This window comes from Cryobacterium sp. PH29-G1, from assembly GCF_030063365.1.
Lineage (GTDB): Bacteria > Actinomycetota > Actinomycetes > Actinomycetales > Microbacteriaceae > Cryobacterium.
The window spans coordinates 1-115,343 of sequence record NZ_JASISY010000010.1 but is presented as its reverse complement, the minus strand read 5'-3'; the positions used below and the strand labels follow the sequence as shown (position 1 = coordinate 115,343).

Sequence of the window (115,343 nt, the reverse complement as noted above, 5' to 3'; positions counted from 1 at the left end):
AACGCGGTTGGCGCTACCTGCGGCGACGCGGGGCTCGCTGTCTTAGCAGTTCCACTCGACAGCCCGGCAGGCGCGCAAACCCTGGAAGTATCCATCCCAAACGCCAGTCAATACTGGCTCTCGGCGTACTATGCACAGAAATAGGTGAGCAAAACGTCAAAGACTACGACCCTTACCAAGTCCCGAGCGCGATCTATCGGATAGATTCGGCCCATGACGAAACCACAAAACGTCGGACCGTACGAGAAAGTTACGCAGCGGGCCTGGTCGGAGTGGGTTGCCTTGATCGACGAGATGGGCGGCAGGGAGCTAGCTCATCCCGACATCGTGCCGCTGGTGCAGGATGTCATCGCGCAGCTGGAACTGAAGAGCCACGGCTGGTGGGCGCAGGGCATCACGATCGCATACGAGCAGCACATCGGCCGCCGCATCCCCGGACAACAAGGGGACGGGACTTTTGCCGCCAGTGCCAGTAAAACAATCCCGGGCTCGATGGATGCGGCAATCGCTTCCTGGATGGCCTTGGTTGACGGCCGCACCTCGTTCAACGGGTTCGAGATGACTGACGACCCCACGACGTCAGCGACCGCGAAGTGGCGCTATTGGCGCTGTGGATTGGAGGACGGCTCTCGTGTCAACGTCACCGTCAACGAGGCGACTCCAGGCAAGTGTCGAGTGGCGGTGCAACACAGCCAGCTGGTCTCGCCCGAGGCTGCGGCAGACAGCAAGGCATATTGGAAGGCACAACTTCTCGGGTTGTGATGGAGAACGCACCGCCAGCGGTGATGCAGACGGCCGGCCGGGCCTTTAGGCCGGCGAATCCAGGGTCGGTGATAGCGATGTCAGCGCACGAACGCCGGCGAGCACGTCAGATGGAGAGCCGTCGGTTGACGATCGCCTCGGCAGTGTCCCGGAGCCGTGAACTGTTCTTCCTGGCATGGCTGCGAAGAAGCGCGAATGCCGCGTCGACGGAGATGCCGTGGCGTTGGGCCAGCGCTCCTTTTGCCTGCTCGATTAGCACTCGACTGTCGAGGGCCCGCTGCAGCTGGTCGTTCACGGTCGCCTGATGGTGGATTGTCTGTTGCTGAACCAGACTGATGGTGGCGACCTGTGTCAGAGCGGCGGCGAGGGCTAGATCTCGATCACCGAGCGGGCCGGGTTGTTCGTTGAAGAGGTTCATCGCACCGAACACCTGATCTCTCAGGCGCAGCGGTGATGCGTGCGCAGCTTGGAATCCGCGCGCTTCCGCAAGGCGCACGAACTGCGGCCACCGCGTGGCCTCGGTCGCCAGGTCGGGGACCTCGACCGGCAGACCAGTTGTGAAGCATTCCAGGCAGGGACCTTGGCCGTAGCCCAACTGGGCCTCTTCAACCTCACTGGTGCGCTCGTTCGACGAGGCCACGACATGCAGCACGCCCGCGGGATCAGCCAGAAGGATGCCCGCATCGGTTGCCGACGTGAACCGAGTGCTGGCCTGCACCAAAATATCCATCGTGTCCACAACGTCGTGCGTGGCGCGCAATGAATCGGCGAGAAGCACGAAAACGTCAGCAAGCTCGATGTCGCGTTCAGAAGAAATCATGGGGCAACACTAGAACCATTCGCTCGGAGAATACGTTTCGTTCACAGGATCGCGCCATCGGCGCCCGCTCAGTCGTCAGCCCTGTCCCACCCTCACCCGGTGCGCAGAGCGTAGGAGAGCAGTACATTGCCCGCGCTCGTCGTGATCGAATTCTGCAGTGTCAGTCGGGTCACGGGGTCGCTCGGTTCGAAGAGGTGACGGCCCGCACCCGCGACGACGGGGTGCATCATGACGGTGAGCGAGTCGAGCAGACCGGCAAAGAGCAGTTGTCGCACCAGGGAAATTCCGCCGACCAGTGAAATCTCCCCGCCTTCCGTGTTCTTCAGATCGGACACGAACTCTTCCAAGTCACCCTCGATCAAGGCAGCATTCTGCCAGTCCAACGGGCCGGTGAGCGTTCGCGATGCGACGAACTTCTGTATCGGATTAATGAAAGTGCCGAAGTCGTCGGTGCTGTCGGCGTTCGGCCAGTAGCCAGCCCATTCCTCGTAGCCAACCCGACCGAGCAGTACCGTGTCGACCCGGTCAATCATCGCGGTCAGTTCGGCGCCCAGCTCCTCGTCAAAGCTGTCGAATTGCCAAAGGTTCGGTGATTCCACCACGCCATCAAGAGACATGAACAGGCCGGCGGTCAGTTTTCGCATCAGAGTTTCTCCTAAAGCTCGGTATGACCGGGAATGCTAGTACCGATTTGCTCACAAGGGTTCCCCTGCCGGTACAGTTGAGATCGTATATGGTTTCAGGTTTTTCGCTGATGTCGCATCCGGCCTCTCGAAGGACCCATCCAACCAGGCCACAGTGACGTGAACCGGTGCCTTCCTCGTGAGCGGGCGACCAGATGAAAGAGGAACACAATATGAACGTTGCACACTTGCTCGCGGAGGCACTCCCCGGCCGGGTGGTTACCGACACGGAGGAACTTGCACGGTACCGCACGGATCGCTCGGGCCACATGGCCGCAGGGACACCACTCGCCGCCGTGCATGCGCGCAGCATCGACGATGTCCAGGTGGTCTGCCGGATAGCCTACGAAACGGGTACGCCCGTCGTTACCCGCGGCGCCGGGACCGGGCTGGCCGGCGGTGGCATCGCCGATAGTGGCGAAATCGTGCTCTGTATGGGTGCCATGCAGGAGATCCTGGAAATCTCGACCGCCAACAGGCTCGCGGTTGTGCAACCGGGTATCTTGAACGGCGCTCTCAATGAGGAACTGGCCGGGTATGGGTTGTGGTGGCCGCCAGACCCGGCAAGCAAGGATGTTTCCACCGTGGGTGGCAACATCGCCATGAACGCCGGCGGGTTGCTCTGTGCAAAATACGGCGTGACTCGGGAAGCGGTGCTTGCCCTCAAGGTAGTCCTGGCCGACGGGCGCTTGATCTCGGTGGGACACCGCACGGTGAAAGGTGTCACCGGATACGACGTCTGCGCGCTGATGATCGGTTCGGAGGGTACCCTCGGCATCATCGTCGAGTGCACTCTCAAACTCCAGCCGGCCGTGGCCGGAACCCGATCGACGATCGGCGCGTTCTTCCCAGCGCTCGAACAGGCCATCGACGCTGTGTCGAGGATCACCGAGGCGGGGCTCGTGCCGGCCATTATGGAACTGCTGGACCGCCGAACACTGGAATGCGTTGGCACGTATACCGCCCAAAACCTACTGGCACAGGGCAGTTCGTATCTCCTCGTTCAGTGTGACGGGCCGGCTGCTCTCCCGGACGCGGAGGCCGTCGCCGGCTTCATCGAGGCGGCCGGCGGAACGGCGTTCACCACTATGGATCCGGACGAGTCCGCCCGCCTGGTGAATATTCGACGCCAGGCGTTTCCCGCCTTGGAATCTATGGGAACGATGCTGGTCGAAGACGTGGCGGTCCCACGCGACCGTGTTGCCGATATGTTCCGCAAGGTGGTGGAGCTGGAAGACCGGTACGACATCATGATCCCCACCGCGTGCCATGCCGGCGACGGTAACCTCCACCCGTCATTCGTCTATCAGGGAGCCACCGTTCCGGACGAGATCTGGAGCGCGGCGGGCGAACTATTTGCGTACGCCCTCGAACTTGGCGGAACGCTGTCGGGGGAACACGGGATCGGCCTACTGAAGCGCCGCTGGCTCGGCGCTGAACTCGGCGACGACCTGCTCGACATCCAACGCCAGATAAAGACCCTCTTCGATCCCCGGGACATCCTCAACCCCGGAAAAGTATTCCCTGCTTCGTTGTGACAGGACACCGTGAACACCGCACCGAATAATGGCACAGTTTCTGACATCATCGCCGATGTCATTGCCGAACACAGCGAGGTCGTCTTCGGGCTCATGGGCAACGGCAACGCTTTTCTGATCAGCAGCCTGACGGCGAGAGGCCACCGTTTCATCAGCGCGCGGCACGAACAGGGAACCGTTGCCATGGCGGATGCCTACCATCGGGCATCGGGAAAAATCGCGACCGCTACGGCCACCTACGGCGCCGGATTCACCAACACCCTCACGTCTCTGGCCGAGGCGCGGCTAGCACGCATACCCCTCGTTCTGGTCGTTGGTGAGTCGCCGACAACGGGGATGCGGCCCTGGGACGTCGACCAGACCGCAATCGCCGGAGGACTCGGCGTGCTGACCCTCACCGTGCAGGCCCACACCGCAGCCGCCCTCGCTCGGCGGGCGTTCGAACACGCGGCCCGCGAACGGGTCCCCGTCGTCGTCGCCATTCCCTACGACCTTGCCGCGCTGCCCGCGCCTGCCCAGAAGAACGTGGAAAGCCTTCCAGCATCGCCTGCGACCCAGACTGACCCCGACGACGTCGCGAAAGCAGCGTCGATCCTGGCGCAATCCAGCCGGCCGCTGATTATTGCCGGTCGAGGGGCGGTGGTCAGCGAGGCCGGCCCGACACTGCGCGAGGCCGGCGATCGCCTCGGTGCGCTCTTCGCCACGTCGGTTATGGCTCGGAATATTTTTGGCTCGGACTGGGACCTCGGGATCGCCGGCGGCTTCGGCAGGATGGCCGCGGTGGAGATCATGAGGCAGGCCGATGTTGTGCTCGTCGTCGGAGCCGGCCTGAACATGTTCCAAATGCGCTACGGAACGTTGATCTCGCCCGACGCGACGGTGATTCAAGTGGATACGCTGCCCGCTGCGACCCACGACCGGGTCGACCTGTTCATCCGCTCTGACAGCAAGGTCTTCGGCGAACTGCTGCTTGACGAACTGGAGATGCGCACGACTGGATGGCGCAGCAGGGTGCCGGAAGTGGCGGATGGACGTCTAGCCGAGGAACCCCCGTCGGAGGAACTCGCACCCGACGGACGGCTGAATCCGAAGGCATTCGCCCAGGCGCTCGAAACAATCCTGCCGGTGGAACGCACCATTGTGCAGGACGGCGGGCATTTCTCCGGATGGATTCCCATGTACTGCTCGGCTCCCGATCCGCAGGCACTGATGCTGGTCGGGACGGCCTTTCAGACCATCGGGTTGGGACTCCCTGCAGCCGTCGGCGCCGCGCAAGCCGGCAACGGGCGCACAACCGTGCTTGTTACCGGTGACGGCGGGGCGCTCATGGCCCTGGCCGAGTTGGAAACGATGATTCGTGCCGTGAACAGTGGCATTATTGTCGTCTTTAACGATGCGGCCTACGGCGCGGAACTGCACCAGTATGCTGCCCGGGGACTGCACAGCCAGGCCATGCTCATCGACGAGGTGGACTTTGCCGCCGTCGGGCGGGCCTTCGGCGCCGAGGCGCTTAAAGCCCGGAGCCTGTCGGACCTCGATCAGCTGAAGGACTGGGTTGCCCGGGGTTGTCCGGGGGTGTTCGTTCTGGATCTGCCGGTATCGCAGACCGTGATAGCCGAATACATGTCGGAAAGCATGCAGGGAATTTTGGCCCCGGTTGCACCCCCCACCATCTGAATGCCGGTGCCGCTGGGGCCCGCAACGTCATTCACGCCGTGCCACCCTGAAACCCGCGTCGGGAGCGTCGCACGCGGTGTGCACGGCCGCAAAGGCGAGAACGTCTGCGGAGAATTCGCGCACCCGGTCGAGGGGTTTAGAGCCGTGGCCGGCGGCGGATTCACTGCGCAACCAGGATTGGCCGCCGTGGGCGCCGAGCGCCTCCACGAAAGCGAGCGCATGAACGGGAGGTATCCGGTCATCCGCTTCAAAAACGGCGCAGAGCACCGCCGGCAGCGGGGTGTTCACCGGCAGAGCCGCGAGCAGGTGCAACGGGGATATTTCGAGCAGCCTGGCTCGGTCAGTGCGGTCGTCCGGGTCGCCAAACTCGTCGATCCAGCGGGCGCCGAGCCCGTGGCGGTGATAGTCCACGAGGTTCAACAGGGGTGCCGTGCAGACGACGGCTGCGCACAGGTCAGGGCGCTGCAGCGCGGCGGCGGTTACGATCAACCCGCCGTGCGATGCGCCCATTAGGCACAACGACGCTCTGGTGCACCAACCACCGCGTACGAGGCTGTCTGCGCACCCGATGAGATCGCGCACGGACCTGCTTTTGTGTGGACCGCTGCCCGCGCGGTGCCACGCCGCCCCCCGTTCTCCGCCGCCGCGCACCTGGGCCGTAACGAAGATGCCACCGCTGCACAGCCACGCCGACAGGCTCGGCTCGTAGCGGGGGCCACTCGAGACGCCGAATCCGCCGTAAGCGGTCAGGATCACCGGCCGGGGTGCCCGGGGCAGTCCCTCGGCGTCAAGGTCATCCCGCCGGGCGCTCACGAGTAGGTCCACCTCGACGCCGTCGTCCATGGTGGCGACCAACCGCTGGTGCACGAAGGAATCGGCGGGTCGGCTCGCGCTGTCCTCGTTGGCCCGGTGGCCTGTGGCCGGGACGTCTGTGGGCAGTTGCCGCCGATAGAGGCGCGGTGGTGTGCTCAGATTCGACGCCACGAGCCACGCCTCGGAGTCAGTCTCCTGCGTGTGCACCGCGATCTCCTCCACGTGAACGAGCGCGCCGAGACCCAGGTCCAGGACGGTGCCGGGCACACCGCTCCGATGCACGCTGAGCACACTCGCGGATCGGTGCGTCCACAGGGCCAGGGTGTTCCCTGCTCCGGCCTCGGCGACGCCGCGCAGGTGAGCGCCGGGATACCCCGACGGTGGCTCCAGCGCGGCGGCGGGCGGCGAATTGACGCCGCGCGGCGCATCCGATTCAGGCTCCGAACCGACGGTGAGGTGCGGTTCCAGCGTGCAGACGATGGTGCGCGGTGCTGTGGCGACGGCCCAGGCCGGACAGCGAAAGCCCGTTCCGTCCGGCCGCCAGTCCACGCGCGGGTAACGCACCGCGGCATTCGGAATGACCCGTCGTACCAGGGTGGCGCAGTCCACCACATGGAGGGTGCCGACCTCGCTGCCGGCAACGGACAATTGCACGACCACGTACCCACCGGTCGGACTGACTGAGAAGGTGCTCACTACGGTAGCCCCGGTGGGATCAAGCAGCTGCGGGTCGAGGAGCGTGCGTGTCGCCTCGAAGCGAAAGGTCTCCCGGTTTAGAGTCGCGGACCGAAGGACGTGGTGGGTGTCTCCGGCCAGGCGACTCAGCGAAAAAGCGACCTGACCGTGCAGTACCGGCAGCCCGGGGACGTCATAGTTTTCTGCAGCGGCCAGTGCGCGCACGAGACCGGCCCGCGGCACCCAGCGGTCCCTGGCTTGTTCAAACCGCGTGGTCTCGGTGATCGGCTCGGTGTTCGCCCCGATATTTGCCTCGGTCATCTAGCGACCCACCGTGTCGCGACCACCCACGAATCCGCGCTGCACCCAGGCCAGATGGCCGCCCTCGCGGAGGGCTGTCGGCAGCCGCACGGTGCGCGCCGGTGCGGCGGGAGCGGAGGCATCGAGCAGGTGTAACTCGCCGTGTCCGCCCCGGGTCACAGCGTAGGCCTCGCTGTGCGGAGCGGCGGCAATCGCCCGCCGGTCGGTACCATCCCATGGTTCCCGGCCGGGCACCGGGGCATCCGTCATGGCCGGCAACGGCGACCGGCCCACCTCGGTGAGCGGTTCGGCCGGGTGTCGGCGCACGCTAACCGTTTCGTCACCGTGCGGGTGCACCCGGGCCACTACCGCGTGGCTGTGGGTGAGTGCGAGGCGAAAGACCAGTCCGGTTCCCAGCGCCAGCACGCTGATTTCATTCGTATCCACGCTGTACCGCCAGAGCGAGTTGGTCCACCGATGCCAGCTTTGCGGATTCGGGTCGCCACCGCGCACGACGGCGAACAGGGTGCGGTCGCGCGGGCAGAAGCGCAGAAAATAGGCACGGCCGGGTACCGTCCAGGGCAGGATATCGGTCAGTACCGCACCGCCGTCACGCAGGGTGTGCCGGTAGACCCCGGCGCTCGTGGCCGTGAAAATCGTGCCGGTGAGCGGGTCGTAGGCGTCGCCGTGCCCGTCGTCGGGCAGAGACGCAGACTTGCCGCGCATCACCGGACAGTGGGCTGGCGCCGTGCGAACGTCGTCCACGGCGAAAGACTCGAGTGCACCCGGTTCGCGGTGTCTGAGCACCAGAACGGGTCGTGCGCTCGGGTCGGTCCGATCGTGTCCGATCACCACACCGGGTTCCCCCGTGCGGCAGCGGATGCGCCGGCCGGCCGGCCGCTCGCCGGTCAGATCAACGACCGTCACCAGATCGCTCCAGGGATTCTCCGCGACGCCGAGTCCGGTCGTGATCGCGACGAAGCGGCCGTCGGGGCTGGCCGCAATATGCTCAGCGGGTATCGCCACCGATACCGATGCCGCGCGCCAGTGTGCCGCAAAGACGTCCAGCACCACGAGTTCCCCTGCCGCGTCGTCAACGTAGGCGAGGCGATCCCGGGGGAGTGGGAGGAACCCGGCGTGTTCGGCCAGAACGGTATGCGTGTGCTGCTGCACGAGTTGCGCTGTGGGTGGGTGGACCGCGTAGAGCGCACCGGCTTTCTGGTCGGCGACGATGAGCAGCTCAGCGTGGGGGGACGGTTCGGTCATGGCTGCTCCTGACGGGAGGCCGCAACATCGGCATTATTGATATTGATTATCATTTAAGGTTAGAGTCTAGCTGGCCGCCCCAAACGGGGCGAACCGCTACCGCACCAGAGAAAGGATTTCCCCATGGAAACCGAGAACCCCGTCGCCACGACCACGATCATCACCGACATCGTCGGAACCGAGACCCTGGCCCACCTGTCGGCAACGCACAGCAACGCGCTGGTCGAGAACCCCTTCGACTAGGCGACACCCTTCGACTGAGGTCTGACCCGTCCCATGGGCCTCGGCGCGCTCCGCAACTGGCCAAATCTGCGGAGCGCGCCACCGGTCCACCCGCAGCGGTCCACCCGCACCGCTCCACACCAACCTGTCCAAACCACCCAGCGAATCGAGAGCTGTGACCCGCGATACCCCCGTGACCTTCCTGATCGCCAGTCCCGATGTTCAGGTCGTCGCCCGCTTCGACGTCTTCGACTCGCCCCGCGGTCGTACCGTGCGCACGAGTGGCGGCACGTTTTTGCGTGTGAGCGGATGTCCGCTCCCGCTCGCCATGCTGCAAAGCCTCGCCGCCGGTGCCGACGACGCGGCTCTGACCCCGGCCGAACGGGCCGCGTGGACCACGCTGAACGTCGAGCTGGCCGCCCGGCACCGCAGCGACACTGCGCCCGCCTGGCCCGCGAACCGCCGCCGCATCCTTGTGCTGTGCACGGAGCCCGGCCTGGACCACGTCGCCGCCGACCTCGTCGAGCTCGGTGCCGACGTGCACACCCTCGAAACCTCCCTCGAGCCGTCGGCTGTCAACCGGGACACCCTCCTGGATGCCATCCACGCCCTCGCTCCCGCCCTCGTCATCTTCCTCGCCGGCGACCGGGCACCCGAGCACCTCTGGAGCGGCCTCGATACCCTACCGTCCCGGCACATCGCCTGGTTGCGGATGCACCGCGAGGGTACCCGCGTCTGGATCGACCCGATCGCCGTTGACACCACTGATCCGCACAGCTCCCACGTGCAGCACCGTCGTCTCGCGGCATCCCCGACCGCGGTCGAATTGCAGGCCTGGCTCACCGCCCCCGCCGCCACACCGCTACCGCCCCTCGGTGCTCTCGCCGGTCGCACGGTCGGCCTGCAACTGATCGCTATCGCACGGTCCTGGGCCTTCGAGACCACCGACCTTGAGCAACACCGCGGCACCGCCTGGCAGTACAACGAGCGCACCTTCGCAGCGTCCCGGCATCCGGTGCTCTCCTACCCGCAGCCGGCGCCGCTCCTGTGACCGCGCTCGCCACAACACCCTTCAACGTGCGCACCGCCGATGGCACGACGCTCGCCGGGTTTGCGGCCTGGCATCCGGAGCCGCGTGGCACCGTGATCATTCGTACCCCCTACGACTGCGCTGCGCATGTGCCCCAGGCCCGCTCGTGGCAGGCGCGCGGCTACAGCGCCGTCGTCGCCGATGTGCGCGGTCGCTACCGCTCGAACGGCCAGTGGCATCCGTATGCGTCCGAAGGAGAAGACGGATGCGACACCGTGCGCGCCGTGCTCGACTCCGGTCGTCATGCCGGTCGCCTGGTCCTCTCCGGTGCCTCCTATGATGCACACTGCGCCCTCGAAACAGCCCGCAGGCTTCCCCCGGATCTCGGCAGCTCGCTCACCGGAGTCGTGGCTGCGGTCCCGGCGCTGGGCCGCTACGAAACAGCGCGCAATCCCGGTGGAACTCCGCGGCTGCGGGACCGCCTCGGGTGGTGGTACCAGCACGGATTTGCGCGAACCAGCGGGCCGCCGCTGCCGGCGGACCGTCTTGTCGATCTCGTTACGGTGGCCGCCTCCGAGGGGCCGACGGCGGCTCATCCGCTCACCGCACCCACCAGGTGGCAGCGGCAACTCTGGGCCGAACTCTGGGCGGCCCGGCCACTTCCCCTCGCCGCGCGCTATGCCCAGGTGTCAGCGCCGCTGCTGGTGATCACCGGCAGTCGCGACTTCTTCGTGCGGGAGGCACTTCACCTGCATCGCGCCTGGTCTGGCCCCGCCGCCCTCATCAGCGGCCCGTGGGGACACGGTCTGCTCGCCGACCTCGATCCCACGGTGCGGCGTTCCCGCACCAGTCTCGGCGACGATATCGTCGCCTGGCTCGACGCCCCAGACCATTTTCCGAGTTCTCCACCGCCCGCCGCACTGATCGAGGTTTCATGACTGCCAGCACCGCCCGCCCGCTGCTTGGGCCGGAGTCCCTCGTCGACGCTGAAACCGGAATCATTCGTTCGGTACGGTCGGTGCTGCGGCCCGACGGCGCCCCATCCGCCTACACCTCGGTGACTGCCGAGGTCGCCGATGCCCGCCGCCTCGGTGATTGGCCGGCCGACCGGGTTTCCCTGGGCACCACATTCGGTGACACCGAGCAGGCCTGGATCGCCGCCGTTGCAGAGGGAATGGAACGTTACTGCGGAAACTTTCTGCCGGAGCACCTCGATCCGGCCGAGCAACGGGTGGGTTCGGCGGCCGAGCTGCGCGGGCAGGGGCTGCGCGTTATCGATCTGGCGGCGCTGCCCCAGTTTGCGCCCTGGCAGCTCGCCGCTGCCGATTTTCCGTACCAGGCTCTGACAGATACCGTGACAACCCTGTGGACGCGGTGCCACGAGCTGCTGCCGGGCCGGGATCGGGAAACACCCGCCGGCGATCAGACCGCCGCGACGTGGCTGCCCGCCTCGCTCGTCTACCTGAATTGGCGCCAGCGACGCTGCCGTTACCTTCCGCGCGTGCACCACCTGAACTATGCGGGCATCGCAACGGGACAAGGGAATGCCGACGCGCAGGACCGGGCCGTGCTCGAGTGTGTCGAACGCGACGCCCTCGAACTGTGGTGGCACCTTGACGGGCCCACCCGCGGCATCGACCCGGCCAGTGTGCCCCAGTTGACCGAGGCCATGTCCGGCTGCGATTTGCACTACTGGCTCGTCGAACTGCCCAGCGAATTCGCTCCGGTCCTGGCCGCCCTCGTGTATGACCCGCACACAGGCCTGTACGCGGCCGGCTTCTCTTGCAAGCTCGATCCGGCCGAGGCCGCTCGCAAGGCCGTACTCGAGGCCGTGCACACCTGGATCTACACCGCCGGACTGCAGGATGCTGATGGTTGGGTCTTCCAGGCCGTTGCGGCCCGGCTGATGGCGCCCGGCCTCTATTTGGAGCACCGCGCCGACCGGCGATACCTCGATGCGGTGGGGGAGAACTTCGCCCGGGTGCGCGACCTCGGTGCGCACGTCCAGGTGTGGCTCGATCCGCGGGTGCATCCGCTCGCCGAGCGCTTCACCCAGCCGAGCCTCGGCACCGTCTCGATTACGCAAATCCCGTCGGTGAGTCAGGGGTGGGTCTACGAACGGCTGGCTGCGGGAGGGCACCGGGTCTTTACCCGCGACCTCACCACGTCGGACGTAGCACGAACCTCGTTGCGGGTGGCTCGGGTGGTCGTGACGGGGCTGGTTCCCAATGCCCCGGCCGCCTTCGCCTACCTCGGCTCCGAGCGGTTCCGCACCGCGGCCCGCGAACGCGGTTGGCGCAGCACCGACCCGGTCGACCCCGACGATTTCACCCTCACCCCACCGCCCCATATGTGAAATGGATGACCATGAAGCTGCACACCGCCCCGCCGGCCTGGTCACGCACCCCGCCGGGCCTCGCCGTGCACCCGGGACCCCCGGTCAACGCCTGGTCGGCCGCGCCGGAAACATCCGGTAATTCGCTGGTCAACCCACACTCGGTCAACCCACACCCGATTGCCGCGCACTCGGTCACCCCGCACTCGATTGCCGCGCTGCTCGCGGAGGCTTGGTGGAGCGAAGGATTCCATGGGACAGGCACCGTTCGGGCGCGCCCCATCCCCTCAGCTGGCGGTTGCTATCCCGTGCAGACCCACGTGCTCACCGCTGCCGATGGTGCCTCGGGTCGATTCGTCTATGACCACCAGGCCAACCAGCTGATCCGGGTGGGCGACACCAACCTCGCCGCGGGCACTCTCCTCGTGCTGACCGTGCTGCCGCAACGCACGGCCGGCAAATACCACCACCGGGCCTGGACCGCGTGGATCGCCGATTCCGCTTACGCTCTCACGGCTCTCGCTGCCGTTGCGGCCCGGTCAGGGCTGCACACCACGCGGCTTCGTGGCACTCCCGCCGCGCTCGCCGCGATGGCCGGGTTGCCCACCGTCGCCGACTGGCCGCAGCGCTGGCCGGGCAGCGCGCCCGAGCTGGCCGTCACCGCCCTCTACCTCGGGGAAACGGATGCCACGGTGCCGGCCACGACGATGACGGCCACAATCAGGTCGAGCGTGCGCGCCCCCCAGGCGATTGCCGCCGGTCCGCCCCCGACGGTCCCGGCGCTTTCGGCGGTCGTCCGAGCGTTCACCGAATGCGCCCGGGTCGAATGCGTTCGCGACGCAACCGTCGTGCCGGTGCTCGCGCCCGCGATCTCGCGGGACGCCCTCCGGCGGCGGCGCAGCATGCCCTTCGCCGCCATGACCGCGCCGCGCACTACCGTGCCGTTCTCCTGGTCGCGTGAGCTCCGGCACCTCATCACCGCCGAAACCCTGGCCAACCGACCCCCCGGTTGTCGGGTTCAGCTGCTCATTCCGGCGGATCCGGCCGACGCCGACGCCCTCACCGAGGCCGTCGATCGGTCCAGCGCACAGACCTGGCTGCGCCACTGCGACCTGCTCGTGCTCTTCACCGCACCCCGATCGCCCGATTCGCCGCCCGCGTCGCTCGTGCACCAGCTGTGGTGGGCGTCCCTCGCCTCGGCGGGACTGCTCTACCGAGCGATCGACGCCCCCCTGCGAACCAGAAGCCGCCCCGTAGCCGGGTGGACCGATGCCCGCGGCGATGCCCGCGGAGATGCCGGCTCGAGGCTGCTCGACGACCGGATTCTGCACGGGCTCGCGCTCTGGCGGCCGGCAGCGCAGCATCCGCTCCCAGCGCCACCGACCGATACGAAAACCCGCCGATGATGATGCTCGACCGCACCCTGTGGCAACTCACCCGCGCCGAGCCCGCCCGATTGGCCGGCTCCACCGTGCTGCTGGTGAGCGCCACCGCCAGCTACACCGTGCAGGCCTGGTTCACCGCGCAGGCTCTGGCCGCCCTCGTTGATGGGCGCGCGGCCGACACCGTCGGATTCCTGGCCGGCATCGTCGCGACCGCTCTGGTGCGTCTGGTCCTCGGTCAGGGGCATGCCCGCAGCGCGAGCGCCCTCGGCATGGCCGTTCGCCGTCGGCTTCGGGCCGAGCTGGTCGGGGCCGCAATCAACCGACGCGGCCTGCACGACACCGCCGACCGCACCGGGATCGCTAGGCTCACGCTCACCGACGGCGTTGACGGGGTCGAGGTGTACGTCAGCAAATACGTGGGCCACCTGCTCCAGGTGCTCATTCTCTGTCCGGTGCTCCTCGTGGCGGTGGCCAGCCTGAACGCCCCGCTGGCCGCAGTCCTCGCCGGTTGCCTCTCCTTCGCCGTGCTGGCTCCGCGGCTATGGGACCGACTGCTGAAACGTCGTGGTGTCGCCCGTTGGAACGGGTACGAGCACCTCGCCGCCGATTTTCTGGAGTCGCTGCAGGGCATGAAGACGCTGCGGTTGCTCGGTGCGGTTGATCGCACCCGCACCCGGCTGAACGGCCGATCCGACGAACTGCATCGCGCCACGGTCGCCACCATGCGTGCCTCCCTCGTCGACACGGCCCTCGTTGATCTCGCCATCCAGACCGGACTGGTCTGCGCGGCCGCCGCCGCCGTTCTGGCCGCCACCGGCGTTATCCCCGCGCCCAGCGCTGAGGTGTATTTGCTGCTCCTGCTGTCCTCCGAGGTGTTCCGGCCGCTTCGGGAGCTGTCCCGGCAGTGGCACGCGGGTTATCTCGGCCTGTCCGCTGTCGCCGGTATCAACGCGCTGCGGGCCGGTGCCGAACCCGCCCCGCGCCCCGCTGCCAGCACCGGCCAGCCGGTAAATTCCGTTCGGTTCGAGTCGGTCTGGTTTGGCTACCTGCCTTCGGCCCCCGTGCTGCGCGCTGTGAGCTTCGTGTTGAGCCCGGGCCAAATCACGGCTCTCACCGGGGCATCCGGTGCTGGCAAGAGCACGGTGTTGGATCTGATCCTCGGTTTTCTCACCGCCGATTCCGGCTCAGTTTCGGTCGGTGGCTACACACCGGGCACCGGACTGGTGAGCGTGGTCTCCCAGCAGAGCTACCTGTTCTCGGGAACCGTTCGTGACAACATCCTGTCTGGAAACCCCGGGGCAACGGATGCCGCGGTGCAGGCCGCCGCCCGCGCCGCCGGTATTCACACGGAGATCCTCGCACTGGCCGACGGGTATGACACCCTTCTCGCCGAGGCGGGCCAGTCGCTCTCCGGCGGCCAACGCCAGCGTGTGTCCGTGGCGCGAGCACTGCTCGCTGACCGTCCGGTGCTGCTGCTCGACGAACCCACCAGTGCTCTCAACGATTCCCTCGCCCATGATCTCATGCACACCCTGCGTGCGGTGGCCCAAACGAAGGTCGTGCTCATGATCGCTCACCGCACCGAAACACTCGCCTTCGCGGACCGGATCTTGCATTTGCAGCACGGGAGCCTCACCGAGCAGAGCGTCGCAGCTCGGGCAGTAGCGGGCGCATGAGCACGCGCAGGAACACCGGTGACCGCCCGGTCCTCGGTCTGTTCCCCGCGCTGCGCGGGGAAATCGGAGGTCTGGCGTGGACATTCACGGTGTGCGTTGTGAGCGGCCTCACCCTCGCGGGACTGGTCGTGGGCACGGCGGCGATCGTCGGCACGGCCGTCGTGGAGCATCGTTCCCCCGCCGCGTGGATCTGGCCTGTACTCGGCGGTGCCGTACTGCTTCGCGCCGTACTCACCTGGCACGAGATGGACGTGTCGCACAGCCTCGCCTACCGCGTTCTGGCGGCCCTGCGAATGAGCCTCTTTGCCGGCTACTCCCGAAGCACACCCTCCCGCCGCGGCGGCGACGGCAGCGGAGACCGGGCCGCCACGGCGATGGGCGATATCGAAAAGCTCGAATTCTTCTACGCACACACGCTCGCCCAACTCGCCGCCACCGGTGTCGTGGTGCTCGCCGGCCTCACGATACTCACGGTGGTGAGCCCCAGGATGGCTCTCGTGGTGCTGGTCGCTGCCGCACTGTTGCTGGCATCCACGGGCATTCTGGCCGGCCGCAGTCGTACCCTGGGTGAGCAGATCCAACGCACGAACTCCGCGGTGAGCGCCCGGGTCGTGGAGAGCCTCACCGGACGACGCGAGATTCTCGGCTTCGGGCTCGAGGGCCGCGTCCTGGCCGACCTCGACAAACTCACCCTGGCCTCCGCGCGCGATCAGGCACGACTGGCCCAGGTAGCGGTTCTCGCCAAGGGCGTGCGCGACGTGATCGGCGTGGCCGGAGCCGTCGGCCTGTTCCTCGTGGCGATGGATTCTCCCGGGATGAGCTTCGCCCTCGTTCCACCGCTCGTGGCCGGAGCTTTTGCCGTGCTCGGACCCGTTGCCGACGCTGCCTCGACGCTGAGCCAGTTGCACGCTCATCGGGCCAGCGCACGACGGGTGCTCGCCGGCATCGCCGGCAGCGCCGAGATAGCGGATGCGCCCGTGCCGCAGCCCCTCCCGGTCGGCGCGCTCGGCATCGAGGTGGCGGGGGTATCCTTCGCGTACGACTGGCGGGTGCCGGTACTGACCGACCTCAGCCTCGTGATCGCCCCCGGCGAACGCGTGGCTATCCGTGGGGTGTCGGGTGCCGGAAAAACAACCCTGGCCCATCTGCTCTCCCGGCTGTGGGCTCCTGATCGGGGGAGCATCACCCTCGTCGGCGTCGACGCGCATCGAACGGATTTGAGCGAGATCAGCGACGCCGACTTCCGCACTGTAGTGAGTGTCGTCGACCAGGACGCGTTGCTCTTTCACGGCACGATATTCGATAATCTGCGCATCGGTGCACCCGATGCCACCGACGCCGACCTGCGCCGGGCGCTGGCGCAGGTCGGCGCTGCCGATTTCGTTGCGGCGTGGCCCGACGGTGCAAACACGATTATTGGGGAACGCGGCACAGCGCTGTCCGGCGGCCAACGGTCTCGGCTGTGCCTGGCCAGGGCCCTCGCCGCCCAGCCTCGGATCCTGATCCTTGACGAAACCACGGCCAACCTTGACCCGGCCGCGGAGCGGGCGGTCACGAGCGTCGTGCAGGGCCTGCCCCAGGACGTGACCGTGATCACCATCGCGCACCGGGCGTCAACCCTGGCTGCCTCCGGACGCATCATCGACATCCGTCGGCCGGCCTAGGAGTACCCGGCCATCAGCCGGGTGACGCGGGCTGGTGCGGTGCAGCCGGCTAGAAAGCCGAGGGATAGAGCTCTGCGGCGACCTGCTGCACGACGCGGATATTGCCCAGAGTGCCGGGGAAGACATCGGAGGCGCTCACGGCAATGAGGCGGTCCTCAACTACGGCGGTCATTGCCGGGAAGGTGGCACGCAGGTAGTCCCGGGTGTTTTCGGCTTCGTCGTCGGTGCGCACGGCGAACACAACCGCATCCGGGTTCTCCTTGGCGAGGGACTCCGGGGTAATGCTCGCGGCGAAGAAATCTTTGAAGGCGGGGTCCTCGGAGGAGTACACGTTGTCGCCGCCCGCGAGCCGAATCATGTCCGCCTCGACGCCGGCTCCGATTGCGGACAGGCTGTTGCCGTCGACGAAAAGCTGGGCCACCCGCAGCCGGTCCTGGCCGCTGAGCGCGTTCTCGACGGCGCCCAAATCAGTTCGGCCCTGCGCCGCGAGGGCGGCGGCCTCCTCCGGCACGTCGAAGATGATGCCCAGGTTCGTGATGTCGGTGAAAATATCGGAAACGGTTCCCGAATTGCGCCGATCGAAGCATCCGCCGGTCGCCGTATAGGCGGCGACGTCGGCCCGTTCCAGCTGTTCAATGCTGGCGAAGCCCTGTTCCGCAGTGAATTCGTAGCCGGTGGGCGAGTAGACAAAGTCCGGGCCGGATGTGAGCAGCACTTCCCGGGTGGGCGGTGCATCGTCGCTGAGCACCGGGATCGCAGCGGCCTGGTCGAGCAGGTCTGCCGGCAGCGTGGCAGTGCCGACCTGGGCTTGTCCGACGAGGCGATCGACGAGGCCGAGGCGCAGCAGGAGCTCGGTCTGGGACGGGCTGAGCCCCACAACGGCACTGGGCGTTGCCGAAAAATTGATGGTCCGGCCGCAGTTGGTGACGCTCACGGCATGGGCGTCACTGTCGGCGGTGCCCGGGGCGGCCCCGACGCTGGTACCGCAGGCGCTGAGCAGCATGACCGCGCCGAGGCCGGCAGTGGCCTGACCGAGGCGGCGGGGGGAGAGGGGACGATGCATCATAGGATGGCTGCTTTCTGTAGTGGTGTGGGTGATTGGATGGGGCTGTAGGCGATCAGGAGGTGGCCGGTTTCCGGGTGTCGCAGACGGTGTGCGCGCACACCGAACACGTCACCGATAAGTTCAGGGGTGAGCACATCGTCTGGTCGTCCGAACGCGGCGATGGTTCCCCGGTGCAACACCGCGACCTCGTCGCAGTGCGCGATCGCGAGGTTGAGGTCGTGCAGGGCCGCGATCACCGTGAGGCCCAACGTCGACACGATGTGCATGAGTTCGAGCTGGAAGGCCAGGTCGAGGTGATTGGTCGGCTCATCCAAAATCAGCACCTGGCTCTCCTGCACGAGTGCCCGCGCCAGCAGTACTCGCTGCTTTTCACCGCCGGACAGGCCGGAGAATGCCCGATCGGCCTGCTCGAGCGAGCCCACTCGCGCGAGGGCATCGGTGGCCAGGCGCAGGTCGCGCGTCGTATCCGCACCAAAGCCCGCACGGTGCGGCACCCGACCGAGCAACACGACGTCGAGCACATCGAGGTCGAATTCCGATTCTGATTCCTGCGCCATCACCGCCACATGACGGGCCAGCGTGCGTGGGGGCAGCGTCCAGGCATCATCGCCGTCCAGGCGAACCACACCACTCTGCGGTCGAATGACGCGATAGAGGCTGCGCAACAGGGTTGATTTGCCGCTGCCATTGGCTCCGAGCACGCCGACGGTATGACCGGACTCGATCTCGAGGCTGGCGTTGTGAATAACCGGAACTCCGCCCAGGGCCACGTTCACCCGCTCGAACGACACCCTCATCGGTTCAGCCCCGCCCGGCCGGCACGTTTGCGCCGCATCAGCCAGAGGAAGAACGGTGCGCCGACCATGGCGGTGAGGATACCCAGTGGAATTTCGGTGGGGGCGGCAACGGTGCGAGCAAGCAGATCGGCCAGGGCGAGAAACACGCCACCCGCCAAAACGGCGGCGGGGATCATTCGACGATGGTCGCTTCCGACCACAATGCGGCACACGTGGGGGATAACGAGGCCGACGAAACCGATCCCGCCCGCCACGGCAACGATTGTGCCCGTGAGCAGGGCGGTGGCCAGAAGCAGCCCGCCTCGCAGGCGTTGCACATCGACTCCGAGGGAGGTCGCCGCCTCATCGCCCATGAGTAGTGCGTTGAGTGACCGGCCCTGGGTGAGCGCGATCACGAGTACGGTGACCAGCACGATCGCGGGGGCCGCCAGCTGGCCCATGGTGACGGCGGATACGCTCCCGAGCAGAAAAAAGAGCACGCTGAAAACGTTCTGGGCATCCGTTGTAATGGTGAGGTAGCTGGTGATCGCGCTGAACAATGCCCCGAGGGCGACGCCGGCCAGAATTAATCGGGTGGGTGAAATGACCCCGCGCTGGCGCGCAAACAGGTAGACGGCGGAGGTGGCGACGAGGGCACCGACGAACGCCGCGGCCTGCACGGTGAGGCCGCCGATTGCGGCCGTGCCGAGCGCGATGACGAGTACTGCACCGACGCCGGCGCCGGCCGAGACTCCCAGGATGTAGGGCTCGGCGAGGGGATTGCGCACAACGGCCTGCATGAGGGTTCCGGCCAGCGCGAGTCCACCGCCGGCGAGCACAGCCATGAGCGTGCGTGGCAAGCGAAACTGCCAGACCGCCTGGTCTTGCAGCGTGCTCAGCGAGCCGTCGACCATCCACGGCATGTTGGGCAGCAGATGTCCCACGATAATGCGAAGCGATTCCCAGGGCGAGACATCGACCGGGCCCACACTCGTTGACACGAGCACGGTGAGAACGACGCCCGCCGCCAGCGCACAGCGCAGGGCGCGAGACCAGGCCGTTCCGCGGCGCCGAAGCGGCACCGCGGGGTTACTAGCGGGTGCCGGTGTCGTTGTCCCGGCCGCGGGACGCGCTGTCGTCGAGGCGGCGGTGACGGTCATTGGGGATCATCCGATAGGCGCAACATGCCTTAATCATAATGATTCTCAATAGGCGATGCGAACGGAGCTCCATCGACCGTGACCGCGACCGATCAGCGCAAGCGGTCGAGGTAGCGCAGAATAACGCCCTCACGGAGCGCCCAGGGGGACACCTCGAGCTCGGCGGCCCCAAACGCAGCCATGGCCGCGCCGAGTACGATGCCGCCGGCCACAATCTGAAACGTGCGGTCGGCTGTGATTCCGGGCAAAGCCGGTCGGGCTTCGGCCGGGATGCGGGCGAGGCGCGGTACCCAGTCGTCGAGCTCGCTGCGGCCGAGGCGCAACCGGTCGGCGGCACCCACGCCATCCGAGGTCGAGCCGGCCAGTCGGGCGAGTGATCGGATCGCTTTCGAGGACCCGACAATGTGGTGTGGGGCCGGCAGGTGCGCGAAGGCGCCGATCGCATCGCGCAAAACGGATGCCGCGTGCTTGCGCAGCGCGGACACCTCCTCGGGCAGCGGTGGATCGTGGTGCAGAAAACCGATCGTGCTGCGCCCGGCGCCGAGTGGGAGCGAGAGGGCCACCTCGGGAAACTCGCTGCCGCCGGCGGCGATCTCCAACGATCCGCCACCAATGTCGAACAGGAGGATATTGCCGGCAGACCAGCCATACCAGCGCCGCACCGCAAGAAAAGTGAGACGGGCCTCGTCTTCACCCGACAGGACCTGCAGGGCAACACCGGTTTCGCGTTCGACGCGGTCGAGCAACTCCGGTCCGTTGGTGGCCTCGCGCAGGGCCGAGGTGGCAAACGGGAGCAGCTCATCGATATTGTGCTGCTCCGCCACATCCGCTGCGTGTTGAACCGACGTTAGAACAGCGGCAACGCCCTCATCACTGATCGCGCCCTCGGGCGTGATGTAGCGCATGAGACGTAACACGGTCTTGTCGGCGGCCATCGGCACCGGCGGGGCGCCTTCGTGCGCGTCGACAACTAATAGGTGGACGGTATTCGAACCGACGTCGAGAACTCCTAGGCGCACGTCTAAAAGATACAGCCTGCAGCGTCTTAGCGTTGCGTCGGCGCCACAAATCTCTGCCACGCCCAGGCGCTGGCGCACAGTGCGGCAAAGGTTGCGGCGGTGATCCACAGCGCCGGAGCGGTGCCGTCGCGCTGCAATTGGGTGATCATCGGGGCCAGCGCTGCGAACAGAATTCCATAGGCGACGATGGTCAACCCCGTCCAGATGAGGGGCGACCAGGCCAGAACGCGCTGCCCGCTGGTGTGGCCGAGGGGTACGAGAATCAGCACCGCCGAGCCGATCGCGGCGAGCACGATGGTGTTGACCGTCTCCGCGGCGAGCGAGGTGAGGAAGTCGCTGGCACCGGGCAGAAGCGACCCAAGCGACCAGGCGAGAATAGCGACGGCCGCGAGAGCGCCGACGCGCACCGCAGCGAGCTCGCCACGCTGCGCCGGTGTGGCGTGCGGGGCCGAGACCCGCGCATCAGCCAGGCCGTCGGCATCCGTGTGGGCAGACAGGGTGACGCTGCCGAGCAGCCCGAAGAGCAGCGCCGGATGAATGTCAAACAATCGGGATGCAATGGCGGCAGCCGCGATGAGCAGCAGATAACGCGGAAGAATGGTGACCGATCCGCGCAGCCGCAACACGCGTGAACTCCACCACAGCGGAACCAGAATAGCCACGGCGTTGACCACTATCAACCCGATGATCACGGCGATCAGCAGGCGCAGGTACGCCGGCTGATCCTCGACCGGACCGGAGAGCATGACAAAGGTTGCCGCCGCCAGGAGAGCTGCTCCGCCGCGCAACCACGGATTGACGTGCAGGGAGGGTGCGACCTCGAATTCTTCGCGTACCCGGTTGCGGCCCACCAGAGAAGGCATTCGCCAGGGCGACCGGCCACTGCGCGTTCGGGAAATTGTGCCCGCGAGCATCCGCAGCGGCACCACGATCAACAGCAGGGCGCCCACGGCCAGAAGCGCGGCCTGGAGCAGGGGAAAGGGGGTGTCGGCATCGCTCGAGCCGAGCGCTGAGGCAAATCCGGTGGGGGTGTTCCACTCGCCGGCAACGGCGGGTGCCACGGTCGACTCCGGTTTCGTGGTGTTCGGGGCCTGGGTTGTGGCGCCGGGAGTCGGTGATGGCTGCGACGGCCCTCCGGGTACGGCCGCCGAGCCCTCGGGCGTCGACGAGGCCGATTCGGTTGGCGACGCCGTGACCGTGGGCGTGCCCGAGGGGGGCGCAGCCGGCGTCGGTGTTGCGGTGGCGGCAGCGATGTAGCGCACCGATATGGGAGAGCTGCCCGGGCTGACGTTGCCGGCGGTGTCTTTCTGCACGGCGACGACCGAGTACGACCCGGCAGCTACCCCACCGGCCGAGCAACTCCAGGTTCCGCCGGTCACCGAGGTGGAACAGACCGAGAAGGCGCCGGCGAACACCGTCACCGTGGCGCCGGTTTCTCCGGTGCCGGAGTAGTCCGTGCCGGCGACGGGAACCTGCGCACCAGGGCTCGGAGTCGTGACGACCGGGGCATTCGGCAACGTGACGTCGAACAGGATAGTGACGGGCCCGCTCGCATTCGACGACGACGGGCTGCTGAACCCCGATATCTGGCTTGCCGTCACGTCGTGGCTGCCGCCGGAGATGCCCGTGAACAGGCACGCCCATGCGCCTGAGTCGTCGGCTGTGCCGGAACAGGTTTCACCTGTTGGCATCGACGCCGTGACGGTCGCCTGGGGGTGCCCGGTTCCTCGCACCCAGCCGTTGGAATCGGTGCCGGTGAGACCGCCGAGCACCGTCGGTGCGCCCAGTACGGCGACCGCAATCTCGTCGTTCAGGCTCGCATCACCGGTGACGACGACGCGGAGCTTGATCGTCGGACCGTTCTGCAGATAGACGTTGGTGCAGCTCCACACCGTCGACGAACCAGCGACGATGCACAGCGGGTCTCCGCCGCGCGGCGACAACAGCTGAATCTCCGTGTCGGCAGCCTTGGTCCCCGACACGGTTGTGCGATTATTGCTGATGAATTGCCCAGCGCTGGGGCTCTCGATCTTCGGACTCGTCACGTTCGGCTTCACGGTTGGTGGTGCCGGCGGTGCGGGCGTCGTTTCCTGGGCTGTCGACGGTGCTGAACTGGGCGAAGCTTCTTCGGCCTGGGCTGTGGACAGTGCGGGGGCCGAGAGTGCGATAGCGCAACCCAAAAGCACGGCCAGCCCTGCTGACACTGCCGCCGATACCCTTGACGACACTCCGGCCGTTACTCCGGCCGTTACTCCGGCCGTCGCCCCGGCCGTCGTTCCCGCCGCCGCACGTAAACGCTGTGGGCGGGGTACCAAACGCGACCATTTGCCTAAGCCTGCGACACGATCCATTTCCGTCACAACTCACCCCCTGCCCCAATTTGAGGGTCTGTAGGCGGTAAAGTCAACCTCCCACGCGCCGTAAAAGTAACAAACCGCAGGAATGCTTGGCGGACCACTCTGGGCTTTCATTCACCGGCGAGAAACGTGACAACCTGACTACGAAGCGGATGCCCCGCGTCGCCCGCCGAAAAGAGCCTCAGCCCCATGAATCCCACGCCTCGCTCCACTACTCCCGCTTCGACCGGCTTCGCCTCGGGCCGGCGCGCGGTCGCCGCCCGCGACTGGGAACACCGCGCCGGCGAGCTCGGCGATCGCCTGCCGACGGGGTTCGAAGTAGCCGTGGCCACCTCGGCATTTCAGATCGAGGGTGCCGCTCGCGACGGTGGCCGTGGTGACAGCGTCTGGGATACCTTCAGCCAGGTCTCGGGGCGTATCCGCGATGGTTCGAACGCATCGGTGTCGGCCGACCACGTGAAGAACTACGCCGCGGATACCGCTCTGCTGCGTGACCTCGGTGTTGATTCCTACCGGTTCTCGCTCGGCTGGACCAGACTGCAACCGGAGGGGCGCGGTGCACTCAATCGCAACGGTGTTGCGTTCTACGATCGCCTGCTCGACGCCTTGCTGGCCCACGGCATCCGCTCGACCGCCACACTGTCCCACTGGGATACCCCGGCGGCCCTGCGGGGTGGCTGGCTCAACCGGGATACGGCCGGCCGCTTCGCCGACTACGCCCACGCTGTGGGAGAAGCGTTCGGTGACCGCGTCGATGCCTGGGTCACCCTCACCGACCCGGCCACGGTCACCACCCGGGGCTACGCCCTCGGCACCCACGCGCCCGGACGCACCCTGCTGTTCGACGCATTGCCGACAGCACACCATCAGCTGCTCGCGCATGGGCTGGCCGTGCAGGCGCTCCGCGCCGCCGACGTGCGTGGTCGGATCGGCATCGTCAATTCCCACACCCCCGTGCAGTCCGTGACCGACCGCGACCAGGATCGCTCCTATGCGGCCCTGTACGACCTGCTGCAGAACCGACTGTTCGCCGACCCGGTGCTGCTCGGGCAGTACCCTGACCCGCTCGAGCCATTTGCGCTTGAGCTGCGTACCCTGCTCGAAGCCGATCCCGCCGACCTCCGCACGATCCACCAGCCGCTCGATTTCTACGGTGTGAGCTACACCGAGCCCGCCCGGATCGCCGCCGGAGCAACCACCCGCACCACACCCGATGGGCAGCCGATTCCGGTCACGTCGTGGCCGTTCCACCTCGAGCCGTTCCGGGAGCACCCCACCACGTCGGCGGGCGTGGTCAACGCCCCCGAGTATCTGGCCGTGGCGCTTGGTGAATTGGCCGACCGGTACCCCGCACTCCCACCGGTCTACCTGTCACTGGCCGGCGGCGCCTTCGCCGACCAAGCGGATGCCCGCCACGAGGTGCACGATCCCGCTCGTATTGACTACCTCGCCGAGCACCTCGTCACTGCCCTGGACGCGACCGCCACGGGGGCCCCGGCCGCGGCGGCCGACCTGCGCGGCGTCGCGTTCTGGTCACTGCTGGATGGTTTTGAGTGGGATGCCGGCTACACCCAGCCCACCGGCCTCGTACACGTCGACTTCAGCAATGACCGTCGAACCCGCACGCCCAAGTCCAGCTTCCGCTGGCTGCAACACGCCCTGGCCAACCGGTAGCGGCGAACCGCGCTGATTGGCGTACGTGGTGCTCTCGCTACGTCGTGCCCTGGAGCGTGACCGCGGTGCCGCAATGACGCCGATCCGGCCGTCGGATGGGCCGTGGCACGCCCGCAAATACGAAGCGCCCACACAGGCACTTGCAGTATTTTCTCTGCATGACTGAGCAACAGCCCTACCGCGTTGTACACGCCTATGACGATTTTGAACTGCGCCGGTACCCCGCGCATCTGCTCGCCCAGGTCACGACCGACGGCCCCTTCGAGGACGCCGGCAACCGGGCATTCCGCTACCTGTTCGCCTATATCAGCGGGGCGAACCAGTCCCGGCAGAAAGTTGCTATGACCGCACCCGTGGTGCAAACGGATGCCGGAGAGAAGATCGCGATGACCGCGCCGGTGGTGCAGCAGCAGCTGGAGGATCCTTCCGGCCAGGCCGGGGCTGCTGGCGCCGGGGCTGTCGGCAATGTCGGGAATGAACAATTTCGGGTTGCCTTTGTGCTGCCGGAGAATTTGACGGCCGAGACCGCGCCGCAACCCACTGACCCGAATGTGCAGCTGCAAGCGGTGCCCGAAAGCCTGACTGGTGCCATCCGGTTTAGCGGACGCTGGAGTCAAGCTCGCTTCGACGAGCATCTCGTGCAGTTGCGCCAAGCCCTCGCTGCCGCCGGACTCACGGTCGTGGGAGCGCCGAAATTTGCCCGATTCGATCCGCCATTCAAACCGTGGTTCCTACGCCGCAACGAGGTTCTGCTCGATGTCGCCCCGGCAACCAACGGCGCCTGACAAACCGCTCCGGCGCCTAGAGGTTGCTTGGAGTGTCATGGGAAGCGGGTGGGAGCCTCCGGGGCCGCCTTAGACTGGGCAGGTACGCACGGGGGGTCGTTTTGGCCAGTACATGTCTCCGTGTCAATGTACATATCGTGTCAATGTACACATCGTGCCAATTTGCAAGGAGACGCTGCCATGGAATGGCTCATCCCGGTTTTGATCGTTGTCGCCCTCGTCGCCATCGTGGGTATCTACTTGTGGTCGACCTACAACTCCCTCGTGACGCTCAACGTGCGCGTCGACGAAGCGTGGAGCGACATTACGGTGATGCTCAAGCGTCGTGCCGACCTGCTGCCCAACCTGATCGAAACGGTCAAGGGCTACGCAGCACACGAGAAGAGTGTGTTTGAGAACGTGACCCGTGCGCGAGCCGAGACGCTCTCCGCTCAGGGCCCGGCCGATGCGTCCGCTGCGGAAAACCACATGCAGACCGCGCTGAAGAGTATCTTCGCCGTCGCTGAGGCCTACCCGCAGCTGCAGGCCAGCCAGAACTACCTGCAGTTACAAGCCGAACTCGTGGACACCGAAGACAAAATTCAGGCTGCGCGTCGCTTCTACAACGGTGGCGTACGCGAAATGAACACCAAGATCAAGGTGTTCCCGAACCACATGTTTGCCAAGAACCTCGGCTTCACCGAACGCGACTTCTTTGAGGTCGCCGACTCCGCAGCGATTGCGGAGCCGCCTCGCGTTCAGTTCTAACGGAGCACCTCGATGTACAGCGCGATAGCGAAGAACAAACGCAATACCGTCTTCATCATGATTCTCTTCTTCGTGATCATCGCGGGGCTGGGCTGGTTGGCGAACGCCGTTTACGGTGCGCCGAACAGCTACGGCATCTTCATCGCGGTGGTCGTCATCACCGGCCTGTACGTGGTTATTCAGTACTACGCTGCGGGCCGTCAGGCCATCACGATGAGCGGTGGAATCCGCGTCAACAGCAAGGCCGACCACCCGCGTCTGTGGCGCATCGTGGAGAACCTGTCGATCACGACGGGCACACCGATGCCCGAGGTATATATCATCAATGATCCGGCGCCGAACGCATTCGCCACCGGCCGGGATCCCAAACACGCCATCGTCGCCGCGACCACCGGTCTGCTCGACATCATGGACGACTCCGAGCTCGAGGGCGTCATGGCCCACGAAATCGGTCACGTGCGCAACTACGACATTCGCGTCTCGATGGTCGTATTCGGTCTGGTCGTGGCGATCGGGTTCATCTCCGACATGTTTCTGCGCATGGCGTTCTTCGGCCGCAACAACAACAGCAACGGCAACCCCGTCGTCATGGTGTTCGGCCTCGTGGCCATGATCGTCGCCCCGCTCATCGCCACGGTCGTGCAGCTCGCCATCTCCCGACAGCGTGAGTACCTCGCGGATGCCACGAGTGCGCTCACGACGCGCCACCCCGATGCGCTCGCCTCGGCACTGGCCAAACTCGGTGAATACGGCCGCCCCATGCAGAAGCAGAACAGCTCGATGGCCCACCTGTGGATCTCGGACCCGCTCAAAAAGGGTGCCATGAGCAAGCTGTTCGCGACACACCCGCCGATCGCCGACCGCATCGAACGCCTCACGGCGATGGGCCGCAAGTTCTAATCACGGCGTAACGTCCCGTGGAACGCGCGGCGCGGGAGCTGCGCCAGTGCGCGCCAGTTACAACTCGGGCGCACCGGCGCAGCTCCCGCGCAGCCTGAAAAAGGCGCGGTGGGCCGTGGCCGGTTACTTCAGCTCGGCGGCCAGCCCGGCCGCCAGATTGCCTCTCGGCATGACCTCGATCTCGTCGAGCCCCTGCCATCGGGCGGCGTCGCGCAGCAGCGTGGCGAGCCGGCCCGCAGCATCCGTTGGCGCGGTCGGCTCGGCCCAGGCCGACTGCACCCGGAGTACCCCGTTCTGCCGGTCGTTCTTGAGGTCGACCCGACCGACGATCGTGTCGCCGAGCAGAATGGGCAGCGAATAATACCCGAACACTCGCTTCGGCTCCGGCGTGTAGATCTCGATGCGATAGTGAAAGTCGAACAGGCGCAGGGCGCGGGCGCGTTCCCACACCACCGGATCAAACGGAGACAGAATCGCCTGCGCGGATATGGCGCGGGGCAGCCGGGCGTCCCGGTGCAGCCAGGCTGCGCCCGCAGCGCCGCGGGGGCCCCAACCGGGCACCTCAACCGCAAGGAGCTCCCCGGCCTCGGCGAGCTCTCGCACAGCCACCGCGGTCGGCGCTGATTTCAGGCGAAAGTAGTCGGCGAAATCCTTCACCGTGCCGATGCCGTGGGCGCGTGCGGATCGGCTGACCAGCTCGCGGTGCGCATCCGCTGACGAAACGGTGCGATCGAGCACAGCGGTGGCGAAGACCTGGTCCGGCAGGGCGTAGACCCGTTCAAAGCGGATGCGTCCAGCGCTGACCACGTCACCCCAGCGAAAGAGCACTTCGAGCCCGGTTTTCACCTCGGACCAACCCCACCAGGGGCCGCTGCGCTTGTTGGCGTCGTGTTCAATCGCGCTCGCGCGCATCGGCCCGTTGGCGGCGAGTTCGGCCAGAAGCCAGTTCAGCATCGGGCGGTTGGCGTGCGACCAGTCATCCGGTGTGCGCGCCGAACGGTCACGAAAATGCTGCATGCGCCAGCGAAACAGCGGCCAGGTGTCGACGGGCAGGAAGGAAGCCTCGTGCGCCCAATACTCGGTGAATCGAGCTTCACGTCCGGTGGTGAGGCGGTCGAGTTGGGTCTTGTCGTAGGGTCCGAGCCGACTGAAAGCGGGCATGTAGTGGCTGCGCTCGAAGACGTTGACCGAGTCGATCTGCAGCAATTCGAGTCGGTTCACCAAATTGCTCAGCTGGCGGATACCGACCGTCGATGTGGGCGCGGGTCGGGCGCCGAAGCCCTGAGCGGCCAGGGCGATTCGCCGCGCCAGCTGCGGAGAGACAGGGGATACGGGGGTGGCCATTCGTCTCACTTTAGTTGCGCGAACGTTCACCTGTCGTTAACCGCAGTTCCGTTTGGTGGCCATGCTACCTTCATACCTTAGAGCGACCGGCGCTTGCCCCTATCCTGTTCATACGACACGTTTGCCACAGTCTTCAAACGTTTCACCACCGGTCACGATGGAGGAAAATTGTCTATTAAAAAATCTCTGACGGTATCGTTGGCCGTCGCGGCCGCTCTCGCGCTGACGCTCAGCGGATGCTCCACCGCAGCCGAAACGCCGGACTCCGGCATCGACGCGGCAACCGCCACGAGCCTGGACGCCTTCGGCGATCTGGCGGGGCTTGAAGCGGCAGCGAAGGCGGAAGGATCCCTCAACGTCATCGCATTGCCGCGGGACTGGGCCAACTACGGGGCCGTTCTCGATCTGTTCGCCCAGAAATACCCGGAAATTACGATCAACGAGGCATCGCCCGATGGGTCGAGCGCTGAAGAGATTCAGGCTGCGGACAACCTCAAGGGACAGGACACGGCTCCGGACGTGTTCGACCTGGGGCTCGCCGTCGCCCTGTCCAGCACCGACCGTTTCGCGCCGTACCAAGTTGCGACCTGGGCGGACATCCCGGACGCGCTGAAGGAAGCCTCTGGACTCTACGTCGGCGACTACGGCGGATACCTCTCCGTGGGTTACGACCCCGACGCCGTGCCGGCCCCCAAGGAACTCACGGATCTGCTCGGCGCCGACTATAAGGGCAAGGTCGCCATCAACGGTGACCCGACCCAGGCCGGTGCGGCCTTTGCCGCCGTTGGCCTGGCCACCGTGCAGAGCGGTGGAACGGTTGATGATTTCCAGCCCGGCATCGACTTCTTCTCCGAGCTGAACGCGGCCGGCAACTTTCTGAAGGTCAACCCCACCACAGCAACCGTCGCTTCCGGCGAGACCCCGGTGGTCTTCGACTGGGACTACCTCAACGTGGGGTACGGCACTCAGCTTGAGGGCCAGCGCAACTGGAAGGTTGTCGTCTTCCCCGGAGTCGGCTACGCGGGCTATTACAACCAGGCCATTAACAAGGATGCGCCGCACCCGGCGGCAGCGCGGCTGTGGCAGGAATTCCTGTACGGCGATGAAGCGCAGAACTTGTGGCTCGCCGGGGGAGCCCGCCCCGCGCGGGCCGAGGCCATGGCGGCTGCCGGCACCATCGACGCCAAGCTCTTCGACGCGCTGCCCACGGTACCCAGCGAAACCGTCGTACCGACCGAAGCGCAGAGCACGGCGGCAGCGACCCTCCTCGGCGAAAAGTGGGCTGCGGCTGTCCAGTAACGTCCGTGGTCGGGCAGCAGCCTTCGGGCTGCTGCCCTTCGCGGTTTATGTGCTGTTGTTTCTGGCTGTGCCGACCCTGATCGCCATCGGCACGGGCTTTTTCGACAAGTCGGGGGCCCCGACCCTGGCCACCGTTGCAGCACTCGGCGACCCCGTCGTGCTCACCACTTTTTTCAACTCCTTCTGGCTGTCGGCACTGACCGCCGTGGTCGGAGCTGTCGTGGGCGCTATCGTCTGCTACGCCCTGCTCGGAACCCGCCCGGATGGGCCGCTGCGCACCACGATAGATTCCCTCAGCGGCGTGCTGGCCCAGTTCGGCGGGGTCATGCTCGCTTTCGCCTTCGTGGCGACCATTGGCATTCAGGGCATGGTGACCCTCTACCTGCGCGACACGTTCGGCATCAACATATTCGAGAACGGCGTCTGGCTGTACTCAACGCCGGGGCTCATCCTGCCCTACATCTACTTTCAGGTACCCCTCATGATCATCACCTTCATGCCGGCGCTGCAAGCCCTCAAACCGCAATGGGCCGAAGCGAACGCCACCCTGGGCGGCAGCACCGCGAGCTACTGGCTGCGCATCGCCTTTCCGGTGCTCGCTCCCTCCTTCATCGGCAGCCTGCTGCTGCTGTTCGCCAACGCCTTCTCCTCCTATGCCACCGCAGCCGCGCTGGTCAGCCAGGGATCGCAGATCGTACCTTTGCAGATTCGCGCGGCCTTGACGAGCGAGACGTTGCTCGGTCGGGAAAACCTCGCCGGTGCCCTCGCCCTCGGCATGATCTTGGTGATGGCCGTGGTCATGGTGGCTTACTCGGCGCTTCAATCCCGGGCTGCGCGGTGGCAGCGATGAGCGGCGGGTTTACGACCGGTGGCGTCGCCCACGCGCCCTCGCGCACGGTTCGCACCGTCATCCTCGGCCTGGTCGGGCTGATCTTCGCCGTACCGATCGTGGCCATGATCGAATTCACGCTGCGCGCCGGGCTGGTCGGCGGGTACAACGTCGACCGTTGGGTCGCGTTGTTTCAAAGCGGCTTTACCGGGGTCTACCGACCGGTGCTGATCGCATTGGGCAACTCGGTGGCTCTGGCCATCGGCACCGTCGTTATTGTGCTGTTGCTGCTCGTACCCACGATGCTGCTCGTGCACATCCGCTTTCCGCGGCTGCGTCGCACCCTGGAATTCATCTGTATCCTCCCCATCACCATCCCGGCCATCGTGCTCGTGGTGGGGCTCGCACCGGTCTACGCCATTGTCGCTCGGTTGCTCGGCAGCGGTGTCTGGACCCTCGCCTTTGCCTACGGCATCACGGTGCTGCCGTTCGCCTACCGGGCGATTCAGTCCAACCTCGACGGTGTTGATGTGAAAACCCTCACCGAGGCGGCACGGACTCTGGGGGCCGGCTGGGGGAGTGTGCTGCTGCGCATTTTGGTGCCCAACCTGCGCCGCGGCATCCTCGCCGGCGCTTTCATCGCCGTGGCCGTTGTACTGGGCGAATTCACGATCGCGTCCCTGCTCAACCGGGTCAACCTGCAGACTGCGCTTGTCGTGGTCAGCAAGGTCGATCCGTACACGGCCGTTATTCTGTCGCTGTTGGCCCTCGCCTTCGCCTTTGTGCTGCTTCTGGTCATCGGACGACTCGGTGCCCCGCGCACCCGCCTATCCCGCACCCGCCCGTCACTCACCGGCTCGTCGCGCACCCGCACCAACGTGAAAGGCCCCGCATGATCTCGCAGCAGCCCACCCAGACCCGACCGGGTACGGTCGTCGAATTCACCGGCGTGGTAAAGGAATTCGCCGGAATGCGCGCCCTGAACGGTTTCGACCTCACCCTGCGCGCCGGCGAGTTCGTAGCTCTACTCGGGCCGAGCGGCAGCGGAAAGACCACGGCGTTGCGCGTCCTGGCCGGCCTCGAATCAACGGATGCCGGAACCATCACCATCGACGGTGTCGACGTGTCCGACCTGTCGACGAGTAAACGCGACATGGGCATGGTGTTTCAGTCGTACTCGCTCTTTCCTCATCTCAGCGCGGGCGAAAACGTTGAATTCGGACTGCGGATGCGCAAGATCAAACCGGCCGAGCGGCGTCGCCGGGCTGCCGCAGCTCTGGCCATGGTTGGCCTCGAGGACCATTTCGATCGCTTCGCACACCAGTTGTCTGGCGGTCAGCAACAGCGCGTGGCGCTGGCTCGGGCACTCGTGACCGAGCCGCGGGTACTCCTGCTCGATGAACCACTCTCCGCGCTCGACGCCAAGGTGCGCGTGCAACTGCGGGATGAGATTCGACGCATTCAAACCGAACTGGGCATCACCACACTGTTCGTCACCCACGACCAGGATGAAGCTCTCGCCGTTGCCGACCGCGTGGCGGTTATGCGCGCGGGCAATATCGAACAGGTCGGCACACCGGAAGAACTGTATTCCCGGCCGGCTACCCCGTTTATCGCCGACTTCGTGGGGCTCAGCAACCGCATCAGCGGAATCGTTCGCAACGCTCAGGTTGACGTGTACGGAACGCTTCTGCCCGTGATCGATCCGGCAACGCCAGACGGACCGGCGCACGTCTCGATCCGACCGGAAGACATTGAATTCGCCGAGGCGGGCCTGGCGGCGACCGTGATTGCGTCCAGCTTTCTCGGCTCGCTTCGCCGCACAACGGTGCGTCTGGCCGACGGCAGCACGGTATTTCTGCAACACGGCGTGCGTGTGCATCCGGTGACGGGCGAAAGCGTGTTTCTCAAGTTTTCCGGAGCCCCGGTATCCACCGAGCCGGTGAGCAGCACCAGTGGGGTACTGAAACCGGCATGATGGCAGTCCTAGACTGAGCGGGTGAGTGAATCTACGGGCAATCCGGGCGAGCGTGCCCTGCTACGTCTGCGCCGCCGACGAAATGATGAGCAGGAGCGTGAAGCCGCAGAGCGGTCGCGGTCCGAACTGCTGGTCACCCCGGTCGAGGTGCTCGAGCCCGCACCGAACGGCGTTGACGAAAACCTGCCGGCCGGCATCCGCTTAGCCGCAGCGTGGTCGTGGCGACTGATCGTCATCGCTGCGGGTATCGCAGTGCTGATCTTTCTGATTATCCAATTGCGGCTCATCATCATTCCGCTGCTCGTGGCGGTACTGGTCTCCGCTTTGCTGAATCCCCTCGTGGGTTTTCTCGTCAAGCATCGGTGGCCGAAGGGACTCGCCGTGGCCACGGCGATGGTGGGCACTCTGGTGCTCGTTGCCGGGTTGGTCACACTCGCCTCCACACAGATTGCCGAGGGCACCGTCGGGCTGAGCGCTCGACTGACGGCGAGCTTCGACAGCCTCAAGACGGTGCTCGCGGCGTCGCCGCTACAACTATCAGATACCGAGATCACGAACTATCTGCAGCAGGGCTGGACGGCGATCCAAAACGATAGCGCCGTCTTCATCAGCGGCGCGCTGTCGGTCGGTACGACCGTGGGGCATCTGCTGACCGGGCTCCTGCTCGCCCTGTTCAGCCTGCTCTTCATCCTGATTGACGGAAAGTCGATCTGGGCCTGGATCGTGCGTTTCTTCCCCAAGCGGGCGCGTGCGGCCGTGGATGGTGCCGGGATTGCTGGCTGGACGACCCTGGGTAATTTCGTCAAGGTGCAAATTCTGGTGGCCTCGATCGATGCCGTCGGCATCGGGGTGGGAGCGGCCCTGCTCGGGGTGCCGATGGCCATTCCGATTGGCATCCTGGTCTTTCTCGGCTCGTTCATTCCCATCGTCGGTGCCGTCGCCACCGGATCGGTCGCGATCGTGATCGCACTGATCTTCAACAACTGGGCCATCGCCCTGGCCATGCTGGGGGTTGTCCTGCTCGTGCAGCAGGTTGAAGGGCACGTTCTGCAACCGCTGATCATGGGAACGGCCGTTAAAGTGCATCCGCTCGCCGTTGTGCTCGTCGTGGCGGCCGGAGCGCTGCTCGCGGGAATTCCGGGGGCGCTGTTCGCCGTTCCGGTGGCTGCAGTCGTGAACGCCATGACCAGCTATATTTCGGGCGGCTCGTGGCGGGGCGACGCGATGAAGCCGGGTCCGGAGACCGGGTCGGTGTTGTGGCAGACCGTGCCGCAGAGTCGTCCGGGGTACCGGCCGGCCGGTGCGCCGGAACGTACCGCTCGAGTGCGGCTGCGAACGGGTGTCACGGCGCGGAACCGATTCGCGCGCGGCACAGCAGCCGGTGCCAGACCCGCAGATTCCGCACCGACCAGCACCACGCCGGCCGCCACCGCGCCACCAACAGATTCGAGCGCACCTCGCGCCCAGCACGACAGTACGGAGAACTAAGACATGCCAGAGACCACCCTCGTCGCACCGACCCTCGCTGAGTTCGAGGCCGCGCGTCCGGTTGTCGCCCAGGTCGCTGATGTGACCCCGATGGAAAGCTCGCGCTACCTCGCCGAAGTTTTGGGGGCACCGGTCTACCTCAAGTGTGAAAATCTGCAGCGCACCGGTTCCTACAAGATTCGGGGTGCCTACAACCGGCTCTCCAAGCTCACCGACGAGGAGAAAGCTCACGGTGTCGTCGCAGCCTCGGCCGGCAATCACGCTCAGGGTGTAGCGTTCGCCGCGCGCGAGCTGGGCATCAAAGCCACCATCTTCATGCCGGTCGGGGTAGCGCTGCCCAAGCTGTCCGCGACGCGCGACTACGGCGCCGAGGTTATTCTGCGTGGTACCAGCGTGACCGAGCCCCTGCTGGCCGCAGCCGAGTACGCCCGCGAGACCGGTGCGATCCTCATCCCGCCGTTTGACCACGTCGATGTTGTGACCGGGCAGGGAACGCTGGGCCTGGAAATTCTCGACCAGGTTCCTGATCTCGAAACCGTCATCGTGCCGATCGGTGGCGGCGGATTGATCTCCGGCGTGGCCAGTGCACTCAAACAACGTGCCGCTCGGGACGGCCGTCACATCAGGGTCATCGGGGTGCAGGCGGAGAACGCGGCTGCCTACCCGCCCTCCCTGGCGGCCGGTGAGGCCGTAACGATCAGCATCCTGCCCACCATCGCCGATGGCATCGCCGTCGCCAAGCCGGGACTGCTCAACTTTGCGATCGTGCGTGACGCCGTCGACGAAATCGTCACGGTCAGTGAAGACGACACCGCCCGCGCTCTGCTGGTCTTGCTCGAACGTGCCAAGCTCGTGGTGGAACCAGCCGGCGCTGTGGCCGTTGCTGCCATTCTGGCCGGCAAGGTCACCCCGACCGGGCCGACCGTGGCCATCTTGTCGGGGGGCAATATCGACCCCCTGCTCATGCAGCGCGTGATCAGCCACGGCCTGGCCGCGTCGGGCCGTTACCTCACACTGCGCATCATGTTGCCCGACCGTCCCGGTCAATTGGCCCGCATCTCCGAACTGCTCGCCGAGGCGACAGCGAACGTCATTGAGGTGCTGCACACCCGACACGGAGTCGGCCTGCAGCTCAGCGAGGTCGAACTCGACGTCAGCGTCGAAACGCGGGGACCGGAGCACCGTCAGCACGTCGTCGAGACCCTGCGCGCCGCCGGCTACGACCCGCAGATCGACTAAGCGGCTCGTACCCGCCCAAGCAGTGCGCGCGACGATACGCCGCCCTACACTACAGTGCGGCTCACCCGAGAGTGCGGCTAGTACGACAAATTCGTACTAGCCGCCGGCCGGGAGGCACTCCGTAAAGGTCAAGCTCCAGTGAAAGTCTCCACGTTGGAGATCTGCACGGTGATTTCCTTGCCGTTCGGTGTGGTGTAGCTGGTCTTCGCGCCCACCTTGAGACCGATGATCGCCGCACCGAGCGGGCTCTGCTCGCTGAACACGTCCAGGTCACTGTTGGCGCCGATCTCGCGGCTGCCGATGAGAAAACGGCTCTCGTCGCCGGCGATCGTGGCGGTGATGACGGTGCCGGGAACGACGACGCCGTTGCTCTCGGGGGCGTGACCGACCTCAGCGGTGCGCAGCAGGGCGGTGAGGGTGCGAATGCGCGCCTCCATCTTGCCCTGCTCCTCTTTCGCCGCGTGGTAGCCGGCGTTCTCTTTGAGGTCGCCTTCTTCCCGGGCCGATTCGATCTTCTTCGCGATGTCGCCGCGGCCGAAGTTGCTCAGTGTTGCCAGTTCCTCGGCGAGGCGGTCATGGGCCTCCTGAGTTAGCCAGGTGACCGTTGTTTCGGTTGCCACGAGTCATCTCCTTTATTACGCTCAGGCGCAGAAAGGCCGGTTGAGGCCGCGCGGATATAGTCGACGCCCCGACGAATGTCGAGGCGAATACGTCAGTTTAGGTCAGCCAGCACTGGTAAATCAAACCCGTGTTGCTCAAGTCTGTGGTGCGTAAAAGCTCGGTAAATGACCGGGTGTAGAGCGTTGACGGCGGCAGATCGATGATCTTCCAACCGACCACAGAATAGCTCTCGTTGAGGGCCTGCACCGCGCAACTCGCCGGGCGATTGGGCGGAAGCGACACCTCGAACGTGACGCTCACACTGTGCGCATCGATGATGGTGTGCCCAATGTCGCGCGCCTCGATTTGCGTGGACGCCCCGTCCAGCCCGGTCCACAGCACCCAGGCACCCATCACCAACACAAAAATACCGCCGAGACCCCACAGAATTCGACGGTCCCGGCGCTTATGGTCGAGGGTGCGCCCATAGCGTGAGGCAATCACGGGGCTCTCGATCGGCGCCGGCGCTTTTGTCGACGAAGATTCATCGAGGCGAAACGGTTCTACGCTGCGCGGAACTCCGCTGGGAGTGCTATTTACGGGCACAGGTGATTTCACACTTTCCATGGAGCGATTAGGCTGGTCTCTAGGTTATCTGGCCTAAGGTTATCCGGCATTCCTGAGGAGTATGGTGACGCTGCGACTGTTGGCTGTGCATGCACACCCTGACGACGAATCGAGCAAGGGCGCGGCGACGTACGCGTACTACCGCAGCCTCGGCGCTGAGGTGCTCGTTGTGAGCTGCACCGGCGGTGAGCGGGGCAGCATTCTGAACCCGGCCCTCACGGGTAATGCCATGGCCGAACGCGACATCGCCGGCCTGCGCCGCCTGGAGATGCGGGGTGCTCAGCAGGCCCTCGGAGTGCAGCACCGCTGGCTCGGTTTTGAGGATTCCGGCATGAACGAAGACAAGTCGGTGCCGGCAAACTCATTCGCTGACATTCCGGTGGAGTATTCAACCGAACCGCTCGTCACGATCGTGCGGGAGTTTCGGCCCCAGGTCATGATCACCTACGACGAAAATGGCGGCTACCCGCACCCCGACCACATTCGCTGCCACGAGGTCTCCCTCGAAGCGTTTCGCGCGGCCGCAGACCCGGATCGCTACCCCAATTCGGGTGCTCCCTGGCAGATCGACAAGCTGTATTACGACCGCATCTTCAACCTGGAGCGCATCGACGCGATGTATCTGGCGCTCAGCGTGAAGGAGCCGGACTCGCCGTTGCTGGAACCGCTCGGTGAAGCGCGCGAATGGATGAAGAACTACCCGGCTCTGGCCACCACCCACGTGCCCGCAGGCGAGTTTCTGGAGGCGCGTGATGCCGCCCTCCGCGCGCACGCCAGCCAGGTGTCACCCGAGAGCAGCTTCTTCTTCTGGCCCAATGACCTCGTTCGCGAGGCCTGGCCCTACGAAGACTTTCAACTCGTCGAATCGAAAGTAGAGTCCGCAATGCCCGAATCCGATCTCTTCGCCGGAATCCAGGACGACGAATGATCCCGCTGATCACCGTTGTGCTCGCCGCCACGCCCGAGCCCGAGTTCGACCCGAATACCGTCTCGCCGGGAGTCGTCGGATTCATCGCCATCTTCCTGGTAGGAGCGGCGACCCTGCTGCTGGGCATCGACCTGGTGCGTCGCATCCGCCGCACCACCTATCGCGCGGAGATCACCGCCCGGCTGGCCGCCGAAATGGCCGAGCGCGACGCGGCGACGGATGCTGCTGATCCCACAAGCACGCACCCGGACCAGCCGACCGAGCGGTCCGCCAAGCCCGAATAGTTGCGGTTCGCCCGCTACGGGTAGAGCGGATGCGTGGCGATCAGCAAGATCGCGACGAAATGACACAGGAATGCCACGACCGTGAGGGTGTGGAAGATCTCGTGAAAGCCGAACACACCCGGAATCGGGTTGGGCTTCTTCAGGCCGTAAATTACTGCACCGACCGTGTAGCAGAGACCGCCGACCAGAATGAGGGTCATCATCGTGGCGTTGGCGTGAAAGAAATCCACGATGAACAGCAACGCACCGTAGCCGAGCAGTAAATAGAGCGGCACATACAACCAGCGCGGGGCGTGGATCCAGAACACCCGAAAGAGGATGCCGAGTCCGGCTCCGCCCCAAACCAGCCAGAGCAGCAGCGTCGCTTTTTCCGGCGGCAACGCGAGCACGGTGATCGGTGTGTACGATCCGGCGATCAGCAGAAAAATATTGGCGTGGTCGATGCGTTTGAGCATGATTCGAGTGCGCGGCTGCCAATTGAAGCGGTGATAGAGCGCGGAATTACCGAAGAGCAGCATCGAACTGAGCACGAAAACGGCCGAGCTGATCTTTGCTGCCGGCCCCTCAGCCAGTACCAGCAGTACGATACCGGCCACGATGGTCACCGGAAAAGTTCCGGCGTGAATCCAACCGCGCCACGTCGGTTTTATATCCTCCGGATGGGCGTCAGCGGCCTCGATCAATGGCAAATTAGGGATATCGTGCTCGGTGGCCATGGTGCAAGGATACGACAGCGAACGGCCAGCTTGCCCCGAACGCTCGTCGGAGTGGACTAGCGTAACTGTGTGCAGAAACCCCAAGTCCCCTCAGCGCAAGGCCTCCTCTACAGGCTGTACCAGCGCCGACTGCGGCGCGGGCTCACGCCGGAACACCTTCCCCGACACGTCGCCATGATCATCGACGGCAACCGGCGCTGGGCCCGGCAGCTCGGCTTTCAGAACGCCGCACACGGGCACCGGGCCGGCGCTGCCAAGATGCGCGAATTCCTGGAGTGGTGTGACGACCTCGGAATCTCGGTCGTGACCCTGTATCTGCTCTCCGCAGACAACCTCACGCAACGCCCGAGTGAAGAACTCGCCGATCTGATCGAAATCATCGCCGATCTCGCCGAGGAGCTCTCTCACTATCGCGATTGGCGGGTGCAGCAGGTGGGGTCGAAGGCCGGGCTGCCCCTTCCTCTCGTGGCAGCCCTCGACGCAGCGGATGCCCGCACGAGCGACCGTACGGGACTGCACGTGAACCTCGCGGTCGGCTACGGCGGACGCACCGAGATCACCGATGCGATGCGCAGCATCGTGGCCTCCCACCACGCTCACGGCGGCAGCCTGGAGGACCTCGCGGAGACGCTCACGCCCGAACTGATCGGACAACACCTGTATACCGGCGGTCAGCCCGACCCCGACCTGGTCATTCGTACCTCGGGCGAGCAGCGGCTGAGCGATTTCATGTTGTGGCAGAGCGCGCACAGCGAGTTCTACTTTGTGGAGGCCCTCGGGCCTGACCTGCGGCAGATCGATTTTCTGCGGGCTCTGCGTGATTTTTCCCGTCGCCAGCGGCGTTTCGGCGGCTGACCGGTACGTGGAAGCGCCCGGACGGGCCGAGAACGGGTGGGATGCGACCAACTGGGGCAGTATGTGATTGACAATCGATTGGACCGCGCATGAATTCGCTCCAGAGCTTCACCGACGGCTTTCGGGACGAACCCGGATACCTCGATTTCGGTCGGGTCGGCCCACTCTCCGAGGTCGTCGTGGCGGAGACTCTTGGCCAGACCGAGGTGCTCTCCCGAGCCCGGTACGGCAGCCTGGACCACCTCGTCGAACAAGACCTGCGAGCTCGAACCGCAGTGTCCGAGCTCACCGGTTTCCTGCCCGATCAGATCGTGCTGCAGCCCAATACCAGTTCCGGTCTGATGCAGGCCATGTTCGGCCTGACCGGCACCGTGCTGCTGTCGGCCGGGGAATTTCCGAGCATTCCGTTTGCCGTGGTGCGTGCTGCCGAGGCCCTGCACGTGGTCACCCCGCTCTGGTTGGAGACCGATCACGGCCGCGTCACCCCCGGCCAGATCCGTGATCAGATCACCCCGGCCGTCGCGGCCGTTGCGGTCAGCCTGGTCGATTCCCGCACGGGGTATCGCACCGATCTTGACGGCATCCGTCAAGTGATCGGCGATCGACTGCTCATCGTCGACGCGATCCAGGGCTTCGGCGTGGTCGACGCCGCGTACGAGGCCGCGGATGTCGTGGCCTCGGGCGGCCAGAAATGGACCAGAGCCGGCTGGGGCACCGGTTTTGTCGCCCTGAGTGAGCGGGCGCTGGAACGCCTCGTGCCGGTGTATTCCGGCCACGTCGGCACCGACACCGACGACCCGTGGGATGAGGTCACCGCGCCGAGCCACGGTGCCCGGGCCTTTCGCATGACCAACGGCGACAGCATCGCCCAGGCTCGGTTCGCTGCAGCTCTGGAGCAGACCGCCGATGTCGGCGTTGACGTCATCCAGGCCGCCATGAACGACAACGTTTCGCGCATCCTTGAACTCGTCGATGAATTCGTCATTGACGTTGTCTCGCCGCGAGATGCCGGCGAGCGGGCAGGCATCGTGGTGCTCGAGCCGCCAGCGGAGCTGCTGACCACTCTCGTGGCGAGTCTGCACAACCACGGCATCACCGCGACCACCCGCGGCACCACCGTGCGTCTGTGCGTGCACGCGGCCCTCGATCCCGACACGGTGACCATGCTGAGAGGCGCTCTGACCGCCTACACGCTCGCCGCGACGTACTAGGCACTACCAGCCACGACTTGTGCCAGGACAGGTACGAGACGAAGGCCTCAGCACCGGTGACGGTGAACTCGACGTCTGCCCCAACGCCAGATGAACGTCAGAATTCCGTGGGCGTGTCGGGTTCCTTTTTGCGCCCGTACGTCGTAGCGTCACTTGCATCAGGTACGGCACCTGATCGAGACGGCCATATAAGTACGGCTCGAGAATGCTTGATGGCCAGCTCGCCAACGTGATCCGCGTCTCACGACGCAGGGTGGGAGTGGTTGTGAACGCTAATCGAACCGACGCCAACGCGACTGATCGGGTGGAGACATCCGCTTCGCAAACCGAGCGCACCTTTGTGTTGGACACCTCGGTACTTTTGTCAGATCCGAAAGCGATTTTCAGCTTTGCCGAGCACGCCGTTGTGTTGCCCGTGGTGGTGATCAGCGAGCTCGAGTCCAAGCGCAACGACCCGGAGATCGGTTATTTCGCCCGACAGGCGCTGCGCAACCTCGACGAACTGAGGCTCAAGCATGAGCGCCTCGACTTTCCGATTCCGGTCGGCGAGGGCGGCAGCTTGCGGGTGGAACTCAACCACTCCAACATGTCGGTGTTGCCGTCCGGGCTTCAGCTGGGCGACAACGACTCGCGCATTCTCGCCGTGGCCCTCAACCTGGCCAACGACGGAATGACCGTGACGGTCGTCTCCAAAGACCTGCCCCTGCGGGTGAAGGCCGCGTCCCTCGGCCTGGCTGCCGATGAATACCGGCACGAACTCGCCGTCGATTCGGGTTGGACCGGAATGGACGAGATCACCCTCAGCGCCGAGCAGATGAGCGTGCTCTACGACAAAGAGACGCTCGATTCCCGCACGGTGCAGGACATGCCCATCAACACGGGCCTGGTCATTCACTCCGACCGCGGATCAGCACTCGGCCGGGTAACCAGCCGAGGCACCCTCAAGCTCGTGCGCGGCGATCGTGACGTCTTCGGACTCCACGGCCGGTCAGCCGAGCAGAGGCTGGCGATCGACCTGCTGCTTGATCCGGAGATCGGCATCCTGTCACTCGGCGGACGGGCCGGAACCGGCAAGTCGGCGCTGGCCCTCTGTGCGGGCCTGGAGGCGGTGCTGGAACGCCAGCAGTACCGCAAGATCATGGTCTTTCGCCCGCTGTACGCGGTCGGCGGCCAGGACCTCGGCTTTCTGCCCGGTGACCAGGGCGAGAAGATGGGGCCGTGGGCGCAGGCGGTCTTCGACACCCTCGGTGCGATCGTGTCGGAAAACGTGGTCGAGGAGGTGATGGAGCGCGGCATCCTCGAGGTGCTGCCGCTCACCCATATTCGCGGTCGGTCCCTGCACGATGCCTTCGTGATCGTCGACGAGGCGCAGTCGCTCGAACGCAACGTGCTGCTGACGGTGCTCAGCCGCATCGGTCAGAACTCGCGGGTGGTGCTCACCCACGATGTCGCCCAACGCGACAACCTGCGCGTCGGCCGCTTCGACGGTGTGGCCAGCGTCATTGAAACGCTGAAGGGGCATCCGTTGTTCGCACACATGACCCTGACCCGGTCGGAGCGCAGCGCGATCGCGGCGCTGGTGACGGAGATGTTGGAAGGGAACGAGGTGATGTAGGGGCATCGGGGAGCGGATGGCTGTGATCGCGTCGTCGATCGGGTCGTCGGTCGGGATCGGGTCGTCGCAGTCGGCGACCCCCGAACGGCAGCGCATTCGTTCCTCAGCTCGGGTCATGTGCACCGGCAGTTTCTGATCTCGTCCTGCCCCCGTTGGTCGAGCCCAACATTATCGACCGGGTGCCTTTGTGGGTGCATGTTGCCCTGCATCCCCCACCTTCACGAGGCGCGGGATCTGCGCCAGTGCGCGGGAGGCGCACCTCGCGCGCAGGGGCGCAAATCCGGCGCGGCGCGTGACGCTGGACTTCTGGCCAGACCGTACCACCTGCGCACTGGCGCAAGTCCCGCGCGGCGAGTTTCGACCCTGCCCACCGCAGTGCGCGCACGGGCGCAGGTCCCGCGTCGAGGACAGATGACGTGACGCTCTGGACTCTGCGTAACCTGGGCTCACGTGCCAGCGTGCGCCCGAATGCTTGGGCGGTACTGCCGGGACGTCAACACATTAAGGACGTCGAGTGTTGGCGTTGGCCTCAAGGGGCGCAACGACAACACTCGACAGTTGTGCGGCGCGGGTTACTTCTTTTGCGGCGGGCGGGTCATGCTCAGCACGTCGAGCGCGGTGTCGAGCTCGGCGAGCGTGAGGTCGCCGCGCTCGACGTGGCCGAGTGCAATGACGGCCTCACGCACGGTGAGTCCCTCAGCGACGGCCTTCTTGGCCACCTTGGCGGCCGCTTCGTAGCCGATGACGCGGTTGAGCGGGGTGACGATGGAAGGCGACTTCTCCGCCAGGGCACGAGCGTGCTCGAGGTTGGCAACGAGGCCGTCAACGGTCTTGTCGGCGAGTACGCGGGTCGCGTTGGTCAGCAGACGGATCGACTCGAGCAGGGCGGTTCCCATGACCGGGATGCCGACGTTGAGCTCGAACGAGCCCGAAGCGCCGGACCACGCGATCGTGGCATCGTTGCCGATGACACGTGAGCAGACCATGAGCACGGCCTCCGGAATAACCGGGTTGACCTTGCCGGGCATAATCGAGGAACCGGGCTGCAGGTCGGGAATGTTAATTTCGCCGAAGCCGGTGTTGGGGCCGGAACCCATCCAGCGCAGGTCGTTGCTGATCTTGGTCAGCGAAACGGCGATGGTTCGCAGGGCGCCTGAGGCGTCGACGAGGCCGTCGCGGTTGGCCTGGGCTTCGAAGTGGTCGCGTGCTTCGGTGATCGGCAGTTCGGTTTCGGCCACAAGAAGTTCAATGACGAGTTGCGGAAAACCATACGGGGTGTTGATGCCGGTGCCGACCGCGGTGCCGCCGAGCGGAACCTCGGCGATGCGGGGGAGTGCCGTGCGGATGCGCTCGATACCGAGGCGCATCTGGCGGGCATAGCCACCGAACTCCTGGCCCAGGGTCACCGGGGTGGCATCCATCAGGTGGGTGCGACCGGCCTTGACGGCCTCTTTCCACAGTTCGGCCTTGGCCTCCAACGACACGGCGAGGTGGTCGAGCGAGGGGATCAGCTCGTCGATCAGGGCGCTCGTGACGGCGATGTGAACGGAGGTGGGGAACACGTCGTTGGAGGACTGGCTCGCGTTGACGTGGTCGTTCGGGTGCACCGCACGGCCGAGGGAACGGGTCGCGAGGGTCGCGATGACTTCGTTCATGTTCATATTCGAGGAGGTTCCGCTGCCCGTCTGGTAGACGTCAATCGGAAATTCGGTGTCGTACTGGCCGGTGATGACCTCGTCGGCGGCCGCGGCGATCGCGTCAGCGATGTCAGCATCGAGCACGCCGAGCTGGGCGTTGGCGAGTGCTGCCGACTTCTTGATGCGGGCCAGCGCCGCGATCTGCGCGGATTCGAGGGTGGAGCCCGAGATCGGGAAGTTCTCCACTGCTCGCTGCGTCTGGGCACCGTAGAGTGCGTCCGTTGGAACACGGACCTCACCCATCGTGTCGTGTTCGATCCGGTAGCCGGCGTTTGCGGAGGTGTCCACCACTATGTGCATTCCCTTTCGGTGCTGTATGAGAGTCGTACTGTGCGCAACGGGTGCGCGGAAGGCCTAAAGAATGCCCACCTGGATGTGAGGATCGGCGTGTCCTTCGCGCAGAACGTAGTTCGCACCGACGATAGCCAATGTACCTTCTGCGACGGCGGCGGTGATCACCTCGGACTGCTCGAGCAGCTCTGTGATCGTGTGTTTGAGGTGTTCACGCCCGACCAGACCGGCATCGACCTGCGTCGAGTCCACGAAAGTGGATGCTTCCACCCCGCTGACCAGACGCACCGCCGGCACGATCTTCTCGATAACGTGCGCGATGTGCGCTGGCAGGGCCGGGGCATCCACTGTTTGAGAATCGATGGCAGCACGCACCGCGCCGCACTCGTCATGGCCGAGGACGAGAATCAGCGGCACGTGCAATACGGCGACCGCGTATTCGAGCGAGCCGAGCACGGACTCCGAAATGATCTGGCCGGCGTTGCGCACGACGAACAGATCGCCAAGGCCCTGATCGAAAATGATCTCGGCCGCGAGCCGGGAGTCGCTGCAGCCGAACAGTGCGGCGTGCGGAGTCTGTTGGCCGACGAGTTCGGCCCGCCGGTCGACGTCCTGCCGGTGCCGGGGGGTGCCGGCGACGAAGCGCACATTTCCCTCGCGCATTTCGTTCCAAGCCTCGGCTGGAGTTGGATTAGGCGTTGTTGTCCGGTTCATTCTGCTGCATTCTCCGCTACGTTGGCGGTCAGGGCGATGGCGAGAGTTTCGAAGTCTCCGGTCGGTGCCGTGCCGATGAGCACATACGTACTGGCACCGGCGGTTGTGACGAGGGCGTAGTCAAAATTGCCCCGGTCGGCGGGCTGCGCGCTGTTACGGTACACGTCCCAGATCACGCCATCAATGGTCACGGTGTCGACCACGGGCGAGTCGGGTAGTTTCTGCGCGAGCCAGGTGGGATTGGCATCGAAGGCCTGGCTGAAGCCGATGTACTGGTTCTCGGGCGTGATCAGCCCGATGTACCACGACGGGACCTGGCCGTTGGTGCCGGCCCGCCACTCAGCGTCGTTGGCGCTCCAACCATCGGGCAATTCGGGACTGGCGAGGGCATGCTTGACGACCGGCTGCAGCTGGGACGCAATGGTGGCGTAATCGACGTCGCGATTGATCGGGTTGTCGTTGCGCGGCACCAGAAGCACGAGCACGAGCACGGCGGCAACGGTGACCAGAAGCGAGAGCACGAGGTTGTTGACGGTCTTGCGCGACCGATACTTGCGCGAGTTCTCGGCCAGACGATCGGCGGTCTCCTGCGCGGTCTCCGGCCGGCCGAGCTCGGCGACGACGCGCGGCGGCTTGACGGCGCGGCTCATCTGCTGGGCATACCGTCGGCAGGGTCGCCGCCGGTGTCGGCCGCAGCGGGCGCAGTCGCGGCCAGGCGTGCGGCATCGAGTCGGGCCTTGGCACCGATCAGCCATTCTTCGCACCGTCGAGCGAGCGCTTCGCCGCGTTCCCAGAGCGCGAGGGACTGCTCCAGGGTGCTCGAACCCTGCTCGAGCTCGTTCACGACTCGAATGAGTTCATCGCGAGCCTGTTCGTAGCTGAGTTCACTGATAGCGGGGGCAGGCGAGGTCATGGCTTCCATTCTAATTATTTCGACACGGTGGCGGGCACGGCAACGTTTGCGGTGACGGGCACCGTTCCGCCGGCCAGGGTGAGCAGCAGTGCGGTTCCGTCCGGGGCATCGTCGGCGCTGCGCAGCACCTGGCCATCGGGCAGTTGGGCGATGGCATAGCCACGGTCGAGGGTGCCCTGCGGTGACAGGGCGCGCAGCTGGGAGCGCAGCTCCACCACATTGGCACCGGTCCGCTCGAGAATGCGCCCGGTGAGTTCAACGCCGCGGGCGACGTAGCGGGTGAGGTCTTCGCTGCGGGAATCGATGATCCAGCGCGGGTCGACGAGCACCGGACGGCTGCGCAGCTGCGAGATTCGATCGATTTCCGACGAGAGGATGCCGGTGAGCCGGCTGCTCAGGCGGGCCCGGGCCTGCTGCACCCGGTTCAGTTCGTCGCTGACGTCGGGAACGACGCGCTTGGCGGCATCGGTCGGGGTAGACGCCCGGAGATCGGCCACATCGTCGAGCAGCGGACGGTCAGCCTCATGCCCGATCGCACTGACCAGCGGGGTGACGCAGGCGGCCGCGGCGCGCACCAGGCGCTCGTCGCTGAACGTGAGCAGGTTCTGAAAGTCGCCACCGCCACGAGCCACGATGATCACATCGACCTCTGGGTCGGCATCGAGCCGTTGGATGGCGCTTGTCACCTCAGCGACGGCACGATCACCCTGCACGGCGGCGTGGGCGACGCGAAAGTTGACGGCCGGCCAGCGCAGCTGGGCATTGCGGAGGACATCCTTTTCGGCGTCGGAATCTTTTCCGGTGACGAGGCCGATGCAGTGCGGCAGAAACGGCAGGCGCTTCTTGCGGGAGGCATCGAACAGACCCTCGCTTGCCAGCTGTTTACGCAGCCGTTCCAACCGTTCGAGCAGATCGCCGAGACCGACGTGGCGCATTTCGAACGCCTGCATGGTGAGGGTGCCGCCCTTGACCCAGAAATTGGGCTTGACCAGAACGACGACGCGGTCTCCCGCCTTGAAATCAGCGGTGAGCTTGGCGCGCACCGACGACCAAATCGTGAAACTCACGGTGGCGTCTTCGGAGAGGTCCTTGAGCTTGCCGTAGACGTTGCCGCCGCTCGCGCCCCATTGGGTGATCTCACCCTCAACCCAAACCATGCCGAGGCGTTCGATATACCCGCGAATCTTGTTGGAGAGTAAGGCGACTGGCCACGGTGTTTCGACGGTGGCCGGGGCGTCCGTCATGCCGTTCTCCTCGGCGATGCGCTGGCTTGGGGCACAGGCTGGTCCTCCCAGAGTTCTTCGGTCGTGCGTGCGTAGACTGAGGCGGTGAACACCAGCATGCAAACGAACACCGCGCACACTCAGGGCGCGAAGCCCGTTATCGGCTTGGGCATGCCGCGCATTCCCAGCGCCCGCAACAGGCTTAAGGATACCCCGGTGGTCGGACCTAAGCGGGTGCTGCTCGCCGCCCCGCGTGGGTACTGCGCCGGGGTCGACCGCGCGGTTATTGCTGTCGAGAAGGCGCTGGAGCACTACGGCGCCCCGGTTTACGTGCGCAAGCAGATCGTGCACAACATCCACGTGGTATCCGAGCTGGAGAATTTGGGTGCCATCTTTGTTGATGAGGTCGATGAGGTTCCGCACGGCGCGCACATCGTGTTCAGCGCCCACGGTGTCTCGCCGGCCGTCGTCAACGCCGCCGCAGAGCGCGGCCTGCAGGCCATCGACGCCACCTGCCCGCTCGTCACCAAGGTGCACCGTGAGGCCGTGCGCTTCGCGCGCGACGATTTTCAGATTCTGCTGATCGGTCACGAAGGCCACGAAGAGGTCGAGGGCACCGCCGGTGAGGCTCCCGAACACACCACCCTCGTCGGCAGCCCCGAGGAAGCCGACACCGTTGTGGTGCCCGACCCCGACCGGGTGGTCTGGCTGTCGCAGACCACGCTCAGCGTTGACGAAACCATGGAGACCGTTCGCCGGCTGCGGGCTCGCTTTCCCAACCTGCAGGATCCGCCGAGCGATGACATTTGTTACGCCACCCAGAATCGCCAGGTCGCCATCAAAAAGGTGGCTCGTGAGTCTGATCTGGTGATCGTGGTCGGTTCCGCCAACTCGTCCAACTCGGTGCGTCTGGTCGAGGTCGCTCTGGAATACGGCGCGAAAGCGGCGTATCGCGTCGACTTCGCGAGCGAGGTCAAACAGGAGTGGCTCGACAACGCGGCGACCGTCGGGGTGACCAGCGGAGCATCCGTTCCCGAAGAACTCGTCGACGAACTCCTCGAGGCCCTCTCCGACGCCGGGTATACCGACGTGCAGCAGATCAAGACCGCTGAAGAAGACCTGATTTTCTCGCTGCCCAAGGAACTGCGCAAAGACCTCTCGGGCGAAACGGATGCCCGTGCCTTCGGTGGACGTGCCGCCGCAGCCGAGTAGACGGGGCTACTGACGGCTGAGGAACTCGATTAGGGTCGGGTCGTTGAGCATCGCGGCGAGCATGAAAGCGAACATCGTTACCGTTGACACCGCACCACCGATCAGCGATACGTAGAACGCCCGGCGGCGCCGCAGCAGCAGACGCACCGACACGGCGGCGGCGACCAGCCAGATGAACACCACGGCGATAGCGCCGACCGACGTCAGTAAACCGATGCCGGCTGCGGGGGTGTAGGTGCCGAGGTCCTGCTGGGTGTACAAGACCTGCATTGCGTCGGGTAGGGCGCCGAGCGAAAACGCTCCATACAGGGTGGCGATGAGTCCGAACGTGAGTAGTCCGATGGTCAGCGGCCGGTCCCAACCGGGCACGGGGCGTCGACCAGACGGCAGCGGCGGTTCCGCAACGGGATGGTTGCCGGCGTGCGGTGGCGCACCAGCTCCCGCCCCTACGGCGGGGGCGGGAGCGGGGTCAACCCGGTCGTCTTCCCGCGGAGGTTGCCACGTCCAGCCCTCAGGGGCGAGTTCGCCGTACTGCGGGCGGGGACGTGGGTCTTTTGCGGGGGAAGGAACGGAGTCCGGGTTCTCTGACATTGCTCTAACTGTTTGAGTGCCCGGCGGAGCCGAGCTGACGGGTGGAATCAACGACGCGGGCGGCCATGGCTGACTCGGCCACCTTGCCCCACGCGCGCGGGTCGTAAATCTTCTTGTTGCCGACTTCGCCGTCGACCTTGATCACGCTGTCGTAGTTCTTCAACATGTAGTCGGCGATGGAGCGGGTGAAGGCGTACTGGGTGTCGGTGTCGATGTTCATCTTGACGACGCCGTTGGCGACGGCCTCGGCGATTTCGGCATCGGTTGAGCCGGAACCGCCGTGAAAGACGAGGTCGAGAGGGAGGGCGGCGAGCCCGAACTTGGCGGAGAGGCCGGTCTGGATCTCCTTGAGGAGTTCCGGGCGCAGCTTCACGTTGCCGGGCTTGTACACGCCGTGCACGTTGCCAAAGGTCAGAGCGGCCATATAGCGGCCCTGCTCGCCGAGGCCGAGAGCTTCGACCATTTTGATCGCGTCGTCGAGGGTCGTGTACAGGTTCTCGTTCACATCGGCCTGAACGCCGTCTTCTTCGCCGCCGACGGCGCCGATCTCAACTTCGAGAATGGCGTTGATCGCGCGGGTGCGCTTGAGGATGTCAGTGGCGATTTGCAGGTTCTTGTCGAGCGCGATGGCCGAACCGTCCCACATGTGCGACTGGAAAATGGGGTTCCCACCATCGGCAACCGCCGACTCCGAGGCTTCGATGAGCGGAATGACGAAGTCGCCGAGGGCGCCTTCGGGGCAGTGGTCGGTGTGCAGCGCCACGGTGATCGGGTAGTTGTCGGCGACCGAGTGGGCGAAGCGGGCGAAGGCGAGCGCGCCGGAGGCACGGTTCTTCACGGTGTGGCCGGCGAAGTAGTCGGCGCCTCCGGTGGTGACCTGAATGATGCCGTCGGATCCGGCCTCGGTGAGGCCCTGGAGAACGGCGTTGATGCTCTGCGATGACGACACGTTGAACGCCGGGTAGGCGAACCCGCTGGTCTTGGCTTTATCGAGCATGGCGGCGTACTGGTCGGGGGTTGCGATAGGCATTGCTTCTCCTCGAAAGTGTGCGGGGGTTTGACATGAGTCTAGCCACGCCCGCCTCGGTGTGGTCTGTCGCGATAAGGTGACTCGGGCGGACAATCCGCGCGATCCGCCGCGCATCCGTCGTTATCGAAGTCGAACTAACGTCCGGGAGGACCTTTCGTGAACAGCACAGAGACCGCCACCCTCTTTCAACACCCCGACCGCAACCTCGCCATGGAACTCGTGCGTGCCACCGAGGCCGCCGCTATCCGCGCCGTGCCCTTCATCGGCCGCGGCGACAAGAACGCCGCTGACAAGGCCGCCGTCGACGCGATGCGCGCCTTCCTCGGCACCGTCAACTTCGATGGCCTCATCGTCATCGGTGAGGGCGAAAAAGACGAAGCCCCGATGCTCTTCAACGGCGAGCATGTCGGCAACGGCCGCGGCCCCGCCTGCGACATCGCCGTTGACCCCATTGACGGCACGAGCCTCACGGCCGCCGGCCGCCAGAACGCCGTCTCCGTGATCGCGGTTTCGGACCGCGGCACCATGCTCGACGCTTCGTCGATTTTCTACATGGACAAGATCGTCACCGGCGCAGCCGGGCGCGGCGTCGTCAGCCTCGACCAGTCGATTGCCGACAACATTCGTGATCTGGCCCAGGCCATGAAGAAGCCGATCGGTGAAATGACCATCGCCGTACTCGACCGCCCCCGCCATGCCGGCCTGATCGATGCGATTCGCAGTGCCGGTGCCGGAACCCGACTCATGCTCGATGGCGACGTTGCCGGCGGCATCAACGCGGCGCGCTACGAGACTCGTATTGACATGTGCGTCGGTATCGGCGGAAGCCCGGAAGGTATCACCACGGCCTGCGCCCTTAAGGCGCTCGGCGGCTACATGCAGGGTCGTCTCGCCCCGAAGGACGACGCCGAACGCGCCCGGGGCGTCGCGGCCGGGCTCGACATTGACAAGCTGCTCGAGATTGACGACATGGTCAGCGGCGACAACACGTTCTTCGTGGCCACCGGTGTCACCGATGGCGGGCTCGTCGACGGCGTGCGTCGTAAGGGCCCGATGATTCGCACCGAGAGCATCGTGTTGCGTTCACGTTCGGGCACGGCTCGTCGTGTCATTGCGGAGCACCTCGCCGAGAAGTGGCTGTAACCGGTCCAATCGGTTGCTAGTTGCTAGTTGCTAGTTGCTAGTTGCTAGCTGCTGGTTGCTCAGGCAAACTGCACGCCCCGAGTCTGATTGACCAGACTCGGGGCGTGCAGTTTTTTGTTCGACGTGCAGGGTGCTGGTCACACCCGCACGTCGGCGGCGGTTTCTTCAAGGTCGGTCAGCTCCCGATCGACGGCATCCAGCTCAGCGGCTTCGAGGTCTGAAGCGCCGGGCGTTTCCGGATTCGGCGATTCTGGATCAGGAGCGGCTGCCCGAGCTTCGAACTCGGGCGCGGTCAGTTTGCGTGGTGAATCGTGGATGATGGCCGGTTCGGTCAGCAGTCCGATCTTGGTCTGGTCGATCCCCGGAAACTGCCGAGCGGTCACAAGCACTCGAGACTCGAGTGAATTGGCGAACTTGTTGTAGCTGTCCACGGTTCGTTCCAGCGCTTTGCGCAGCGACTCGGCGTGGCCGGACAACGCACCGAGCCTTTGGTACAGAGCGTTGCCGAGATCGAAAAGCTTTTGCGCTTCATCGGTCACCGCCTGCTGCTGCCAGGTGAAGGCGACCGTCTTGAGCACCGCCCAGAGGTTCACCGGCGACGCCAGAGCCACCCGCTTGCTGAACGAGTAGTCCAGAATCGACGGATCAGCTTCGAGCGCTGCCGACAGCAGGGACTCGCTCGGTATGAAGGCGATCACGAACTCCGGGCTGGCATCGAAGCCTTCCCAGTAGGTCTTTTTGGCGAGGGCATCGATGTGGGCGCGTACCGCCTTCACGTGCTTGTCGATGAGCGTTTTGCGACGTGCGCCCTCCTCGCCGGTGGCCGTGTAGGGAATCGTGCTGGCCTCGATGTAGTGCTCAAGCGGAACCTTCGCGTCGATCGCGATCGATTTGTTGCCGGGCAGGCGCACCACCATGTCCGGCCGGCCGAGCCCGGCATCCGTCGTGATATTGGTTTGGGTGTTGAAGTCCACGTATTGGGCCAGGCCGGCCGCTTCGACCACGCGCCGCAGCTGGGTTTCACCCCACACCCCGCGCGTGCTGTTGGAACGCAGCGCGCTGGCGAGTGATTCGGTGGTCACCCGCAGCTGCTGGTCGGAGATCTGGGCCTGCTTGAGCTGCTCAGCGAGAGAACCGTACTGTTCGCTGCGCTGGGACTCTAGTTCGGTGACCTTCTCCTGCATGGTGCGCAGGGTCTCCCGCACCGGGCTGAGGGCCTCCAACACGAGGTGCTCCCGCTTCTCCCGTTCGGACTGTAGCTGCTGGTCGGAACGCTGCCGATCAACGACTTCACGTGCCGTGGCCCGGTCATGATCGATTTGCGCGTTGAGTCCATCGACGGTGGCGAGTGCGGCGGACAGCTCACTCTGCAAGGCTGCCCGCACTGTCGCCTCACTCGCCCGTGCCTCGGCGAGGGCCATCTGGTGTCGGGCCTCGAGCACGACGGAATTATCACCCGGGTTGCTGGCGCCTTCCGCGCGACGGCGTTGCAGCAGCACAGTGGCCAGCAGCGCCCCCAGTGCGGCACCGATGACGAGACCGACAATCAAACTCAGCAGTGGATCCATGCCTTAAGTCTGTCAGCGCCCACCGACATCGTCGGAATGACACTCGGATCAGGCGAATTGCTGGCGTAGATTCGCTTTGCGGAAGAGTGCTCTGGTGTGAATCTGCCTAATTGAGCGCCATCGGACCGTGCGTTGAGGCATGTTCTTTGGTGGCGACCGGCCCGATCACTCCGACCTTGACCCGCGTCACGTGAGCCAGCCGCTCGAGTGTGTCGACCTCGTGGCGCTTGGCCGCATGAATCATGATGGCCGCGCACGCCTCGGCGTCGGCCAGGGCATTGTGGTGCGAGAAGTCCTCGAAGCCCGCCGCCATGGCCGCGATCGGCAACCGATACGACTCGAGATGATAGGTTCGGCGAGCCACCTGCAGGCTGCAGACGTAATGAAAATCGGGCACCGGCTGATCGGTCACGAGCGACGCCGTTTTAATCACACCGAGGTCGAAGCCGGCATTGTGCGCCACGAGATGGTCACCGTCGGCGAAGGCGACCAACCGCGGAAGCTGCTCGGACCAGCTGGCGGCACCCACGACATCCGCTGCGGTAATGCCGTGAATACGGGTGTTCCACTCGGAAAACGTGTCGTGACCAGGCGGGGGCGCAATGAGCCAATAGGCCGTGTCGACGACCACGCCGTCACGCACTTTCACCATGCCGACGGAGCACGCCGAAGCGCCCGAGGAGTTGGCGGTTTCGAAATCGATCGCGGTGAAATTCAGCACGCTTTATGCTCTCATGGGCCACCGACAGAGCCGACGGCGACGCGGCCGGTAGAATAATCTCTCGTGGCTCTTACAATTGCAATCGTCGGACTCCCCAACGTGGGAAAGTCCACCCTCTTCAACGCCCTGACCAAGAACAACGTGCTCGCAGCGAACTACCCGTTCGCAACGATCGAGCCCAACGTTGGAATCGTGAACCTTCCCGATTCGCGCCTGGCCGACCTCGCCACCATTTATGGCAGCAAGGCGCTACTGCCGGCACCGGTGTCGTTCGTCGACATCGCCGGCATCGTGCGCGGCGCCAGTGAGGGGGAGGGGCTGGGCAACAAGTTCCTGGCCAATATTCGAGAAGCGGATGCCATCGCTCAGGTCATTCGGGGATTCGCCGACCCTGACGTCGTGCACGTCGACGGCAAGGTCAACCCGGCCGGCGACATGGAAACAATCAACACCGAGCTGATTCTCGCCGACCTGCAGACCCTCGAGAAGGCCGTGCTGCGCTTCGAGAAAGAGGTCAAGGGCCGCAAGATGGCGCCGCTCGTTCTTGAGACCGCGCTCAAGGCGCAGGCCATTCTGGATGCCGGCCAGCCGCTGTCGTCGTCGACGCTCGACATTGATCCGATCAGCGAACTCGGTCTGCTGACCGCCAAGCCGTTCATCTACGTCTTTAATGTTGACGAGGAGGTGCTGCAGGACCAGGCCAAGCTCGACACCCTCGCCGCGCTCGTCGCCCCGGCGAACGCCGTGTTCCTCGACGCCAAACTCGAGAGCGAACTGAGCGAACTCGATGCCGAAGACGCCGCCGAGATGCTGGCCTCAACCGGCCAGTCCGAGAGTGGCCTCGACCAGCTCGCCCGGATCGGCTTCGACACCCTCGGCCTGCAGACCTACCTCACGGCCGGTCCGAAAGAGTGCCGCGCCTGGACCATCCACAAGGGTTGGACCGCGCCGCAGGCCGCCGGTGTCATTCACACCGACTTTCAGAAGGGCTTTATCAAGGCCGAAATTTTCTCCTTCGAGGACCTCATGGCCGCCGGATCGATCGCCGAGGCTCGGTCCAAGGGGAAAGCCCGCATCGAGGGCAAGGAATACGTCATGCAAGACGGCGACGTGGTGGAGTTCAGGTTTAACGTCTAGCGTTATTGACGTTGACCGTTATATATTGGTCACGTGATCAGGTCGTTCGGCAGCAAGGACACTGAAAAGATCTGGCACGAGCAGCACGTCAAGGGTGTCGACCGGACCGTACAGCGAGCCCACGCTGCGGAAACTGGAACTGGTCAACGCGGCCAAGGATGTCGAGGATCTTCGGATACCGCCGGGGAATCGTTTGGAGCGGCTGGTCGGTGACCGTCGAGGTCAGTACAGCATTCGGGTGAACGCCCAGTGGCGCATCTGCTTCGTCTGGAGAGAAGGAGGAGCGGACAATGTCGAACTCGTCGACTACCACTGAGAATGACATGATCGAGCCGATCCATCCGGGAGAGATCCTGATGGAAGACTTCATCGATGGATTCGGGATCACGCAGAACAAGCTCGCGGTCAGCATTGGGGTGCCGCCGCGCCGGATCAATGAGATCGTGCACGGCAAGCGGGGCATCACGGCTGACACAGCCATACGCCTGGCGCGGTACTTCGGAACATCGGAAGAGTTCTGGATGAACCTGCAGTCACACTATGAGCTGCGTCGCGAGCGCCGGGCGCTGCGGGACAAGGTTGCATTGATCACACCGCTGAAGGTCGCGTGACTACCTGACAGTTTGTCGACCGGGACTGCCTCATCATCGTGTACCTCGAGTGGCGGATTGAGGCCAGGAGGCGGGCGGTCTTCAGTCTCCGGAGCTCACGGGCAGGAGGTCCGACTCTCTCCTGATCATCACTGTGTCCAGCCGCGGGTCATTGATAAGCGCACGGTAGATCGGCTCTGTGCTCGCGATGATGAGCGAGTCGGGGTAGAGGTTGGTGCCCCAGGCGAAGTTCCCCAGGTCGTCATGGGCGAATTCCGGAATTCGGTCGGATGTCGCCTTCCGCATCAATTGTCGAATCGTGAGGTCGCTGCTGACAAAGTCATGGCCGAATTGATGAACAATCGGGCCGCCTGAATCAGTGGAAACGGAGCCATATCCTTCCCAGTACAAACAGTGCAGCACTGTATCGGGGGATGCCTGCAGCATGAGTGTGTCGGTGAACGCGCGTGCGGTCAGCGGGTCAAGACGGCCGCGCGCGGGTATCGGGGCTGGCTCGACTGACCTTTCGGATTCCGCATGTCGATCCCAGAGTTCGAACCAATCCGTTGAGTCGGCCAGCTCCATCCCGTCGGCCAGATAGGAGGACCACCGTCGTGCCCCTGGTGTGTCGGCGTGGCTGAATGAACGAACCGGTGCTGGTGAAGTGTGCCCGAAGCTCGAGGCGTGCCAGCGGGCCGCCGGGGCACTGGGGAATGCCATGCCCGGCCCATACCCCTTTTGACCCGTAGCTATTGGAGTGCGGCGCGAACGTGCGTGCGCAGCTCCGGGAGAACGTCGGCGACGAACCACGGGTTCTTTGCCAGCCAGCGGAAGTTCAGCGGCGACGGGTGCGCGAGCGGAAACCGCTCGGGAATGAATCGTCGATAGTCGCGCACGATGTCTGTCAGCGTCTTCTGTCGGGCCAACGGCAAATACTGAATCTGCGCATAGCGGCCGATCAGCAGGACCAACCGTATGTCGGGCATCAGCGCGAACAACGGCGGATGCCACCGTTCAGCGAACCCTCTTCGAGGCCGCAGATCGCCGCTGCGGGCGGCACCAGGATAGTAGAAATCCATCGGCAGCAGCGCGAACAATCCAGGATTCCGAAACTGCTCCTCTGTGACGCCCAGCCAGTCGATCAACCTCTTCCCGCTGGCGTCGTCCCACGGCACACCGCTCGCCTGCGCCTTGCGTCCGGGCGCCTGCCCAATCACCGCGATCTTGGCCCGCGCGGACGCCGCATACACAGGCTGCCATCCGTTCTGTTGCATGACCGCATTGCCCTCGTCGTCGACAATGGACTGTCTGATCGCGTCGAACGGGTCCATCAGGGACAGTGGACGACGTCGATACGGGCCGTAGACATGTCGACGCGGCCATCACGGAACGGAACGCCTTCCACTTCGAAAAGCGCGCGCGCTGCTCCTGCATGGCACGTGGCCGACGTGCCATCGGCGTAAACGACCCGCCACCAGGGTACGTCGTCGGCCAGTGACGCGACGGCCCGACCCGCCTGCCGAGGCCCTATTCCCAGTGCCCGTCCGATGTCGCCGTATGCTGCGACGCGTCCGGTCGGGATCGCCAAGACCACTGCGCGGACTTCCGCGACCGCGTTCATGCTCAACTTCTTCCAGCTTCGGGATAGGTGATCGTTCCGTCCTGCACCAGCGCGGATGCGTCCATTAGAGCCCGCCGGGTCGACGAGACTGACATGATGTCGAAGACCTCCACCCCGGCGACAATGAGCGCGTCCGTGATCAATCGCCGGTGACACCGCCACGGCACTGCCTCGCTGCACATGATCGCCGGTGTCGACTCGTCCGCGATCCGTCGCAGCTCAGCGAGGCCTGAGTGGAACGCCTCGGTCGCCATGTAGTCAGCGTAGTCACGGAATGACTTGACCCTCCACGCACCGTTTGGGCTCGGCACGCCGGTCGGCGTGTGTCTGCGGCCACCGAGGTCCCGGATCCACCGGTACCCGATGTCCGAGGGCAATGCCTCCTCGATCGCGACCTGGTTCCATTGCGGATACTTCCTCGACGAGGGGAACGCGCGCACGTCCACCAGATCGGTCACCCCGTTCGCACGCAGCATCGCCAGTACCTCATCAAGTTCACGAGTGGAGTGACCGATCGTGAACACCTGCGGCACTGCACGCCCGATTGACCGCTCCCTCGTCATGGACACCGGATCACTGAGTTCCAACGCGCGTGATCGCCGCCCGGCAACCCCGACACGGGTGCTCCTGTCAGCACGGTCATTGTGGCTGGTTCGCGCGCAATGCCGTAGTGACCGTTGCGGTGAGCTCGGCCCAGGAAGCGGCGAACTTCTCGATGCCCTCTCTCTCTAGGGTGGCGGTCACCTCGTCGTAGGAGATCCCGAGCGCGCTCAGGTTCTCGAGCAACTGCCGTGCCGGCCCGTAGCCGCCGGTGATGGTATCCCCACGAACCTGACCGTGGTCGGAGAAAGCCTCCAGGGTCTTCTCCGGCATTGTGTTCACCACGCCGGACACGACAAGCTCCTCCACATAGAGGGTGTCCCGCAGCGCAGGGTTCTTCACGCCCGTGGAGGCCCACAGCGGACGCTGCCGGTGGGCACCGAGGTCAAGCAGACGGGTGGCTCGAACGGTCGAGAACTCTCGGACGAACAGCTCGTGGGCCAGACGCGCGTTGGCGATACCGGCCAGACCCCGCAGTCCCAGGGCCGACGGTGTCCCGATCTGCTCCAGCTGCCGGTCCACCTCCGTGTCGACCCGGGAGACGAAGAACGACGCCACGGAACGGATGCCGGCCAAATCGAGCCCGGCCGCGTAGGCGCGCGCGAGACCGTCGAGGTAGGCGTCGATGACACCGCGGTAGCGGTCAAGACTGAAGATCAGGGTCACGTTCACGCTGATCCCGCGCGCGGTGGCCTCGGCGATCGCCTCCAGCCCCTCTTCGGTCGCGGGGATCTTGATATAGGCGTTCGGGCGCGCGACTGCGGCGTGCAGACGCTCGACCTCCTCAAGGGTGGCCGCCGCGTCATGGGCGACCGCCGGACTGACCTCGATCGACACCCGCCCATCGAGCCCGTCCGTGGCCTCGTACACAGGCAGGAAGACATCGCAGGCAGCGGCGACATCCGCGGTTGTGAGTGCGAACACCGTCTCGGTCACCGATGCGCCTGCGGCCGCCAACACGGCGAGCTGCTCGATGTAGGCATTCCCGCCTGCCAGTGCTGCCGCGAAGATCGTCGGGTTGGTGGTGATGCCCACCACGTTTCGCTCGGCGATGAGAGTTCTGAGGCCGCCCGATGAGATGCGCGCCCGGGACAGGTCGTCGAGCCAGATGCTCACCCCGGCGGAAGAGAGGGCCGCCGTATTCGAACCCGAGTGCTCGCCCATGCCCAACTCCTCACTTCGCTTTCGACGCTATGCGCAGTCATGATTTCTGTCAAGATTGATCGTTTTAGAAGTATGCGTCTGTCACTGTGTGTCCGTTGACGTCTGTTCGAGTTGTCGCTCACGGCTTGAGCGGCTGAGGGACGACCGAGCCGGCCAGTACAGCATCAGGATCAATGACCAGTGGCGGATCTGTTAATTGTGGACCGACGGTGGCCCAGAGGAGGTAGAGATCAATGACTATCACTGACAAGAGCGACAAGCTCGCGCCGATTCACCCGGGCGAAGTCCTTATGTTGGACTTCATTGAGGAGCTCGGCATCACCCAGAACAAGCTGTCCGTATCGATCCGCGTTCCGCCGCGACGGATCAACGAGATCGTCCATGGAAAGCACGGTATCTCGGCCGATACCGCCCTACGCTTGGCCGAATACTTTGGAACATCAGCGCAGTTCTGGCTCAACCTGCAGTCCCAGTTCGACCTCGATGTCGCTGAGGATTGTGTGGCAGGCGAAATTAACGCCATCGCCCCCTTCGGGGCGCGTGAACCTCCTTCCGCATTCCCCCCGCCAATGCGGGTCCTCCCGATCTGTGCGTCTGCATATGGGCGGTGTTGACTCAGTGGTGCCGGACGCGCTGTGTTTGCTGCACACGGTGGCCCAGACGGTTCGGGGTGAGCAGCCCGCGGGGCGCCCCTAGTGTCCGCGCGCGATCCAGTCGGCCAGATCCGGGGCCTCGGCCCCGATACTGGTCGACTCGCCGTGGCCGGTGTTCACGACGGTGTCGGCGGGCAGGGTGAGCAGCCTCGTGCTGATTGATTCGATGATCGTGGGGAAGTCACTGTACGAGCGGCCGGTCGCACCCGGTCCGCCGTGAAACAGTGTGTCCCCGCTGAACAGGGTGCCCAACGCCGGAGCGTACAAGCAGACCGAACCCGGCGAGTGCCCGGGGGTGTGGATGACCTGCAGCTCGACGCCGGCCACGCTGATGCGCGCTCCGTCGGCAAAGTCGCGAACCGGCGCATCCTGCGGGTAGATGACGTCCCACAGCATCCGGTCATCGGGGTGCAAATAGATTGGAGCATCCGCTGCTTCGGCGACCGCTCCCGCGGCTCCGATGTGGTCGTTGTGCCCGTGCGTGCTGAGAATGCCGAGCAGTCGGCGATTGCCGACGGCCGCGAGGATGGCATCCGCATCATGGGCGGCGTCGATGACGACACACTCGGTGTCGTCGCCGATGATCCAGACGTTGTTCTCCAATGCCCACGTTCCGCCGTCGAGGCTGAACGTGCCCGCGGTCACCAGATGGTCGATGCGGGCGGTCATTACAGCACCACCACGGAACGCAGCACGTCGCCGGAGGCCATCTTGGCGAAGGCCGCCTCGATGTCTTCGATTCCGATACGTTCGCTCACAAAATCGGCCAGCGGCAGCTTGCCCTGCAGGTAAAGCTCCGTGAGCATCGGGAAGTCGCGTTCCGGCAGGCAATCGCCGTACCAGGAGGACTTGAGCGAGCCGCCGCGGCCGAACACGTCAAGCAGAGGGATCTCGAGCATCATGTCGGGCGTCGGCACACCAACGAGAACGACGGTGCCGGCCAGGTCGCGGGCGTAGAACGCCTGCCGCCAGGTTTCGGGGCGGCCGACCGCGTCGATGACGACGTCGGCGCCGAAGCCGCCGGTGAGCGCCTGAACGGCCGCAACCACGCCGGCCTCGTCGAGCCCTGAGGAGTCGATAATGTGCGTGGCGCCGAACTCGGTGGCCTTATTGAGCTTCTTGGCGTCGCGGTCGATCGCGATGATGGTGGATGCCCCGGCGAGAGCGGCACCGACCACGGCTGCGTCGCCGACGCCGCCACAGCCGATCACGGCCACCGAGTTGCCGGGGGAGACATGACCGGTGTTCATGGCTGCGCCGATGCCGGCCATAATGCCGCAGCCGAGGAGACCGACCGCGGCGGGGTCCGCGTTGGGGTTCACCTTGGTGCACTGGCGTTCGTGCACGAGGGTCTTCTCGGCGAATGCGCCGATACCCAGCGCCGGACTGAGCTCGGTGCCGTCGGTGAGGGTCATCTTTTGCGCGGCATTAAAGGTGTTGAAGCAATACCAGGGCTCGGCCCGCTTGCAGGCGCGGCAGTCGCCGCAGACGGCCCGCCAGTTAAGCACGACGAAATCGCCGACAGAAACGTGCGTGACGCCCGCACCGATGATGCTTACCCGGCCGGCGGCTTCGTGGCCGAGCAGAAACGGGAAGTCGTCATTGATCCCGCCCTCCTTGTAATGGAAGTCGGTGTGGCAGACGCCGCAGGTGTCGATGTCGACGACGACCTCGCCCGGTCCGGGATCGGGAATGACGATGTCGGTGAGCTCGACGGGAGCACCCTTGGAACGGGCGATCGCGCCTTGGACGGTGATGGGCATGGAGCTCCTCGTGAAATGCGGGGCAATCGAAACGGTTGAAGACCAACCTAGCGAATCATCCTGATCGGGTGTTGGCCAGAATTGCGCCACCGGAGCGGTGTGGTTGTGTCAATCTAGGAGAGACTCCCGGAGGTAACGCGTGACGCTCAATCGCATCTTCAGTCGATCGGCACGCTCCCGCGCGCATAGAATCGCGGCCGTCACACTCTGTCTGACGGCAACGATCGCACTCGTCGCCTGCTCGCCTCAGGGCAACGCCGCGAACAAGTGGATGCTCGAACACCCCATCGTGCAGTCCTCCTCGATGCGCCTGGCCGGTTGCGAGGCGATGTGCGATCCCACCGTGACAGCAGAGATCAAGGACTCCGCCACCGACGACCAGGCTCGCCGGCTCGCCCGGGACTCTGCGGAATACCTCGTCGACAAAAACGACCTGAGCATCTCGCTGCAGTATCACGACGTATCGGTAATAGTTGATCACAACGCGACCACAACCTCGAGCCTGGCCGACAGCTGGCTGGTCATGGCGAACGATCCCACGGTCACCTCGGGGTATGTCTCGTCTTCTGGTCGGGGCCTGTACACGGCCAAGGACCAAATTCTCTCCGCTTATGCCGGGTACAGCGCCGCCAACGAGCTGCCGGTCGACGTCTCCAGCACGGGCGACACAGCGGGTTTCTCGGTGTCGAACGATGCGCGCACGCGCTCAGCGGATGCTGCGGATGCTACGTCGGCGACGTGCGCCACCAATGATGCACTCGTGGCCGTGGCCGGAGATCTACTCGCCGATACCACGGTCACGTCCATGGACGTCTCGATGTGCGGGGACGCCACGGTCGAGCTCGTGGATGCCGCAGCTCTGAAGCGCGTAGCTGCCACACTGCAAGCCCTCGTCGCTGAACCCACGCTCGCAGCGAGCACCTTCACAGTGTCAGTCGGGGGCGACACGTATTCGTCGTCCACCCGCGTGGTCAGCGTGGCGACGGCCGCTTACGGCCCGTTCCTGGATTTCCTTGATGCTCTGCCCGGCGTCACGCAAGACCGAACGGAGGAGGGAACGATCAGCGTCACCGTGGATGACGTCGATCGCTACGCGGCGGTCGTTACGGCTATCAACGCCGAGCCCCGGCCCGCCGGTCTGGGCATGGTCACGGTCAACACCGAGCAACGCTCGCTGTACGTGAACGGTGACGGCACCGTACCGGAACAGCTTGCCCTGCTCGATAGCGTCGCGAAACTCGGTACCGGCGCCGTTGCCATGTATATTTCTCCCACCGCGGTGAAGTTTCTCCCACCCGAGTACACCGCCGCGAAAGGGCATCAGATCGTCGACGTCGTTCTGGCCAGCGAGCTGTGGAAAACCCGACCGGTCACGATCGACGTCTTCGACCGCCCCATCATCTTCGCGGTCACCTGGAATGCGGGCGGCGACGATTTCACGGCGACCCGCTCCGATGGTACCGACGCCACCCAGAAGCTCATCTCCGATATCGCCGAGTATTGGACAGCCCAGCGCGCCACAGCGTAACGAGTGCACCGCAACACGTGCGCGTTCCTCTGTCGCGCTCTGGCACGGTTATATAGGTAGCGCACGCGATGCCAGCCGGGCAGTGGCACAATGGGCGCATGACGACACTGCACCTCACCAATGATGCCGCCGCAGACACCCTGCTCAGCGAGAACCCATTTGCTCTGCTCGTTGGCATGCTCCTCGACCAGCAGATCGCCATGGAGACCGCTTTCGTCGGCCCGGCCAAGATCCAGGCTCGCATCGGAGCGCTCGACCCGGCGACGATCGCCGGCTACGACGCGGATGCCTTTGTCGAGGTATTTCGGCAGTCTCCGGCCGTGCACCGTTTTCCGGGGTCGATGGCCAAACGCGTGCAAGAGGTTTCCGAAGTCATCGTGAACACCTGGAACGGCGACACGACCGCAATCTGGACCGCCGGTTCCCCCTCGGGACCCGAGATTCTGCGTCGGCTCAAAGCACTGCCCGGGTTCGGCGAGCAGAAAGCGAAAATCTTTCTTGCGCTGCTCGGCAAGCGACTCGGGGTCGATGCGGCTGGCTGGCGCGAAGCATCCGCTCCCTATGGGGAGGACGGAGCCTTTCGATCGGTGGCCGACATCGTCGACCCCGAATCACTCACCCGCGTGCGGGAGACCAAGCGTGCCGCGAAGGCGGCCGCAAAGGCGTAGTCTCGCGTGGTGAAGCCCCATTTCAGCGCGCAGACATTCGACTTTCTCGACGAACTCGAACACCGCAACGAACGTGAATGGTTCGAAGCGCACAAACCGACCTACGAGGTCGAGCTGAAACAATGCATGCTCACGGTGATCGACGCTCTCAACGATGCGATGGGAGACTTTGCCGGCGACCACGTTCGCCCGTCGAAGAAGGCCATGCTGCGCATCTATCGCGACGTCCGCTTCTCGAAAGACAAGACTCCCTACAAGACCCATCTCGCTGCATCCTGGCCGCGGCACGGGCTGGAAAAGACCGGGGGAGCCGGGTATTTTCTGCAGGTGGGGGTGCACGGCGTCATGGTGGCCGGCGGTGCGTATGCACCCCAGGCGCCGCAACTGCGTGCCATCCGCGACTATATCCTCGACCATCACGTTGAGTTGCGCGCGCTGCTGGCGGCGCCAGCGCTTCGCACGCTGGCGGAACCGCTGGAGGGCAACAAACTCAGCCGCCCACCGCGCGGGTTTCCGATCGACCACCCGGCAGCCGATCTGCTGCTCAATCGCAGCTGGGCGCTGTTGGCGATGCTGCCGGGCGACGTGGCCTTGGAGGAGAACTTCATCGACCTTGTTGTGGAGAGATTTCGAGCGTTGCAGCCCCTCATCGACTTTCTGAATATTCCCTTGGCTACGGCCACCCCGCTCGAGCAAGAAGCTGCCACGGGGCGGCGGCGTTCCGCCTAGTCCAGCGCCGAGATGCGGGAGAGGACTTGCTCCGGAACGGCCGCGAGCGGCACTTCACCCACGAGAAAATCGCCGTCCGGCAGCGCTGCCGTGTCGGTCGACCAGAAATCCGCTCCGATCACGGCGCCGCGAAGCTCACTGCCGTGCAGCTCGACCCGGTCATCGTGGCGCTGGGCGAGTGCCCACCGGTAATGATCGGTGACATTCGCGATTGGCGAATACGTCGACAGGGGCACCGGTGCCGTTCCGACCGTGGGCCCGCGATCGTCGAGCATGACCGCCATCAGTGGCAGTGCGGCGAATCCGCGTAGCCAGTCGGCGACGTACATGGAGGCGTTTTCGGCGTTGTCGGCATCGAGCCCCGACACGTCGGTCGCTCCCGAAAACGGATGCGTGCGCGCCAACCATTGCATGGGCGACGGAATTTGCAGCACGACCGGCACCCGCTGGGTCTGACTGAAGACCGTGGCGAGTTCGATGACGAACGCGGTCGTGTCGGCATCGTTGAGCAGGGTGCGGAGTGCATAGCCGGTACGGGACTTGGCACCCATTGATGCTTGTAGTTTCGGGTCGGCCGCTACACGCTCGGCGTAAAATCGATCGAGGCTCAGCAATGCAAGGTCAGACTTCAGAACGCCCTGAACCTGGCCGAAAAAATTCGCGTACGCCATCGGTTCCTGCCACGGCACGGGCTTGCCCTGCAAGAACACGGATTGCGCATAATCGTGGCTGTCCAGCACCACGGCCCGACGGCGGCCCGACGTTGGCACGGCCAGGAGCTCATTTAGCGAAATCGTCACGGTTTCTCCCATCAATCAAACAAACAAACAAAACGTTCGACCCGCGGCTGCGGGGCCGTAAGGAGACGGCCCCGCAGCCGCGGGTCAGCTAGTGAATATTAGGACTTGTGCGCGACGACTTCGCCGTACTTCTTTTCGAGTTCCCGCACGCGGGCCTCGAGCTTGGTGATCTTGAGTACCCGACGGTCCGGAACCATGATCAGCGGGAGCTCGGCGAGCTTGCCCTTGACCCGTTCCGGTTCTGCTCCACCCCAGTGGGTGGCGATCAGGTTTTCGTCGTCGTCCTGGCCCCAGGAACCGAAGTAGTGCAGCTCGGCCGGCGGCTCTTCCTGCACGAACTTCTGCACGAACTCCTTGTAGGGAGTGCCGCGCGAAATGCGATCGCGCCGCATCTGCGCCCGCAACTGGGCGGTCTGCTCCTCGTGCACGACGTAGGTGCCGGGCTCCCAGACCACGCCGTACATGGTCGACGCCGTGTGGGCGCTAATGCGGTCGAGTTCCAGGTCGGTCACCACGAGCTCCGGGTCGCGCTCCAGCACATCGCCGTAGCCGCCGCCCGCTCCCTGGGCGATCATGTAGAGCTCGCCCTCCTTCGCCACGTCGAACTGCAACCCCATGTGCGAGGACTGGTAGTCGCCGCCCTCAAACGGCTGCTCGTTCATCACTCGTTCCATCGAGAGGTTGAACTGCGTCGGATCCTTTTTGATGATGTCGTAGATGTTGACATTTTTCACCATCGCGAGGGGGTACACGGGGCAACCGTAGCCACCGAACATGCCGGGCACGGAGGAGAACTTCGATCCGCTCGTGACGGTCATGAAGCCCCAGCTGGGTGTGCCGCGCGAGGCGACCATCATTTCGTAGCCCATGCCTCCGCGAAACTTGCCGAAGCCCTGATTGTCACGAACGAGACGCTTACTGACGAGTTGCAGGAAGGGCACCTCCTCTTCCATGACTTCCTGCTCGCCGATGTCGGCCATCGCGCAGAACAGCGGAGCAACGGCGTCCTCACCATCACGGAAAGCCTTCGCTCCGCCGCCCATGCCGTTCAGGTCGGCGCACAGGTTACCGACCTGTTCGCCGTTTTGGGTGGTGCCGCCCCAGAGAAAGTCGTTGATCTGGTTGAACCAGGGCGCGACGACGTTGGAGTATTTCTGCGGTGCCGAGAACTGCATCTTGGCGAACGCGCTCTGCAAGGCGGAGAAACCGCGGAAGGAGGCCTGCAGTGATTGGCCGACGGGGGCGTCGTACCCGGCATCCGCCCAGCTGTGCTCTTCGGTGATGACCTCAATCGGGCTCATCGCTCCGGTGGAGCGTGGCAGGTCGGGCCACCAGTACGACAGAATCGCCTGCACCATGAACGCCTTGGTCGAGGCGAGCGGGGAGTTGATGGCGCGGTTGAGAATTTCGGGGCCGGTACCGGTGAGGTCCACGATCATACGCTCGCCCTTGATGGTGATCTTGCAGGCGAACTTGATCAGGATGTTTTCTTTCAGCGTCGAGTCGACGAACTGGTTGAACGTAACCGTGCCGTCGGGCAGTTCGCCGATGCGGCGGCGCACCTCGGTCTCAACGTCTTCCACGGTGACGCGCAGGGAGGCAACGAATGTCTCCTGCCCGACCTCGTCGATGAGACGGTCGACGGTGTCCATGATGCGGCGCACGGCGCCCATTTTCACCTTGATGTCGGCGAGCATGAGTTTCGGGTCGCGGGTGGAGTGCTGCAGAAAGGTCAGCAGGTCGCGCCGCAGGTGGCCCTTTTCCACGATCTTGATCGGCGAGGCCCGCAAGCCGTCATCGAAAGGTGTTTCGGAGCCGCTGGGCATACCGCCCGGCTCGCAGGCGCCGTTTTCACCCTCGTGAATGGTCGCGCCAACCCAGGCGATGATGACTCCGCCACGAATGACCGGCACCAGCATCGACTGGTCGGTGTTGTGCACCATACCGAAGCGGGAGTCGTTGTGGAAGAAACCGTCACCCTCGTTGATACCGACGGTGGGCTCATCCTTCCAGTTCTTCATGATGTAGCGGATGGGGTGGTGCAGCACCGAGGAGAACGCGATGACGCCACGATTGGAGAGATAGGTGACGTCACCCTCGGCGGTATAGACCGCGCAGGACAGGTCCGCCCATTTGGCGCCGGGAGCGGCGCCCATGCTCTCGCACATCTCGAACGCTTCGTCGAGGGCGCCGGCCAGGCGCTTGCGGATCCGGTCGATCTCCAGCGGGTCGATGCCCTCGGAGATGCACTTCTCCTCGTAGGCGGTGCGCGGCATGATTTCGTGGTGGCGCATAATGGCCGGGTCAGGTCCGAGGAAGAGAGTGGTCTCGTCCATGAACTTGTCGACCCACTGCTGCTCCTGCTCGGTCAGCAGCTGGGCTGCGCCGTCGTCGTTTCCACTGCTTGGTACGAATTCGTCAGTTGTCAGTGTCATGGTGCTCAAGCTCCTTTGCTTATGCGAAGTGTGACGGGGATGGTGGGAACGCTTAGTCGCTGAGCAGCCATACCGCTCCCTGCACGGTCGGCTCCAGGCGCCAGCCCGGTTCCACCAGATAGGTCGTGTTCTCGGTCGTGACAATCGCCGGACCGTGAATCACGTATTCGTGGTGGAGCGCCTCGGCATCGTAAACGGGGGTGTCGACCGGGCCGGCAATGCTGGTGAAGTGCACCGTACGGTGTGAGACCGGGGCTGGTTTGCTCTTTTCGCCGCCGATCTCGATCGACTCGAACTTAATGACTTCGCCCTCGATGAACGACGCCACTCGAATCGTCTGCACCCGGATGCCGGCCTCAGGTGCCTGCGTGCCCTCGCCGTAGCGCTCGCCGAATATTTCGGAGAACGTTTTGATCAGGTGCAGCACATCGGCGACCCCATTGACCCGGTTGATGTCGAACGCGACGGCCGTGGTGACGAGCTGGTTGCCGTAGCGCATGTCCATTTCGAGGCGGTAGCGCACATCGGCGCGGTCGTAGCCCTGACGCACCAGGTCTTCGGCACCCTTGGCTTCGAGTTCTTCGATGTACCCGTTCAGTGCCGCGTACTCGCTGTACAGGCTGCGCTTGATCGCCTCGTAGAGCACGACGTAGGCGCTGCGTTCGTGGATGTGCAGTGGACGCATGTTGCCGGCACCGAGCGCCGAGAATACGGAGGCGAACGGGGGAAACAGAATGCGGCTAATGCCGGCGCTGGTCGCGATGCCGCAGGCGTGCAACGGGCCGTTGCCGCCGTAGGCGAGCATGGTGTAATCCTCGATCAGGCCGCCACGCGAACGCAGCTCCTTCTCGATGCCGATCGCCATCTGCTCGTCAACGGTTTTCTTGATCACCTTGGCAACTTCGACCGCGTCCAGGTCGAGCTCGTCGCTGAGCGTCTCGTCAATCACGTAGATCGAGCGCTTCTTGTTGAGCTTGATGTGACCGTTGGCGTAGTTGTCCGGGTCGAGATAGCCGAGCACAAGGTCGGCATCGGTCACGGTGGGGCGCAATCCGCCGCGGTCGTAGCAGGCCGGGCCCGGGTCACTACCGGCCGACTCCGGTCCGATCTGAATCGCGTGGTGAATGCGGTTGTAAGCGGCGATGGAGCCGCCGCCGGCGCCGAGGGTGTTGAGGTGGATCATCGGTGCCGAGACCATCCAACGCCCGATGGTGGGTTGGAAGTCGTAGTGCCGCACCCCTCCCTCGGGTACCAGCCCGATGTCGAACGAGGTACCGCCCATGTCCATCGACACGACGTCGCCGAGCCCGGTCGATTCCGACAGGTGCTGGGCTGCGCCGACGCCGGCGATCGGTCCGGAGTGAATTGTTTGCAGGGCATCCGTTGAATTGGGCTGCGCCATGCCGCCCGAGTTGTGGATGACAAGCATGGGCTTTTCATAGCCGGAATCGCGCAGGTTGTTCGAGAGCTGGTTGAGAGCGAAAAACATCGTCTGGTGCAGAAAAGCGTCGACGATGGTGGCCATCGCCCGCACATATTCGCCCTTGCGGCCCGAGACCTGGCTGCTGAGCAGTACCGGAATCGACCCGAGCTCGTGCGAGGGGTACTCGTCGAGAATGATCTCGAGAATGCGGTCCTCGTGCACCGAGTTCTCGGTGGCGTTGGTCAAGGCAATGACGATGGCCTCTGCACCGTTGTCAACGAGTTCGCGCACCTGGGTGCGCACATCGTCGTACATCAACGGCACGAGCACCTCGCCGACCGAGTCGATGCGTTCCTTGACCGAACGGATGAGCCGGCGCGGCACGAGCGGTTCGGGACGCTGGGCATCGGGCATATCGCCCTGCTTGACGCCGTCGAGTCCTTCGCCGTAGCCGCGGCCGCGGGAGAGCGGGATGGTGTCTTCGAAGCCGTGGGTAACAATAGCGGCGACCCGCGGTCCCTTGCCCTCGATCAGGGCGTTGGTGCCGAGGGTGGTCGCGTAGCGCACGGAGTCGACTTCTTTGAGCGCGGTTTCCCGTGTGATGCCGGCCCGCTCACAGGCCCGGTCGAGGGCTTCGTTGAAGCCGAGGGCGAGGTTGTGATGGGTGGTGAGTGCCTTCGACTCGATGTACACGTCGTCCCAGACGAAGAAGCAGTCGCTGAATGTGCCGCCGATGTCTACGGAAATTCGTTTCACGGTCAGTGCCCTTCGGTGCGGTGTGCGTGGGAATGTGCGGACGAGGTATCAAACTGGGCGCTGAGGTCGGTCTCGGCGTTCTCGCCCGGACCGTAATTGATGACCTCTTCGGGGTTGCCACCGTGGATTTCCCACTTTTCGCGCAGCGAGTCGATGTCCCAGAGCATGTCAACGGTCGGGGGGTGCCCCGGCGGCAGGTACTCGGCCTCGATCTGGGTGCCGCAGGTGGGGCAGTAGAACTCCAGGATGCGGCAGAAGGTCGGGTCGGGAGAGAAGGTGAACTCGTACTTTTCCGGGTCAATCACCGGGGGGTGAATCTCCGTGGGGTCCCGGTCGTAGACCAGGGTGCCTTCCTTGTAGTTGCCGCGGGCGTCACCAAAGTCGTGAGCGCAGATGCGGCAGATCCACCGTTCGGTGTCGAGGTCGATGAGCAGGTATTCGGTCATGGGAACGCGCATTTTGTTTGTACCTTCCTTGGGAAACAAATTAGAACGTGTCGGTGAGCTGCAGGTCGCCGGCAGCGGAGACCGTGAGGGTCCAGCCAAGCGGCACACGTGCAGTGAAGAAGGGGCCCTCGACGATGGCCGGCCCGGCCGCCGTGGCACCGGGCTTCTGGTCGTCGAGCAGGTAGACCGGGGTGCTGTCGATCTGGGTGGCCGTGGAGCGCACCTGTCGGGTGTCGGAGGCCACGGCGGCGCTCGCCGCTGCGGCTGCACCACTGTCGATGGTCGGGTGCGGCAACTGGAAGGTGGCCTTGAGGGAGAGGATCTCTTCGCCGTCTTCGACGATGGTCGTCCAATCCAGCTCGCATTCGCTGAGGTCATGGCCTTCCTGGAACATGTCCTTGCCGGCATCCGCTTCCATCGCGATGCGCACCGCGCTCAGTTCGGCATCCGAGAACCCGGTCACGTGGGTTTCGTACGACTGGGCGATGTCGGAGAAGCTGATGCCGTAGGCCGAGAACACCGCGGCGAGCCGCGGTACCAGCACGGTGCGTACGCCGGCAATGCGCGCGGCACTGCAGGCGCTCATCGGCCCGCCGCCACCGAAAGCGGCGAGCGTTGTGTCGCCGGTGGGGCTCACGAGGTCGGCGAAGGACTGTGCCAGGTGGCTGGAGTAGCTGGCCTCCATGCGGATCAGCGCCTCCTCGAGGCTGATTCCCAGCGGGTCGGCGACGGTCTTCATGATGACCACGCGCGACCGCTCGGCGTCGAGGGCCATTTCACCGTTCAGGTAAGTGGCGGGGTCGAGTACTCCGAGAAGCAGGTTGACGTCGGTGATCGTGGCCGAGGTGCCACCGAAACCGAAGCAGGCCGGTCCGGGCGCGGCTCCGACACTTTCCGGTCCGACCGTGATCTCGCCGTCGTGCACGGCAATGATTGAGCTGCCGCCGACTCCGGTCGAACGTACGTCGCTCATCTCATACGAGATGTCGACACCTTGGATCGATCCGCGTCGGTCGACGGCGATCTCCCGGTTGGAGACGGTGCCGACATCCGTTGTTGTGCCGCCGACATCGATCATGAGCACGTTGTCGAGCCCATAGGCCTCGGCGAGGGCACGCGTGCCCTCAAGCCCACCGCGCGGTCCCGAAGAGTAGGTTTTCAGCGCCACGGACTTGGCAACACGAGAGGATGCGCCGTCGTTGCGGTAGATCAGAAGAGGGTTTTTTACCTTGTAGGCACGCAGCCGGTGTTCGGCGCTGTACAGAAAACGCTCCACCGTCGGGTGCAGAAAAGAATTGAGAATGCCCGACCAGACCTGACGGTGTCGCGACGTGTCCGAGGCGAATTCGCGGGAGAACAGAATCGGCACCGAGCCGAGAAGGTGTCGGGGAAAATTCTTGAGCATGGTGCGCTTGAACAGGTGCTCGCGCTCTGAGCTACCTGCGGCGACAACGAGACGCTCCGCGCCGGCCGTGGTCAGTCGGTTGATCTCGGCGACGAGCTGCTGGGCGAGTTCCTCCGGGGCGCCGTCGGCCGAGACAAGGCCGACTCGGTTACCGATCAGATCGGTGAACAGCGCGGCCGTCTCCTCCGACTTTCCCAGCAACTCGGGCAGCGCGGGATCGTCGGTGATGAGCCCGATCAGCGGGCCCTTGCGTTGCACGAGTGCGTTGGTGCCCTGCGTTGACGAATAGCGGATGTGCTGGGTCGAGTGCAGTAGGTCGGGCAGGTTCGCCTCGCCGTAGATCTGAACCGATGCCTTGGTCATGGCGTCGAAGAGACACTGGGACAAATCGACCGGGGTCGTGAGTGTCTTGGTGAACGTGAAATCCGTTCCGCTGGCGACGACAATGTCGGTGAGGGTGCCACCGTTGTCGATGTTGATCAATCGTTCCATGAGCGCTCCTTTGCGGTTTGTGGTGAGTGATCGATGCTCCCTGGGGAGCTTCGATATCAACAGTGCCTCCGCCGTGGCAACGTGCCGTGTCCCAGATTGGGACACATCGCCGCTGGCGCTCGCGGCAGGTAGGGCGCATGCTTGAAGTGTCCACAAGGGAGTCGATATGCACAGAATCGCCGAACGGCGAATCAAGATTGCTGCTGCGCGCGCCGATTTTCTGCGCTTCGGTCGCGCCGAAACCCAATCGGTTCCCGGTCTGGTGGCGGCCTCCTGGCACCGATCCGTCTCGGCTGGAGTCGATGCCGCATCATCTCAGGCGGTGTTTCACGGCGATTTGGATCTCACCGGCCGGCTTATGCGCTGCTCGGAACCGGTCATCGCCCGGCTGAGCGACGAGATGGCCGAGATGCCGCTGTCGATCGTGCTCACCGACTACAAGGCGAGAATCCTCAGTCGCTCCGAAACCGACAGGACGATCGGCACCCTGCTCGACGACGTGTCGCTGGCTCCGGGTTTCAACTATGCCGAGGCCAACGTGGGAACCAACGGGATCGGCACGGTGCTGGAGTCGGGCCAGCCGCTGTATATTGTGGGTCCCGAGCATTACCTGGAGCATTTGCAGCCGTTCGCCTGCGCGGGGAGTCCGATTCGTGACCCGCTGACCGGTCGGGTCGAGGGGGTGCTCGACATCAGCTGCCTGAGCGAACATTCCAGCCCGCTGATGCAATCCCTGGTGCGTTCGGCCGCCCACGAGATCGAGCGCAACCTGCTCGTCGATCGTAGTCAGCGGCAGCAGGCCCTGTTCGAGGCGTACGTGCGGGTGGATGCCCACACCCGCGGTGCCGTCATGGCGATCGGCGGAACTGTCGTCATGGGCAACGCGGTGGCGCAGAGCCTGTTCGCCCCCGATGAACAGTGGACCATCCACGAGCACGCCCGCTACCTGATGATCGCGCCGGGGCAGCCGATCGATGAGATTGAACTCCCTTCCGGCAAAGTCGTGCACATCCGCGGCAAGCGCGTCGTGGTCGGTCCCGACGTCGCCGGTATTGTCGTGGTCGTTGACATCGTGTCCGAGCCGGCGGCGGCAATCGGCGTCGGGCCTGTGGCCGTGGCTGCTGCTGCGGCCGGGTTCGGTCTGAGCCTGCTGCCTCCTGCGAGGCGCGAGCCGCGACCCAGCGCGCGGCTCAGCGAACACTCACGGGCGCCGTCAGCTGAGCGCGAGAGCGAATCGCACGATGTCGCGGCCATTCTTAGCGACATGTCATCGTTGCTCGGTAAGCGGGCATCGGCCAGTGTGGTGTCGGCGCTGACTGCAGGCTCGGCTTTGCTCGTTCTGGGCGAGGAGGGCGGCGGCAAGGTATCGCTCGTTGCGGAGCTGTTTGGTCATGTCGTGCCCACCGGTCGCAGCGCTGTCTACGGCGCCGATGAACTGAACGACCACGGCCTGCAACATTTTCTCGACCGTGACTCCTCGCGTGCGGCCGGCCAGTGCACGCTTCACATATTTCGCAATATTGATCGGCTCAACCCACCAGCCATCGCCCAACTCGACGCCTTTCTCAGCGCACGCGCCACGACCGCCAAAGAGTTGAACGGCGTCGCCGATGGCGTCGCCGTCACGGTGTCGCAACCCGATCTTCAGGCCGATCTGGTCGCTGCGCGCCCGTACACAGCCCTGCTGCACCATTTCGAAACCTCCGTCACGGTGGCGCCCTTGCGGCATCGCATCAACGATTTGTCCGACATCGTCACCCGGGTTCTCGCGCGGCGGGCAGGGTTGCGGCCCGCCACCGTGAGTGCCGGAGCGATGCGGGTCATCTCCCGCTATCCTTGGCCGGGCAATATCAGACAGCTCGAAGAGGCGCTCGACACGGCCCTGCTCGCGCGACCCGTCGGAGCGATCCAAGCCGAAGATCTGCCGGCCTATTGCCACGGTGGTGCGCCCCGTGTGTTGTCGGCGCTCGAAGCGGGCGAGCGCGACCTCATCGTCGGTGCCCTGCACAAGGCTGAAGGCAACCGGATGCGCGCGGCCGAGTCGCTGGGAATCGCGAGGTCATCGCTTTACCGTAAGCTGAAAAGCTTCGGTATCACCGTCACGGAGTCGTAGTCGCTGCAGGCGATCCGTTCGGATCGCGACCGGGACACCGAAAGTCGGGGCCTCCAGGGAGGCCCCGACTGCGATGACGAGCTTGCGCGTTACTGCGTTACTGCGTTACTGCGTTACTGCGTTACTGCGTGACCGGGTCGCCGGCCTGCTGGGCAGCAACGCTCGCGTGTACAGCGTCCATGTCGAGGCCTTGCACCCCGACGATGAGCTCATCGAGGCTTGCGGCGTTGAGCGCTCCGGGCTGGGAGAAGACGAGTACCTTGTCGCGGAAGGCCATAAGCGTCGGAATGGAACGAATACCGGCGGCCGAGGCCAGAGCCTGCTCCGCCTCGGTGTCCACCTTCGCGAAGGTGATCTCGGGGTATTTCTCCGATGCCGCGGTGAAGGTCGGGGCGAATGCGCGGCACGGTGCGCACCAGCCTGCCCAAAAGTCGACGAGCACGATGGCGTTGTCGGTGATGGTCGCGTCGAATGTTTTCTCGGTGATGTCGATGGTTGCCATGGTCCGAGTTTATACCCTACGGGGTATATGTGCAATGAGTGGTTAGGCGTGAGTTGCGCGCAGGCGCACTGCCGACCAGACAACGACGACGACGACGAGGGCCATAGCGCAAATGCCCAGTGTCGAATATCCGGCCAGCGCCAGAATCGGTCCGGCGAGCGCACCGCCGAGCGCGCCGGCTGCGTTCATGGAGAGGTCGGAGAATCCTTGCAGCGAGGAACGATCCTCAATCTCGACGGCTTCAGACACGAGGGCCGAGCCGGCCACAACGGATGCCGACCAGCCCAGTCCCAGAAAGATCAGGCCCAGGGTCATTGTGCCCTGGGTGCCGTCGCTGAGCCACGCCACGGTGAGCGCGACCAGCAGCATGGCCTGCCCGCCGAAAATAACCGGAATTCGCCCGACGCGGTCGGAGAGTGCGCCGAAAACGGGGGAGAGGGCGTACATTCCGGCGACGTGCAGGCTGATCGTCAGCCCCACGATGGTCAGCGTTGCCCCGTGGTCGCGCAGATGCACGGGGGCCATGGACATGAGCGCGACCATGGTGGCATGGCTGAGGGCGATGACGACCACGGCATAGCGGGCCGCCGCATTGCCACGCAGAATGGCCAGACCGCCGCTGGCGCGACGGATTCCCGCGCTTTTCGTTCGTGCGGCCAGAGCGGTCAGCAGCGGGTCTGGTCGCAGTCCGAGCGAATAGACCAGCGCTGCAGCGACCGTGGCGGCAAGCGAAAAGGCAAATGCGCCGGTCATCGCGGGAAGCCCGAGGGCGGCGCCGAGCGCTTCGCCCGGACCGAACAGGTTGGGGCCGAGCACGGCGCCAATGGTCGTCGACCAGACCACGATCGAGAGATCGCGGGCTCGAAAACGTGGGCTGGCGAGGTCGGTGGCCGCAAATCGGGCCTGAAGGTTTGTGGCCGATCCGGCACCGAGCAGCATGAGTGCGAGTAAGAGCAGGGGGAAGACATCCACGGCAACCGCGGTGATGGCGAGTATGGCGCCCACGCCCGCGGTGATCGAACCGGTCGCAAGGGACACGCGACGCCCGTGCGCCTGCGCCAGGCGGGCCAGCGGCACGGCCACGATCGCGGCGCCGAGGGTGCTCATGGTTGCTGCCATGCCCGACCAGGCACTCGATCCGGAGAGCTCGGCGGCCAACAATGCACCCAATGACAAGGTTGCGCCCATGCCGATTCCACCGAGAATCTGCCCGGCGATCAGCACCCGCACGACGCGTTTCTGCAATGCGGTGTGCATCGGAACGGTCTGCGGCTCAGCGCCTGACCCGCCCTGCTGCCCGTCCTGCTGCCCGGCCGGCGACGAGGTGGGTGGTACAGCCAGGGGCTGGGCCGGTGTTCTGTCGATATTCACGGTCTGATCCTCTTGGTCGCGGCCCGGACGGGCGTGCGACTCGATCTCGGGAGCCGCCTCAACTTCACTCTAGCGAGCAGTTCACCCGGACCACGACCGGGCGAAAACATAAATTTGCCTTTTGACGATATACCCCCTAGGGTATGTAATCATCGGGCACCGGCCCGGCCGCATCACCCCCATCGAAAGCAGCCCATGAAGAAAACCTTCGCCGTACTGGCTCTCGCTGTAACCGTCGTGCTCGGTCTGGCAGCCTGCTCTACTGCAGTCGAGCCGGTCGAGCTGGCCGCGGGCACCGTCATCGTTGACGTGCGCACGCCGAGCGAATTCGCCGCCGGACACCTGGACGGTGCCATCAACATCGACGTGCAGTCGACCACCTTCGACACCGATATTTCCTCGCTCCCGAAGGACGGCGACTACGTCGTCTATTGCGCTTCCGGAAACCGGTCGGCTGCGGCCACCACCCGCATGACGGACCTCGGCTTCACCGGCCTGACCGACGCACACGGAATGTCGGACGCCTCCGCGTCGACTGGTCTGTCGATCGTCACCACCCCGTAACCCGCGTTCAACCCGCCAATCACCAATCACCAATCACCAATCACTGAGGAGACACCATGTGCAGTCCTATTCGTTGCGAAAAATGTTCAAAAATCGGCTGGGTCGGCTGCGGCCAGCACGTCGATGAGGTCATGGCCGACATTCCGACCAGCCAGCAGTGCACCTGCCGGTAGAGCGAGCTTTGCGCCGACCGGCAATACCGGGCATCGTAGAGCCATGACAACTTCAGACGGTCACACGCACCGGCATGACGGAGAGCCGCAAGCGGACGCCGCAACCTTCTGGGAGGGCCGGTATCGCGAGAGTGACCGTGCCTGGAGCGGACGTGCGAACGCCGCGCTGGAGCGCGAGGCTGCCGACCTCGTTCCGGGCACCGCGCTCGACCTCGGCAGCGGCGAGGGCGGCGATGCGCTCTGGTTGGCGCAGAACGGATGGTCCGTCACGGCCGTCGATATCGCCCCCACCGCCCTCGCCCGCGGTGAGGCCACGGCGGTTGCGGCGGGCCTGGGCGACCGCATCCGCTGGGTCGCCGCCGATCTGGCGACCTGGCAGCCCACGGGCCCATTCGACCTCGTCACGGCACACTTTCTGCAGTCACCGGTCGAGCTGCCCCGCGAGATCATTTTGCGCCGCGCCGCTGCCACGGTCGCGCCGGGCGGGGTGCTCCTGGTGGTTGGCCATGCCCAGTTTCCGCCGTGGTCCAAGCACACTCCCGACGGCGTTGCCCTGCCGACCGCAGACGAGGTGCTCGCCTCGCTCGAGCTGCCCGCCGAGCACTGGACGATTCTCACCAAGGCCGCCATCAGCCGCACAGCCACCGGCCCGGACGGCCAGGTCGTTGACCTCGTCGACAGTGTTCTGACGCTCCGGCGCACCACTGCGGTCTAACCCGGTCGCTCGGGCTCCCCGGGCAATGAGAATATGGAGTAATGACCGGAACACTCGTGGCCAAGGGGCTGGCCGGCGGCTACGCGCACCGCACCCTGTTTGAATCGCTCGACCTCACGGTCGCCCCCGGTGACGTGATCGGTGTGGTCGGTGCCAACGGCGCGGGTAAATCCACGCTGTTGAACCTGTTGGCCGGATCGGGTGAGCCGCAGGCCGGCACGATCACGCTCAGTCCGGCGGATGCCTTCGTCGGCGCTCTGCCGCAGGAGCACGAACGTGTTCCCGGAGAGACCATCGCCGGCTACATCGCCCGGCGTACCGGCTGCGCCGAGGCGACCCGCGAGATGGATGCCGCGGCATCCGCTCTCGGAGACACCGCGCCGCCCGCCGGCGGAATCGACCCGGCCGACACCTATTCGACCGCGCTGGAGCGCTGGCTGGCCAGCGGCGCCGCCGACCTCGACGAACGGTTGCCGCTCGTTCTCGCCGATCTGGGTCTTGACCTGGGTGCCGCGCTCACCGCCGACACCCCGATGACCGCGCTCTCGGGCGGCCAGGCCGCGCGCGTGGGACTGGCCGCGTTGTTGCTCTCCCGATTCGATATCGTGTTGCTCGACGAGCCCACCAACGACCTCGACCTCGACGGACTCGAGCGACTCGAAGCCTTCGTCCGGGGCCTGCGCGGCGGTGTGGTGCTGGTCAGCCACGACCGCGAATTTCTGGCCCGTTGCGTTACCCGAGTGCTCGAACTCGACCTTGCTCAGGGGGCGAATCGGGTGTTCGGCGGCGGCTATGACTCCTATTTGGAGGAACGCGAAACGGCTCGGCGCCACAACCGCGAGAACTACGACGAGTTCGCAGCCAAAAAGGCCGACCTCGTTGGCCGGGCCAGAACGCAGCGGGAATGGTCAAGTCAGGGCGTGCGCAACGCCATGAAGAAGGCGCCAGACAACGACAAGATCCGGCGCAAGGCCTCCGTCGAGTCGAGCGAAAAGCAGGCTCAGAAGGTGCGGCAGATGGAAAGCCGCATCGCGCGCCTCGATGAGGTGGAGGAGCCTCGCAAGGAGTGGCAGCTCGAGTTCACCATCGGCTCGGCCACGCGTTCCAGCGCCGTTGTGGCGACGCTGAGCAACGCCGAGTTTCGGCAGGGTACGTTCACCCTCGGACCCCTGTCGCTGCAGGTCAATGGCGGCGAACGCATCGGCATCACCGGTCCTAACGGCGCCGGCAAGTCCACCCTGCTGCGGGCGCTGCTCGGTCGTCAGAAGCCGGATGCCGGCGGGGCCCACCTCGGCAGCAGCGTGGCAATCGGCGAAATCGACCAGGCACGGGCGCTTCTGGCCGGTACCCGACCCCTCGCCGTGAGCTTCGAGGTGCTCGTTCCCGAGCTGTCGCCGGCCGCGGTACGCACCCTGCTGGCGAAGTTCGGGCTCAAGGCCGACCATGTGAATCGTCCGGTTGATGAGCTGTCGCCGGGGGAGCGCACCCGGGCCGGCCTGGCCCTGCTGCAAGCCCGCGGCGTCAACCTACTCGTGCTCGACGAACCCACCAACCACCTCGACCTCGCCGCCATCGAACAGCTCGAACAGGCGCTCGACGCCTATGAGGGCACGCTGCTGCTGGTCACCCACGACCGGCGCATGCTCGAGCACGTGCACACCGACCGACACTGGAACGTCAATGCGGGGCAGGTCACCGAACTCTGATGGTTCCGGTCGATTCCCGTCGCTCGGGGCCGGCGGGCTGCCGGTCGCAGCGCGGGAGTTGCGCCAGTGCGCGGGAGTTCGGCCTCCCGCGTACCGGCGCAAGTCCCGCGCGTCCCGAGAAGCGCCGCGTCTGACGATCCGAGCGAGGCCAGCGAGCGGCCCGGGGCCTGCGTGGCTGCGCCGTCGCGCCTCGCTGCTTCGCGGCTAGCGCGACTGGCGCCTCTTGCCCAACTTTGGCTGACCCTTGACGGCCGGAGCCCGACCCTTGCCCTTGTGGGCTTTTGCCTTGCCGCCACCGGAACCGCCATTCTTGCCAGGCCGGGCACCCTGGCCCGCTGACTGGGCGAGCTCCAGTCGTGCATCGACCAGAAATACCGAGCCGATCTCGGTGAGCGTCGTGCGCTCGGCAGAACGATCGAACAGGGCATAGCCGAGCTCTGCCTCGATTTGCTTCACCGACGCGCTCAGGGTGTCGCGCGAAATTCCGAGCGCCTGCGCGGCGCGGGCAAAATCAGGTGCCTCAGCGGCGGCCACGAAGTGGCCCAGCAGGGTGATGTCCACGAACAGCCTCTCGTTGGGTTGCGCGGATTAAGCGCCAGAACATCAAGGCTACGCGTCGAAAATGCCACCGCCTACCGGCATCCGATGCTCGGGGTAGGCGTAACAGCGCTGACGTGGTTCGCTGGATGCATGAATACCCTGCCGATGTTTCCCCTGGGATCCGTGCTCTTTCCCTACATGCCCCTGCAACTGCGGGTCTTTGAGCAGCGGTATCTCGTGATGCTCGCCCGCGTGCTGGATTCCCCTCCGGCCGAATTCGGCATTGTTCTGATCGAACGGGGACAGGAGGTCGGCGGCGGCGAGCGTCGATTCAGCGTCGGCACGGTCGCCCGGGTCACCCAGCTGGAAGCACCAGAGGGCTACCTCGGTCTTGTCGTGCAGGGTGAGCGCAGAATCGAGGTGACCGAGTGGATGCCGGAGGACCCGTATCCGCTCGCCGCCGTGCGCGAACTGCCCGATCTGGACTGGGACGATTCGCTGCTGCCGCGCCGCGAAGAAGCCGAACAGCTGGTGCGGCGCACCCTGTCGCTCGCGAGTGAGTTCGCCGACCAGGAATGGTCGCCCGACGTGGCACTTTCCCACGATCCGACCGCAGCGGCCTGGCAGCTCGCCGCGATCGCCCCGGTCGGGCCGCTCGACCAGATCGTGCTGCTGCGCTCTGAGAACATGGCGGCCCTGCTCGACAACACCATTGAACTCACCCAGGCTGCCGCGGACGCGTGTGCGTGGTGACGGCCTAGACCCCGATATCCCGCTGACGCAGCGCCAGGGCTGCGGCTGCAGCGAGCACAAGCGAGAGCGCGTAGAACGCCGCGATCGTTGCCGGGTCAGCGCCTGAACTCAACGGGTTGCTGCCGAAGGCCCAGTAGTACGGGCTCAGGTTGTGCAGCCACTCCAGGCCCGCGCTCTGATTGCCGAGCGCGTTGAAGATATACCCGACGACGGCCACTCCCGATCCGGCAGCGATACCGCCGATGCGCCGCCCGCTGAGTGCTCCGCCGAGCAGCGCCACGGATGCCGTCAGCAGTGACACCCCGCCAAACATAAGACTCGTACCGAGCAGGTTTCCCAGATCAATCTGAAGCTGGGCGGGATCATTCAGCGCCAGCACGAACAGGAATGTCAGAGCGGACAGGACGAGGATCTTGACCGCGATGGCACAGAACCGTGCCGCGGCCACCTGCACTCGAGTCACCCCGTGGGCCAGGGTGAGCTCGAGTCTTCCCGACTCCTCGTCGCCGCCCAGCGCACTGGCACCCCAGCTGGTCGCCGCGATAGTCATCAGCACAAACCCGATCAGTCCGAACACGGTGGCCTGCGCGTAACCGGCACCGGTACCGATCTGGTCGTAATTGAGGGTTTTGATCAGCTCCGGCGGCAGGTTCTTGATGATGTCCTGCATTGCAGAGCCCCCGCTGATGCTCGGGTAGAGCGGGAGGTAGAGAAAAGCGGCTGCGGCAAGCCCGAGTGCCCAGCCCACCAACCCGCGCCAGGAATCGGTGAAGACCTTGCCGAAGATTGGCAATGGCGCCCGGCGCACGGTAGGCGCGCTGTCCTGCACGACGGTCATGTGGTCACGTCCCTCGGTGGGCTCGAAGGGGGGCTCGAGGGGGAACTCGTGTGGGCGGGGGCGGAATACAGTTTCAACACGGACTCCTCCAGATCTGGCTCCTCCAGCATGAGGTCCTTCAGCTGCAGGGTCGAGATCGCCTGCACGAACGGCGCGATCTCGCCGCTCAGGGTGGCGACGGCCTCGGCATCACCGGCCGGCGTCAGCGTGCACTCGAGGGTCGTCACACCCTCGAGTGCACCCAGCACGGCGGCGAGATCGGTGGGGCGAATACCGCTCGCCACCAGGCGCAGGTGACGGATGGCAGTGCTGCGTAGTTCGTCCACCGTGTTGATGGTGACGATTCGACCGTCGCGCAGAATAGCGACCTCATCCGCCGCCTGCTGAATCTCGCTGATCACGTGAGACGAAAGAAAAACGGTCTGACCGCGGCTCTGGGCCTCGCGCACCATCGTCAGAAATTCCTGCTGCATAAGCGGGTCGAGGCCGCTCGTGGGTTCATCGAGCACGAGCAATTCGGGCTGGTGCATGAAGGCCTGCACAATGCCGAGCTTTTGCTTATTGCCCTTGGACAGCTTGCGCACCTGCCGATCCAGATCGAGCCCCAGCCGCTCGGCCAACTCGTGCACGTGGCCGGCCTGGACCGGGCCCGAGATATCGGCGTAGTGCGCCAGCAGGCGTCGTCCGCTCGTGCGCCCTTCGAGGATCAGCTCGCCTGGCAGATATCCGATTCGTCGCCGCAAGTCTGGTCCCGCGTTCCGCGACGGGGTACCGAGCACGGTGGCCTGTCCAGAGGTCGGTCGAATAATGTCGAGAAGGGCACGCATAATCGTGGTCTTACCGGCGCCATTGGGACCGATCACTCCGAACACCGAGCCGCGCGGTACCTGAAAAGTCACACCGTTCAGCGCCCGATTGTGGCCGAACTGCTTGACGAGGTCGATCACGTCGATCGCCACGTCCGACCGGGTGCCGTCGGCGCGAACGCCTGTGGACGGGTCGAGTGCAACGTGGCTCATGAAGTCTCCCTCGCTCTGGTTGCAAATTTTAGTCCCCTCTGACATGTCGCCGAGAAGTGCGCCACGTCGCCGAAAAGTGATCGTCGACGTTGGAAACGCCGAAATCGATCTCATCCTCGCATCTCGGCTGCCGCCGGGTGTGCCCGCTGGTGTCTAATGGGATAGATGACAGAGATCTCAGCCGTATCCGGCACCGTTGTCGGCCCCGACGGCCTCGGGCGCCCCTTCTGGGCCTCGGTCGACCCGATGTTGCGAAATTATTACGACACCGAGTGGGGCATTCCGGTGCGTACCGAACACGCCCTGTTCGAGCGCATCAGTCTCGAGGCGTTTCAATCCGGGCTGTCCTGGGCCATCATTTTGCGCAAGCGTGCCGGGTTTCGCACCGCTTTCGCCGACTTTGATCCCGACGTGGTCGCTGCTTTCACCGATGATGACGTGGCGCGGCTACTTCAGGACGAGGCGATCGTGCGCAACCGCCTGAAGATTCGCGCCACCATCACCAACGCGCGGGCAACTCTCGCGCTGCGCGAGCATGGTGGGCTGGTCGACTTCGTCTGGGGGTTTCAACCCGAAGAAACGCCACGGCCACGCACACAGGCCGACGTGCCGACGAGCTCCGCGGAATCCGTCGCCCTCGCCAAAGCGCTGAAGAAAATCGGGTTCGCCTTCGTCGGTCCGACGACGATGTTCGCTCTGATGGAGGCGATCGGCATGATCGATACCCATCTGCAGGGCAGTCATCGCCGCGGCAGCAGTGGGGTGTGGAGCTAGCGGCGTGTGGGGCTAGGCTGGGCAGCAGTAGCGATCACGATGACGTATCGGCTGCACCACGCTAACTAAATATCGGGCCATATGGACGATGCGGGAGAGTTCGGCGCTGCGGCGTGCGAACACCGAAGGAGCAATCCTCCCCGACAATCTCTCAGGTACTCGTACCGCATCGAACTGGCCACTCTGAAAAGTAGACCGGGCGCTTAACGGTCTCGCCCACGGTGAAAATCAGCGCTCAGGTGCTGGTGAAGCTCTCAGGCACGAGCGACAGAGGGGGAGTTCCCGCGACGCTCAACCGAGCGTCGTACCAGCCGCGGCCGCACCTGTTCGGCCCTGTCACCCGGAGAACTCATGACATCGGCCGATTCTCGCACCTCCGCACCCTCGTCCTCCGAAGACGCACCGTCTTTGGTAGGCACTGAGCGTTTTTCGCCGCTGCACCAAACGCACGTCGACAACGGTGCGAGCTTCACCGACTTCGCCGGGTGGCAAATGCCGGTGCGTTACTCGAGCGACCTCGCTGAGCACCACGCGGTGCGCCACGAGGCCGGCCTGTTCGATCTGTCGCACATGGCCGAGATCCTGGTCGAGGGCCCGGACGCCGCCGCCTACCTTGACTTCGCCCTGGCCGGCAAGCTCTCGGTCATCGAACTCGGCCAGGCCAAGTACAGCCTGCTGCTCGCCGAGAACGGCGGCATCATCGACGATCTCGTCGTCTACCGCCTCGACGACGACAGGTTCCTCATCGTGGCCAACGCCGGCAACCGGTTCGCCGCCTTCGACGCACTCCTGGCGCGTGCCGCCGACTTCACCGTGAGCGTGCTCGACCAGAGCGACGACTACGCCCTCATCGCCGTGCAGGGTCCGAACGCCCGCGCCATTCTTGATGCCACCGAGGGCGTGACCGTGGGCACCGACCTGCGTTTCATGAAGTATTACCGCATATCGGATGCCACCTTCCGCGGCCAGCCGCTGCTGGTCGCCCGCACCGGGTACACCGGCGAAGACGGCTTCGAGCTGTATCTCGCGCCCGCCCAAGCCCGTGAACTGTGGGATGCGCTCGTAGTTGCGGGTGCGGACAAGGGTCTGGTTCCGGCCGGTCTCGCTAGTCGCGACACACTGCGGCTGGAAGCCGGCATGCCGCTCTACGGCCATGAACTGAACCTCACCACCTTCCCGGCGCAGGCCGGCCTTGGCCGCGTGGTCAATCTGAATAAGGAGAACGACTTCGTCGGCCGCAGCGCGAGCGAGGTCGGCCCACCGGTCGGGGCATCCGTTCTGGTGGGCCTGATGTCGGCCGGCAAGCGTGCTGGCCGCGCAGACTACGAGATCTTCCGCAGCCTCGATGCCGAGGCGAGCGACGGAGTGATCACGAGCGGTGCCCTGTCGCCGACCCTCGGCTACCCGATCGCCATGGCATACGTCACCGCCGACCTCGCCCGCCTCGGCACCGAGGTGTACGTCGACGTTCGCGGCACGCGCATTCCCGCCACCGTCACATCTCTTCCCTTCTATAAGCGCGTCAAGTAGACCGATTTCTTTTCTGAATCCGTGAAACCTGTGAAAGGCACACCATGACAGACACATCGAAACTGCAGTACACCGCCGAGCACGAGTGGGTTCTGGTCGACGGCAGCGTCGCGACCGTGGGCATCACCGCCTACGCCGCTGAGAAGCTCGGGGACGTCGTCTTCGTCGAACTGCCCGAGGTCGGCAGCACCGTTGCCGGCGGCACCGTGGTGGGCGAGATCGAATCGACCAAGTCGGTCGGCGAACTGTTCGCCCCGGTGGACGGCACCGTCACTGCCACCAACGCCAAGGTGATCGACACCCCCGAGCTTGTCAACAGCGACCCCTTCGGTGAGGGATGGCTGATCAAGGTCGAATTCGAGACCCTCCCCACGCTGCTCAGCTTTGCCGAGTATTCCGCCCTGGTCGGGGAGTAAACCTCCCAATGACCCAGGCCTTCACGCAGCGTCACATCGGAACCGATGCCGACGCCCAGTCCCACATGCTCGCCACGCTCGGCTACGACTCGGTGGAAGACCTCGTTTCCGCTGCCATGCCCGCCTCGATCCACGCCGACCTGTTTCGGCAGGACGGGGACAGCGCGCTGCCCCCCGCCGCGAGCGAGAACGAGGCCGTGGCCGAACTTCGAGCCCTGGCCGGCCGCAATACGGTGAAACGTTCAATGATCGGCCTCGGCTACTACGACACGTTCACGCCGGCCGTGATCAAGCGCAACGTATTTGAGAACCCCAGCTGGTACACCGCCTATACGCCGTACCAGCCGGAGATCTCGCAGGGCCGCCTCGAAGCCCTCCTGAACTTTCAGACCATGATCGCCGACCTCACCGGGCTGGCCGTGGCCAACGCGTCGATGCTCGACGAGTCCACGGCTGTGGTGGAAGGCATGCTGCTGGCCCGGCGCGCCTCCAAATCCGGTTCCCGCCGCTTCATCGTTGACACAGATGCCTTCCCGCAGACCCACGCGCTGCTCGCCAATCGCGCCGCCGCTCTCGGTATTGAGCTCGCCCCCGTGGCACTGAACGAGCAGACCACGGCCGATGATCTCGGCGACTATTTCGGTGTCTTCGTGCAGTATCCGGCAGCATCCGGTCGCATCTGGAACCCGCAGTCCGTGATTGACCTCGCACACGAAAACAGGGCGCTCGCCGTCGTGGCCGCCGACCTGCTCGCCCTCACCCTGTTGAAGTCGCCCGGCGACCTCGGCGCCGATGTTGCCGTCGGAACCAGCCAGCGCTTCGGGGTGCCGATGGGGTTCGGCGGACCGCACGCCGGCTATATGGCCGTTCGGAAGGGGCTGGAACGTCAGCTCCCCGGCCGACTCGTCGGCGTGAGCGTTGACTCGGTCGGGCACCCGGCCTACCGCCTCGCCCTGCAGGTACGCGAACAGCACATTCGCCGCGACAAAGCCACCTCGAACATCTGTACCGCCCAGGTGCTGCTCGCCGTCATGGCGGGCATGTACGCGGTCTACCACGGTCCGCAGGGCCTGAAGGCGATTGCCGAACGGGTGCACGCGCGGGCCGGAGCGCTCGTCGTGGCCTTGCGGGCGATCGACGTCGACGTGCTCAGTGACGCGTTCTTCGACACATTCCAGATCAACGTGCCGGCGGGTGCCGCCGAGGTCGTGATGAAGGCAGCGGCCAGCGGCTACAACCTGCGTCTGGTCGACCCGAACACCATCAGCGTGTCGGTCGATGAGACCACCACGCTCGCCGACCTGTCCTACGTCGTGGGAGCCTTCGGGGGTCGCGACGCGTTCGGGCACGTCGACTTCGACAGCGTGCAGCACGGGCTGCCGGTCGAGCTTGAGCGGGTGAGCGAGTACCTGACCCATCCGGTGTTCAACACTCACCGATCCGAGACCAGCATGATGCGCTACCTCAAGCGGCTCGCCGACTACGACTATGCGCTGGACCGCGGCATGATCCCGCTGGGCTCCTGCACCATGAAGCTCAACGCGGCGAGCGAAATGGAGGCCGTCAGCTGGCCCGAATTCGCCGGAATCCACCCCTTCGCACCCGCAGCGGATGTTGAGGGCTACCTGCACCTCGTGCGCCAGCTCGAAACCTGGCTGAGCGATGTCACCGGCTACGATTCCGTGTCGCTGCAGCCGAACGCCGGCAGCCAGGGCGAACTGGCCGGGCTCCTCGCTATTTCAGGGTTTCATCGGTCCAACGGTGAGACGGGTCGCACAGTCTGCCTGATCCCATCGAGCGCGCACGGCACCAACGCGGCATCCGCTGCCCTGGCCGGCATGCGTGTCGTCGTTGTGGCCTGTGACGAGCTGGGCAACGTTGATTTGGCCGATCTGCACGCCAAGATTGCCGAACACGCCGAAAACCTCGCCGCCCTCATGATCACCTACCCGTCCACCCACGGCGTTTACGAGCATGAGGTAGCGACCATCTGTGCGGCCGTGCACGCGGCCGGCGGTCAGGTCTACGTCGACGGTGCCAACCTCAACGCCCTGCTCGGCTTCGCCCGCTACGGCGATTTCGGCGGCGACGTCTCGCACCTGAACCTGCACAAGACCTTCTGTATCCCGCACGGCGGCGGCGGCCCGGGTGTCGGCCCGGTTGCGGCCAAGGCGCACCTCGCACCATTTTTGCCCGGGCACCCGCTCGCGCAGAGCGACGAGCACTACCTGCTCGGCAATGCCGGATCCACCGCAACCGTCGTGCACGCCGGCGGGCCGGTCTCGGCCGCCCCCTACGGCAGCCCGAGCATCCTGCCCATCTCCTGGGCGTACGTGCGCATGATGGGCATCGACGGACTCAAACTGGCCACCGGTGCCGCCGTGCTCGCCGCCAACTACGTTGCCAAACGTCTGGAGAACAGCTACCCGCTGCTCTACTCGGGCGAAAACGGCCTGGTCGCGCACGAGTGCATTCTCGACCTGCGCCCGCTCACCGCGGCCACGGGGATCACCGTTGACGACGTGGCAAAACGCCTCGTCGACTATGGCTTCCACTCGCCGACGATGAGCTTTCCGGTGGCCGGTACCCTCATGGTCGAACCCACCGAGAGCGAAGATCTCGGCGAAATCGACCGCTTCGTTGACGCCATGATCGCCATCAAAGCCGAAGCGGATGCCGTCGCCGCCGGCCGCTGGAGCGCCGACGACAACCCGCTGCACAACGCGCCGCATACCGCGCAGTGCGTGATCGAGGGGGAGTGGGAGCATCCGTACGACCGGGCTACCGCGGTCTACCCGCTCGCGTCGCTGGTGCGCAACAAGTATTGGCCACCGGTGCGGCGCATCGACAACGCCTTCGGGGACCGCAACCTGGTCTGCGCCTGTCCGCCGCCGGAGGCGTTCGAGTAGGGGCTTCGCCCGCCACAGCGCGCGAATGGGTGGCCGCTCCGGTTACGGGCGTAGCGGCCACCCGTATCGGGCAAGCGGGCTCAACTCGGTCAAGCCCAGCCTCAGCTGGTGGGGGCGAGTAGCCCCGGCCACCAGGCCAGCGCGAGCGGGTAGCCGACGAACGAGAGTATGTCGAGCAGCCAGTGCGTCACCACCAGCGGCATGGTGCGCCCCCACCGGGTGTAGCACCAGCCGAACACCACGCCCATGGCCACGTTGCCGAAAAAGGGGCCAACGCCCTGATACAGGTGGTAGCTGCCGCGCAGCACGGCCGAGCTCAGGATGATGGTCCAGGTCGACCAGCCGAGTTCGCGCAGCCGGGTGAACAGGTAGCCGACCACGATGATCTCCTCGACCAGCGCAGCCTTGAGGGCGGCGAAGACGAGAATCGGTATGGTCCACCAAAAGCTATCGAGCGGTGCGGGTACCACGGCCACGGTGAAGCCGAAGGCGCGTCCGGCCAGATACAGCGCCAGGCCCGGAATGCCGATGACGAGCAGCAGCCCGAACCCGCCGAGCAGATCTTTGCCGGGCCGGGTGAGGTCGAAGCCGAGCCGGGTATACGGATTGTGTCCGGGCCGCCACAAGAGAAACAGCACCAGCGCCACCGCGGCGAGCCCGAAGGCGATGCCCAGAAACTGGTAGGTGAAGTCGAGCCACTCCCGCGGCGACTGCGAGCCGTTGATCGTGGCCGACTGATCGGCGAGTGGTGTCGTATCGGTCAGCCGGGCCACGATCGACACGATCGAATAGACAGCGGATGCCCCGAGGGAGAGGGCCAGCACGATGCCGACTTCCCAGATCAGTCGCGTTCGCAGTGTCCGGTCAAGCGGAGTCGGACGTGGGGAGGATGCGGTCGGCATGGCTCTATCCTGCCAGCGCGAGCTGTCGCTACCGTGCGTCCATTCACGGCTGAGCGCCCCGAACCACCCGAACGGTGCAGGCGTGCACCAGTGCCGACTGTGCAACATAAGTGCAGGCTCTGTGACAGTGTGCTCAATAGTTGGCCGAAACATTGCGTGCATGTAACGGTTCGCCCGTCAGTACCCATAATGGGCGCGTTGCGAACTAGGGTCTTAACAACCCCCCGACCGGGGTGGTAAAGAACGTTGCCGGGTTGACTCTATTGGCGCGTGACAAGGTCAAGAGCTGTGTCGGGCGTCATTTGTGCATTGGAGCAGAAATTGAAAATCAGGAGAATGGGCATGTTAGCCCTCGCTCTCGCGTCCACGGGAGCCCTCGCGCTCTCCGGCTGTGCCAGCGGCGGAGCGACATCGGGTGATGGAAGCGCAATCATCACCACAAATGGCTCCGAGCCGCAGATGTCTCTGATCCCGACCAACACCACGGAGGTCGGCGGCGGAAAGATCATCACGTCAATCTTCGCCGGACTGGTCTCCTACTCGGCGAGCGGAGAAATTCAGGACGAGGTCGCCCAGTCGATCGAATCCGATGACGCCACCAACTGGACCGTCACACTGAATGACGGCTGGACCTTTACCAACGACGAGCCCGTAACGGCCTCGTCGTTCGTTGACGCCTGGAATTACGGCGCGCTCGTCACAAACGCGCAGGGATCGTCCGGCTTCTTCGACAACATCGTTGGCTACACCGACGTCGCCAACACCAAGGACGACCCAACCGGAGCCACGGACGACTCCGGTGCGGTGCTCCAGATTCCCGACCCGCTCGCCCAGACCATGTCGGGCCTGACCGTTGTTGACGACACGACATTCACCGTGGAGCTCGCCGGCTCCGAGGCCGACTGGCCGCTCCGCCTGGGCTACGCGGCCTACTCGCCCTTGCCCGCCGTCGCCTTCGAGGATATGGATGCCTTCGGCCAGAACCCGATCGGCAATGGTCCGTACGAACTCGCTGGCGCTGATGCCTGGCAGCACGACGTGCAGATCGACCTCGTTACCAACCCGGACTATGCGGGGGTACGCACCCCCGCCAACGACGGGTTGACCATCATCTTCTTCGCTTCCTTTGAGGCTGCCTATGCGGCTCTCCAGGGCGGCGACCTCGATGTGCTCGACGCGATCCCCGAATCCGCCCTCGCGAACTACGAGTCGGACTTTCCGGACACCTTCGTGAACGAGCCCGCCGCGGTATTCCAGGCCTTCAACATGCCGTACTACCTCGAGCACTGGAGTGGTGAGGAAGGCAAACTGCGTCGCGCGGCCATCTCCATGGCGATTGACCGTGCGGAGATCACCGACGTTGTCTTCCAGGGCACCCGTACCCCGGCCACCGACTTCGCCTCCCCGGTCATCGACGGCTACTCGGATTCCCTCAAGGGCTCCGAAGTTCTCGAATTCAACCCCGAAGAGGCCCAGGCCAAGTGGGCTGAAGCCGACGCAATTTCGCCGTACACCGGCACTTTCGACATCGCGTACAACGCGGATGGGCCCCACCAAGTCTGGGTCGACGCCGTTGTGAACAGCGTCAAAAACACGCTCGGGATAGCTGCGGTCGGCAAGCCGTATCCGACCTTCGCCGCCTCACTCGATGACCGCAAGGCGTCGACACTGACCGGTGCAACCCGCGCCGGTTGGCAGGCCGACTACCCGTCGTTGTATAACTTCCTCGCCCCGCTGTACCAGACCGGTGCCGGCTCGAACTACGAGGGCTACAGCAGCGCTGAGTTCGACACGCTCCTCAAGGAGGGCGCTGCGGCTTCGAGCGTTGAAGACGCCACCGCCAAGTACGTCGAGGCTCAGGAAGTGCTGCTTCAGGACCTCCCGACCATCCCGCTCTGGTACCAGAACACATCGGGTGTCTGGTCTGAGACCGTGAGCAACGTCGAGTTCGGGTGGGATTCCGTGCCGCTCTACTTCGAGATCACCAGGAACTAACAGTTCGCTTCTAGTACGACATCACGAGAGGCCCGGGCTCAGACCCCGGGCCTCTTGAGTGACCTTTTGACGATTGCGATATTTCATGACCCCGACGTTCGTAATGCTGCGTAGAGCTGTTTGGCGACCTGTACCGCCCAGCCTCGTGGCGACTTCCCCGATGGAGAGCTGATGCTCTGGTATACCGGCAAACGTTTGCTCCAGATGATCCCCGTGTTCTTCGGCGCGACTTTTCTCATCTACTTCATGGTCTTTTCACTGCCCGGTGACCCGATTTCGGCGCTCTACGGCGAGCGTCCGCCATCGCCAGCGGTTATCGCGCAGATTCGCGCCGAGTACAACCTCGATAAACCGTTTGTGGTGCAGTACCTGCTCTACATCGGTAATTTCTTTCAGGGAAACCTCGGCACGACCTATTCCGGCCGGTCAGTTTCGGAGGTCATGGCTTCGGCCTTTCCCATCACGGCGCGCCTGGCAATGCTGGCGCTCGCCTTCGAAGCGGGCTTCGGTATTCTCGTGGGTCTCATCGCCGGCCTGCGCAAGGGCAAGCTGTTTGATGCGAGTGCGCTCGTCGTGAGCCTGCTCCTGATCAGCGTGCCAACCTTTGTCGTTGGCTTTGTGCTGCAATTCGTGTTTGGCGTGCAGCTCGGCTGGGCGCGCACCACGGTGAGTGGAGCAGCCCCGTGGGACCAACTGATTCTGCCGGCGCTGGTACTGGCATCCGTTTCGTTTGCCTACATCGTGCGGCTTACGCGCGCGAGCGTTTCTGACAACCTCAACGCCGACTTCGTGCGAACGGCTACGGCCAAGGGGATCTCGCGACCGCGCGTCGTGACCGTGCACGTGTTGCGTAACTCGCTCGTGCCCGTGATCACCTTTCTCGGTGTCGACATTGGTTCCCTCATGGTCGGGGCTATCGTCACCGAGGGAATCTTCAACATCAACGGAGTCGGTGGAACCGTGTTCAAGGCTATTCGGCTCGGAGAAGGGCCAACCGTGGTCTCCTTCATCGCCGTCATGGTCGTGATCTTCGTACTCGCCAATCTGCTCGTCGACCTGCTGTACGCGGCGCTGGACCCAAGGATTCGTTATGCCAAGTAAGAACCATGGCGCGCAGCCGCACTTCGTTGCAGCGTTTGAAGACACCCCCCTCGTTGCCATCGACAGACTCGACGAGACCGAGAAAGCACGCAGCACCTGGGCGGATGCCTGGGACGCGATGCGTCGCCGACCAACGTTCTGGATCTCCTCCGGACTCATCGTGCTGATTCTTGCGGTTGCACTCTTCCCCGCCTTGTTCTCCTCGGTTTCCCCAACGCAATGTCAGCTGTCGAACAGCAATGGATTACCGCAATCCGGGCATCCCCTCGGATTCACATTTCAGGGCTGTGACGTCTATTCCAGAATCATCTTCGGCACCGGCGCCTCGGTCACTGTCGGGCTTCTGGCAGCGGTCATCGTGACCCTGTTCGGCCTCATCGTCGGTGCCCTTGCCGGCTACTACGGAAAGTGGCTCGACGCCGTGGTCTCGCGCGTCGGCGATATCTTCTTTGCCGTTCCGACAGTGCTTGGCGCCATCGTGCTGCTGTCGGTGCTGCCGGACCGTACCCCGGTTGTCATCGCTCTGGTGATTTCGATGTTTGCCTGGCCACAGGTAGCCCGCATTATGCGTGGTGCCGTGCTGACCGCCCGCAATTCGGACTACGTTGTGGCTTCCGTCGCGCTCGGTGTATCGAAGTTCAAAATTCTGCTCCGGCATGTGGTTCCCAATGCCATCGCACCCGTGATTGTCATCGCGACAGTCTCGCTAGGAACGTTCATTGTTGCGGAGGCCACACTCTCCTTCCTGGGCATCGGCCTCGGCCCGGGCACGATGTCGTGGGGGCGCGATATCGGCGAAGCCCAGACATCCATCCGCACGAGTCCGCAGGTTCTCCTCTACCCGTCGATCGCGCTGTCCTTGACCGTGCTGGCATTCCTCATGCTCGGTGACGTTTTGCGTGATGCGCTCGACCCCCAAGCGAGGGCACGCCGATGACCCAGTTAGTGAACGAAACCGTGAACCAGTCCCCGTCGACCGACTCCGCGCCGCTCCTGGAAATCCGAGACCTTGAGGTGGGGTTCCGTACCCAGCGGGGAATCGTTCCCGCGGTGCGTGGCGTGAGCCTCACGCTCTATCCGGGCCAGACACTCGCCATCGTGGGGGAGTCCGGATCCGGAAAGACCACCACGGCGCAGGCAATCATTAACCTGCTTGCCGGCACCGGAACGGTGACCGGCGGGCAAATCCTCTTCCAGGGCCGTGATCTGACCCGGCTCACGCCCAAAGAGATGCAGGCCGTGCGTGGCAGTCAGATCGGCTACGTGCCGCAAGACCCGATGAGCAACTTGAACCCCGTGTGGAATATCGGCTTTCAGGTCGCGGAAGCGATTCGGTCGAACAGTGACGTCCGTGGCAAAGTCCTCAAGCAGCGCACCATCGAGGTTTTGCAAGAGGCGGGGCTGGCTGATGCCGCCGACCGACTCAAGCAATATCCGCACCAGTTCTCGGGCGGAATGCGTCAGCGTGTGCTCATCGGCATCGGGCTATCGGCTCGTCCCAAGCTGCTCATCGCCGATGAACCGACGAGCGCCCTCGACGTCACCGTGCAGCGTCAGATTCTCGATCACCTCGCGACTCTGACCCGGGACTATGGCACGAGCGTGCTGTTCATCACGCACGACCTCGGCCTCGCCGCCGAACGTGCCGAACAGCTCGTTGTGATGTACAAGGGAAAGGTGGTCGAATCGGGCCCATCGCAAGAGATCCTTGCCAACCCCCAGCATCCGTACACCCAGCGCCTCGTGGCAGCGGCACCAAGCCTCGCGTCACGGCGCATCCAGGCGAAAAAGAATCAGGATGCTCCGACCACCGAAATCTTTTCGGCTGGCGGCACCGATACGGCCTTGATTCGTCGGGCTACCGACCGCGAGCTGGCAGCCTCGGGCAAGGCCCTGATCTCCGTGGAGGGCATTACCAAGAAGTACCGCATCCGCAAGTCGGGTCTGCGTTACGACGAACTCCTCGCCGTGAACGACGTATCGTTCGGGGTCGAGAAAGGTACCACCACTGCGATCGTGGGGGAGTCCGGTTCGGGTAAGTCCACGGTGGCCAAGCTCATTCTGCAGTTGGAGAGCACAACGAGCGGGCGCATTGAATTCGACGGGCGTGATGTCGCCGGATTGACCGGGCGCGAGTTGTTGAACTTTCGCCGCCGCGTGCAGCCGGTGTTCCAAGACCCGTATGGGTCGCTCGACCCGCAGTACAACGTGGGAAACACCATCGCGGAACCTCTGCTGGCACACAAAGTGGGATCCAGAAAAGAACGTCAGAAGCGTGTACTCGAGTTGCTCGACCAGGTGTCGCTTCCAGCCACGACACAGTTCCGTTACCCGAGCGAGCTCTCCGGCGGTCAGCGCCAGCGAATCGCCATTGCGCGCGCTCTGGCCCTCAAACCCGATGTTCTCGTTCTGGATGAGGCCGTGTCTGCCCTGGATGTGCTCGTGCAAGGGCAGATTCTGAATCTCCTTACCGAGTTGCAGTCGGAGCTCGGGTTGACCTACCTGTTCATCACGCACGACTTGGCGGTGGTACGCCTCGTCGCCGATAACGTCTGTGTCATGCAGAAGGGGCGAATCGTCGAAGCGGCGCCCACCGACGAGGTCTTCGAGAAACCGCGTGAGCTCTACACCCAAGAGTTGCTGGGGGCGATCCCCGGAGCTAACTTCGAGTTCGGACGGTAGTCCGCACCAACATTACGATCAGGCCCGACTGGGGAACGATCCCGGTCGGGCCTGTGGTCTGTCACTCGTTGGTGTGGGGTGTGTCACCGTAGGTCTCGACGTCGAGTCACGGGCCGGTACCCAGCTGCGCCAGAAACGTCAGGCATGCTGGACACCGCCCGAGAGACTAGCTAGAACGAAGTGGGATACGGGTAGCTCTTCCAGGTTGCGTTGCACGACCAGTCATTGAACATGTGGTCCTTGGGGTAACCATTTCCGCAATTCGTCCACGCGACCTCACCGTATTTCACGCCGTCGCTGCCGTAAATCGTGCCGGGAAAGACACCCTCGGGGCACCACACGATGTACTTGTGTACTGAGGCGCCCGGTTCCGGCCCCGGCCCCCACTGGAAACAAACCCAGGGTATTGAATCAGGGATCGGAGAAGTAGGCGGGTTCGGGCTTGGGTAGCCGTTGCTTGGATCCCCTTGATCTTGAACCGCTGAGGCCGCGGTCGCACCGATAGGGGCGCCTACCAGCAGCAGGGCACCGACGAGAGCCGCGATGAACTTCCGTTTCGTCTTCATAGATATCTCCGTTCAGAAAGTGGTTTTGGTCAGGACCATTGCGCTTATAAACGTATATGTCCCCTCACGAAATCAAAGGCGAACTCGGAGGTCACGTTCAGTTTCGGTGGATTAGGGGAGCGGTTCCGCCGCTTCATCACCTGCTGGTCGACTCTCCGCCACGGCACCTGCCGCCCGGCGCGGGCGCCCGCTGATTATCGTCGCTCCGAGCCGCACCAAACGATGCAAAGTAAGCGCGACGACTGACGGAACGCAGTATTTGTGCAAAATGCCCGACTTGAACGAAAAAGAATGGAGCTATTTCATAACAGTTCCGCCAATTGCTTGGCACAGCGACGGTTTCTCTCTATGGTCGTAGCAAACCACGATCTGCTCGCGGCCCCAGCGCCGTGCGCCGATGATTATTTCGCCCAGGAGGAATCTTGTCCATCAGAGGAAAAATGTTCAGGAAGAGCCTCAGCGGGGTCGCCGTTCTCGGTGTCGCTGCTCTCGCCCTGACCGCATGCACCACATCAGGCAGCACCGGCACCAACTCGGATTCCGCCAGCGGCGGCGGCACGGTGACGGTTGCCGTGGTCAACGACTTCACGTCGTTCAACAACCAGACTCCGCAGTCCAACCTCGACACCAACGGCCAGGTCGGGTACCTCATGGGTAACTACGGCTCCGCTTTCTCGTACATCGACAAAGACTTCAACATCGTGCGCGAAGACAAGTTCGGCACTTTCAAGAAAACCAGCGACGACCCGCAGACCGTCACCTACACTCTCAACCCCGATGACAAGTGGTCCGACGGCGAGCCCGTGACGGCCGACGATATGGTGCTGTCGTGGGCGACCCAGTCCGGCTACTACGACAGCTCCACCGTCGATGAGGCCACGGGTGAGGTCGCGACCGGCACCACGTACTTCGAGATCGCGGCCAGCACGGCCGGTCTGGACACCACCGCCTACCCCACGGTCAGTGACGACAACCTGTCGATGACCCTCGTCTACGGCACACCCTACGTGGACTGGGAGCTGGTCAACCCGATCGGCCAGCCCGCCCACATCGTGGCCAAGAAGGCCGGACTGAGCTCAGCGGCCGACTTGACCGCTCTGCTCAAGGGCCTGCCGAAGGGCGACCGGGCCAACCCTGCCGCGCCCGACCCCACACTTCGGGCTGCCGCTGACTTCGTGAACACCGGCTATGACGTGACCGCCTTCCCGACCGACCCTGACCTGCTCGTCTCGAGCGGACCGATGGTGCCGACCGGCTGGACTCCCGGCCAGTCGTTCACGCTGGAGCGCAACAAGTACTACGTCGGAGGCATGATTCCCAAGATTGACAAGATGATCCTCCGTGTTATTCCCGACGCCAACGCCCAGGTCACAGCGCTGCAAAACGGCGAGGTCGACATCATCAACCCGCAGGCATCCGCTGACACCCTGACCGCGCTGGAGAATACCGGAGCCGATGTACTCACCGGCGACCAGGTCTCCTACGACCACCTCGACCTGCGGTTTGACCAGCCGGTCTTCGCTGATCTCGCCGTTCGTCAGGCATTCCTCAAGACGGTACCGCGCCAGCAGATCCTCGACTCCATCGTGACGCCGGTCAACCCCGACGCCAAGGTGCTGAACTCGCAGATCTGGGTTCCGGCCAACGAGCCCTACGCGGATTCCGTTGCCAACAACGGCTCGAAGGACTACGCCGATGTTGATATCGACGGGGCCAAGGCGCTCTTGGCCGGTGCGACTCCCTCGGTTCGGATTCTCTACAACACGAAGAACCCGAACCGGGTCGACGAATTCCAGGCAATTCAGGAATCCGCTGCCAAGGCAGGCATCACCGTTGTCGACGTGGGCTCGCCCGACTGGAGCTCACTGCTTGAGGGCGGCGACTATGACGCCTCGCTCTTCGGTTGGATCAGCCCTGGTGTCGGCTCGGCCGGTATTTCACAGATCTTCTCGACCGACGGCGGTGGAAACTACAACCGGTACACGGGAACGAACGCCGATGCCATCGCGACCCAGACGACCCTGGATCCCGACAAATTGATCGCCCTGGAAAAGAAGATGGACAAGCAGATGTTCGCGGATGCCTATGGCCTTCCGCTGTTCCAGCTGCCGGGCGTGTTCGGTGTCTCCAAGCGCGTGAGCGGTGTGGAGTACATGGGCAACCAGACCGGTCCGTTCTGGAACTTCTGGGAATGGTCCGTCAATAACTAGATAGCTCGATAGCGAGTTGGGCTCCTGGGTTCGCCCAGGAGCCCAACTCGCGGGTCGGGCGCCATCCGGCTTCGTCTTCCGATCAGGATTGCGAACAACTCCGACAGTGAACCAACTCCGACAGTGAGGTAGTCCCGGCATGGTGAGCTTTGTCCTGAGACGAATTCTCGTTTCTATTCTGATTCTGGTCGCAGCATCGTTTCTGATGTACGTCATGGTGGGGTATTCGGCGCAGCCGCTCCAGGACCTGCAGGGCAGCAATTCGCCCAACAAGCAGCAACTCATCAACGCTCGGGTGGCGCTGCTCAATCTTGACGTGCCCCCGCCGCTGCGCTGGGTGCTCTGGATCGGCGGGGTAGCCAAATGCGCCATCCCGTTCGCCAACGCCTGCGACCTCGGTTCCACGATTTCCAATGCTCGGGTGATTGACATCCTGCCCAACGCCTTGGCCGCAACGGTGCAGTTGGTCACTCTCGCACTCGTCCTCGCCATTCTGCTCGGCGTGACAATTGGCATCATCACCGCGCTGCGCCAATACAGCGGCCTGGACAACACGGTCACCTTCATCAGTTTCTTCCTGTACTCCCTGCCCGCATTCCTCGTGGCAGTGCTCCTCAAAGAATTTATCGCCATCGGGTTCAACGACTTTTTGCGTGACCCCGTGATTGGGAGCGTCGCGCTCGTCGCCATCGGCCTCGTTGTCGGTGCCATTTGGCAATCCCTTCTCGGCGGTGACGGCCGGCGCCGACTCGTCGTGTTTCTAGTGTCCGGGCTCGCGACATCCGGGGTCTTGCTGTTGATGAGCGCAACGGGGTGGTTCATGCACCCAGGCCTCGGCGCTATCCCCGTCGTGGTGTTGGTCGCCGCGATCGCCCTTGGTGCCGCAACCCTGCTCGCCGGCCTCCGCAACCGTCGGGCCCTGATCACTGCGGGCATCAACGCGGTCATCGCCCTCGTGGCCTACTTCACACTGCAGCACCTGTTCGACGTCTCGAGCGCCGGCACCCTCATCATCCTGGCGTTGGCCACCGCGGCCGTCGGGCTCCTGAGCGGGTTTCTGGCCGGCGGTTATGACCGTGGCCAGAATATGCGGGTCGGTATCGTCACGGCGCTCCTATCGGGGGCCGTGGTTCTGCTTGACCGCTTCATGCAGTCCTGGGGCGCACTGCTCATCGCTACCAATGGGCGCCCGATCGCAACTGTCGGCTCGAAGACCCCGGGATTGAGTGGCGATGTCTGGCTGACCGGCCTCGACACCTTCGCGCATCTCACCCTGCCGACCATCTCGCTGCTGCTGATCTCGTTCGCCGGCTATACCCGGTACTCCAGAGCCGGCATGCTCGAAGTACTCAGCCTCGACTACATTCGCACCGCCCGGGCCAAGGGGCTTCCGGAACGCACCGTGATCGTGCGGCACGCCTTTCGAAACATGTTGATTCCGCTGACCACCCTCGTCGCCTTCGACGTTGGGGCTCTGCTCGGTGGCGCGATCATCACCGAGAAGGTCTTCGCCATTCCCGGGATGGGCAGCCTGTTCAATGCGGGGCTCGACCGCGGGGACCTGAACCCGGTCATGGGCTATTTTCTGATCGTGGCCGTCATGGCGATCACCTTCAATTTTCTGGCCGATATGGCCTATGCCGGGCTCGACCCGAGAGTGAGGATTCGCTAATGTCCACACCGACTGGCGCGGGGCCCATACCGCCTCCCACTGAAACACCCGCCGATGAACTCGCCGTGGCGAGCTCGGTTCCCGAGAGCCAGGGGCGCCTGATTTGGCGTCGATTCGTCGGCAACAAGGTGGCCGTCGTTTCGGTCATCATCCTGCTGCTTATTATTCTGTTTTCCTTCTCTGCCATCGGTCTCGGCCCGATTCCCGGCTGGTGGAAGTACGGATACAAGGCGCTCAACCCGCAGGAGAACGGCGGCAATCCGACGCTCTCCGTGCTGCCACAGTTTCTTGGCGGCAACGGGATCTCTCTGGGCGAGCATCCGTTCGGTCAGGACCGCATCGGCAAGGACTATTTCGCCATGACCATGCGCGGCATCCAGAATTCCGCACTCGTCATGGTCGTGCTGGGACTCATCGCGACCGTTGTCGGCGTGTTCGTCGGGGCCATTGCCGGCTATTATCGCGGCACCGTCGACGCCGTCTTGATGAGGATTACCGACGTGTTCATCGTGATTCCGGCGCTGGTCATCGGTTCCGTCGTCGGCCACTGGTTCGGCAGTCTGGGCGCTCCGGTGCTCGCGATCATGCTCGGGTTCTTCTCCTGGATGGGCATCGCCCGGCTGGTGCGCGGCGAGTTTCTCTCGCTGCGCGAACGCGAATTCGTGGAGGCCGCCCGCGTGGCCGGTGCCAGCGACATGCGCATCATCTTCAAACACATCCTGCCCAACGCCATGGGCGTGGTCATCGTCTCGGCGACGCTGATCATGGCCTCGGCAATTCTGTTGGAGACGGCCCTGAGCTATCTCGGCTACGGCATCCGCTCGCCCGATGTGTCGCTCGGCCTGCTGATCAGCTCCAACCAATCAGCGTTCCAGACCCGGCCATGGCTGTTCTGGTGGCCCGGTGCGTTTATCGTGTCACTCGCGCTGCTGGTGAACTTTGTCGGAGACGGTCTGCGCGACGCCTTCGACCCGCGACACCGCCGGTTCAAGCTCAGCAAGATGCGCGAAACCCGGCCGGAACCGGAGCTGGAGGACCGGCCGTGACGCCGCGCAATTCTTGCTTCTTAGGACAGAAGAATGGCCACAATGGATGCCGCAGCGCCGGTCAGAAGCACGCCCGCCCGACCCCAAGCCCAGACAACCGATACGGGGGTTTGCGCCGCGAGGCCGCCCTGCACCCGGCCGCTTCTCTGCAGGGCGTCCCAGCGTGCGCGCACCAGGTGCGCCGCCTCGCCGGACTCGCTGCTGGGCAGGTCACCGGGGCGCGGGGCGCCGGTGAGGTAGGGCACGGGGTCGGTGGTCTTTCGTCGTCCGGCACTGGTGAGGCTGCGGCCGGGCGCAGGAGCGCAGTACACCGCGAACTTGCGGCCCGGTGTGTACAGGGTGAGCGCGAATTTAGTGTCGACGTGCACGAGCGCGGCCCACGGCACCACGATGGTGCGCAGGGGATTGCGGATGGTGACGGCCTGATCGTCCACCTGCAGGGTGGGGCGCCAGAGCATCTCCCAGACGAACAGCATCACGAACAGGGCCGGAACGACCAACCAGCGGTTCGATGCCGTCGGCAGCAGGAACAGGCTCAGTGCGGACATCGCGGTAACCGCGGCGAAAATGGCGGCGATGATGCGGTTGAAGCGCGAGTAAAAAATATTCGGGTCGGCGGCGACGGGCATGCAGCCATGCTGCCAGATGTTGACCGCCGACCACGCACGAACAGCAGCATCAACGAAAGCAGGAAGCTATGACCGATCAGGTGTCGACCACGTTCTCCGGCCCTGTATTGCAGGTCACCGACCTCACCGTGCACTTCGGCGTGGACAACGTCTGGGTGCCGGCCGCACTCAAACTGAACTATTCGATCGAGCGCGGCAAGGTGCTGGCCATCGTCGGCGAATCCGGTTCGGGGAAAAGCGCCAGTTCCATGGCCATTCTCGATTTGCTGCCGGAGAACAGCCGTATCTCGGGCAGCGTCAAGCTCAGCGGCCGTGAGCTCATGGGGCTGAAGCCCGCGCAGATGCACACGGTGCGTGGCGGCCAGATCGCAATGATCTTTCAGGAACCGATGACGGCTCTGAACCCGGTCTACACGATTGGATTCCAGATCATTGAAACACTGCGCGCTCACTTTGGGATGTCGCCCTCGCAGGCCAAAGCCCGCGCTTTGGAGCTGCTCGACATGGTCGAGCTGCCCGACCCGCTGAAAGCGTTCAACTCCTACCCACACCAACTATCCGGCGGACAGCGCCAGCGCGCCATGATCGCCCAGTCCATCTCCTGCGACCCGCAACTACTCATCGCCGACGAACCGACAACGGCGCTGGACGTGACGGTACAGGCGGAGATCCTCGACCTGCTCCGCAGCCTGCGCGACCGGCTCGACAGCGCCATCCTCTTGATCACGCACGACATGGGCGTGGTCGCCGACCTTGCCGATGACATCGCCGTCATGCGACGGGGCGTGATCGTCGAACGCGGCACGGTCGATCAGATCTTCAACGAACCCACGCACCCCTACACAATCGCCCTGCTCAAGGCGGTTCCCCACCTGGGTCAGCGCGGTGAAGAAGCCATCGACATGACCGCAGCGCTCGCCATCGGCACGGACATCGTGGTCGATGCGGTGCTCGCCGCGCGCATCGAAGTCAATGAGCGGCTGGCCAACGCGGCGGCTTCCGAGGCCCGGAATGACAGCCGCGAGGTGGTCGTCAAGTTCGACGACGTTGTCATCGAATATCCCAAACACGGCCGCGTCGCGGCGTTCCGGGCCGTCGACAAGGTCAACCTGTACGTGCGGCAAGGCGAGGTTCTCGGTCTGGTGGGGGAGTCGGGTTCCGGCAAAACCACTCTCGGTCGCGCGGCCATCGGCCTGCTACCGATCACCGCGGGCGCCCTGCACGTGGCCGGCCAGGATATTTCGAAGGCGAGCCGCGACGAGATCCACCGGCTGCACAAAAGCGTCGGCATCGTCTTTCAAGATCCCTCGTCTTCGCTCAACCCGCGGATGCCCATCGGTGACAGCATCGGTGAGCCGCTGCGACTGGCCAAGGGTTTGAAGGGAGCAGCCTTGAGCGCCGAGGTCGAGCGACTGCTGGACAGCGTCGAACTGCCGCGCGCCTACCGCAGCCGTTTTCCACACGAACTCTCCGGCGGGCAGAAGCAGCGTGTGGGTATCGCCCGCGCGCTCTCCCTCGAACCGAAGGTGCTCATCGCGGATGAGCCGACCAGCGCCCTCGACGTGTCGGTGCAGGCTCGGGTCTTGCAGCTGATCCAGTCACTGCAGCAGCAGATGAATTTCGCCTGCCTGTTCATCACCCATGACCTTGCCGTCATCGATGTGCTCGCCGATCGCATCGCGGTTATGCACCATGGCCGCATCGTGGAGACCGGCACGCGCGATGAGATTCTGCGTTACCCGAAGGACGCGTATACCCAGCGACTGCTGGCGGCCGTTCCGATCCCCGATCCGACCGAGCAGCGTGCCCGCCGTGAGCTGCGCCGCGAGTTAATGGCGTCCAGCAATTAGTAGGGGACCCTAGCCGGCCTGGCGAAATGGAACTGCAGAATCCGGAGCGGGGGCGACCCCGCCGACCCCGCGCTTAGATACGGTAGGATAATTCCTTGGGTCACATTATGACCCCTGGTATCCATTCTTCGTCGCGCGCGAGACTCTGCGGCACTCATTCTTCGTAAGGATCTATTTTTATGGCGATTGCTACACGCAATAACCTCCGAAATGTTGCAATCGTTGCTCACGTTGACCACGGTAAGACGACGCTGGTTGACGCGATGCTCAAGCAGACTGACTCCTTCGCGGATCACTCACACGTTGAGGAACGCGCGATGGACTCGAACGAACTCGAGCGCGAAAAGGGCATCACGATTCTCGCCAAGAACACGGCGGTTTCGTACAAGGGCATCCACGCTGCCGACGGTCCCATCACCATCAACGTGATCGACACCCCGGGCCACGCCGACTTCGGTGGCGAGGTTGAGCGCGGACTGTCCATGGTTGACGGCGTCGTTCTTCTCGTTGACGCGAGTGAGGGCCCGCTGCCGCAGACCCGATTCGTGCTCCGCAAAGCGCTCGAGGCCAAGCTGCCCGTTATTCTTCTGGTCAACAAGACCGACCGTCCCGACGCGCGCATCGACGAGGTCGTGGCCGAGAGCCAGGACCTCCTCATCGGCCTCGCGAGCGACATGGCCGACGACTTTCCCGACCTCGACCTCGACGCCGTCCTCGACGTGCCCGTCGTCTATGCATCCGGTCGTAACGGTGCCGCCAGCTGGAACAAGCCTGAAGACGGCACGTTGCCCGACAATGATGACCTCGAACCGCTGTTCGACGCCATCCTCAAGCACATCCCGGCACCGACCTACGATGACGAGCACCCCCTTCAGGCGCACGTCACCAACCTCGACGCGTCGCCGTTCCTGGGACGCCTCGCGCTTCTGCGCATCTTCAACGGCACCATCAAGAAGGGCCAGACCGTAGCCTGGGTGCAGCAGGACGGCACCGTCAGCAACGTGAAGATCACCGAGCTGCTCATCACCAAGGCGCTGGACCGCTACCCGACCGAGAGTGCCGGCCCCGGCGACATCGTGGCCGTGGCCGGTATCGAGAACATCACCATTGGTGAGACTCTCTGTGACCCCGACGACGTGCGCCCGTTGCCGACCATCACGGTTGACGACCCGGCCATCTCGATGACCATCGGCACCAACACCTCGCCGCTCATGGGCAAGATCAAGGGCCACAAGCTCACCGCACGCATGGTCAAGGACCGCCTCGACCGCGAGCTCATCGGAAACGTCTCGCTCAAGGTCGTCGACATCGGACGCCCGGACGCCTGGGAGGTGCAGGGTCGTGGAGAACTGGCCCTCGCCATCCTCGTCGAGCAGATGCGTCGTGAAGGCTTCGAACTCACCGTCGGCAAGCCGCAGGTAGTCGTCAAGCGCATCGACGGCAAGGTGCACGAGCCGTTCGAGCACCTCACCATTGACGCGCCCGAAGAGTACCTCGGCGCCATCACGCAGCTGCTCGCCGCCCGCAAGGGTCGCATGGAGAACATGGCGAACCACGGCACCGGCTGGGTTCGAATGGAATTCATCGTTCCGTCGCGCGGCCTGATCGGCTTCCGCACGCAGTTCCTCACCGACACGCGCGGTACCGGTATCGCCAACGCGATCCTGCACGGTTACGAGCCCTGGGCCGGCACCATCAGCACCCGGACCAACGGTTCCATCGTGGCCGACCGCTCCGGTGTTGTCACCCCGTTCGCCCTGATCAACCTGCAGGAGCGCATGTCGTTCTTCGTTCTGCCGACCAGTGAAGTTTACGAAGGCATGGTCATCGGCGAGAACTCACGCGCCGACGACATGGACGTGAACATCACCAAGGAAAAGAAACTGACCAACATGCGTCAGTCCAGCTCCGACACGTTCGAGTCGATGACGCCGCCTAAGCAGCTCTCGCTCGAGCAGTGCCTTGAATTCGCTCGTGAAGACGAGTGCGTCGAGGTTACTCCGGCAGCCGTGCGTATTCGCAAGGTGGAGCTCACGGCATCCGCTCGCTCGCGCCAGGTTTCACGCGTCAAGAAGATGGACGCTAACTAGCCAGCAGCACCACAATGCCCCCTCGGTTCGCCGAGGGGGCGTTTTGTGTCTGGAAGCGGACGCTGCCGCGCGGCGAGGTGTGAGTTTCGAGGGGTTTTCGACGGGCGAAAAAGGGGTCAAAACTCACGCCTCGGTGACGGGCGGATGCTGGCCCGCTAGGCGAAGAGGGGGGCTCCGACATAGCTGCCAGTGGCGGCTCCGGCGGGAACGGCGAACAGGGCGCTGCCGACATGGCGAATGTACTCGTTGAGCGCATCGTTCTTGGCCAGATTCAGTTGAATGTCGGTGAACTGGGCCGGTGATCGCTGAAAGCTGATGAAGAACAGCCCGGCGTCGAGCCGGCCCAGAGCATCGTTGCCGTCAACGAAGTTGTAGCCGCGGCGCAGCAGCTGGGTGCCCTTGTTCTGGTCCGGATGTGCCAGCCGCATGTGCGCGTCAGCGCTGATGAGCGGCTGATCATCACGCCCCGCGAGGGTGAAATCCGGCTCGCTGAACTCGGTGCCGCCCGAGAGAGGGGCGCCGGAACCCTTGGTACGGCCGAACACCGTCTCCTGCTCCCGCAGAATTGTGCGATCCCAGGTCTCGATGGTCATGCGGATGCGCCGCGTCACCAGGTAGGAGCCGCCGGCCAGCCACTCCGGCCCGTCGGCGCTGGATACCCAGACTTGGTCGGTGACGACCTGGGGCTCTTCTGCCTTGATGTTGGCGGTGCCGTCCTTGAAGCCGAACAGATTGCGTGCGGTGGCCTGGGCTGTCGAGGTCGATGAGGTACGTCCGAAACCGAGCTGGGTCCAACGCAGGGCGGCCCGACCGAAGGCGATGCGCGACAGGTTGCGAATCGCGTGTACGGCGACCTGGGGATCGTTGGAGCAGGCCTGGATGCAGAGGTCGCCATCGCTTCGATCAGGATCAAGGTCGTCACCGGGAAAGTGCGGCAGGGGCGTGAGTTCGGGCGGCCGGCGGCTATTGATGCCGAAGCGGTCGACGCCATCCGCTGTTTCGAACAGGGTCGGGCCGAAGCCGAACGTAATGGTCAGTCCGGACGTGGGCAGCCCCTGGGCCTCGCCGGTGTCTTCGGGTGGTGCGTCATAGGGGCCGCTGACGGCGCCGTATTCGCCGATGTCCTGACCGGCGCTCATCGCCGCGGCGGCGATCGTCCAGTCCTGCAGAAGTTCAATCAAATCGGCGCGCGTCGTTCCGGCCGCAACATCGAAGGCAGCGAAGTGCAGTCGATCTTGCGTCGGCGTGACGATGCCGGCCTGATGGGTGCCATAGAACGGATACACGGCGGTAGCGGATGCTGTTTCCGGTGTTGTCGAAGCAGCCAGCGCGACCCGGTCACCGGCAACGCCGAGTCCGATCCCGGCGACACTGGCGCCGGCCAGGCCGAGGAGGCCGCGCCGGGACAGACCGTGGGTGGGCGTGGGCGTGTCGACGGACTCGGCCCGCGTGGCGGGCTTCACGGCGGGCTTCACGGCGCGCTTCACGGCGCGCTTCACAAGACGAGCGCTGCGGTGAGCTGGTTCAACGGCTCGCCGAGCGCGTTGACCTGGTTGGCGAGATCGCGAATCTCAGCTGTCGTGAGGTCGTTGTAGTAGGTGAATCCGTCATCAACGCGCTGGGCATCGAGCAGTGTCTGGAGCGCCGCAAACTCGGTGTCGAGGCTCGCGGCCAGGTCGGGGTCTTCCTGTAGAAGAATGTCGCGCACGCCGGCGTAGAGCACCTTGGCACCATCAACGTTGGCCTGGAAATCCCAGAGGTCGGTGTGTGACCACCGCTCTTCCTCGCCGGTGACCTTGCCGGAAGCCACCTCGTCAAGCAGGCCGATGGCGCCGTTGGTCTGCTGCGACAGCGTGAACGTGAGACCCTGCACCTTCTCGTGCAGGGTGGCTGTGTCGGTGACGAGCTGCGCGGTGAGGGATGCGCGCTTCTCGGCGCTGTACGCCTCGAAATCGGCCTCAGCCTCGGCGGGCCACAGGTCTTTCTCGATTGCGTGCCAGCCGGTCCAGTTTTGGCCTTCCTCGAGGTCAGCCTCGCGGAGGTCGAGCTTCGGGTCGAGATCGCCGAACGATTCGGCGATGGTCTCCACGCGCTCCCAGTGCATTCGGGTGGCGGCATAGAGGGTGCGCGCGGCGTCGTCATCCCCGGCCAGGTATGCCGCGGCGAACGCATCGGTACCGGTGACGAGTTGGTCGATCTGGTCGCTCACGTAGGAGGCGTAATTCGTATTGGCAGTGTCAATCTGGGCCGCGAGGTCAACGTCGACGGTGGCGGCAGCATCCGATTCTGTGGCGGTGAACTCCGCCTTGCCGACGCCGTCACCGGTCATGCCCGGCTTGCACGCGGTGAAATAGTTGCCGGCGGCGAGTTGCACCACGAGGTCGCGACTGAGGCCCGGGCCAATGTTCTCTGCCTCGCCGACGATACGCAGACCGTCTTCAGCGAGCAGGTAGAACTCGGTCACCTGGTCACCGGAGTTGGTGACCGTGAAGCGGATGCTGCCGGCCGGAGCCTCGTTCGCGGAGACCGCGCATTCCGTCTGGCTGCTGTCGACGGTGAGTGCCGTATGCGTAGACGTCGGGTTGTTCGCGACACAACCGCTGAGTACGCTGACGCCGAGCAGGCCGACGCCGAGCAGGCTGGCAGAACGAATAACACGAGGCATGGAGATCCTTCAGTGGGGAGTAGGAAACGAACGCTAGTGCGCGACGACGGGCGCGGGCGCCGGCGAGGTGGGCGCAGCCGGTGCCGGGCGCATACTGGGGCGGCCGTCGCGGCTCTTTTTGATGAAAAGGGTCAGGGTGGGTAGGGCATAGGCCAGCCAGGCGAACATCTCCAGCCAGGTGGTGGCGGGGGAGAAGTTGAGCGTGCCTTTGAGCAGGGTGCCGTACCAGCTGTCCGGCGGAACGGCGGCGCTCACGTTGAAAGCGAGGGCATGCAGACCGGGCAGGATGCCGGCCTCCTGCAGGTCGTGTACGCCGTAGGAGAGCACCCCAGCAGCGACGACAATGAGAATGGCGCCGGTATAGGTGAAGAACTTCGACAGGTTGATCTTGAGCATGCCGGCGTAAATGAGCCAGCCGAGCGCAACCGCGGTGACGATGCCCAGTGCCGCGCCGAGCAGGGGCATGGTCGTGGCACCGGTAGCCTGCACGGCCGCCCAGAGGAACAGTGCTGTTTCAATGCCTTCACGGCCCACAGCGAGAAAAGCCACGAGAACGAGTCCGGCGCCGACGAGGTGCTTGTCGATGTGGCCCTGCAAATGGCCCTTGAGGTCGCGCGCGGTGCGCAGCATCCAGAACACCATCCACGTCACTAAGCCGGTGGCGACGATGGAGAGCACGCCGCCAATAGTCTCCTGCGCGGTGAAGGACAGCCCGTAGGTGCCGTAGGTGAGCAGGGCGCCAATCCCGAGGGCAAGCAGCACGGCCAGGCCGACACCGAGCCAGATGCGTGGCAGGACGTCACGCCGGTTGATCTTCACGACGTAGGCGATGAGAATCGTCACGATCAGGGCGGCCTCAAGACCTTCGCGCAGGCCGATCAGGTAGTTTGCGAGCACGGGATTCCTCGTAATGTTCGGGTAAGTAAGTTGGTAAGGCTAACCTTACCGATTTCGACTCTAACCCGAACGGCGTGATGGTGTCTAGTTATGATGTGATTCGGGCACAGGTGTTACCCAGTAATGAACGGTCAGCGGAGTAGAAACGGTGCGTACGTCCATGGTCATGTCCGGCAGCGATGAGCGCATCGTGTTCGTGCATGCGCGACCGGGCGATGAATCCGCCCTGACCGGCGGCACCATTGCCCGATTGCGCGCCGATGGATCCCGGGTCGTCGTGCTCTACCGCGATGTGCCGACCGAAGCGGATGCCGCCGCCGCGACCGCAGCACTGACCGATCTCGGGGCGCGTACCTGGCATGCGTTGCCGGCGGCATCCGTTGGTGGTATCGACTTTGATCGGCGCGAACTGGCTCGGGCGGTGCGTGAGGCCATCGAGGAGCTCGGTGCGACCGCCGTTGTCGTCGGCGCCGTGGATGACGCGCTGCGCTCGTCTGTGACGACGGCCGCGCACGAGGCTGGCCTACCGGTTTTTCTGGCCCGCACGGTGCGGCAGGCGCCGGGGCAGCGTCTTATTGCGATCGACGTGGGTGCACACCGCGATCAGAAGCTGCGCGCACTCCAACGTTTTCCTGATCGATGGAGCCTCGCCGGGAACACGCGCACCCTCGCACACACGGAGTCTGATGCCGCCGTCGACGAGGTTACGGAAACTGAAACATTTCTGCGAGCGGATGCCCCGCGCCCGACCCCGACCCCGACCCCGACCCCGCGAGTTCACGTACCGCCGAACCACCACCCCCGGCAGCTGACCCTGGCCAATCGATCGCTGGCCGTTTTCGGTGGCCTGCTGCTGGGCATCCTCTTTGGTGTACTGGGAACCATCGCGCACCAGGCCACACTGACGGTGTTCGGCGCGGCGCTTCCGATTGGACTGACCATCGCTTTCGTGGCAATTGGTGCCCTGTTGCTCGGGCTGCGCCTCGTGGTGGGGGATCGACTCGTGGTCGGCCTGGCCGCGGTGGGGCTGCTCGTGACCATTTTTGTACTGTCCCTGCGCGGTTCCGGAGGGTCGGTGCTCGTACCGGCCGGTTTGATGGGAACCCTGTGGACCGTTGTGCCGGCGCTGATCGCGGCCCTGGTACTGGCATGGCCGAAACTGCCGCCTCGCCGCCGATAACTGCGAGCTGTCCCAGGTTGAGGCGTCTCGACGGAGGGAGGCGTAGAATCAAGAGTCCGCTCTCGAAGGGAATCCCCAGCCTGTGACGTATGTGATCGCTCTGCCGTGCGTTGATGTCAAAGATCGTGCCTGCATCGACGAATGCCCGGTGGACTGCATTTATGAGGGCGAACGCTCGCTCTACATTCATCCCGATGAGTGCGTCGACTGTGGCGCCTGCGAACCGGTTTGCCCGGTCGAGGCCATCTACTACGAAGACGACCTGCCCGAGCAGTGGGCCGACTACTACAAGGCCAACGTTGAATTTTTCGACGACATCGGCTCCCCGGGCGGCGCGGCCAAGGTGGGCGTGCTCGCCAAAGACCACCCCGTCATCTCGGCACTGCCGCCGCAGGTTCAGCACTAAGAGCATCTCGTGCTGAAGCCGCTTCCCGACTATCCCTGGGATCAGATGGTCCCTTTTGCCGCCCAGGCCCGGCAGCACGTCGATGGAATCGTCGACCTGTCGATTGGTTCTCCGGTGGATGCGACGCCCGATGTGGTGCAGCAGGCGTTGCGTGCGGCGACGGATGCCCACGCGTACCCGCAGACCGTCGGTACGCCCGCCCTGCAGCAGGCGATCATCGCCTGGTACGCCCGCCGTCGCGGTGTCACCGGGCTGGAGCCGAAGAACGTGTTGCCCACGATCGGCTCCAAAGAACTCGTCGCGCTGATGCCGTTCATGCTCGGCTTCGGGGAGGGCGACACGATTGTGCACCCGCGCGCGGCCTACCCGACGTACGCGATCGGCGCAGCAATCGCCGGCGCCACCGCTGTCGCCTCCGACGATCCCGCCGAGTGGCCCGAATCGACCAAGCTGATCTGGCTGAACAGCCCGGGCAACCCGGATGGTCGGGTGCTGTCCGTAGACGAGCTTCGCGCTGCGGTCGCGCGTGCCCGCGAACTCGATGCCGTGATCGTGAGCGACGAGTGCTACGCGGAGCTCGGCTGGGACGCTCCGTGGAATTCTGAGCCGATCCCGAGCATCCTCGATCCTCGAGTGATCGAAGGAAACCGTCGCAACATTGTGGCCATTTACTCGCTCAGCAAGCAGTCCAACATGGCCGGGTATCGTGCGGCCTTCGCTGCCGGTTGCGGTGGCGTGCTGGGGCGTCTGCTGACGGTGCGCAAGCACGCCGGGCTCATGCTCCCTGCGCCGCTGCAGGCCGCCATGATTGCCGCCCTGGAAGACGACGAGCATGTCGCAGTGCAAAAGGAGCGCTACCGGGCACGCCGGGAAATTCTGAAACCGGCTCTGGAGCAGGCTGGTTTTCGCGTTGATCGAAGCGAGGCGGGGCTCTATCTGTGGGCCACCGAGGGTCGACCAGCGTGGGAGTCCATCGAACGGCTGTCCGCGCTCGGCATTCTGGCCGGCCCCGGACCGTTCTACGGCGACGTCTATCCCGAGCACGTGAGATTCTCGCTGACCGCGACCGACGAGCGCATCGCTGCCGCAGCCGCACGCTTGCATCCCTGATGCTGCCCCCGAAAGGGGGGTTGGCGCTGTGGACTATCACCAACGAACCGCCCGAAGCCTTGGCTGATGCAACAGTAGGCGGCTGGGCCGATTAGGCTGTAGTCGCGGCGGAGTCGGCCACAGCAGTTTCACCACTGGCCGATTCAGTGACGCGTCGCCACATTTCATCCGGCAGTGATACCCGAGGAGGCTCCGTGACCGACGTCGCGCAGCACGCAAAATCCGGCGAACCGATGAGCGCTGACCCCAACAAGGTCACCCTCACTTTCCCCGGCGGGAGCGCAGAGTTCCCCATTCTGACCAGCGTGGACGGCGTGTCGAGCATCGACATCTCCACCTTGACCAAGAAGACCGGCCTGACAACGCTGGACTACGGTTTCGTCAACACGGCGGCAACCCGCTCCGCGATTACCTATATCGACGGTGACGCGGGCATCCTGCGTTATCGCGGGTATCCGATCGAACAGATCGCCCAGAACTCGAACTTTCTCGAGACGGCTTGGCTGCTTATCTACGGTGAGCTGCCGAGCGCGAGCGAACTTGCCAACTTTGACGATCGCATCCGTCACCACACGTTGTTGCACGAAGACATGCGCCGGTTCTTTGACTCCCTGCCGCACAAGGCGCACCCGATGAGTGTGCTTGCCTCGGGTGTCTCGGCCCTCTCAACGTTCTACCAGGACTCGCTCGACCCGAAGGACCCGGAGCAGGTCGAGATTTCGACCATTCGTCTGCTGGCCAAGCTTCCGGTTATGGCCGCCTACGCGCACAAGAAGAGCGTCGGTCAGGCTTTTCTTTACCCCGACAACTCCCTGAGCTTCGTCGACAACTTTCTCAAGCTCAACTTCGGCAACATGGCCGAGCCCTACGAGGTCAACCCGGTTGTCAGCAAGGCGCTCGAACGCCTGCTGATGCTGCACGAGGACCACGAGCAGAACGCGTCCACCTCGACGGTTCGTCTGGTCGGTTCGACCGAAGCCAACCTGTTCGCGTCGGTGTCCTCCGGCATCAACGCACTGTTCGGCCCGCTGCACGGCGGTGCCAACGAAGCCGTGCTGTCGATGCTCGGCGAGATTCAGGCATCCGGTCAGGGCGTCGAAAAGTATGTCGAACGTGTCAAGAACAAAGAACAGGGCGTGAAGCTCATGGGCTTCGGCCACCGGGTCTACAAGAACTACGACCCGCGTGCCACCCTGGTCAAGGAGAGCGCCCATGAGGTGCTTGCCGCCCTGGGCGTGAAAGATGACCTGCTGGACATCGCGCAGGAACTCGAGCACATTGCGCTCAATGATGACTACTTCAAGGAACGTCGTCTCTACCCCAACGTGGACTTCTACACCGGAGTCATCTACAAGGCGATGGGCTTTCCGACGCGCATGTTCACCGTGCTGTTCGCGATCGGCCGTCTGCCCGGCTGGATTGGGCACTGGCGTGAGATGAACGAGGACCCCTCTACCAAGATCGGGCGCCCGCAGCAGCTCTACGTGGGTTCGCCGGCCCGCGACTACCCGCAGCGCTAGCTGGATCGCTCGCCAGCGGGCTGGATCGGCGGCTGGATGCGCATAGTTGGTTGGCCGCGCAGTGCCGCGCCGTGCTGCGGCGCGCAGCCGACGAGGATACTGGGTCACGAGTTGACGAGTTGACGACGTGACGACGTGACGACGTGACGACGTGACGACGTGGAGTGCCCGTCCAGGCGCACAATAGTGGCTGAGCTGGGACTGTAGTGCGCTCGTCGGCTCCGCGTCCGAGACCGGCTCCGCGTCCGAGACCGGCTCCGCTGTAGGGGTGTCGGGGTGCTGGTCTGGTCTGGTCTGGTCTGGTGAAGTGACTGTTAGCAGCCGGGGCCGTGGGGGTTGGCGTCGCAGTCGTGGGCGACGAGTACGGTGGATTCGTTGGCGGCGATGACGGTGATTGGGGTCGAGGTCACGGTGACGGTTCCTTCGACGGGGCGCCAGCCTTGGTCGCCGAAGCTGTAGTCGGCGTGGTATTCGACGGTCAGTACGACGGAATAGGTGTCTTTCGTGGCGTAGGTGTGGCTGGTGGCGGTGGTGGAGAATTCGGCCAGGCCGAGGTCGTCCCAGCTGGCTCCGCCGGTGGCTGTTGAGATGGTGTTGCTGTCGCCGTAGTTCCAGTGGTAGCCGGTGGGGGTGAACATGACTTGGGCTGGTTGGCCGAGGAGGAGTCCTTCGCTGATTTGGGTGGAGGCTGTGGCCCAGAAGTTTGTGGCGAGTCCGACGATGGCCCAGCCGTTGGGTTCCATGCTGGTTGGGGCGGCGTAGGCGGGGAAGTTCTGCAGGTCGGTGACGCGCACGATGGTGTCGGGGGAGCAGACCGTGCAGGGGGTTGCGGGGGTGTTGTTTCGGGCCAGGGGGAGGAATTGTCCGTTGCCGCAGGGGATGGACGTGATGCCGGGTTTGGCCGGGTCTCCGTGCGCGCACACTCTCGGTGCCGCCGGTGTGTCCGATCCGGTGCCAGAGCGGTTCCCGTTCTGCCGTCCACCCGACTTCACGCCGCCTGTCGCGGTGGTGTAACCCGCTAGAAGGTCAACGCCGTTTCCATGCGCCACAGCTCCCGATTCTGGAGGCAGTTCGATGGTGTTTCTCAGCTGGATTATCGGTGTCGACACGAGCGTCTCCTGCGCCGTTACCGTCTCGCTGAATATCTGCGAGGTCAAGGTGCCGAAGACGGCTGCAACTACGAGCAGAAATCTGATCCGGACCATATTTCCGATTTCTCGAGGAGTAGCGCGTGGGTTGAATCATTTCGAGTGAGGGCTACTACGAGCGGATATCTCGTGGGTCTGTCCGATGATGCGATTGAATGGCCGTCCTCACCAACGACTTCACCGCGGGAGACGTCCAAACACAAGTAGAGGCTCATACTCCCGGACTCGAGATCTGCAGACTGAAGAGACATTGAATCAAATCCGATATCGCCGACGAGTCGGACGCTACGGGCTGCCAATCTGTCAAACGTCTCCATTTCTCCGGGGAGCATGCTTTCAGTAACAAACGTTGTGATTCGATCCGCGTTGACCCCGCCGTCTCGAGAGATTGTGTTGGCCATTGCTTGATAGGACTCGTAGAAAATCGTCGCCGCCGCCAGGGCCTCGTCGTTCGAGGCGAAGGCCGGTGGTGTGGTGGGCTTAGCGGTCGCCGCCACCGGGGGCGAGGCGGTGGCCGGCATGGTGGGTGTGGGCGTGCATCCGCTTAAGAGACTGACGGATAGGCAGAGCACGAGAGCGCTGAGCACAACGCTGTGCACAGGGCGGCGACGCGATGGGGTTCGCATGGGGTCAGAGTAGACGGATTGCTACAATCCTGCTGAGGTTTTCCACAGGCTGGTGTCGAGGCTCCAATCACGGTAGGAGAAGTTCCGCGCCTCTACCGCAGAGAGGAGGATGGCCTCGATCGTGCACGCCCGCACCCCGCTCGCGAAGTACTTAGAGTCGAGAATGCGGTCAAGCGCCCGAACGGTAGCGGGCCGCCTTGCGAGAGGTCAAAACATGTCTTTGGGTATTCTTTGGTGGCTTTGGGCGGTTTAGTGCTTGTAAGCATGATTTTTCCTCGGGAATGTCGGTGGTCGGGTGTTGGGTTGAATTATGAACAACGTGGCGTTCGATTCCCCGGTGGGACTCGCGGTGGAACTCACTCGGGCGGCGGCTGCTGTGGCCGCGCTCGGTGGGTCCAGTGCCGAGTTCGCTGGGCTGTCTGATGCGCAGGTGCTCGCGGCGCGCGGTCCGATTGCTGATTTGCTGCGGTTGAGCAACACGGCGGCGGCGTTGTTGGCGGGCACGATTGCGCAGCGGTCCCGGCCAGAGCTGGGTCAGGCCGGCCTGGCGGCCCGGCATGGCTTTGGCACTCCGACGTTGATGGTGCAGCAGGCCACCGGTTTGAGTCGGGTCGAGGCCGGTCGGCTGCTGGCCGTGGGGGTGCTGATGAGCGACACGGAGACGGCGGAGCGGGAGGCTGCGGCCGCCCGGGAAGTTGCGCGGGAAGCCGCGCGGGAAGCCGCGCGGGTGGCGCAGGCCGCCGCCGATGCTGCGGCTGATGCGGCTGCGGCTGCGGTCGAAGCTGCGGTCGATGCGCAGCGTGCGGCGGAGTGGGAAGCGGCCCAGTGGGAGGCGCGGGAGGCCGATCGGGCCGCCGCGTGGGCCGAACTGCACCCCGACCTGCCACTCCCTGACGCCCCGCCCCGGCCTGGGCCGGTCATCGCAACGGTTCCGATCGCACCGGTCGTGCTGGTGCCACTGGTACCGCCGGCGCCTCCGCTGCCGCTGGTGCCGGTGGTGGTGGTGCCGTGGCAGGCGCCGATTATGCACGCGATCACCGCGGGCATTTTCTCGCCCGGTGTCGGCGATGCCCTGCTGCGCGGCCTCGGCACCCTCGACCAGGCGATCACGGCCGAGAAACTCGCCGCCGCCCTGCGGCTGTTGCTGGTCGAGGCGCCGGGCCTGAACACCGAACAGGCGTTCAAACGGGCCCGCCGCCTGCGTGACGAATTGGACGCGGCGGGGATCCTGGCGCGGGAGAAGCAGGCCCGCGACGACACCACCTGGTCGCTCTGGCGGCGCGCGGACGGCATGGTCACCCTGCACGCGCTGCTGCCGCCGGAGCAGGGCGAACTATGGCTGGCGACCTATGACGCGCTGACCAGTCCGCGGCGCGGCGGGGTGCGGTTCGTCGACCCGGAACGAGCCGCGTGGGCGCAGAGCGTGAAAGACGACCCCCGCACCCTCGCCCAGATCGCCGCGGACTCCT

The 115,343-nt window shown here is 64.6% G+C and carries 101 protein-coding genes, 3 pseudogenes and 2 riboswitches; of the genes and pseudogenes, 59 read left to right on the top strand and 45 right to left on the bottom strand.

The features are described from left to right. Nucleotides 1–213: 213 nt before the first annotated feature. Complete coding sequence (locus QMK22_RS13115) at nt 214–762, top strand: hypothetical protein (RefSeq protein WP_283498091.1); 549 nt, start codon at nt 214–216, stop codon at nt 760–762. Between the two features lie 106 nt (nt 763–868). Here the strand turns inward: QMK22_RS13115 and QMK22_RS13110 are convergent, their stop codons facing one another. Then, nucleotides 869–1,582, bottom strand: coding sequence for a GAF and ANTAR domain-containing protein (locus QMK22_RS13110; RefSeq protein ID WP_283498090.1), 714 nt, complete (start codon nt 1,580–1,582; stop codon nt 869–871). A 92-nt stretch (nt 1,583–1,674) separates the two neighbouring features. Continuing rightward, complete coding sequence (locus QMK22_RS13105) at nt 1,675–2,226, bottom strand: dihydrofolate reductase family protein (protein WP_283498089.1); 552 nt, start codon at nt 2,224–2,226, stop codon at nt 1,675–1,677. 212 nt (nt 2,227–2,438) lie between these two features. Between QMK22_RS13105 and QMK22_RS13100 the strand changes: the two genes are divergently transcribed. Continuing rightward, nucleotides 2,439–3,803: an FAD-binding oxidoreductase gene (locus tag QMK22_RS13100; protein WP_283498088.1), complete on the top strand. Its 1,365-nt coding sequence runs from the start codon at nt 2,439–2,441 to the stop codon at nt 3,801–3,803. 9 nt (nt 3,804–3,812) lie between these two features. Then, the gene (locus QMK22_RS13095) at nt 3,813–5,480 is read left to right on the top strand and encodes a thiamine pyrophosphate-binding protein (protein ID WP_283498087.1); all 1,668 of its coding nucleotides are present in this window, start codon (nt 3,813–3,815) and stop codon (nt 5,478–5,480) included. A gap of 27 nt (nt 5,481–5,507) precedes the next feature. On the opposite strand, the gene QMK22_RS13090 is transcribed toward QMK22_RS13095, so the two are convergent. Further along, the gene (locus QMK22_RS13090) at nt 5,508–7,289 is read right to left on the bottom strand and encodes a prolyl oligopeptidase family serine peptidase (RefSeq protein WP_283498086.1); all 1,782 of its coding nucleotides are present in this window, start codon (nt 7,287–7,289) and stop codon (nt 5,508–5,510) included. Continuing rightward, nucleotides 7,290–8,534: a hypothetical protein gene (locus QMK22_RS13085; protein ID WP_283498085.1), complete on the bottom strand. Its 1,245-nt coding sequence runs from the start codon at nt 8,532–8,534 to the stop codon at nt 7,290–7,292. It abuts the gene before it with no gap. A gap of 123 nt (nt 8,535–8,657) precedes the next feature. Between QMK22_RS13085 and amiA the strand changes: the two genes are divergently transcribed. The 7 genes from amiA to QMK22_RS13050 all read left to right on the top strand — a co-directional run bounded on the left by amiA (nt 8,658) and on the right by QMK22_RS13050 (nt 16,846). After that, the gene (gene amiA / locus QMK22_RS13080) at nt 8,658–8,777 is read left to right on the top strand and encodes a streptamidine family RiPP (RefSeq protein ID WP_283498084.1); all 120 of its coding nucleotides are present in this window, start codon (nt 8,658–8,660) and stop codon (nt 8,775–8,777) included. Between the two features lie 154 nt (nt 8,778–8,931). Beyond that, a complete protein-coding gene (locus QMK22_RS13075) occupies nt 8,932–9,807 on the top strand; it encodes a hypothetical protein (protein ID WP_283498083.1) in 876 nt (291 codons plus the stop codon). After that, a complete protein-coding gene (locus tag QMK22_RS13070) occupies nt 9,804–10,724 on the top strand; it encodes a CocE/NonD family hydrolase (RefSeq protein ID WP_283498082.1) in 921 nt (306 codons plus the stop codon). Before QMK22_RS13075 ends, QMK22_RS13070 begins: the two co-directional genes overlap by 4 nt. After that, nucleotides 10,721–12,142: a YcaO-like family protein gene (locus QMK22_RS13065; RefSeq protein ID WP_283498081.1), complete on the top strand. Its 1,422-nt coding sequence runs from the start codon at nt 10,721–10,723 to the stop codon at nt 12,140–12,142. Before QMK22_RS13070 ends, QMK22_RS13065 begins: the two co-directional genes overlap by 4 nt. An 11-nt stretch (nt 12,143–12,153) precedes the next feature. Further along, nucleotides 12,154–13,527, top strand: coding sequence for a nitroreductase family protein (locus QMK22_RS13060; RefSeq protein ID WP_283498080.1), 1,374 nt, complete (start codon nt 12,154–12,156; stop codon nt 13,525–13,527). Beyond that, a complete protein-coding gene (locus QMK22_RS13055) occupies nt 13,524–15,182 on the top strand; it encodes an ABC transporter ATP-binding protein/permease (protein ID WP_283498079.1) in 1,659 nt (552 codons plus the stop codon). Before QMK22_RS13060 ends, QMK22_RS13055 begins: the two co-directional genes overlap by 4 nt. After that, nucleotides 15,179–16,846 (top strand): ABC transporter ATP-binding protein, encoded by a 1,668-nt coding sequence (locus tag QMK22_RS13050; RefSeq protein ID WP_283498078.1) that lies wholly within the window; start codon nt 15,179–15,181, stop codon nt 16,844–16,846. Before QMK22_RS13055 ends, QMK22_RS13050 begins: the two co-directional genes overlap by 4 nt. Nucleotides 16,847–16,895: 49 nt before the next feature. Here QMK22_RS13050 and QMK22_RS13045 read toward each other — a convergent pair whose 3' ends face one another. The 5 genes from QMK22_RS13045 to QMK22_RS13025 all read right to left on the bottom strand — a co-directional run bounded on the left by QMK22_RS13045 (nt 16,896) and on the right by QMK22_RS13025 (nt 22,912). Next, complete coding sequence (locus QMK22_RS13045; protein ID WP_283498077.1) at nt 16,896–17,912, bottom strand: ABC transporter substrate-binding protein; 1,017 nt, start codon at nt 17,910–17,912, stop codon at nt 16,896–16,898. Continuing rightward, the gene (locus QMK22_RS13040) at nt 17,909–18,709 is read right to left on the bottom strand and encodes an ABC transporter ATP-binding protein (protein WP_283498076.1); all 801 of its coding nucleotides are present in this window, start codon (nt 18,707–18,709) and stop codon (nt 17,909–17,911) included. Before QMK22_RS13040 ends, QMK22_RS13045 begins: the two co-directional genes overlap by 4 nt. Beyond that, complete coding sequence (locus QMK22_RS13035) at nt 18,706–19,848, bottom strand: FecCD family ABC transporter permease (protein WP_283498075.1); 1,143 nt, start codon at nt 19,846–19,848, stop codon at nt 18,706–18,708. Before QMK22_RS13035 ends, QMK22_RS13040 begins: the two co-directional genes overlap by 4 nt. A 92-nt stretch (nt 19,849–19,940) precedes the next feature. Beyond that, nucleotides 19,941–20,867, bottom strand: coding sequence for a Ppx/GppA phosphatase family protein (locus QMK22_RS13030; protein ID WP_283498074.1), 927 nt, complete (start codon nt 20,865–20,867; stop codon nt 19,941–19,943). Nucleotides 20,868–20,893: 26 nt separating this feature from the next. Beyond that, nucleotides 20,894–22,912 carry a hypothetical protein gene (locus QMK22_RS13025; protein WP_283498073.1) on the bottom strand — a complete coding sequence of 673 codons (2,019 nt, stop codon included), beginning with the start codon at nt 22,910–22,912 and terminating at the stop codon, nt 20,894–20,896. 501 nt (nt 22,913–23,413) lie between these two features. Between QMK22_RS13025 and QMK22_RS13020 the strand changes: the two genes are divergently transcribed. The 4 genes from QMK22_RS13020 (at nt 23,414) to QMK22_RS13005 (ending at nt 27,330) form a co-directional block, all read left to right on the top strand. Next, entirely contained in the window at nt 23,414–24,898 is a 1,485-nt protein-coding gene (locus tag QMK22_RS13020; protein WP_283498072.1) for a glycoside hydrolase family 1 protein, read from the top strand. Between the two features lie 158 nt (nt 24,899–25,056). Then, nucleotides 25,057–25,683: an SOUL family heme-binding protein gene (locus tag QMK22_RS13015; protein WP_283498071.1), complete on the top strand. Its 627-nt coding sequence runs from the start codon at nt 25,057–25,059 to the stop codon at nt 25,681–25,683. Between the two features lie 180 nt (nt 25,684–25,863). Next, nucleotides 25,864–26,430 (top strand): LemA family protein, encoded by a 567-nt coding sequence (locus tag QMK22_RS13010; RefSeq protein ID WP_283498070.1) that lies wholly within the window; start codon nt 25,864–25,866, stop codon nt 26,428–26,430. A 12-nt stretch (nt 26,431–26,442) separates the two neighbouring features. After that, nucleotides 26,443–27,330: a M48 family metalloprotease gene (locus QMK22_RS13005; RefSeq protein WP_283498069.1), complete on the top strand. Its 888-nt coding sequence runs from the start codon at nt 26,443–26,445 to the stop codon at nt 27,328–27,330. Between the two features lie 123 nt (nt 27,331–27,453). Here QMK22_RS13005 and QMK22_RS13000 read toward each other — a convergent pair whose 3' ends face one another. Further along, nucleotides 27,454–28,674, bottom strand: a complete 1,221-nt coding sequence (locus QMK22_RS13000; RefSeq protein WP_283498068.1) for a winged helix-turn-helix domain-containing protein — start codon at nt 28,672–28,674, stop codon at nt 27,454–27,456. A gap of 168 nt (nt 28,675–28,842) precedes the next feature. On the opposite strand from QMK22_RS13000, the gene QMK22_RS12995 reads away from it, so the two are divergent. Genes QMK22_RS12995 through ilvA form a run of 6 tightly spaced genes read left to right on the top strand, consistent with a single transcriptional unit; the run spans nt 28,843 to nt 35,507 of the window. Continuing rightward, nucleotides 28,843–29,973, top strand: coding sequence for an ABC transporter substrate-binding protein (locus QMK22_RS12995; RefSeq protein WP_502857665.1), 1,131 nt, complete (start codon nt 28,843–28,845; stop codon nt 29,971–29,973). Next, the gene (locus QMK22_RS12990) at nt 29,957–30,823 is read left to right on the top strand and encodes an ABC transporter permease (RefSeq protein ID WP_283498108.1); all 867 of its coding nucleotides are present in this window, start codon (nt 29,957–29,959) and stop codon (nt 30,821–30,823) included. Before QMK22_RS12995 ends, QMK22_RS12990 begins: the two co-directional genes overlap by 17 nt. Further along, nucleotides 30,820–31,698, top strand: a complete 879-nt coding sequence (locus QMK22_RS12985; RefSeq protein WP_283498067.1) for an ABC transporter permease — start codon at nt 30,820–30,822, stop codon at nt 31,696–31,698. The genes QMK22_RS12990 and QMK22_RS12985 overlap by 4 nt, the downstream gene beginning before the upstream one ends. After that, complete coding sequence (locus tag QMK22_RS12980; RefSeq protein ID WP_283498066.1) at nt 31,695–32,780, top strand: ABC transporter ATP-binding protein; 1,086 nt, start codon at nt 31,695–31,697, stop codon at nt 32,778–32,780. Before QMK22_RS12985 ends, QMK22_RS12980 begins: the two co-directional genes overlap by 4 nt. Before the next feature lie 21 nt (nt 32,781–32,801). Next, a complete protein-coding gene (locus tag QMK22_RS12975) occupies nt 32,802–34,268 on the top strand; it encodes an AI-2E family transporter (protein WP_283498065.1) in 1,467 nt (488 codons plus the stop codon). 3 nt (nt 34,269–34,271) lie between these two features. Beyond that, complete coding sequence (ilvA, locus tag QMK22_RS12970) at nt 34,272–35,507, top strand: threonine ammonia-lyase (RefSeq protein ID WP_283498064.1); 1,236 nt, start codon at nt 34,272–34,274, stop codon at nt 35,505–35,507. 128 nt (nt 35,508–35,635) lie between these two features. Here the strand turns inward: ilvA and greA are convergent, their stop codons facing one another. Both greA and QMK22_RS12960 read right to left on the bottom strand, forming a co-directional pair. Further along, the gene (gene greA / locus QMK22_RS12965) at nt 35,636–36,127 is read right to left on the bottom strand and encodes a transcription elongation factor GreA (RefSeq protein WP_283498063.1); all 492 of its coding nucleotides are present in this window, start codon (nt 36,125–36,127) and stop codon (nt 35,636–35,638) included. Nucleotides 36,128–36,224: 97 nt separating this feature from the next. After that, on the bottom strand, nt 36,225–36,611 hold the full coding sequence (locus QMK22_RS12960; RefSeq protein ID WP_283498062.1) for a DUF4307 domain-containing protein: 387 nt from the start codon (nt 36,609–36,611) through the stop codon (nt 36,225–36,227). Between the two features lie 184 nt (nt 36,612–36,795). On the opposite strand from QMK22_RS12960, the gene mca reads away from it, so the two are divergent. After that, nucleotides 36,796–37,662, top strand: a complete 867-nt coding sequence (gene mca / locus QMK22_RS12955) for a mycothiol conjugate amidase Mca (RefSeq protein ID WP_283498061.1) — start codon at nt 36,796–36,798, stop codon at nt 37,660–37,662. Beyond that, a complete protein-coding gene (locus QMK22_RS12950) occupies nt 37,659–37,946 on the top strand; it encodes a hypothetical protein (protein ID WP_283498060.1) in 288 nt (95 codons plus the stop codon). The genes mca and QMK22_RS12950 overlap by 4 nt, the downstream gene beginning before the upstream one ends. A 14-nt stretch (nt 37,947–37,960) precedes the next feature. Here the strand turns inward: QMK22_RS12950 and trhA are convergent, their stop codons facing one another. Further along, entirely contained in the window at nt 37,961–38,662 is a 702-nt protein-coding gene (gene trhA / locus QMK22_RS12945) for a PAQR family membrane homeostasis protein TrhA (RefSeq protein ID WP_283498059.1), read from the bottom strand. 69 nt (nt 38,663–38,731) lie between these two features. Here trhA and QMK22_RS12940 point away from each other — a divergent pair, with 69 nt between their 5' ends. The 3 genes from QMK22_RS12940 to phoH2 all read left to right on the top strand — a co-directional run bounded on the left by QMK22_RS12940 (nt 38,732) and on the right by phoH2 (nt 42,343). Continuing rightward, entirely contained in the window at nt 38,732–39,517 is a 786-nt protein-coding gene (locus tag QMK22_RS12940) for an isoprenyl transferase (protein WP_283498058.1), read from the top strand. Nucleotides 39,518–39,606: 89 nt separating this feature from the next. Further along, the gene (locus QMK22_RS12935) at nt 39,607–40,728 is read left to right on the top strand and encodes an aminotransferase class V-fold PLP-dependent enzyme (RefSeq protein WP_283498057.1); all 1,122 of its coding nucleotides are present in this window, start codon (nt 39,607–39,609) and stop codon (nt 40,726–40,728) included. A gap of 259 nt (nt 40,729–40,987) precedes the next feature. Beyond that, nucleotides 40,988–42,343 (top strand): RNA 5'-3' helicase PhoH2, encoded by a 1,356-nt coding sequence (gene phoH2 / locus QMK22_RS12930; protein WP_502857678.1) that lies wholly within the window; start codon nt 40,988–40,990, stop codon nt 42,341–42,343. Between the two features lie 572 nt (nt 42,344–42,915). Here phoH2 and QMK22_RS12925 read toward each other — a convergent pair. From QMK22_RS12925 to xseA, 5 genes are read right to left on the bottom strand one after another with little or no spacing between them, the layout of a single operon-like run. After that, nucleotides 42,916–44,340: a class II fumarate hydratase gene (locus tag QMK22_RS12925; RefSeq protein WP_283498056.1), complete on the bottom strand. Its 1,425-nt coding sequence runs from the start codon at nt 44,338–44,340 to the stop codon at nt 42,916–42,918. 54 nt (nt 44,341–44,394) lie between these two features. After that, on the bottom strand, nt 44,395–44,994 hold the full coding sequence (locus tag QMK22_RS12920) for a carbonic anhydrase (RefSeq protein ID WP_283498055.1): 600 nt from the start codon (nt 44,992–44,994) through the stop codon (nt 44,395–44,397). Nucleotides 44,995–45,041: 47 nt separating this feature from the next. Next, nucleotides 45,042–45,695 carry a DUF4245 domain-containing protein gene (locus QMK22_RS12915; protein WP_283498054.1) on the bottom strand — a complete coding sequence of 218 codons (654 nt, stop codon included), beginning with the start codon at nt 45,693–45,695 and terminating at the stop codon, nt 45,042–45,044. Further along, nucleotides 45,692–45,967 carry an exodeoxyribonuclease VII small subunit gene (locus QMK22_RS12910; RefSeq protein WP_283498053.1) on the bottom strand — a complete coding sequence of 92 codons (276 nt, stop codon included), beginning with the start codon at nt 45,965–45,967 and terminating at the stop codon, nt 45,692–45,694. The genes QMK22_RS12915 and QMK22_RS12910 overlap by 4 nt, the downstream gene beginning before the upstream one ends. 5 nt (nt 45,968–45,972) lie before the next feature. Beyond that, entirely contained in the window at nt 45,973–47,202 is a 1,230-nt protein-coding gene (gene xseA, locus QMK22_RS12905) for an exodeoxyribonuclease VII large subunit (RefSeq protein ID WP_283498052.1), read from the bottom strand. A 150-nt stretch (nt 47,203–47,352) separates the two neighbouring features. On the opposite strand from xseA, the gene QMK22_RS12900 reads away from it, so the two are divergent. Continuing rightward, nucleotides 47,353–48,393 (top strand): 4-hydroxy-3-methylbut-2-enyl diphosphate reductase, encoded by a 1,041-nt coding sequence (locus QMK22_RS12900; RefSeq protein WP_283498106.1) that lies wholly within the window; start codon nt 47,353–47,355, stop codon nt 48,391–48,393. A 6-nt stretch (nt 48,394–48,399) separates the two neighbouring features. Here QMK22_RS12900 and QMK22_RS12895 read toward each other — a convergent pair whose 3' ends face one another. Next, nucleotides 48,400–48,984, bottom strand: a complete 585-nt coding sequence (locus QMK22_RS12895; RefSeq protein ID WP_283498051.1) for a DUF6264 family protein — start codon at nt 48,982–48,984, stop codon at nt 48,400–48,402. 4 nt (nt 48,985–48,988) lie between these two features. Next, nucleotides 48,989–50,014: a class II fructose-bisphosphate aldolase gene (fbaA, locus tag QMK22_RS12890; protein WP_283498050.1), complete on the bottom strand. Its 1,026-nt coding sequence runs from the start codon at nt 50,012–50,014 to the stop codon at nt 48,989–48,991. A gap of 210 nt (nt 50,015–50,224) precedes the next feature. On the opposite strand from fbaA, the gene glpX reads away from it, so the two are divergent. Next, the gene (gene glpX, locus QMK22_RS12885) at nt 50,225–51,157 is read left to right on the top strand and encodes a class II fructose-bisphosphatase (protein WP_092108627.1); all 933 of its coding nucleotides are present in this window, start codon (nt 50,225–50,227) and stop codon (nt 51,155–51,157) included. Nucleotides 51,158–51,294: 137 nt separating this feature from the next. Here the strand turns inward: glpX and QMK22_RS12880 are convergent, their stop codons facing one another. Then, nucleotides 51,295–52,725: a DNA recombination protein RmuC gene (locus QMK22_RS12880; protein ID WP_283498049.1), complete on the bottom strand. Its 1,431-nt coding sequence runs from the start codon at nt 52,723–52,725 to the stop codon at nt 51,295–51,297. Nucleotides 52,726–52,831: 106 nt separating this feature from the next. Next, nucleotides 52,832–53,446 (bottom strand): exonuclease domain-containing protein, encoded by a 615-nt coding sequence (locus QMK22_RS12875; RefSeq protein WP_283498048.1) that lies wholly within the window; start codon nt 53,444–53,446, stop codon nt 52,832–52,834. 63 nt (nt 53,447–53,509) lie between these two features. Here QMK22_RS12875 and ychF point away from each other — a divergent pair, with 63 nt between their 5' ends. From ychF to QMK22_RS12860, 3 genes are all read left to right on the top strand, one after another. Continuing rightward, on the top strand, nt 53,510–54,583 hold the full coding sequence (ychF, locus tag QMK22_RS12870; RefSeq protein ID WP_283498047.1) for a redox-regulated ATPase YchF: 1,074 nt from the start codon (nt 53,510–53,512) through the stop codon (nt 54,581–54,583). A 94-nt stretch (nt 54,584–54,677) separates the two neighbouring features. Beyond that, entirely contained in the window at nt 54,678–54,899 is a 222-nt protein-coding gene (locus QMK22_RS12865) for a type II toxin-antitoxin system RelE/ParE family toxin (RefSeq protein ID WP_283498046.1), read from the top strand. Next, entirely contained in the window at nt 54,874–55,194 is a 321-nt protein-coding gene (locus QMK22_RS12860; protein WP_283498045.1) for a HigA family addiction module antitoxin, read from the top strand. Before QMK22_RS12865 ends, QMK22_RS12860 begins: the two co-directional genes overlap by 26 nt. Nucleotides 55,195–55,275: 81 nt before the next feature. Here the strand turns inward: QMK22_RS12860 and QMK22_RS12855 are convergent, their stop codons facing one another. The 5 genes from QMK22_RS12855 to tal form a co-directional block, all read right to left on the bottom strand. Further along, a complete protein-coding gene (locus QMK22_RS12855) occupies nt 55,276–55,758 on the bottom strand; it encodes a hypothetical protein (protein WP_283498044.1) in 483 nt (160 codons plus the stop codon). A 164-nt stretch (nt 55,759–55,922) separates the two neighbouring features. Beyond that, nucleotides 55,923–56,504 (bottom strand): uracil-DNA glycosylase family protein, encoded by a 582-nt coding sequence (locus QMK22_RS12850; protein WP_283498043.1) that lies wholly within the window; start codon nt 56,502–56,504, stop codon nt 55,923–55,925. Next, nucleotides 56,504–56,794, bottom strand: coding sequence for an MGMT family protein (locus QMK22_RS12845; protein ID WP_283498042.1), 291 nt, complete (start codon nt 56,792–56,794; stop codon nt 56,504–56,506). The genes QMK22_RS12850 and QMK22_RS12845 overlap by 1 nt, the downstream gene beginning before the upstream one ends. Nucleotides 56,795–56,796: 2 nt before the next feature. Further along, nucleotides 56,797–57,357: a DUF488 domain-containing protein gene (locus QMK22_RS12840; protein WP_283498105.1), complete on the bottom strand. Its 561-nt coding sequence runs from the start codon at nt 57,355–57,357 to the stop codon at nt 56,797–56,799. Between the two features lie 76 nt (nt 57,358–57,433). Then, nucleotides 57,434–58,558 (bottom strand): transaldolase, encoded by a 1,125-nt coding sequence (gene tal, locus QMK22_RS12835; RefSeq protein ID WP_283498041.1) that lies wholly within the window; start codon nt 58,556–58,558, stop codon nt 57,434–57,436. Nucleotides 58,559–58,676: 118 nt separating this feature from the next. Here tal and QMK22_RS17585 point away from each other — a divergent pair. Both QMK22_RS17585 and QMK22_RS12830 read left to right on the top strand, forming a co-directional pair. Then, nucleotides 58,677–58,754, top strand: a pseudogene (locus QMK22_RS17585) (type II toxin-antitoxin system RelE/ParE family toxin); the annotation flags it as partial. A gap of 37 nt (nt 58,755–58,791) precedes the next feature. After that, nucleotides 58,792–59,088: pseudogene (locus tag QMK22_RS12830) on the top strand (HigA family addiction module antitoxin); the annotation flags it as partial. Between the two features lie 162 nt (nt 59,089–59,250). Here the strand turns inward: QMK22_RS12830 and QMK22_RS12825 are convergent. Continuing rightward, entirely contained in the window at nt 59,251–59,880 is a 630-nt protein-coding gene (locus QMK22_RS12825) for an MBL fold metallo-hydrolase (RefSeq protein WP_283498040.1), read from the bottom strand. Continuing rightward, nucleotides 59,880–60,974 carry an S-(hydroxymethyl)mycothiol dehydrogenase gene (locus QMK22_RS12820; RefSeq protein WP_283498039.1) on the bottom strand — a complete coding sequence of 365 codons (1,095 nt, stop codon included), beginning with the start codon at nt 60,972–60,974 and terminating at the stop codon, nt 59,880–59,882. The genes QMK22_RS12825 and QMK22_RS12820 overlap by 1 nt, the downstream gene beginning before the upstream one ends. Before the next feature lie 139 nt (nt 60,975–61,113). Between QMK22_RS12820 and QMK22_RS12815 the strand changes: the two genes are divergently transcribed. The 3 genes from QMK22_RS12815 (at nt 61,114) to QMK22_RS12805 (ending at nt 63,899) form a co-directional block, all read left to right on the top strand. Beyond that, nucleotides 61,114–62,502 (top strand): hypothetical protein, encoded by a 1,389-nt coding sequence (locus tag QMK22_RS12815; RefSeq protein ID WP_283498038.1) that lies wholly within the window; start codon nt 61,114–61,116, stop codon nt 62,500–62,502. Nucleotides 62,503–62,600: 98 nt separating this feature from the next. Next, a complete protein-coding gene (locus QMK22_RS12810) occupies nt 62,601–63,170 on the top strand; it encodes an HhH-GPD-type base excision DNA repair protein (RefSeq protein ID WP_283498037.1) in 570 nt (189 codons plus the stop codon). 9 nt (nt 63,171–63,179) lie between these two features. Then, nucleotides 63,180–63,899 carry a DUF2461 domain-containing protein gene (locus QMK22_RS12805; RefSeq protein ID WP_283498036.1) on the top strand — a complete coding sequence of 240 codons (720 nt, stop codon included), beginning with the start codon at nt 63,180–63,182 and terminating at the stop codon, nt 63,897–63,899. Here QMK22_RS12805 and QMK22_RS12800 read toward each other — a convergent pair. The 5 genes from QMK22_RS12800 to QMK22_RS12780 all read right to left on the bottom strand — a co-directional run bounded on the left by QMK22_RS12800 (nt 63,896) and on the right by QMK22_RS12780 (nt 71,656). Next, on the bottom strand, nt 63,896–64,699 hold the full coding sequence (locus tag QMK22_RS12800; protein WP_283498035.1) for a hypothetical protein: 804 nt from the start codon (nt 64,697–64,699) through the stop codon (nt 63,896–63,898). The genes QMK22_RS12805 and QMK22_RS12800 overlap by 4 nt on opposite strands. A 98-nt stretch (nt 64,700–64,797) precedes the next feature. Then, on the bottom strand, nt 64,798–67,134 hold the full coding sequence (locus QMK22_RS12795; protein ID WP_283498034.1) for a hydantoinase B/oxoprolinase family protein: 2,337 nt from the start codon (nt 67,132–67,134) through the stop codon (nt 64,798–64,800). Nucleotides 67,135–67,186: 52 nt separating this feature from the next. Continuing rightward, a complete protein-coding gene (locus QMK22_RS12790; protein ID WP_283498033.1) occupies nt 67,187–69,313 on the bottom strand; it encodes a hydantoinase/oxoprolinase family protein in 2,127 nt (708 codons plus the stop codon). Between the two features lie 2 nt (nt 69,314–69,315). Further along, on the bottom strand, nt 69,316–69,771 hold the full coding sequence (locus QMK22_RS12785) for an acetone carboxylase subunit gamma (RefSeq protein ID WP_283498032.1): 456 nt from the start codon (nt 69,769–69,771) through the stop codon (nt 69,316–69,318). Between the two features lie 28 nt (nt 69,772–69,799). Then, on the bottom strand, nt 69,800–71,656 hold the full coding sequence (locus tag QMK22_RS12780) for a hydantoinase/oxoprolinase family protein (protein ID WP_283498031.1): 1,857 nt from the start codon (nt 71,654–71,656) through the stop codon (nt 69,800–69,802). 166 nt (nt 71,657–71,822) lie between these two features. On the opposite strand from QMK22_RS12780, the gene QMK22_RS12775 reads away from it, so the two are divergent. After that, nucleotides 71,823–73,769, top strand: a complete 1,947-nt coding sequence (locus QMK22_RS12775; protein WP_283498030.1) for a sigma-54-dependent Fis family transcriptional regulator — start codon at nt 71,823–71,825, stop codon at nt 73,767–73,769. A 121-nt stretch (nt 73,770–73,890) separates the two neighbouring features. Here the strand turns inward: QMK22_RS12775 and QMK22_RS12770 are convergent, their stop codons facing one another. Continuing rightward, the gene (locus QMK22_RS12770; RefSeq protein WP_283498029.1) at nt 73,891–74,271 is read right to left on the bottom strand and encodes a thioredoxin family protein; all 381 of its coding nucleotides are present in this window, start codon (nt 74,269–74,271) and stop codon (nt 73,891–73,893) included. 42 nt (nt 74,272–74,313) lie between these two features. Next, the gene (locus QMK22_RS12765) at nt 74,314–75,642 is read right to left on the bottom strand and encodes an MFS transporter (RefSeq protein WP_349361066.1); all 1,329 of its coding nucleotides are present in this window, start codon (nt 75,640–75,642) and stop codon (nt 74,314–74,316) included. 195 nt (nt 75,643–75,837) lie between these two features. Between QMK22_RS12765 and QMK22_RS12760 the strand changes: the two genes are divergently transcribed. Genes QMK22_RS12760 through QMK22_RS12750 form a run of 4 tightly spaced genes read left to right on the top strand, consistent with a single transcriptional unit; the run spans nt 75,838 to nt 78,800 of the window. Further along, nucleotides 75,838–76,206 (top strand): rhodanese-like domain-containing protein, encoded by a 369-nt coding sequence (locus tag QMK22_RS12760; protein ID WP_283498028.1) that lies wholly within the window; start codon nt 75,838–75,840, stop codon nt 76,204–76,206. A gap of 56 nt (nt 76,207–76,262) precedes the next feature. Continuing rightward, the gene (locus tag QMK22_RS17580) at nt 76,263–76,379 is read left to right on the top strand and encodes a DUF8730 family Cys-rich protein (protein WP_502857651.1); all 117 of its coding nucleotides are present in this window, start codon (nt 76,263–76,265) and stop codon (nt 76,377–76,379) included. Nucleotides 76,380–76,422: 43 nt separating this feature from the next. Continuing rightward, the gene (locus QMK22_RS12755; RefSeq protein WP_283498027.1) at nt 76,423–77,094 is read left to right on the top strand and encodes an SAM-dependent methyltransferase; all 672 of its coding nucleotides are present in this window, start codon (nt 76,423–76,425) and stop codon (nt 77,092–77,094) included. 41 nt (nt 77,095–77,135) lie between these two features. Then, a complete protein-coding gene (locus tag QMK22_RS12750) occupies nt 77,136–78,800 on the top strand; it encodes an ABC-F family ATP-binding cassette domain-containing protein (protein ID WP_283498026.1) in 1,665 nt (554 codons plus the stop codon). A 204-nt stretch (nt 78,801–79,004) separates the two neighbouring features. On the opposite strand, the gene QMK22_RS12745 is transcribed toward QMK22_RS12750, so the two are convergent. Next, nucleotides 79,005–79,361: a LysR family transcriptional regulator gene (locus tag QMK22_RS12745; RefSeq protein ID WP_283498025.1), complete on the bottom strand. Its 357-nt coding sequence runs from the start codon at nt 79,359–79,361 to the stop codon at nt 79,005–79,007. 129 nt (nt 79,362–79,490) lie between these two features. On the opposite strand from QMK22_RS12745, the gene QMK22_RS12740 reads away from it, so the two are divergent. Continuing rightward, the gene (locus QMK22_RS12740) at nt 79,491–80,093 is read left to right on the top strand and encodes an LON peptidase substrate-binding domain-containing protein (protein ID WP_283498024.1); all 603 of its coding nucleotides are present in this window, start codon (nt 79,491–79,493) and stop codon (nt 80,091–80,093) included. A gap of 4 nt (nt 80,094–80,097) precedes the next feature. On the opposite strand, the gene QMK22_RS12735 is transcribed toward QMK22_RS12740, so the two are convergent. Together QMK22_RS12735 and QMK22_RS12730 are read right to left on the bottom strand one after the other, a co-directional pair. Next, the gene (locus QMK22_RS12735; RefSeq protein WP_283498023.1) at nt 80,098–80,931 is read right to left on the bottom strand and encodes an ABC transporter permease; all 834 of its coding nucleotides are present in this window, start codon (nt 80,929–80,931) and stop codon (nt 80,098–80,100) included. After that, nucleotides 80,928–81,950 carry an ABC transporter ATP-binding protein gene (locus QMK22_RS12730; protein WP_283498022.1) on the bottom strand — a complete coding sequence of 341 codons (1,023 nt, stop codon included), beginning with the start codon at nt 81,948–81,950 and terminating at the stop codon, nt 80,928–80,930. The genes QMK22_RS12735 and QMK22_RS12730 overlap by 4 nt, the downstream gene beginning before the upstream one ends. A gap of 165 nt (nt 81,951–82,115) precedes the next feature. Here QMK22_RS12730 and QMK22_RS12725 point away from each other — a divergent pair, with 165 nt between their 5' ends. From QMK22_RS12725 to gcvP, 4 genes are all read left to right on the top strand, one after another. Beyond that, complete coding sequence (locus QMK22_RS12725) at nt 82,116–82,724, top strand: DNA-3-methyladenine glycosylase I (RefSeq protein ID WP_283498021.1); 609 nt, start codon at nt 82,116–82,118, stop codon at nt 82,722–82,724. Between the two features lie 81 nt (nt 82,725–82,805). Then, a riboswitch (glycine riboswitch) is annotated at nt 82,806–82,901 on the top strand. Between the two features lies 1 nt (nt 82,902). Beyond that, nucleotides 82,903–83,002: riboswitch (glycine riboswitch) on the top strand. 73 nt (nt 83,003–83,075) lie between these two features. Further along, nucleotides 83,076–84,254 carry a glycine cleavage system aminomethyltransferase GcvT gene (gene gcvT / locus QMK22_RS12720; RefSeq protein ID WP_283498020.1) on the top strand — a complete coding sequence of 393 codons (1,179 nt, stop codon included), beginning with the start codon at nt 83,076–83,078 and terminating at the stop codon, nt 84,252–84,254. A 44-nt stretch (nt 84,255–84,298) separates the two neighbouring features. Then, the gene (gene gcvH / locus QMK22_RS12715) at nt 84,299–84,670 is read left to right on the top strand and encodes a glycine cleavage system protein GcvH (RefSeq protein ID WP_283498019.1); all 372 of its coding nucleotides are present in this window, start codon (nt 84,299–84,301) and stop codon (nt 84,668–84,670) included. Nucleotides 84,671–84,678: 8 nt separating this feature from the next. Continuing rightward, nucleotides 84,679–87,579: an aminomethyl-transferring glycine dehydrogenase gene (gene gcvP, locus QMK22_RS12710; protein WP_283498018.1), complete on the top strand. Its 2,901-nt coding sequence runs from the start codon at nt 84,679–84,681 to the stop codon at nt 87,577–87,579. A gap of 101 nt (nt 87,580–87,680) precedes the next feature. Here the strand turns inward: gcvP and QMK22_RS12705 are convergent, their stop codons facing one another. Next, nucleotides 87,681–88,481 carry a CPBP family intramembrane glutamic endopeptidase gene (locus QMK22_RS12705; protein WP_283498017.1) on the bottom strand — a complete coding sequence of 267 codons (801 nt, stop codon included), beginning with the start codon at nt 88,479–88,481 and terminating at the stop codon, nt 87,681–87,683. A gap of 342 nt (nt 88,482–88,823) precedes the next feature. Here QMK22_RS12705 and QMK22_RS12700 point away from each other — a divergent pair, with 342 nt between their 5' ends. From QMK22_RS12700 to QMK22_RS12670, 7 genes are all read left to right on the top strand, one after another. Continuing rightward, on the top strand, nt 88,824–90,476 hold the full coding sequence (locus QMK22_RS12700) for a peptide ABC transporter substrate-binding protein (protein WP_283498016.1): 1,653 nt from the start codon (nt 88,824–88,826) through the stop codon (nt 90,474–90,476). Between the two features lie 171 nt (nt 90,477–90,647). Then, nucleotides 90,648–91,577 (top strand): ABC transporter permease, encoded by a 930-nt coding sequence (locus QMK22_RS12695; RefSeq protein WP_283498015.1) that lies wholly within the window; start codon nt 90,648–90,650, stop codon nt 91,575–91,577. Further along, entirely contained in the window at nt 91,567–92,514 is a 948-nt protein-coding gene (locus QMK22_RS12690; RefSeq protein WP_283498014.1) for an ABC transporter permease, read from the top strand. Before QMK22_RS12695 ends, QMK22_RS12690 begins: the two co-directional genes overlap by 11 nt. Then, complete coding sequence (locus QMK22_RS12685) at nt 92,511–94,259, top strand: dipeptide ABC transporter ATP-binding protein (protein ID WP_283498013.1); 1,749 nt, start codon at nt 92,511–92,513, stop codon at nt 94,257–94,259. The genes QMK22_RS12690 and QMK22_RS12685 overlap by 4 nt, the downstream gene beginning before the upstream one ends. A 1,006-nt stretch (nt 94,260–95,265) precedes the next feature. After that, nucleotides 95,266–97,035, top strand: coding sequence for an ABC transporter family substrate-binding protein (locus QMK22_RS12680; protein WP_283498012.1), 1,770 nt, complete (start codon nt 95,266–95,268; stop codon nt 97,033–97,035). Nucleotides 97,036–97,174: 139 nt separating this feature from the next. Then, on the top strand, nt 97,175–98,707 hold the full coding sequence (locus QMK22_RS12675) for an ABC transporter permease (protein WP_283498011.1): 1,533 nt from the start codon (nt 97,175–97,177) through the stop codon (nt 98,705–98,707). Continuing rightward, on the top strand, nt 98,707–99,753 hold the full coding sequence (locus QMK22_RS12670) for an ABC transporter permease (protein ID WP_283498010.1): 1,047 nt from the start codon (nt 98,707–98,709) through the stop codon (nt 99,751–99,753). The genes QMK22_RS12675 and QMK22_RS12670 overlap by 1 nt, the downstream gene beginning before the upstream one ends. 20 nt (nt 99,754–99,773) lie before the next feature. Here the strand turns inward: QMK22_RS12670 and QMK22_RS12665 are convergent, their stop codons facing one another. Continuing rightward, on the bottom strand, nt 99,774–100,382 hold the full coding sequence (locus QMK22_RS12665) for a PH domain-containing protein (RefSeq protein WP_283498009.1): 609 nt from the start codon (nt 100,380–100,382) through the stop codon (nt 99,774–99,776). A gap of 68 nt (nt 100,383–100,450) precedes the next feature. Here QMK22_RS12665 and QMK22_RS12660 point away from each other — a divergent pair, with 68 nt between their 5' ends. Both QMK22_RS12660 and typA read left to right on the top strand, forming a co-directional pair. After that, on the top strand, nt 100,451–102,232 hold the full coding sequence (locus QMK22_RS12660; protein WP_283498008.1) for a dipeptide ABC transporter ATP-binding protein: 1,782 nt from the start codon (nt 100,451–100,453) through the stop codon (nt 102,230–102,232). A 179-nt stretch (nt 102,233–102,411) separates the two neighbouring features. Beyond that, nucleotides 102,412–104,322 (top strand): translational GTPase TypA, encoded by a 1,911-nt coding sequence (gene typA, locus QMK22_RS12655; RefSeq protein ID WP_283498007.1) that lies wholly within the window; start codon nt 102,412–102,414, stop codon nt 104,320–104,322. Nucleotides 104,323–104,477: 155 nt separating this feature from the next. On the opposite strand, the gene efeB is transcribed toward typA, so the two are convergent. The 3 genes from efeB to efeU are packed head-to-tail and all read right to left on the bottom strand — an operon-like array spanning nt 104,478 to nt 107,884. Next, entirely contained in the window at nt 104,478–105,809 is a 1,332-nt protein-coding gene (gene efeB, locus QMK22_RS12650; protein ID WP_502857643.1) for an iron uptake transporter deferrochelatase/peroxidase subunit, read from the bottom strand. Nucleotides 105,810–105,817: 8 nt separating this feature from the next. Next, entirely contained in the window at nt 105,818–106,987 is a 1,170-nt protein-coding gene (gene efeO / locus QMK22_RS12645; RefSeq protein ID WP_283498006.1) for an iron uptake system protein EfeO, read from the bottom strand. 33 nt (nt 106,988–107,020) lie between these two features. Continuing rightward, nucleotides 107,021–107,884, bottom strand: a complete 864-nt coding sequence (gene efeU / locus QMK22_RS12640) for an iron uptake transporter permease EfeU (protein WP_283498005.1) — start codon at nt 107,882–107,884, stop codon at nt 107,021–107,023. A 148-nt stretch (nt 107,885–108,032) separates the two neighbouring features. Between efeU and QMK22_RS12635 the strand changes: the two genes are divergently transcribed. From QMK22_RS12635 to QMK22_RS12620, 4 genes are all read left to right on the top strand, one after another. Beyond that, the gene (locus tag QMK22_RS12635) at nt 108,033–109,064 is read left to right on the top strand and encodes a PIG-L deacetylase family protein (RefSeq protein WP_283498004.1); all 1,032 of its coding nucleotides are present in this window, start codon (nt 108,033–108,035) and stop codon (nt 109,062–109,064) included. A gap of 82 nt (nt 109,065–109,146) precedes the next feature. Then, nucleotides 109,147–109,470: a ferredoxin gene (gene fdxA, locus QMK22_RS12630; RefSeq protein WP_134464104.1), complete on the top strand. Its 324-nt coding sequence runs from the start codon at nt 109,147–109,149 to the stop codon at nt 109,468–109,470. 9 nt (nt 109,471–109,479) lie between these two features. Then, nucleotides 109,480–110,580: a succinyldiaminopimelate transaminase gene (gene dapC / locus QMK22_RS12625; protein ID WP_283498003.1), complete on the top strand. Its 1,101-nt coding sequence runs from the start codon at nt 109,480–109,482 to the stop codon at nt 110,578–110,580. A gap of 233 nt (nt 110,581–110,813) precedes the next feature. Then, nucleotides 110,814–112,100: a citrate synthase gene (locus QMK22_RS12620; RefSeq protein ID WP_283498102.1), complete on the top strand. Its 1,287-nt coding sequence runs from the start codon at nt 110,814–110,816 to the stop codon at nt 112,098–112,100. A 314-nt stretch (nt 112,101–112,414) separates the two neighbouring features. On the opposite strand, the gene QMK22_RS12615 is transcribed toward QMK22_RS12620, so the two are convergent. After that, nucleotides 112,415–113,305, bottom strand: a complete 891-nt coding sequence (locus tag QMK22_RS12615) for a hypothetical protein (protein ID WP_283498002.1) — start codon at nt 113,303–113,305, stop codon at nt 112,415–112,417. Nucleotides 113,306–114,184: 879 nt separating this feature from the next. On the opposite strand from QMK22_RS12615, the pseudogene QMK22_RS12610 reads away from it, so the two are divergent. Next, nucleotides 114,185–115,343: pseudogene (locus QMK22_RS12610) on the top strand (hypothetical protein); the annotation flags it as partial.

Excerpts from the sequence above, each read along its gene's own strand:
- QMK22_RS12855 (WP_283498044.1), bottom strand. The coding sequence starts at position 55,758 with ATGGAGCTGGCCGACTCAACGGATTGGTTCGAACTCTGGGATCGACAT.
- QMK22_RS13055 (WP_283498079.1), top strand. The coding sequence starts at position 13,524 with ATGATGATGCTCGACCGCACCCTGTGGCAACTCACCCGCGCCGAGCCC.
- QMK22_RS12785 (WP_283498032.1), bottom strand. The coding sequence starts at position 69,771 with ATGCGCGTTCCCATGACCGAATACCTGCTCATCGACCTCGACACCGAA.
- tal (WP_283498041.1), bottom strand. The coding sequence starts at position 58,558 with ATGGGCGAGCACTCGGGTTCGAATACGGCGGCCCTCTCTTCCGCCGGG.
- QMK22_RS13000 (WP_283498068.1), bottom strand. The coding sequence starts at position 28,674 with ATGGCCACCCCCGTATCCCCTGTCTCTCCGCAGCTGGCGCGGCGAATC.
- QMK22_RS12985 (WP_283498067.1), top strand. The coding sequence starts at position 30,820 with ATGAGCGGCGGGTTTACGACCGGTGGCGTCGCCCACGCGCCCTCGCGC.
- typA (WP_283498007.1), top strand. The coding sequence starts at position 102,412 with ATGGCGATTGCTACACGCAATAACCTCCGAAATGTTGCAATCGTTGCT.
- QMK22_RS17580 (WP_502857651.1), top strand. The coding sequence starts at position 76,263 with ATGTGCAGTCCTATTCGTTGCGAAAAATGTTCAAAAATCGGCTGGGTC.
- QMK22_RS12740 (WP_283498024.1), top strand. The coding sequence starts at position 79,491 with ATGAATACCCTGCCGATGTTTCCCCTGGGATCCGTGCTCTTTCCCTAC.
- QMK22_RS12880 (WP_283498049.1), bottom strand. The coding sequence starts at position 52,725 with ATGGATCCACTGCTGAGTTTGATTGTCGGTCTCGTCATCGGTGCCGCA.
- ilvA (WP_283498064.1), top strand. The coding sequence starts at position 34,272 with ATGCCAGAGACCACCCTCGTCGCACCGACCCTCGCTGAGTTCGAGGCC.
- QMK22_RS12845 (WP_283498042.1), bottom strand. The coding sequence starts at position 56,794 with ATGAACGCGGTCGCGGAAGTCCGCGCAGTGGTCTTGGCGATCCCGACC.
- QMK22_RS12730 (WP_283498022.1), bottom strand. The coding sequence starts at position 81,950 with ATGAGCCACGTTGCACTCGACCCGTCCACAGGCGTTCGCGCCGACGGC.
- QMK22_RS12705 (WP_283498017.1), bottom strand. The coding sequence starts at position 88,481 with ATGCCGACCGCATCCTCCCCACGTCCGACTCCGCTTGACCGGACACTG.
- QMK22_RS13035 (WP_283498075.1), bottom strand. The coding sequence starts at position 19,848 with ATGACCGTCACCGCCGCCTCGACGACAGCGCGTCCCGCGGCCGGGACA.
- QMK22_RS12910 (WP_283498053.1), bottom strand. The coding sequence starts at position 45,967 with ATGGAAGCCATGACCTCGCCTGCCCCCGCTATCAGTGAACTCAGCTAC.
- QMK22_RS12895 (WP_283498051.1), bottom strand. The coding sequence starts at position 48,984 with ATGTCAGAGAACCCGGACTCCGTTCCTTCCCCCGCAAAAGACCCACGT.
- QMK22_RS12620 (WP_283498102.1), top strand. The coding sequence starts at position 110,814 with ATGAGCGCTGACCCCAACAAGGTCACCCTCACTTTCCCCGGCGGGAGC.
- QMK22_RS12810 (WP_283498037.1), top strand. The coding sequence starts at position 62,601 with ATGACGACACTGCACCTCACCAATGATGCCGCCGCAGACACCCTGCTC.
- QMK22_RS13085 (WP_283498085.1), bottom strand. The coding sequence starts at position 8,534 with ATGACCGAACCGTCCCCCCACGCTGAGCTGCTCATCGTCGCCGACCAG.
- QMK22_RS13090 (WP_283498086.1), bottom strand. The coding sequence starts at position 7,289 with ATGACCGAGGCAAATATCGGGGCGAACACCGAGCCGATCACCGAGACC.
- QMK22_RS12780 (WP_283498031.1), bottom strand. The coding sequence starts at position 71,656 with ATGGAACGATTGATCAACATCGACAACGGTGGCACCCTCACCGACATT.
- xseA (WP_283498052.1), bottom strand. The coding sequence starts at position 47,202 with ATGACGGACGCCCCGGCCACCGTCGAAACACCGTGGCCAGTCGCCTTA.
- QMK22_RS12700 (WP_283498016.1), top strand. The coding sequence starts at position 88,824 with ATGTTAGCCCTCGCTCTCGCGTCCACGGGAGCCCTCGCGCTCTCCGGC.
- QMK22_RS12840 (WP_283498105.1), bottom strand. The coding sequence starts at position 57,357 with ATGACGAGGGAGCGGTCAATCGGGCGTGCAGTGCCGCAGGTGTTCACG.
- gcvP (WP_283498018.1), top strand. The coding sequence starts at position 84,679 with ATGACCCAGGCCTTCACGCAGCGTCACATCGGAACCGATGCCGACGCC.
- amiA (WP_283498084.1), top strand. The coding sequence starts at position 8,658 with ATGGAAACCGAGAACCCCGTCGCCACGACCACGATCATCACCGACATC.
- QMK22_RS12980 (WP_283498066.1), top strand. The coding sequence starts at position 31,695 with ATGATCTCGCAGCAGCCCACCCAGACCCGACCGGGTACGGTCGTCGAA.
- QMK22_RS12775 (WP_283498030.1), top strand. The coding sequence starts at position 71,823 with ATGCACAGAATCGCCGAACGGCGAATCAAGATTGCTGCTGCGCGCGCC.
- QMK22_RS12665 (WP_283498009.1), bottom strand. The coding sequence starts at position 100,382 with ATGCCCGTCGCCGCCGACCCGAATATTTTTTACTCGCGCTTCAACCGC.
- QMK22_RS13010 (WP_283498070.1), top strand. The coding sequence starts at position 25,864 with ATGGAATGGCTCATCCCGGTTTTGATCGTTGTCGCCCTCGTCGCCATC.
- QMK22_RS13050 (WP_283498078.1), top strand. The coding sequence starts at position 15,179 with ATGAGCACGCGCAGGAACACCGGTGACCGCCCGGTCCTCGGTCTGTTC.
- QMK22_RS13045 (WP_283498077.1), bottom strand. The coding sequence starts at position 17,912 with ATGATGCATCGTCCCCTCTCCCCCCGCCGCCTCGGTCAGGCCACTGCC.
- QMK22_RS12725 (WP_283498021.1), top strand. The coding sequence starts at position 82,116 with ATGACAGAGATCTCAGCCGTATCCGGCACCGTTGTCGGCCCCGACGGC.
- QMK22_RS13065 (WP_283498081.1), top strand. The coding sequence starts at position 10,721 with ATGACTGCCAGCACCGCCCGCCCGCTGCTTGGGCCGGAGTCCCTCGTC.
- QMK22_RS12750 (WP_283498026.1), top strand. The coding sequence starts at position 77,136 with ATGACCGGAACACTCGTGGCCAAGGGGCTGGCCGGCGGCTACGCGCAC.
- QMK22_RS13105 (WP_283498089.1), bottom strand. The coding sequence starts at position 2,226 with ATGCGAAAACTGACCGCCGGCCTGTTCATGTCTCTTGATGGCGTGGTG.
- QMK22_RS12735 (WP_283498023.1), bottom strand. The coding sequence starts at position 80,931 with ATGACCGTCGTGCAGGACAGCGCGCCTACCGTGCGCCGGGCGCCATTG.
- fbaA (WP_283498050.1), bottom strand. The coding sequence starts at position 50,014 with ATGCCTATCGCAACCCCCGACCAGTACGCCGCCATGCTCGATAAAGCC.
- gcvT (WP_283498020.1), top strand. The coding sequence starts at position 83,076 with ATGACATCGGCCGATTCTCGCACCTCCGCACCCTCGTCCTCCGAAGAC.
- glpX (WP_092108627.1), top strand. The coding sequence starts at position 50,225 with ATGGAACTCGTGCGTGCCACCGAGGCCGCCGCTATCCGCGCCGTGCCC.
- QMK22_RS12860 (WP_283498045.1), top strand. The coding sequence starts at position 54,874 with ATGTCGAACTCGTCGACTACCACTGAGAATGACATGATCGAGCCGATC.
- QMK22_RS12660 (WP_283498008.1), top strand. The coding sequence starts at position 100,451 with ATGACCGATCAGGTGTCGACCACGTTCTCCGGCCCTGTATTGCAGGTC.
- QMK22_RS12685 (WP_283498013.1), top strand. The coding sequence starts at position 92,511 with ATGACCCAGTTAGTGAACGAAACCGTGAACCAGTCCCCGTCGACCGAC.
- QMK22_RS12695 (WP_283498015.1), top strand. The coding sequence starts at position 90,648 with ATGCTCTGGTATACCGGCAAACGTTTGCTCCAGATGATCCCCGTGTTC.
- QMK22_RS12755 (WP_283498027.1), top strand. The coding sequence starts at position 76,423 with ATGACAACTTCAGACGGTCACACGCACCGGCATGACGGAGAGCCGCAA.
- QMK22_RS13015 (WP_283498071.1), top strand. The coding sequence starts at position 25,057 with ATGACTGAGCAACAGCCCTACCGCGTTGTACACGCCTATGACGATTTT.
- QMK22_RS12825 (WP_283498040.1), bottom strand. The coding sequence starts at position 59,880 with ATGACCGCCCGCATCGACCATCTGGTGACCGCGGGCACGTTCAGCCTC.
- QMK22_RS12850 (WP_283498043.1), bottom strand. The coding sequence starts at position 56,504 with ATGGACCCGTTCGACGCGATCAGACAGTCCATTGTCGACGACGAGGGC.
- QMK22_RS12915 (WP_283498054.1), bottom strand. The coding sequence starts at position 45,695 with ATGAGCCGCGCCGTCAAGCCGCCGCGCGTCGTCGCCGAGCTCGGCCGG.
- QMK22_RS12615 (WP_283498002.1), bottom strand. The coding sequence starts at position 113,305 with ATGGTCCGGATCAGATTTCTGCTCGTAGTTGCAGCCGTCTTCGGCACC.
- QMK22_RS12935 (WP_283498057.1), top strand. The coding sequence starts at position 39,607 with ATGAATTCGCTCCAGAGCTTCACCGACGGCTTTCGGGACGAACCCGGA.
- QMK22_RS13005 (WP_283498069.1), top strand. The coding sequence starts at position 26,443 with ATGTACAGCGCGATAGCGAAGAACAAACGCAATACCGTCTTCATCATG.
- QMK22_RS12760 (WP_283498028.1), top strand. The coding sequence starts at position 75,838 with ATGAAGAAAACCTTCGCCGTACTGGCTCTCGCTGTAACCGTCGTGCTC.
- QMK22_RS12795 (WP_283498034.1), bottom strand. The coding sequence starts at position 67,134 with ATGACACTGACAACTGACGAATTCGTACCAAGCAGTGGAAACGACGAC.
- QMK22_RS13100 (WP_283498088.1), top strand. The coding sequence starts at position 2,439 with ATGAACGTTGCACACTTGCTCGCGGAGGCACTCCCCGGCCGGGTGGTT.
- QMK22_RS13115 (WP_283498091.1), top strand. The coding sequence starts at position 214 with ATGACGAAACCACAAAACGTCGGACCGTACGAGAAAGTTACGCAGCGG.
- QMK22_RS12670 (WP_283498010.1), top strand. The coding sequence starts at position 98,707 with ATGTCCACACCGACTGGCGCGGGGCCCATACCGCCTCCCACTGAAACA.
- gcvH (WP_283498019.1), top strand. The coding sequence starts at position 84,299 with ATGACAGACACATCGAAACTGCAGTACACCGCCGAGCACGAGTGGGTT.
- efeO (WP_283498006.1), bottom strand. The coding sequence starts at position 106,987 with ATGCCTCGTGTTATTCGTTCTGCCAGCCTGCTCGGCGTCGGCCTGCTC.
- QMK22_RS12920 (WP_283498055.1), bottom strand. The coding sequence starts at position 44,994 with ATGCGCGAGGGAAATGTGCGCTTCGTCGCCGGCACCCCCCGGCACCGG.
- QMK22_RS13110 (WP_283498090.1), bottom strand. The coding sequence starts at position 1,582 with ATGATTTCTTCTGAACGCGACATCGAGCTTGCTGACGTTTTCGTGCTT.
- QMK22_RS12950 (WP_283498060.1), top strand. The coding sequence starts at position 37,659 with ATGATCCCGCTGATCACCGTTGTGCTCGCCGCCACGCCCGAGCCCGAG.
- QMK22_RS12675 (WP_283498011.1), top strand. The coding sequence starts at position 97,175 with ATGGTGAGCTTTGTCCTGAGACGAATTCTCGTTTCTATTCTGATTCTG.
- QMK22_RS13020 (WP_283498072.1), top strand. The coding sequence starts at position 23,414 with ATGAATCCCACGCCTCGCTCCACTACTCCCGCTTCGACCGGCTTCGCC.
- QMK22_RS12820 (WP_283498039.1), bottom strand. The coding sequence starts at position 60,974 with ATGCCCATCACCGTCCAAGGCGCGATCGCCCGTTCCAAGGGTGCTCCC.
- QMK22_RS13040 (WP_283498076.1), bottom strand. The coding sequence starts at position 18,709 with ATGAGGGTGTCGTTCGAGCGGGTGAACGTGGCCCTGGGCGGAGTTCCG.
- QMK22_RS12925 (WP_283498056.1), bottom strand. The coding sequence starts at position 44,340 with ATGCACATAGTGGTGGACACCTCCGCAAACGCCGGCTACCGGATCGAA.
- trhA (WP_283498059.1), bottom strand. The coding sequence starts at position 38,662 with ATGGCCACCGAGCACGATATCCCTAATTTGCCATTGATCGAGGCCGCT.
- QMK22_RS12770 (WP_283498029.1), bottom strand. The coding sequence starts at position 74,271 with ATGGCAACCATCGACATCACCGAGAAAACATTCGACGCGACCATCACC.
- QMK22_RS13060 (WP_283498080.1), top strand. The coding sequence starts at position 12,154 with ATGAAGCTGCACACCGCCCCGCCGGCCTGGTCACGCACCCCGCCGGGC.
- QMK22_RS12680 (WP_283498012.1), top strand. The coding sequence starts at position 95,266 with ATGTTCAGGAAGAGCCTCAGCGGGGTCGCCGTTCTCGGTGTCGCTGCT.
- mca (WP_283498061.1), top strand. The coding sequence starts at position 36,796 with ATGGTGACGCTGCGACTGTTGGCTGTGCATGCACACCCTGACGACGAA.
- QMK22_RS12900 (WP_283498106.1), top strand. The coding sequence starts at position 47,353 with ATGCCGCGCATTCCCAGCGCCCGCAACAGGCTTAAGGATACCCCGGTG.
- QMK22_RS12690 (WP_283498014.1), top strand. The coding sequence starts at position 91,567 with ATGCCAAGTAAGAACCATGGCGCGCAGCCGCACTTCGTTGCAGCGTTT.